Below are 115,343 nucleotides of genomic sequence, written 5' to 3' on the forward strand. Positions count from 1 at the left end.
CATCAATGTCGCCTACAAGCGTCTGCTGAATTCGGAGAAAGTGCAGAACCCGGTCATTGACACACTTGAGCTGGGCCGTTTTCTTTATCCGGAATTCAAAAACCACAGGCTGAATACGCTTTGTAAAAAGTTTGACATCGAGCTCACCCAGCACCACAGGGCGATTTATGATACCGAAGCGACGGGCTATCTCCTTGTGAAAATGCTGAAAGACGCGGCCGAAAAAAATATCATGTACCACGATCAGCTGAATGAAAATATGGGGCAGTCCAATGCCTATCAGCGTTCAAGGCCATATCACGCGACCCTTTTGGCAGTCAATGAGACAGGTTTGAAAAACCTTTTTAAACTTGTGTCGCTTTCACATATCCATTATTTTTACAGGGTGCCGAGGATCCCAAGGTCACAGCTTGAAAAGTACAGAGAAGGCCTTTTAATCGGTTCGGCATGCGACAAAGGCGAAGTATTCGAAGGCATGATGCAGAAATCGCCGGAAGAGGTCGAAGACATCGCTTCATTTTATGACTATCTTGAAGTCATGCCGCCTGAAGTCTACCGGCACCTGCTCCAGCTTGAACTCGTCAGGGATGAAAAAGCGTTAAAAGAAATCATCGCCAACATCACAAAGCTCGGCGAGAAACTGAATATTCCGGTAGTAGCTACGGGGAATGTTCATTACCTGAACCCTGAGGATAAAATTTACCGCAAGATTCTGGTTTCCTCACAAGGCGGCGCAAATCCGCTCAACAGGCACGAACTGCCGAACGTTCATTTCCGTTCGACGGATGAAATGCTTGAGGCCTTTTCATTTTTGGGTGAGGAAAAAGCGAAAGAAATCGTCGTCAAGAACACCCGTTTGATCAGCGAGCGAATCGAAGAAATCAAGCCGATCAAAGACGATCTTTACACACCGAAGATCGAAGGCGCAGATGACGAAATCCGCCGCATGAGCTATGAGAAAGCAAAAAGCATTTACGGCGACGACCTTCCGGAAATCGTCGAAAAGCGGATCGAAAAAGAGCTGAAAAGCATTATCGGCCATGGATTCGCCGTCATCTATCTGATCTCTCATAAGCTTGTAAAACGCTCCCTTGATGACGGCTATCTTGTCGGTTCAAGGGGATCGGTCGGTTCTTCCCTTGTCGCAACATTGACGGAAATTACCGAGGTCAACCCGCTGCCGCCGCATTACGTCTGTCCGGATTGCCGCCATTCCGAGTTTTTCAACGATGGATCGGTCGGTTCGGGATTTGATTTGCCTGACAAAGACTGTCCGAAGTGTGGAGCGGCCTACAGAAAAGACGGCCACGACATACCGTTCGAGACGTTTCTGGGGTTTAAAGGGGACAAGGTTCCTGATATCGACTTGAACTTCTCGGGCGAATATCAGCCGCACGCCCACAACTACACGAAAGTCCTGTTCGGAGAGGATAACGTCTACCGTGCGGGAACGATCGGCACAGTCGCCGAAAAAACGGCTTACGGGTATGTCAAAGGGTATGCTAACGACAACAATTTGCATATGCGCGGGGCGGAAATCGACCGCCTTGTCCAAGGCTGTACAGGCGTCAAGCGGACGACAGGGCAGCACCCGGGCGGAATCATCGTTGTGCCTGATTACATGGATATTTACGACTTTTCACCAATCCAGTTTCCGGCGGATGCCACCGATTCCGAATGGAAGACGACGCACTTTGACTTCCATTCCATCCATGACAACCTGCTGAAGCTGGATATTCTCGGACACGATGATCCGACGGTCATCCGTATGCTCCAGGATCTGAGCGGGATTGATCCGAAGACGATTCCGACCGATGATCCCGAAGTGATGAAAATTTTCCAAGGGACAGAATCTTTAGGGGTAACCGAAGAGCAGATCGGCTGTAAAACCGGAACGCTTGGCATCCCTGAATTCGGAACCCGCTTTGTCAGACAGATGCTCGAAGACACCAAGCCGACGACATTTTCCGAGCTCGTTCAGATTTCCGGCCTGTCACACGGTACGGACGTATGGCTCGGCAACGCGCAGGAGCTGATTCACAATAATATTTGTGAACTGAGCGAAGTGATCGGCTGTCGTGATGATATTATGGTGTACTTAATCTACCAGGGGCTTGAGCCATCCCTCGCCTTTAAGATTATGGAATTTGTCCGTAAAGGTAAGGGACTGACACCTGAATGGGAAGAAGAAATGAAGAATAATAATGTTCCGGACTGGTATATCGACTCGTGTAAAAAAATCAAATACATGTTCCCGAAAGCCCACGCTGCGGCATATGTTTTGATGGCGGTCAGAATCGCTTATTTTAAAGTCCATCATCCACTGCTCTACTACGCAGCATACTTTACGGTGCGGGCCGATGACTTTGATATCGAAACGATGATCAAAGGGTCGACAGCGATTAAAGCCGTTATGGATGACATCAACTCTAAAGGCCTTGACGCTTCTCCGAAAGAGAAAAGTTTGCTCACGGTGCTTGAGCTGGCGCTTGAAATGTGTGAAAGGGGCTTCTCTTTCCAAAAAGTCGACTTATACAGATCGAGCGCTTCCGAATTCATCATTGACGGAAACAGCTTGATTCCGCCGTTTAATTCAATACCGGGGCTTGGAACAAACGCCGCTTTGAATATTGTCAAAGCAAGGGAAGAAGGCGAATTTCTTTCCAAAGAAGATTTGCAAAAAAGAGGCAAGGTGTCAAAAACGATCATGGAATACTTGGAGCGCCACGGCTGTCTCGAGTCGCTCCCAGATCAGAACCAGCTGTCTTTATTTTAAAGACTGCCGACTTATTCGGCAGTCTCTTTTTTGTTTTCTAACCCAGCGCGTGCTTCGAAGATTCAGAGACGCGAATATTGCGGAAAGTTTGTTAGATCGATTGACAATAAAAATACATTAATGTTAATATTTTCAAAATGATATTATTCTATAAAGAAGTTCACTTTTTCAGTGAACAGAAGTTAGTTTCTTGATTAAACAAACAAAGTTCTTCGTTCCTCCGGCAAACATTGAACCTGCGTGAATCTGCAGCACATCTTCAAATTTCAAAAATTCAATCAGTCTCTTCTCCGCTTACCGAAAGACACCATTTGTCCGTCACTAAAGGAGGTGAGTGTCATGTAAACATCGGCTGTTTTGAAGGAAAACAAAATGAGGAGGAAGGAGTCCGTTGAAAGAGAAAGCTTTTTTGAAAATGAAAGCGTTTTTCTTTGTTTTACTGCTTACGTTTGCGATGTTGTTCATGCCGGCTTTCGGCAAGGCGGACATTGCATTTGCGAAAGAGAACCAAAATTATGCGGAGTTGCTGCAAAAATCAATTCTTTTCTATGAGGCGCAGCGCTCCGGAAAGCTTTCGGAAGGCAGCCGTCTGAATTGGAGAGGGGACTCTGCGCTTGAGGATGGAAAAGATGTCGGCCATGATTTGACAGGCGGATGGTATGATGCAGGAGATCACGTGAAGTTCGGCCTTCCAATGGCTTATTCTGCGGCCGTTCTGTCATGGTCCGTCTATGAGTACCGCGATGCCTATGAAGCGGCCGGACAGCTTGATGCGATATTAGACAATATCAGATGGGCGACAGACTATTTTATTAAAGCGCATACAGGCCCTTATGAGTTTTGGGGCCAAGTCGGCCATGGGGCCCAAGATCATGCCTGGTGGGGCCCGGCCGAAGTAATGCCTATGAAGCGGCCGGCTTATAAGATAGATGCAGCCTGTCCCGGGTCAGACCTTGCCGGCGGTACAGCAGCAGCCCTAGCTTCTGCATCAATCATTTTCAAGCCGACAGACGCTTCTTATTCAAATAAACTATTGGCCCATGCCAAGGAATTATACGATTTTGCCGACCGCTACCGCGGCAAATATTCAGACTGCATTACAGACGCGCAGCAATATTATAATTCGTGGAGCGGGTATAAAGATGAGCTGACTTGGGGAGCTGTCTGGCTCTACTTGGCAACCGGCGAACAAAACTATTTGGATAAAGCGCTTGCTTCGGTCTCAGATTGGGGCGATCCCGCAAACTGGCCTTACCGCTGGACGCTTTCCTGGGATGACGTCACTTACGGAGCACAGCTGCTGCTCGCTCGTCTGACGAACGAATCCCGATTTACCGCATCTGTCGAACGCAATCTTGATTATTGGTCGACAGGCTACAATCATAATGGAAGCACAGAGCGTATCACTTATACACCAGGCGGGCTGGCATGGCTTGAGCAGTGGGGATCGCTGCGCTACGCTTCAAACGCCGCTTTTCTCGCTTTTGTTTATTCAGATTGGGTAAAAGATGCCGGCAAAGCAAAAAGGTATCGGGATTTTGCGGTTCAGCAAATGAACTATATGCTTGGGGATAATCCGCAACAGCGCAGCTTTATCGTCGGGTACGGAACAAATCCGCCGAAGCACCCGCATCACCGCACCGCACACGGTTCATGGGCCGATCATATGAATGTGCCTGAAAACCACCGCCATACCCTTTACGGCGCGTTAGTAGGCGGACCGGGAAAAGATGATTCGTACCGGGACGAAACAAATGATTATGTGTCAAACGAAGTTGCGATCGATTACAATGCGGCTTTCACGGGCAATGCAGCCAAAATGTTTCAACTGTATGGTGCCGGGCAATCACCGCTGCCTCATTTTCCCGAAAAGGAAACACCAGAAGATGAATTTTTTGCGGAGGCATCCATAAACAGCTCGGGAAACAACTACTCAGAAATCAGAGTGCAGCTTAATAACCGATCAGGATGGCCGGCAAAGAAAACCGATAAGCTGTCTTTCCGCTATTACGTGGACCTGACTGAAGCGGTGAATGCCGGATTTTCTTCGGAAGATATAAAGATCTCAACCGGATACAACGAAGGGGCGTCGGTGTCCCAGCTGAAGCCATATCACATCGGCGAACACATTTACTATACGGAAGTCAGCTTCAGCGGGGTTATGATATACCCCGGGGGTCAATCCGCCCACAAGAAAGAAGTTCAGTTCCGCCTAGCGGCTCCGGCGGGGACGTCTTTTTGGAATCCGAAAAATGACCACTCTTACCGGGGGCTGTCACACACGCTGGCAAAAACCCGGTATATACCAGTATATGATGAAGGCCGGCTTGTTTTTGGAAATGAGCCCGACTAAAAAACACACGGATTCAATCCCCGGCAGTCCCATCATATGAAACGAAAGCTTGAAGCTTCAAAAGGAGGACGCATCATGGACAATAAAACACGCTTTATGCAATTGTATGAGCAAATTAAAAATCCGCAAAACGGCTATTTTTCGCCTGAAGGCATTCCTTATCATTCAGTTGAAACGCTCATATGCGAAGCGCCTGATTACGGCCATATGACAACATCTGAAGCATACAGTTATTGGCTGTGGCTTGAAGCGATGTACGGCCGATACACACAGGACTGGTCAAAGCTAGAAGCCGCCTGGGACAATATGGAGAAATATATCATCCCGGTCAATGAAGGCGATGGAAACGAAGAACAGCCGACGATGAACTATTATAACCCCTCAAGCCCTGCCACATATGCCGCCGAACACCGCTACCCAGATCTTTATCCTTCGGCTTTGACCGGACAATATCCGGCCGGAAACGATCCGCTTGACAGTGAGCTTAGATCCACATACGGAAGCAATGAAACGTATTTAATGCACTGGCTGCTTGATGTCGATAACTGGTATGGATTCGGGAACCTGTTGAACCCATCACACACCGCCGTTTATGTGAACACTTACCAGCGCGGTGAACAGGAGTCTGTTTGGGAAACGGTTCCGCACCCCTCTCAAGATAATCAGACGTTTGGAAAACCGAATGAAGGGTTTATGAGTCTGTTTACAAAAGAAAATCAGGCTCCTGCCCCGCAGTGGCGCTACACTAATGCGACCGACGCCGATGCGCGCGCTGTTCAGGCGATGTACTGGGCAAGGCAATGGGGCTACAGCAATACTAAGTATTTAGAAAAAGCTAAAAAAATGGGGGACTTTCTCCGTTACGGCATGTATGACAAATACTTTCAAGAGATTGGAAGCGCTGCTGACGGCTCGCCTTCCCGCGGAACTGGAAAAAATGCCTGTCATTATTTAATGGCATGGTACACTGCTTGGGGAGGCGGATTGGGACAGTATGCCAACTGGGCGTGGCGGATCGGTGCGAGTCATGTGCACCAAGGTTATCAAAACCCTGTCGCTTCTTATGCACTGTCAACAGCTGAAGGCGGATTGGTTCCAAATTCATCCACAGCGCGCAGCGATTGGGAACAGGCGCTGAAAAGGCAGCTTGAACTTTACACATGGCTGCTTTCTTCAGAAGGAGCTGTTGCAGGCGGCGCCACGAATAGCTGGAACGGCAGCTACAGCGCATATCCGCAGAATGTCAGCACATTTTACGGAATGGCATACACAGAAGCGCCTGTATATCACGATCCGCCTTCTAACAATTGGTTCGGGATGCAAGTCTGGCCGCTGGAAAGGGTGGCGGAACTGTATTACATTTTCGCAGAGAAAGGTGACAAATCGTCTGAAAACTTCCAAATGGCAAAGCATGTGATTGAAAAATGGATCGCGTATTCGCTTGATTATGTGTTTGTGGGCGAACGGCCTGTTACGGATGAAGAAGGCTATTATTTAAATGAAGCGGGAGAACGCGTCCTTGGCGGCCAAAACCCGCAGATCGCCGTACAATCCGATCCAGGCGAGTTTTGGATTCCGGCAAACCTTGAATGGAGCGGCCAGCCTGATCCGTGGAAGGGATTTGATTCATTTACCGGAAATCCGGGACTGCATGTCACGACGAAGAATCCTTCTCAAGATGTCGGTGTTCTCGGCAGCTATATTAAAACGCTTGTCTTCTTTGCAGCCGGAACAAAAGCCGAAACCGGCGGCTTTACCGCTCTTGGAAACAAGGCCAAAAACGTGGCAAAAGAACTGCTTGATGCAGCATGGAATAAAAATGACGGAATCGGTATCGCAGCAGAGGAAGAACATGAAGATTATATCCGCTACTTTACGAAGGAAGTCTATTTTCCGAATGGCTGGAGCGGCAAAAACGGGCAGGGCAACACCATTCCTGGTTCCAACACTGTGCCGTCTGATCCGGCAAAGGGCGGTAACGGCGTCTATATCAGTCATGCCGACCTCCGTCCGAAAATTAAAAACGATCCGATGTGGCCTTATTTGGAAAATAAATATCAGACCTCGTGGAATCCGAATACAGGCAAATGGGAAAACGGTCTGCCGACTTTTGTGTATCACCGCTTCTGGTCTCAGGTCGATATGGCGACAGCTTACGCTGAGTATGACCGTTTAATCGGAAATGCATAACAATCTGTAAGAGAATGTCAGATTGATATGCGCTTGAACGTTTGGGAAAAGGCGGCGTTCAGCCGCCTTTTTTAAATTGAGGGATTTTAGCCAGTGTTTTGCACGATCATCTAATAAAAAAGGAGTTCAAAAGTTTGAGAGAAAAATGGTTAGCCTTGTGTTTAAAGTCGATCATTCTGTTCGTTTTGATCATGGGAACCGTTCTTTTATCCACAGTTCCGAAAGCTTCGGGAACAAGCGGGCCAGCAAAGCAAGAAAAGCAGAGCATCATCACCCCGGCAGACCTTTTGGAAAACATGAGTCCCGGATGGAACCTTGGCAACACGCTGGATGCTGTTCCGACAGAAGGCTCTTGGAACAATCCGCCGGTTCGCGAGCATACTTTTGATGATATTCGCGACGCGGGGTTTAAAAGCGTCCGGATTCCGGTGACATGGGACTCCCACATCGGCAGCGCTCCCGGGTATCTGATCGACACCGCTTGGATGAACCGGGTGGAAGAAGTGACGGATTGGGCGTTGGAAAGAGAATTTTATGTCGTGTTAAATATTCACCACGATTCTTGGCTATGGATCAGCCGCATGGGAAACAGCCAGCAGGAGACATTAGATAAGCTGGGGAAAGTCTGGAAGCAAATTGCCGAGCGTTTTAAAAACAAAAGTGAACGCCTCCTGTTTGAAATCGTCAATGAACCGACTGGAATGAACGCATATCAAATGAATCTGCTTAACCGCGAGATGCTGAACATCATCCGTTCGACCGGCGGCAACAACAGCCAGCGGCTCGTGATCGTCGGGGGGCTTGAAGATAACAAAGATGAATTGCTTCATTCATTTGAACCGCCTGATGATGACCGGATTGTCCTCACATATCACTACTATTCTCCGTGGGATTACGTATCAAACTGGTGGGGCCGGACGACTTGGGGATCGGCAGCCGAAATCTCCGAGATGGAGGAGGATATCAAACCGGTTTATGAAAAATTTGTAAGGGAAGGATACCCGGTTATCATCGGCGAATACGGTACCCTCGGCGCCAATGAAAATCATTCAAAGCGGCTCTATCATGATACGTTTGTCCGCCTTGCCCACAAATATCAAATGGTCCCGATGTGGTGGGACAACGGGAATGACCAGTTTGACCGGACTGAGAGACAGTGGCGCGATCCTGTTGTTAAAGAGATTGTCATTCAGGCGGGACGCGGCGTTCCCAATGCGATCATCAAACCGGCAGATCTTTTTATAAAAAAAGGTCAAAACCTCAGCGATCAGACGGTGGACATTCAGCTGACCGGCAATGTGCTGACCGGCATTTATCAGAAATCCGAACCATTAAAGGAAGGCAGTGATTATACAGTTGATAATGCCGGAAAAACGGTCTCTATTAAGGAATCCTGCTTGGCAAAGCTGCTGAACGGGTCCGGGCAGCCTGGGGTAAAAGCGCAGCTCACTTTTACGTTTCATAAAGGAGCCAGCCAGGTTATGGATATCATTCTTTATGATGACCCGAAGCTTGAAAAAAGCGAATTCACCGTCAGTCAATCGGCAATCAGCGGTGATCTCAAAATCCCGGCGTCACTGAACGGAACGAAGCTGGCTACGGTTAAAGGAGTCGGCGATTCTACAGGAAGGCCGGTTCTTGAAGAAGTATGGTCATGGACGCCCTACTTGAACTATGACGAGGATTTTTACGAAAAAGACGGGGATTTGTATTTGAGAGAGCGGGTTTTAAAGTATTTGAAAAGCGATTCCACCTTTACATTTGAACTGTGGCCGAAAGGCGTCGAGACGGTCGTGAAGGTGAAAGTCACGCCTTGAACGGCCTGCTAATCTCTGAATGGCGCCGTCCATGGATCTTCTTTATGAAAGCAGGGAAAAATAATGATGACGAAAAAGTTTTTTTTGACACTGCTGATACCGTTTTTGCTTGCGCTTTCCGCCATTCAATTTGGCAATCCCCGGCCGGCACTAGCTGCGTCTCCTTTTGTTGTGACATCCGGAACATCGTTCATTTTAAATGGAAAAGACTTTTATTTTGCCGGGACTAATAACTATTATTTCCATTATAAATCTAAAAAAATGGTCGACGATGTGTTTGAAGATATGAAAGCGATGAAATTGAAAGTGATCCGCATCTGGGGATTTCTTGACGGCCAGCCGCAGGAAAATACCGTCATGCAGCCAAGGCCGGGCATATATGATGAATCAGGCTTTTCAAAGCTTGACTATGCCATTTATAAAGCGGGACAGACAGGGATAAAACTAGTCATCCCTTTTGTGAACAACTGGGATGATTTCGGCGGAATGAATCAATATGTCAGGTGGTTTCAGGCGGATGGACATGACGCCTTTTATACTCATCCGGACATTAAAGAGGCGTATAAAAATTATGTATCCTATATGCTGAACCGAGTCAACACATATAATGGCGTCAAATATAAAGATGATCCCGCGATTATGGCGTGGGAGCTTGCCAATGAACCAAGGGTCCAGTCTGACAGAACCGGAAATACACTTGTCGAATGGGCGGATGAGATGAGCGAATTTATTAAATCCATTGATCAGAACCATCTTGTAGCGGTTGGAGATGAAGGATTTTATCATACAGAAGGGCACCCTGATTGGCATTACAGCGGCGGAGAAGGTGTGGATTGGAAAAGGCTGACTGCTCTTAAGCATATTGATTACGGCACATATCACCTCTATCCGGATCATTGGGGCAAAACGGCCGAATGGGGAAATCAGTGGATCACAGACCATATTTGCGATGGAAAAGAAATCGGCAAGCCGGTCGTTTTAGAAGAGTACGGCTATCAGGATAAGTCCAGAAGGGACGACGTCTACAGAACATGGCTTGAACTCATAGAAAAGCAGGGCGGAGCGGGCAGCCAATTTTGGATTTTGACCGGTATTCAGGATGACGGGACCCTTTATCCGGATTATGACGGTTTTCGGATCGTTTATCCGAGCTCTGCCGCTTCTGTCATTTCAGAACATGCGAAGCGGATGAATGAAAAATCATCCGCTTCCGAAATGCGTCAGACTAAACGCTGTCATGATTTGCAATAAAAATATGGTTATGGTATAGTTTTATTGGAAATGCTAACGATAGCCGAGGCGAAGAGTGGGGAAACCCGCTCTTTTGTATTGAACAGGCAATTTTGTCTCGACATGTTCATCGCTTTTTCTAAATCCCCTGCTTTTGAAGCAGGGTTTTTACGAGGGAGCTGATGAATGGGAGCCTGCACAAGGAGGAAAAGTATGAGTAACAAAGTGATCGATACCGTCAGCGAAATGGTCCAGCCTATACTAGACAATCTTCAGCTTGAACTCGTTGACATCGAATTTGTCAAGGAAGGTCCGAGCTGGTTTCTTCGCGTGTTTATTGATTCAGATGACGGCGTGGACATCGAGGAATGTGCCAAGGTTAGCGAAGCTCTTAGTGAAAAGCTCGACGAGGCTGACCCGATCAAGCAAAACTATTTTCTTGAAGTATCGTCACCTGGAGCTGAGAGGCCTTTAAAGAAAGAAGCCGATTTCATGAAAGCGCTCGGAAAAAACGTATATATTAAAACGTACGAACCTATTGAAGGCAATAAAGAGTTTGAAGGCGAGCTTTCCGCATTTGACGGTGAAAACGTGGAAGTCGCGGTGATGATCAAAACACGCCGGAAAACGATCAATATTCCATATGATAAAGTAGCCAAAGCAAGGCTGGCTGTTTCGTTCAATTAATTTTTGACTGTTTAAGGGGGAAACCATAAACATGAGTAGTGAGTTGTTAGATGCCCTGACTGTTCTTGAAAAAGAAAAGGGAATCAGTAAGGACATTATTATTGAAGCAATTGAAGCTGCGCTCATTTCCGCTTATAAGCGGAACTTCAACCAGGCGCAGAACGTCAGGGTAGATTTAAATCGCGACACCGGTTCAATCCGCGTTTTCGCCCGCAAAGATGTCGTGGATGAAGTGTATGATCCGCGCCTTGAAATCTCGATTGAAGATGCCGTAAACATCAATCCGAACTACATTGTCGGAGATGTCGTGGAAATCGAAGTGACGCCGAAGGATTTCGGCCGCATCGCTGCCCAGACGGCAAAGCAGGTCGTGACTCAGCGCGTCCGCGAAGCGGAGCGCGGCGTCATCTATTCTGAATTCATCGATCGCGAAGAAGATATCATGACAGGCATCGTTCAGCGGATCGACAATAAGTTCATCTATGTCTCTTTAGGAAAAATCGAGGCCCTTCTGCCGGTTTCAGAACAGATGCCGAATGAAGTCTACAAGCCCCATGACCGGATCAAAGTGTTCATTACAAAAGTCGAAAAAACGACGAAGGGTCCGCAGATTTACGTTTCAAGAACTCATCCAGGTTTATTAAAACGTCTCTTTGAAATCGAAGTCCCGGAAATTTACGATGGAACGGTCGAGCTCAAATCCGTGGCGAGAGAAGCGGGAGACCGCTCGAAGATTTCCGTGCGCACGGATAATCCCGACATCGATCCCGTCGGCGCCTGCGTCGGACCGAAGGGTCAGCGCGTTCAGGCGATCGTCAATGAATTGAAAGGCGAGAAAATTGATATTGTTCATTGGTCAAACGACCCGGTTGAATTCGTCGCTAATGCGCTGAGCCCTTCAAAAGTGCTCGACGTCATCGTCAATGAAGAGGATAAGGCGACAACGGTTGTCGTTCCTGACTACCAGCTGTCGCTCGCCATCGGAAAAAGAGGTCAAAACGCCCGCCTGGCAGCCAAGCTGACAAGCTGGAAGATCGATATTAAAAGCGAAACAGATGCAAGAGAGCTTGGAATTTATCCAAGGGAGCTTGAAGAAGAGGAGCCGGAAGAGCTTTTCTTTGAAAGCGAAACTCCAGAATCGGATGAATAAGAGGTGACCTTTGGTGAAAAGCCGAAAGAAGATCCCGCTTAGAAAATGCGTCGTAACAGGGGAAATGAAGCCTAAAAAGGAGCTCATCCGCGTCGTCCGTTCGAAAGAAGGGGAAGTTTCCGTAGACCCGACCGGCAAGAAAAACGGCCGGGGAGCCTACCTTACTCTTGATAAAGACGTCATTTTAACTGCAAAAAAGAAAAACAGCTTAGCAAATCAGCTTCAAGCACAGATTGATGATCAGATTTTTGATGAACTGCTGGAACTGGCGGAAAAGGAGAATTAGATAAATGTCGGAATCAGAATGGTTTTCCTTGCTGGGTCTGGCGAATCGAGCTCGAAAGGTCGTGTCCGGAGAAGACCTGGTTGTGAAAGAAATCAGGCATTCGCGCGCAAAGCTTGTTTTGCTTGCAGACGACGCATCGGCTAACACGGAGAAAAAAGTAACCGACAAATGCAGGCACTACGATGTACCGGTGAAAAAAGTCGGAGATCGTATGCTTTTGGGCCGTTCAATCGGCAAAGAATCCCGTGTGGTTGTTGCTGTCACTGATCAAGGTTTTGCGAATACGTTGCTCCGAAAGCTCGATTAATTTTTTTGGGGGTGAACGAATGGCTAAAATGAGAGTTTATGAATATGCAAAAGCCATAAATGTTTCAAGTAAGGATATTATCGCGGCATTGAAAGATATGAATATCGAAGTCAATAACCATATGGCGATGATCGAAGAAAATGCGATCAAACAGCTCGATCAAAAATTCAAGAAGAGCGCTAAACCTGCGGGAAATAAAAAGGATGCCGGTACAGGCGGACAAAAGCCGCAGCAAGAAGCCGCAAAACAGAATGCCGGAAGTAAGCCAAACAAAAATCGAGACGGAAAGAAGAATAACGTGCAGAATACTCAATTTAACAATAAAAACAAGAAGAAAAACAACAACAACAATAACAAAAAGAACAAGCGCGGTAAAAATCATCAATCTCCGCAGGAGAAGCAGTTCAAGCCGAAAAAAGAACTGCCTGAAAAAATCGAATTTACCAACTCAATGTCGGTCGGGCAGCTTGCCGAAGAGCTCGGAAAAGAACCGTCAGAAATCATTAAAAAATTAATGCTTCTCGGCACTATGGCAACGATCAACCAAGATCTTGACAAAGATACCGTTGAGCTGATCGCTTCAGAATACGGCGTCGACGTCGAAGAAGTGATCGTCCTTGAAGAAACCGAGCTCGAAAAATACGAAGAGCCGGATCAAGAAGAAGACCTTGAAATCCGTCCTCCTGTCGTAACAATCATGGGCCACGTCGACCACGGAAAAACAACGCTTCTTGACAGCATCAGAAAAACGAAGGTCGTCGAAGGCGAAGCCGGAGGCATCACACAGCATATTGGCGCTTATCAGATCGAGGAAAACGGCAAAAAAATCACCTTCCTTGACACTCCGGGCCACGCCGCATTCACAACGATGCGCGCACGCGGTGCGGAAGTTACGGATATTACGATTCTCGTCGTAGCTGCAGATGACGGGGTCATGCCGCAGACGGTCGAAGCGATTAACCATGCGAAAGCGGCTGAAGTGCCGATCATCGTCGCTGTCAACAAAATCGACAAACCGACGGCAAACCCTGACCGGGTGATGCAGGAGCTGACAGAGCACGGTCTTGTTCCTGAAGCATGGGGAGGCGAGACGATTTTCGTTCCTCTTTCAGCACTGTCAGGAGAGGGAATCGATGAGCTGATCGAAATGATCCTGCTCGTCAGCGAGGTCGAGGAGCTCAAAGCGAATGCGAACCGCAGAGCAAAAGGAACGGTCATCGAAGCCGAGCTTGATAAAGGAAAAGGTTCTGTCGCAACACTGCTCGTTCAAAACGGAACGCTTCACGTCGGAGATCCGATTGTCGTCGGGAACACATTTGGCCGCGTTCGCGCGATGGTCAATGATGTCGGCAGACGCGTTAAATCGGCGGGGCCGTCAACACCTGTTGAAATCACCGGATTGAACGAAGTTCCGAACGCAGGGGATCAGTTCCTTGTGTTCAAAGACGAAAAAACAGCCCGTTCAGTCGGCGAAGCCCGCGCTACCAAACAGCTTGAAGAACAGCGCAGCGATAAAGCGAAGCTCAGCCTTGATGACTTGTTTGAACAGATTAAACAAGGCGATGTCAAAGACATTAATCTCGTTGTCAAAGCTGATGTTCAAGGCTCTGCTGAAGCTCTCGTTGCAGCACTGCAAAAAATAGAAGTCGAAGGCGTCAGAGTCAAAATCATCCACACAGGCGTAGGTGCGATTACCGAATCAGACATTATTTTAGCTTCTGCTTCAAATGCAATCGTGATCGGGTTTAATGTCAGACCTGACGGAAATGCTAAGAGTACCGCCGAAGCCGAAAATGTGGATATCCGCCTTCACCGCATCATTTATAAAGTCATCGATGAGATCGAAGCAGCCATGAAAGGCATGCTTGATCCTGAGTATGAAGAAAAAGTGATCGGCATGGTTGAAGTCCGTCAAACATTCAAAGTCTCTAAAATCGGAACGATTGCCGGAGGCTATGTAACGGAAGGTACGATCACACGTGACAGCGGAATCCGCTTGATCCGCGACGGCGTCGTCATCTATGAAGGGGAAGTCGATGTGCTGAAACGCTTTAAAGATGATGTGAAAGAAGTTTCACAAGGATATGAATGTGGTATCACCATTAAGAAATACAACGACATTCGCGAAGGCGATATGATCGAAGCGTATGTCATGCAAGAAATTGAAAGAAAGTGATCGGTTTCGTTGAATGCGAATGCATCATTTACGATGCATCATCACTCAAGGAAAAACGGGCGGTGCTGAAGCGGGTGATCACAAGAATCCGCGCAAAGTTCAACGTTTCTGTTTCAGAAATTGACTACCAGGACACTTGGCAGCGCACAAGCTTTGGTATCGCCGCCGTTTCTTCCTCTCGCGTGCAAACGGAAAAAGAGCTGCAACGGGTTCTAAGCTTTATCGACTCTTTTCCGGAAATTGAACGGACGATCACGAGAACAGAGTGGTTTTAACGTAGAGGTGGTATGGTCATGACGATGAGAGCTACCCGTGTGGGTGAGCAGATGAAAAAAGAACTTGGTGACATTATCGGCAGAAAGCTGAAAGATCCGCGGATCGGATTTTTAACAGTCACTGATGTCAGGGTCTCAGGTGATTTGCAAATTGCCAAAGTGTATATTTCCGTTTTAGGCGATGAAAAGAAACGGGAAGAAACGCTCAAGGGCCTGGCAAAAGCAAAGGGCTTTATTCGTTCCGAACTTGGAAACCGAATCAGGCTTCGCAAAACACCTGAAATCCATTTTGAGTTCGATGAATCGATCGATTACGGAAACCGTATCGAAACATTGATTCACGAGCTGAACGCAAACAAAGAAGAATCATAAGCTGAAAAAGGATAGGCGGGCGACTGCCTGTCCTTTTTAGCTCCAAATGAGAAAGGGGCGAAGAAACACGAATGTATAACGGAGTCCTTCTGTTACATAAACCGGTCGGCATGACTTCGCACGACTGCGTCATGAAGATCCGCAAACTGTTGAAAACAAAAAAGGTCGGCCATACCGGCACATTGGATCCCGAGGTGTCGGGCGTTCTCCCGATCTGCGTCGGGAGAGCAACCAAAGTCGTCGAGTATTTGACGGAAAAGTCCAAAACATATGATGCAGAGGTCACGCTTGGCTGTTCCACGGAGACAGAAGACCAGACGGGGCAAGTCACGGAAAAGAGACCCGTCTTAGCGCCGCCTGATGAACAGGCCGTGCAGAGCGTCCTGAGATCTCTTGAAGGAACGATTGAGCAAGTCCCGCCGATGTATTCCGCTGTCAAGGTAGGCGGCAAAAAGCTGTATGAATACGCGCGGGCCGGTATCGAGGTTGAACGGCCGAAGCGGGCCATCACCATCCATCATATCGAACTGACATCCGAGATTCGCCATGAGCAGGATAAAGCCCGCTTCCGGTTTGTTGTGACATGTTCAAAAGGTACATATGTCAGGACCTTGGCGGTAACAATCGGGGAGAAGCTCGGATATCCCGCGCATATGTCCAACCTGGTCAGGACCGCATCAGGCCCTTTTACCCTTGATGAATGCTTGACCTTTGAAGACGTCGAAGGCTTGATTGCTGGTGGAACATTGTCCGAAAAGCTCGTCCCCATCGAACGTGCGCTTGATCATTTGCCGAAATGGATAATTAGTGATACATTAGCTAAGAAAGTGGAAAATGGAGCGGTGCTTGAAACGCCCGGCAGCTTTTCTCATTTGACGAGCGAAGACCGCATTGCGGTCTTTACGGAAGCAGGCCGGTGCACAGCCGTCTATTATCCGCATCCGACCAAAACCGGCCTGTTGAAGCCGGCAAAAGTACTCGTGCAAAAAAGCGAACAATAGAAAAGGTGACCGTTCTTGAAGACGATACATATTTCCCACCCACACGACTTGAAGCGTGAGGATTTTCCGACATCAGTTATGGCATTAGGCTATTTTGACGGTGTTCACCTGGGACATCAGCAAGTGATTCTTACAGCAAAAAACACCGCGGCAAGAGAAGGGGTCAAAACGGCCGTGATGACCTTTCATCCCCACCCTTCTGCCGTGCTCAAAAAAGGCCGGGAGCCAAAAGATTTAATCACGCCTTTGCAGGACAAAATCAGCATCATTGAAGATTTAGGGGTCGATTTTTTATACGTTGTCACATTTACCCCTGAATTCGCTTCTCTATCGCCTGAAGAATTTATCGATCAATATATACTCGGCTTTCACGTTACTCATGTTGTAGCCGGGTTTGACTTTACCTTCGGGAAATTCGGCAAAGGCACAATGGAAAACTTCCAGGAGTATGCGAAAGGCCGTGTCAAAAGCACGTCTGTCGCAAAATACTCCAATCAGGACCAAAAGGTGAGCTCCACGAGAATCCGCACCGTCCTAGGAGCCGGAGACGTCGAGTACGCCGCTGAACTGCTCGGCAGGCCGTACCATGTGAAAGGCTTTGTGATCCACGGCGATAAAAGGGGCCGAACGATCGGATTTCCGACCGCCAATATCGGCCTTAAAGACACATACATCGTCCCGCCGACAGGTGTGTATGCCGTTAAAGCCGAAATCGGCGGCGCTGTCTACAACGGCGTCTGCAATGTCGGATACAAGCCGACGTTTTACGAAAAACGGCCGGGGCAGCCATCAATCGAAGTCAACTTATTCGATTTTGACCGTGACATATACGGGTCCGAAATTAAGGTCGAATGGTATAAGCGGCTGAGGAGCGAAAAAAAATTCGGCAGCGTTGACGAGCTTGTCGAACAGATTTCTAGAGACAAAGAAGAAGCGATCCGCTTCTTCAGAGAGCGGAAGCCGGCCGAAATCTAGATGTATGGAAACGGCAATACGCGTCAACAATGGTGATAATAGCTAAACTTCATCATAAATGGTTGCATTAGGCCCGCATTTCTAGTATCATATTGTCTGTAGCTTTAAAACCGTTCACTTGGCAAATCGAATCACCGGCGTTTGCTAGGTAATCGGGGCTAATATTATATGGAGGTGAAACAGGATGGCAATTACTCAAGAGCGTAAAACACAACTCATCAATGAGTTCAAAACCCACGAATCTGACACGGGATCACCGGAAGTTCAGATCGCTATCCTAACAGATCAAATCAACAACTTGAACGAGCATTTACGCACTCACAAGAAAGACCATCACTCACGTCGCGGTCTTCTTAAAATGGTAGGTAAACGTCGTAATCTTCTTACGTATCTTCGTAACAAAGACGTAACTCGTTACCGTGAGTTGATCAACAAACTAGGATTACGTCGATAATCGTAAAAAGCGGGAGGATTCCCGCTTTTTTATCGTATAAGAACGAATATCCGGCAACTCTAAAACGCGTTGTTCATATAAATGATTTTAAATGACACGATTCATTCTTTACATAGCACTTTGCCATTGATATGTTCAATTCATTTCGTTCATAATAGGAGTAACGTAAAAACTATCCGAAGAGAGGAGTTCATATAAGAATGGGACAAGAGAAACATGTCTTTTCCATAGATTGGGCCGGCCGCAAGCTGACGGTAGAAACCGGCCAGCTTGCAAAACAAGCAAACGGAGCTGTCATGGTGCGTTATGGAGACACCGCTGTGCTCAGCACCGCAACGGCTTCAAAAGAACCTAAAACCGTAGATTTCTTCCCGTTAACCGTGAATTATGAAGAAAGACTTTACGCCGTCGGAAAGATTCCGGGCGGGTTTATTAAAAGAGAGGGCAGACCGAGCGAAAAAGCGATTCTCGCCAGCCGGTTAATCGACCGGCCGATTCGTCCGCTGTTCGCAGACGGCTTCCGGAATGAAGTTCAAGTCGTCAGCATCGTCATGAGTGTTGACCAGGATTGTTCGTCGGAAATGGCGGCAATGTTCGGATCGTCTCTTGCGCTGTCCGTATCGGACATCCCGTTTGAAGGGCCGATTGCCGGAGTGACGGTAGGCCGGGTTGACAACGAATTTATTATTAATCCGACACTTGAACAGCTTGAAAAAAGCGACATTCACCTCGTCGTAGCGGGAACGAAAGATGCGATCAACATGGTTGAAGCAGGAGCAGACGAAGTTCCGGAAGAAATCATGCTTGAAGCGATCATGTTCGGTCACGAGGAGATCAAGCGGCTTATTGCGTTCCAGGAGGAAATCGTCGCCGCTGTCGGGAAAGAAAAATCAGAAATCACCCTGTATGAGATCGATTCCGATCTGAAAGAAAAAGTGCGGGGAATGGCCGAATCGAACCTCTTAAAAGCGATCCAGGTTCATGAAAAGCACGCGCGCGAGGACGCGATCAGCGAAGTGAAAAACGAGGTTTTGGCCAAGTTTGAAGAAGAGGAACACGATGAAGACACGCTGAAACAAGTGAAAGACATTTTGTCGCAGCTTGTTAAAAATGAAGTGCGCCGTCTGATCACGGAGGAAAAAGTTCGTCCTGACGGCCGGGCTGTCGATGAGATCCGCCCGCTTTCTTCAGAAGTCGGACTCCTTCCGAGAACACACGGTTCAGGCCTTTTCACACGGGGACAGACGCAGGCGCTCAGCATTTGTACGCTCGGTGCGCTTGGCGATGTGCAAATTTTGGACGGTCTCGGTGTCGAGGAATCAAAACGCTTTATGCACCATTACAACTTCCCGCAGTTCAGCGTCGGGGAAACAGGGCCGATGCGCGGACCGGGACGCCGCGAAATCGGGCACGGGGCCCTCGGGGAACGTGCGCTTGAGCCGATTGTTCCGTCTGAAAAAGACTTCCCGTACACCATCCGTCTCGTCTCTGAAGTGCTTGAATCAAACGGTTCAACTTCCCAGGCGAGCATTTGTGCAAGCACGCTTGCAATGATGGATGCAGGGGTGCCGATTAAAGCTCCGGTGGCCGGAATCGCAATGGGTCTTGTCAAATCAGGTGACAACTACACGGTCCTAACCGATATTCAAGGTATGGAAGACCATCTCGGAGATATGGACTTTAAAGTAGCGGGAACGTCCAAAGGCGTCACAGCTCTGCAAATGGATATTAAGATTGAAGGCTTATCAAGAGAGATTTTGGAAGAGGCTCTTCAGCAGGCGAAAAAAGGCAGAATGGAAATTCTTGAAAGCATGCTGAGCACATTGGCTGAATCAAGAAAAGAGCTTTCTCCTTATGCGCCGAAAATCTTGACGATGTCGATCAATCCGGATAAAATCCGCGACGTCATCGGACCAAGCGGAAAACAAATCAATAAGATCATTGAAGATACAGGTGTTAAAATCGATATTGAACAAGACGGCACAATCTTCATCTCTTCCACCGATGAAAGCATGAACCAAAAAGCGAAGAAAATCATCGAAGACCTTGTCAGAGAAGTTGAGGTCGGACAGCTTTACTTAGGTAAAGTAAAGCGGATTGAAAAATTCGGAGCTTTCGTTGAACTGTTCAGCGGAAAAGACGGTTTGGTCCATATTTCAGAGCTTGCGCTCGAACGGGTAGGAAAAGTCGAAGATGTCGTCAAAATCGGCGACGAGCTCCTTGTTAAGGTTACCGAAATCGATAAACAAGGACGCGTCAACTTATCAAGAAAAGCTGTACTGCGTGAACAGAAGGAAAAAGAAGAACAAAAATCGTAAAAAAACGGTGTTTTATCTTGCTTCTGTCTTCGTCTTCAAAGCAAAAGGAAGCCTGGGTAACCCGGCTTCTTTGTTTTAAGCCGTGAAAACGGTCCGGTTCTATCTTGTCCTTTTCTCACATATTTTGTGGGGAAGGGAGGAATACAATTGAAAAGAACGATTGTTCGTGTTTCCGTTTTTTTCTTTCTTTTGCTGATGTCCTATCAGATGATGAACCGTCCGTATTCACAACATTACATAGATGCGATGAAAAAAGATGCGGTCACGGTTGCCGCTCAGAAGGACGAATTGTACCAGGAGCTTTTGCAAAAAGCGCCTGAATATGAAGTAAAGGCCCAAAATGCGAAAATTGATCAAATATGGAAAGCGATTCCCGGCTACAACGGCTTAAAAGTAAACATCGAAAAATCGTACAAAAAAATGAAACGGGCCGGAGCATTTGATGAGAAGCTGCTCGTTTATGATCAAGTGAAACCTGATGTTCATTTAGAATCCTTAAAGCCTGAGCCGATCTACCGCGGACACCCGGATAAACCGATGGTATCGTTTATTATCAATGTCGCTTGGGGTAATGAATATTTGCAGGAGATGCTTCCCGTTTTAGAAAAGCATCGTGTCAAAGCCACCTTTTTTTTGGAGGGCAGATGGGTGAAACATCACCCCGAGCTCGCAAAAGCCATCCAAAACGGCGGACATGAAATCGGAAACCATTCATACAATCATCCGGATATGAGCAAACTGACGAGAGAACGTATTTCAGAACAGCTGCGGATGACAAATGAACAAATAGAGGAAACGCTCGGCGTCAAGCCGAAATGGTTCGCCCCGCCGAGCGGCAGCTTCCGCAAAGAGGTTGTGGATCAGGCTCACAAGATGGGGATGGGAACGATCATGTGGACAGTTGATACGATCGATTGGCAGAAACCGCAGCCGGCCGTCTTACAGCAACGGGTATTAAGCAAAGTACATAACGGCGCCATGATATTAATGCATCCGACAGATCCAACTGCAAAAAGTCTTGCCGTTTTGATACAGAACCTTCATGAAAAAGGCTATCAAATCGGAACTGTCTCACAGCTGATGAATGAAAAAAGGCTTGTTGAAGAATAGGATGTGCGGCCCGTTCTTTGAATAGGAGGAACAAATTTGATTAAACGGTATACTTGTCAAAATGGGGTAAGAATCGTATTCGAAAACAATCCCACTGTCCGGTCTGTGGCCATCGGAGTTTGGATTGGAACCGGATCAAGACATGAAACACCTGAAATTAACGGTATTTCGCACTTTCTTGAGCACATGTTTTTCAAAGGGACTAAAACGCGCACTGCAAGGGACATCGCAGAGTCTTTCGACAGAATCGGCGGACAGGTCAACGCGTTTACCTCAAAGGAATATACGTGCTATTACGCCAAAGTTCTCGATGAGCATGCAAGCTATGCTCTGGAAGTGCTTTCTGACATGTTCTTTCATTCATCATTTGACGAGGAAGAATTGAAAAAAGAAAAAAACGTCGTCTATGAAGAGATTAAAATGTATGAGGACACGCCTGACGACATCGTCCACGATCTCTTGAGCAAAGCGTCATTCGGCAGCCATTCCCTCGGTTATCCGATCCTCGGCACAGAGGAGACGCTTGCTGAATTTGACGGAGATTCGCTCAGAAAATATATGGACGAATATTACACGCCTGACCGCGTCGTCATTTCGATAGCCGGAAATGTGCCGGAAGCTTTTATAAAAGAAGCTGAAAAGCACTTTGGCTCATATGAAGCCAAAGGCAAAAGAACCGGCATGACAAAACCGGATTTTCATCATGAGAAAATGACGCGCAAAAAAGAAACCGAACAGGCTCACCTCTGTCTCGGCTTTAACGGGCTGGAAGCAGGTCACCCGGAAATCTACGATTTGATCGTTCTCAATAATATTTTGGGAGGGAGCATGAGCAGCCGCCTCTTTCAGGATGTCCGGGAAGATAAAGGTCTTGCATATTCCGTGTTCAGCTACCACACTTCCTATGAAGACAGCGGCATGATGACGATCTACGCCGGAACCGGTGCAAATCAGCTTCAGCTTCTGTCAGAAACGATTCATGAAACACTGCGTGTGCTGAAAAGCGACGGAATTACACCGAAAGAGCTTGAAAACAGCAAAGAGCAAATGAAAGGCAGCCTGATGCTCAGTCTCGAAAGCACAAACAGCAAAATGAGCCGCAACGGCAAAAATGAGCTTTTGCTCGGCAAACACCGGACGCTTGATGAAATCATCGAAAAGTTGAATGCCGTCAGCCTTGAGCGTGTGAACAATCTTGCCAACCGGATTTTCACCGATGATTACTCGTCTGCATTGATCAGCCCGTCGGGTGAGCTGCCGAAATAATACCTCGTTAAAACATGCTTGTCTTTTTAGGCAGGCATGTTTTTTGTTATCGGTTCATACATCATAACAAAAGGGGGTTTTTTCATGAGGCTGAGTGAGCTTTCGGGAAAAGAAATCGTCGATGTTAAGCGGGCTGAACGGCTTGGCGTACTGGGGCAGACGGATCTTGAGATCAATGAGCAGGACGGACAGATTACCGCTCTTATTATCCCTTCTGTAAAATGGTTCGGACTTGGCAGAAAACAGGGGAATGACATCAAGGTGCCCTGGTCGCAAATTCAAAAAATCGGATCGGATATGATCATTTTGGATGTGCCGGAAAGCAGCGTGACAAAAGAAGAATAAGCAAGCCTAGAACACCCGCCCGTCCCTTGGGGCGGGCTTTTTGTTTTTCTGGATTTCAATTCACCGCTATTTCCTTTTTGTCATATGATGAAATTAGCTTATGAATTAGATCCTTGTCAAAAAAGAAGGTGAATGTTAGAGCCATGTTAACCGGATTAACGATTGCAATCATCGGCGGCGATGCAAGGCAGCTCGAGATCATCCGCAAGCTGACGGAACAGGATGCAAAGGTCTTTTTAATCGGTTTTGACCAGCTTGATCACGGGTTTACCGGAGCTACAAAACTAAAGCTGAACGAACTCGACTTTGGCACAATAGACAGCATTATTCTGCCTGTATCAGGCACATCGATGGAAGGAACGGTTGCGACTGTTTTTTCCAATGAAAAAGTGGTGTTAAAACAGGAACATTTAGAAAAAACTCCGCCTCACTGTGCGATTTATTCAGGGATTTCAAACCAGTATTTAGACGGCATGGCCAAAGGGGCAAACCGCCGTCTTGTCAAGCTCTTTGAAAGAGACGATATTGCGATTTACAACTCGATACCTACAGTCGAAGGTGCCATTATGATGGCCATACAGCATACAGACTTTACGATTCACGGCTCGAATGTGATGGTTCTCGGGCTCGGGCGGACGGGAATGAGCATCAGCCGGACGTTCTCGGCGCTCGGAGCACGCGTAAAAGTCGGAGCGCGCGACTCCGCCCACCTCGCCAGAATCTTGGAGATGGGCCTCACTCCTTTCCACACAAACGAACTTGCAGAGCATGTTGAAAATATCGACATTTGCATCAATACCATTCCAAGCCTGATTCTCGATAAACACGTCCTCTCACGAATGACACCCAGAACATTAATTCTCGATTTAGCAACCCGTCCCGGAGGCACCGATTTTGATTTTGCTGAAAAGCAAGGCATTAAAGCGCTGCTTGCTCCGGGACTCCCCGGGATCGTCGCGCCTAAAACGGCGGGACAGATTATTGCCAATGTTTTGTGCAACCTTTTGTCTGAATTAACAACCGACCGAAAGGGGCTGTCATAATGTCGATCAAAGGAAAAAGAATCGGATTTGGTCTGACGGGTTCACATTGCACGTATGATGCTGTATTTCCGCAAATCGAAGCGCTGATCAACAATGGAGCTGAAGTGAGACCGGTCGTCACACATACTGTCAAGTCGACGGACACACGCTTTGGAGAAGGAGAAGAATGGGTCAGGAGAATAGAGGAACTGACTGGATTTAAAGTCATTGATTCCATTCCGAAAGCGGAGCCTCTCGGACCGAAAACTCCGCTGGACTGCATGGTTGTTGCGCCACTGACGGGAAATTCGATGAGCAAGCTCGCAAACGCCCAGACGGACAGTCCGGTTCTCATGGCGGCCAAGGCGACGATGAGAAACTCCCGTCCCGTTGTCCTCGGTATTTCAACGAATGATGCGCTCGGCTTGAACGGCGTCAACTTGATGAGGCTGATGGCGGCAAAAAACGTTTACTTTATTCCGTTCGGCCAGGATGATCCTTATAAAAAGCCGAATTCGCTCGTCGCCAAAATGGATCTTTTAGTGCCGGCGGTCGAAGAAGCGCTCTCCCATAAACAAATGCAGCCTATCCTGGTCCACAGTGATCAATAAATCTTTTGAAAATAAAGTTGTAACAAAAAATATCAATCACCACGGCACACATCTATGTTAAAATAAAATGTAAAATGCATAGTCAACCAATCGTTTACGACGATTAAGGTGGAAGGAGTTTTACAATTGGGCAGAGGATTACATGTAGCAGTAGTTGGTGCGACAGGCGCTGTAGGACAGCAAATGTTAAAAACACTAGAAGACAGGAATTTTGAACTGGATAAACTGACTTTATTATCCTCAAAACGTTCAGCAGGTACGAAGCAGACTTTCAAAGGCGAAGAGTACACTGTAGAAGAAGCTCGTCCAGAGAGCTTTGAAGGCGTCAACATCGCGCTTTTCAGCGCTGGGGGAAGCGTTTCGCAGGCGCTTGCTCACGAGGCTGTCAAACGCGGGGCGATCGTTATTGATAATACGAGCGCGTTCCGAATGGACCAAAACACTCCGCTCGTCGTACCTGAGGTCAATGAGGCAGATTTGCACAAGCACAACGGCATTATTGCAAATCCGAACTGTTCAACAATCCAGATGGTTGTTGCGCTCGAACCGATCCGCAAGGCTTTCGGTTTAAACAAAATCATCGTGTCGACTTATCAGGCGGTGTCGGGAGCCGGAAACGAAGCGGTAAAAGAGCTCTACGGGCAAACCGAAGCCATTTTGAACGACAAACCGTTCGAGCCTGAGATCATGCCGGTGAAGAGTGATGAAAAACACTACCAAATCGCATTTAACGCTATTCCTCAAATCGATAAATTCCAGGAAAACGGCTTTACGTTTGAGGAAATGAAAATGATAAATGAAACGAAAAAAATCATGCACATGCCTGAGCTTCAAGTTTCAGCCACATGTGTCAGACTGCCGGTTGCAACAGGGCATTCAGAATCCGTCTACATCGAAACAGACCGTGATGATGTGACAGCAGAAGATATTAAAAATCTGTTAAAAGAAGCTCCAGGCGTCGTTCTGCAGGATGATCCGGCTGAACAGGTCTATCCGATGCCTGCAGATGCAGTAGGAAAAAGAGACGTGTTTGTCGGCCGGGTGAGAAAAGACCTTGACCGCCCGAACGGCTTCCATCTGTGGATCGTTTCCGACAACCTGCTGAAAGGCGCAGCATGGAATTCCGTACAAATCGCAGAAAGCCTAAAAGCTTTAAATTTAGTTTAAGATTTCTAACGGGATGTGAGAAGAGAGTGAGGCAAAAATGAAAGCCTGCTCTCTTCTGTTACGTCCGAAATCAACTTGGAGTGAAATAAAGTGAAAATCATCGTTCAAAAATTCGGCGGAACGTCTGTAAAAGATGACCGCGGCAGAAAGCTTGCCTTAAGCCATATTCAGGAAGCGGTCAATGAAGGATACAAAGCGGTTGTCGTCGTATCGGCCATGGGCCGGAAAGGCGATCCGTATGCGACTGATTCATTGCTTGATCTGCTTTACGGCGGACAGGATACGATTACCGAGCGCGAGCAGGATATGCTTTTATCATGCGGAGAAACGATTTCCTCTGTTGTGTTCGCCAGCATGCTTTTGGAAAACGGGATTAAAGCAGCTGCTTTAACCGGTGCGCAAGCGGGCTTTTTAACGGACAACAACCATACGAATGCAAAGATTCTCGAAATGAAGCCGGAGCGGCTTGTCAGCATGCTGGCCGACCATGATGCGGTTGTCGTCGCAGGCTTCCAAGGCGCGACTGCAAAAGGGGACATTACAACGATCGGCCGCGGCGGAAGCGATACATCGGCCGCTGCGCTCGGCGCGGCGCTGGACGCGGAATTTATCGATATTTATACAGATGTCGAAGGCGTCATGACCGCTGATCCGCGCATCGTTGAAAAAGCGAAGCCGCTGCCTGTGATTACCTATACGGAAATCTGTAATTTAGCCTATCAGGGGGCCAAGGTGATCCACCCGAGAGCCGTTGAAATCGCAATGCAGGCGAAAGTGCCGATCCGCGTGCGTTCAACCTATTCAAACGAGACGGGCACGCTCGTCACAAGCCATCACAACTCAAAAGCCGGAAGCGACGTTTTTGAGCGGCTTATCACTGGCATCGCCCATGTGAAAGACGTGACACAGTTTAAAGTCCCGGCAAAAGAAGGACAATATAACGTACAGACTGAAGTGTTTAAAGCGATGGCGAATGCCGGCATCAGCGTCGATTTCTTCAATATTACACCAAGTGAAATTGTCTACACGGTGGCTGGAAACATGACCGACCGCGCCTCTGGCATCCTGAAAGAATTGGGCTATGAACCGGCCGTGACAAGAAATTGCGCGAAAGTGTCAGCAGTTGGCGCGGGAATTATGGGCGTTCCGGGCGTTACCTCAAAAATCGTTACCGCTTTATCAGAAAAAGGCATTCCGATCTTGCAGTCTGCTGACAGCCATACGACGATATGGGTGCTCGTGCACGAGAAAAATATGGCGACGGCCGTGAATGCGTTGCATGAAGTGTTTGAACTGTCAAAATAAATATGATTGAATCATGATGAGGTGAAAAAAATGAATTTCGGAAATATCGCAACCGCAATGGTTACGCCCTTTGACAAAAATGAAAATATCGATTTTCAAAAACTGTCAAAGCTGATCGATTATTTAATAAACAATGGGACGGATTCCCTGGTGGTTGCCGGAACAACCGGAGAATCGCCGACGCTTTCCGAAGAAGAAAAGGTAGCGCTCATTCAATATTCCGTCAAGGAAGCGGCAGGCCGCGTCCCGATCATCGCCGGCACGGGAAGCAACAACACGAAAGCGTCGATCAAGCTGACGAAAAAAGCTGAAGAAGCCGGCGCTGACGCCGTCATGCTCGTCACTCCGTACTACAACAAGCCTTCTCAGGAAGGCATGTACCGCCATTTCAGAGCGATTGCGGAGGAAACGTCACTGCCTGTCATGCTTTATAATGTACCGGGAAGAACGGCTGCTTCGCTCGCACCGGAAACGACGATCCGCCTTGCGGAGATCCCGAATATCATTGCGATTAAAGAAGCGAGCGGCGACTTAGATGCGATTACAAAAATCGTAGCTGAAACCCCTGAGGACTTTGCCGTTTATTCAGGAGATGACAGCCTGACACTGCCGGCCTTGTCCGTAGGAGCGAGAGGAATCGTTTCCGTTGCATCACATATCATCGGACCGGAAATGCAGGAAATGATCAAACATTATACAGAGGGGAACACGGCTCAGGCTGCTTTGATCCACCAAAAGCTGCTTCCGCTGATGAAAGGGCTTTTTGCCGCACCGAATCCGTCTCCATTAAAGACGGCTCTTCAGCTGAAGGGTCTTGATGTCGGGTCCGTCCGGCTCCCTTTGATTCCGCTAAATGAAGATGAACGACTCCGTTTAAGCAGCCTGATGAACGGCCTGTAAAAAACAATACGGACGAAAACGGTCATTCTCTTTTGGAGGGGATGACCGTTTGTCATATACATAATGGTTCTTGTTTTCTAAATTTAGATTCAGGTATAATAGGGACAAGTGATGATGGACGGGTACTTAGATTAGGAGGATTACAATTTGAAAAAAAATACAGAAAATATTAGAATCATCGCCTTAGGAGGCGTCGGAGAGATCGGAAAAAACCTTTATGTCATTGAAATCGATTCTGACATATTCGTGGTTGACGCCGGTCTCATGCATCCAGAAAATGAAATGCTGGGTATCGATGTGGTCATTCCTGACATTTCATATTTAATTGAACGATCTGACCGCGTAAAGGCGATTTTTCTCACACACGGGCATGAGGAAAACATCGGCGGCGTATTTTACTGCCTGAACAAACTTTCTGTGCCTGTTTACGGAACGAAGCTGACGCTCGCCCTTTTAAAGGAAACGCTGAAGCAGTACGGTGTAAACAAAAAGCCCGATTTAAGAGAAATTCATTCAAAATCCGTTATTACATTTGAATCGACAAAGGTGTCATTCTTTAAAACAAATCACAGCATTCCGGATTCCGTCGGTGTCAGCTTTAAAACATCCCTCGGATCCATCGTGTGCACTGGCGATTTTAAATTTGACCAGACACCTGTTTTAAACCAGACAAGCGACATCGGCGAAATTGCCAAAATCGGCAACAGCGGTGTGCTGTGCCTGCTTTCCGACAGTGCCAATGCTGAGAAACCGGGCTATACGCCTTCAGAAGCAGTCGTCGGCGGAGAGATATCCGATGTAATGTACAATGCCGAAAACCGCGTCATTATTGCCGTGTTCGCGTCTAACTTTAACCGGATTCAGCAGGTCATTGATGCCGCGCTCCAAAACGGCAGGAAGCTTGCGGTTTCAGGAAAAAATATTTCGACGATACTCCAGCTGGCGATGAAGCTCGGGTATGTCACGGCAGATGAAGATCTGTTCATCCCTGTCCAAGAAGTTAAAAAGTATCCGAAAAGAGAAGTCGCGATTTTGACAGGAGACAACCATGGAGAGCCGCTCGCCGCATTGACCAGGATCGCAAAACAAGGGCATAAGCAGCTCGACATTGAGAAAGGGGATACCGTCCTGATCGCATCCTCCCCTATTCCGGGTCAGGAGCTTGTCTACTCCAAAGCGGTCGACCTCTTAACAAGAGCGGGCGCGCAGGTCGTTTTCGCCCAAAAACGCGTCCATGTATCAGGCCATGGCTGTCAGGAAGAACTGAAGCTGATGCTCAACCTGCTGAAGCCGAAGTATTTAATCCCCGTAAACGGTGAATACAGAATGCAAAAAGCGCATTCCAAGCTTGCCGAAGAAATCGGTATGAAACGGAGCGACATTTTCCTGATTGAAAAAGGAGACGTCGTGGAATTCCGCGGACAAAACGTGAAAATCGGCGATAAAGTGCATTCAGGCAATATTTTGATCGATGGACTCGGTGTCGGCGACATCGGCAATATCGTGCTCAGAGACCGCCGTCTTCTGTCCCAGGACGGAATCTTAATCGTTGTGATTACCCTTGATAAAAAGAAAAAACATCTTGTATCAGGACCCGAAATTATCACGAGAGGTTTTGTCTATGTCAGAGAATCTGAACAGCTGATCGTTGAAGCGACGGAACTTGTCAGGGAACTCGTCAACGAAAGCACAGAAAACGCCGTCGTCGAATGGTCCGCCTTAAAACAGGCGATGCGTGACGCACTAAACCAGTTCCTATACGAAAAAACGAAACGAAAACCAATGATCATTCCAATCATCATGGAAGTATAAAACCAAGAGATTTCTCTTGGTTTTTTTTCATGCCTTTTGCGTTGAATGAAAAAAACGCCATTGTCCATAATACAAAAGAAACTCGAGAAAGAGGTGAGCCAGATGGACTCAAACCGGATACAAAACGGGGACAGCCAGGGGGAGCAGCCGGCTAAGCCGGACGCAAAAGACAGTCTCGTCAACAAAATCCAGCAGCTCGGCGAAACGACACTCCCGCAAATGGGTCAGGATACCAACATTCACTGTCTGACCATTATCGGGCAAATTGAAGGTCACGTACAGCTTCCTCCCCAAAATAAAACAACAAAATATGAACACGTGATTCCCCAGATCGTTGCAGTAGAGCAGAATCCTAAAATCGAAGGGCTGCTCATCATCTTAAACACGGTCGGAGGAGACGTTGAAGCGGGTCTTGCGATTGCGGAAATGCTGGCGTCTCTGTCAAAGCCGACGGTCTCTATCGTGCTGGGCGGCGGACATTCAATCGGAGTTCCAATTGCGGTGTCCTGCGACCACAGCTATATCGCTGAAACAGCGACGATGACGATCCATCCGGTCAGACTGACAGGGCTTGTCATCGGTGTGCCGCAGACATTTGAGTATCTCGATAAAATGCAGGAAAGGGTCATCAATTTCGTGACAAGTCATTCGAACATATCGGAAGACAAATTTAAAGAACTGATGTTTTCAAAAGGCAATTTGACCCGCGATATCGGGACGAATGTCGTAGGAAACGATGCCGTGAAATACGGATTAATCGATGAAACCGGCGGAGTCGGACAGGCGATTCAAAAGCTGAATGAATTAATCGAACAAAACAAAGGCGCCCAGGAAGGGATGATCCAATGATTCTGTATACAACAATGCCGCAGGAAATCGTGTTCGCAGGGCAGGCGGAAAACTCGAACTTAAAACAGATCGATGTCAACGGCGTGCCCCTTTTAGTCGAAATGAACGGAGAGGAAGCAAGAGTCGTCCAAGTTCTCAGCACGAACCCGATGGATTTTTTAAAACAAGAAACAGCACCTGGGCAGACGCTTAAACTGACATTTTATAAATAGCTGAAGTGTCGCAAGGATAAATATGTTATAATAGGGGAATCCAGAGGAAAATCGCAGCCGAAAAAAGGCTGCTTTCTCTTTGTTTTTACATTTTTTAACACGCAGTAAGGTGATGGAACATGGCAAAAAGAAAACGAAAATCAACAAAGAAACAAAAACAAGGAAAAAAACGGATTCATCTTAAATTTGAATTGTACGGATTAATCTGTATCGCCATCTCGATTATTGCGGTTTTGCAGCTTGGCGTAGCAGGGCAAACGTTCATTTACATGTTCCGCTTTTTCGCCGGTGAATGGTTCATCCTTTGCTTTCTCGGCCTTTTTTTAACGGGTGTGTCTTTATTTTGGAAGAAGAAAACACCCAGTTTTTTAACAAGGAGAAAAGCGGGCCTTTACTGCATCATCGCAAGCATGCTGCTTCTTTCCCATGTCCAGCTGTTTCAGCATTTGACCGAAAGGGGAATCGTTCAGTCTCCGAGCGTAATCCAAAATACGTGGGAGCTGTTTCTGATGGATGTAAAAGGCGAGACAGGATCACCTGATCTTGGAGGCGGAATGATTGGAGCCGTTTTATTTGCGGCGTCATACTTTCTGTTTGCATCTGCAGGGTCTAAAATCATCGCCGTCTTCCTGATCTTGATCGGCCTTCTTTTGATTACGGACCGTTCGTTGCAGGAGACGCTGATCAAATGGATGACCCCGGTCGCGTCCTTCATTAAAAACCAGTGGCAGGCCTTTTTAGCAGACATTAAACAATTGAAAAGCAGCTCGCCCAAAAAGAAATCAGGAAAAAAACAAAAGGCGCAGAGAAAACCGAAAGTGTCTGAAGAGCCTGTACAAGAAGCGGAGCTTGATCCAGAACCGGTGATTCAGTCAGAACCGATTATTTCAAGCTTTTCCGACCGTGATGAAAAACCCGAAGTTCAAGCGTACGAAGCTCAGGCGCCTGCCCCTGCCGAGCATTCTCCTGAGCCTGAAGCCGGTGAGGACGGTGAGGACATGCAGGCTACAGGCGCGCCCGAGATCACGTTCACAGAGCTTGAAAACAAGGATTATCAGCTTCCGTCGATTCAATTGCTGGATGAGCCGAAGCACACAGGGCAGCAGGCGGATAAAAAGAATATTTACGACAATGCCAGGAAGCTGGAAAAGACGTTTCAAAGCTTCGGAGTTAAGGCGAAAGTCACCCAGGTTCATCTCGGCCCGGCCGTAACGAAATATGAAGTCTATCCTGATGTGGGCGTCAAAGTCAGCAAAATTGTCAATTTAAGTGATGACTTGGCTCTTGCGCTCGCGGCCAAAGATATTCGCATCGAAGCCCCGATTCCCGGAAAATCGGCGATTGGAATCGAAGTCCCGAATGCGGAAGTCGCGATGGTTTCCTTGAAAGAAGTGCTCGAATCGAAACTGAATGATCGGCCGGATGCAAAGCTGATGATCGGACTCGGCCGGAACATTTCCGGAGAAGCTGTATTGGCAGAGCTGAACAAAATGCCCCATCTTCTTGTTGCAGGAGCGACAGGAAGCGGGAAAAGCGTCTGTGTCAACGGGATTATTACAAGCATTTTGATGAGGGCAAAGCCCCACGAAGTGAAGATGATGATGATCGACCCGAAAATGGTCGAGCTCAACGTCTACAACGGGATTCCGCATTTGCTCGCGCCCGTCGTGACAGATCCGAAAAAAGCATCGCAGGCTTTGAAGAAAGTCGTCAACGAAATGGAGCGGCGCTACGAATTGTTTTCTCACACGGGAACGAGAAATATCGAAGGGTATAACGACTATATTAAACGGATGAATGCCACAGAAGAAGCAAAGCAGCCGGAGCTGCCATACATCATTGTGATCGTGGACGAGCTTGCCGACCTGATGATGGTCGCTTCCTCTGATGTGGAAGACTCGATCACAAGGCTTTCGCAAATGGCAAGGGCGGCGGGAATCCATCTGATCATCGCGACGCAGCGGCCTTCGGTCGATGTCATTACAGGGGTTATTAAAGCCAATATTCCGTCAAGGATCGCTTTCAGCGTATCGTCGCAGACCGACTCCAGAACGATTCTTGATATGGGAGGCGCTGAAAAACTTCTCGGCAGAGGGGACATGCTGTTCCTGCCTGTCGGCGCCAACAAACCGCTCCGCGTCCAAGGGGCCTTCCTGTCAGATGAAGAAGTTGAAAAAGTTGTCGATCACGTCATCACCCAGCAAAAAGCCCAATACCAAGAAGAAATGATTCCAGAAGAGACGCAGGAAACGGTCAGCGAAGTGACAGACGATCTTTACGACGAAGCGGTTGCGCTTGTCGTCAGCATGCAGACGGCGTCCGTGTCCATGCTGCAAAGGAGATTCCGCATCGGCTACACAAGAGCGGCGCGGCTTATCGATGCCATGGAAGAGCGGGGAATCGTCGGCCCTTATGAAGGTTCAAAGCCCCGTGAAGTCCTCTTGTCAAAAGAGCAATACGAAGAACTCTCTTCTTAAGAAGAGAGTTCTTGTTTTACATAATTTTATTATGTAAACTGGAAAACGTCTATTTATTTATTTGACAAAACATGATATAGTTATCCTCAATTAAAGGTAATTTGAATCTGATCTGTCAGACGGAGGGAAAACATGTCGATAAAAGCTGACAATCAACGGTTATGTTTAAAAGTGATTGATCGGATAAAAGATGATATTCAAAATGGGGTCTTTTGCGAGAATGAACGGCTCCCGTCTGAGTTTGAGCTGTCAAAGATGCTTGGTGTGAGCAGAACGGCTTTGCGTGAAGCGCTTAGAATGCTGGAAGAAGAAAACGTCATCATCAGAAGGCACGGAGTCGGATGCTTTGTAAATGCCAGGCCGTTATTTCTATCTGGTATTGAGCAGCTGAACAGCGTCACAAAAATGATCGAGCAGGCAAGCATGACGCCGGGAACCATTTTTATGTCTTCACAGGTTACCGCTCCTACCGAAGAAGATATGCTCCGGTTTCAATATGCGGAAGAAACCGAGATCTTTTTGCTTGAGCGGGTGAGAACGGCAAATGGAATGCCTGTTGTCTACTGTCTTGATAAAATACCTGTGGATATCCTCCCGGAAGGCTTTTCACACGAGCAGGAATCGATGTTTGAATGGCTTGAGGACAAATCCGGCGCCGTGATCAGCTATGCTGTTGCCGATATTGTGCCGATCGGGTATCACGACACCATTTCTCAAATTCTCGAATGCGATCCTGAAACATCTTTGCTGCTGCTCAAACAGACTCATTATGACCAAAACGATAAGCCCGTTTTATATTCTTTAAACTATTTTCGGGCCGATAAATTCAGATTTCACGTCGTCAGAAAACGTTTTTGATATACGGGCGCTCGATTAGGAGCGGCTGTTTTTTTTTGCCCATTAGCGCCCATACATAAATAAGCCCGCAACACGGAACAATAACAGATGGAAATACTGATGAATTGGGTGAAAAAAAGTTGAGCAGAAAAAAAGACATGAAAAGCATTGTTGCGCTGTCTTCGGTCCCGCTTGTGATGACGCTAGGCAATTCGATGCTGATTCCGGTTTTGCCGATGATCGAAAAAAAATTAAACATTTCTTCGTTCCAAGTGTCGCTGATCATCACGGTTTACTCTATCGTGGCGATTTTATGCATCCCGATTACCGGCTATATGTCAGACCGGTTCGGAAGAAAAAAGATCATGCTCCCATGTCTTGTAATCGCGGGAGCTGGAGGAGCTTTGGCAGGTTTGGCTTCAACTTTTTTCAAAGATCCGTTTGCGATGATTTTAGCCGGGCGCGTCCTTCAAGGTATCGGATCAGCCGGCGCAGCGCCGATCGTCATGCCGTTTATCGGCGATCTTTTTCAAAATGATGAAGAAATCAGCGCGGGACTCGGAGATATAGAGACGGCCAATACTGCCGGTAAAGTATTAAGCCCGATATTAGGGGCTTTTTTAGCATCTTGGGTTTGGTACATGCCATTTTGGTTTATTCCGGTCGTGTCTCTTGCCAGCTTTTTTCTCGTCTTGTTCTTTGTTCCCAAACCGAAGGACAAAGATGATGAAAAGCAAACATTAAAAAACTTCGCAAAAAACGTACAGGAGATATTTAAACGGGAAGGACGATGGCTTGTTTCCATTTTTGTCATCGGCGGGATCATTATGTTTCTTTTATTCGGAGTTCTCTTCTACCTGTCGGATACTTTGGAGAAGCAGCATCAAATTGACGGGATTGCAAAAGGAGCGCTTCTCAGCATTCCGCTGCTTTTCCTTTCCGTCAGCTCCTACCTTGCCGGAAAGCTGATCGGAAACGACAAAATCAGAATGAAGGCCTGCGTACTGACCGGCATGGTCCTGCTGTCTCTGTCGTTTGCCGGTTTGTGGTGGAACCACAGCTTTTACCCGCTGTTTTTATTTATGTCCATCGGCGGCATCGGGATCGGAATTGCACTCCCTTCTTTGGATGCGCTGATTACCGAGGGAATTGAAAAAGAAGAACGCGGCACGATATCTTCGTTTTACAACAGTATGCGGTTTATCGGGGTTGCGCTCGGACCGCCGGTTTTCGCCTATATGATGACAAATGCGGATTGGCTGATATTCATCGTATCGCTTTTGTGTGGTTTAGCCGCCTTAGCGCTTGTGCTGTTTAATATCGACCCAAAAAAAGACGAAAGTGAAGCGGCAAAGACGGTGTAAATCTGCACCGTCTTTTTCATAAGGTTTTTAGTTTCCTTAAATCTCCTCCAGTTGATATAATTACAACCATACAGTCCAAGCGCATATGCTGAAATGTGGTCATAATACATAATATAAACAAGGACGAAGGAGGTTCTATATGACATACCTTAACGAAATAAAAAGAAAGCACCGCGGATTGACAAGCCACATCGTCAAAACGGAAAAATTCAAAACCGTCTCGATTATTTTTAAAATGCTTGCTCCTTTAACAAAGGAAGATGTGACAGAGAGGGCGCTTTTTCCGCATGTGCTTTTGCGGGGAACGGGCACCCGCCCCAAAACTTCAGAACTCAGAATGTATCTTGATGAACTTTACGGCACTTCCGTATCATGCGATCTCTCCAAAAAAGGGGAAATGCATGTCATTACATTCAGGCTCGATATCGCAAACGAAAAATTTTTAAAGGATCAGACACCGCTTCTGGAAAAAGGGCTCGAGCTTTTGTCAGAGATCATTTTTTCGCCGGCGCTTGAAGACGGAGCTTTTCTGCCGCTGTACGTGTCTCAGGAAAAACGCACACTAAAGCAAAGAATACAGGCGGTATATAACGACAAAATGCGCTATTCAAATTTGAGGCTGATTCAGGTGATGTGCAAAGATGAGCCATACGCGCTTCACGTCAACGGAGAGCTTGATGATGTGGACGGCATCACGCCTCAAAGCCTGTATGCAGCTTATCAAAAAGCGGTCACAGAAGACCAGCTCGACATTTACGTCGTTGGGGATGTGGATGAACAGCAGGTGGATTCGTACATTTCCAAATACTTCGAAGTAAACGAGCGGGAGCTGAGACCCGTTCCCAAGCTTGAGCAAATCCGCGCAAAGGAGCCTCAGGAAGTCGTCGAGGATGCGGATGTCAAGCAAGGCAAGCTGAACATGGGATTTCGGACGGGAACGCATTTTACGGATGATGATTATCCGGCGCTTCAGCTGTTTAACGGTTTGTTTGGCGGATTTTCACATTCAAAGCTGTTTATTAATGTCAGGGAAAAGGCCAGCCTTGCCTATTATGCGGCTTCCAGAATCGAAAGCTTTAAAGGGCTGATGATGGTGATGTCGGGGATTGAAGTCGGCAATTATCAAAAAGCCGTCGACATCATCAAGGAGCAGTTCCAGGAAATGAAAAAAGGCAGCTTTACAGAAGAAGCGATCGACCAGACGAAAGCCGTCATTAAAAACCAGATTCTTGAAACGCTTGATACACCGTACGGCTTAGTCGAATTTATTTATCAGCAGGCTGCCGCCCAAACCGAATTTTCTCTTGAAGACTGGCTTGGACGAATCGACAACGTCAGAAAAGCCGAGATTATCGAAGTCGGGAAGAAAATCGATTTGGATACAACGTACTTTCTCAAAGGGACGGAGGGAGCATCTTGACGAAAACGATCGAATTTAAACAGCTGAAGGAAACATTATATTACGAAAAAATGCCTGGCGGCCTCGATGTCTATGTTCTTCCGAAAGAAGGATTTAACAAGACATATGCGGTCTTTACAACAAAATACGGATCGATTGACAATCAGTTTGTCCCGCTTGGAAAAGAAGAAATGGTCCGTGTGCCTGACGGAATCGCACACTTTTTGGAGCATAAGCTCTTCGAAAAAGAAGACGGCGATGTTTTTCAGCAATTCAGCAGGCAGGGAGCTTCGGCAAATGCGTTTACCTCCTTTACCAGAACGGCCTACCTGTTTTCGAGCACGTCCAACGTGGAAGAAAACTTGGAAACGCTCGTCGATTTTGTGCAGGACCCTTACTTTACGGAAAAAACGGTTGAGAAGGAAAAAGGCATCATAGGACAGGAAATCAACATGTATGACGACAACCCAGACTGGCGTCTGTTTTTCGGCTTGATCGAAAACATGTACCAGGAGCATCCTGTCCGGATTGATATCGCAGGCACGATCGAAAGCATCTCGCATATTACAAAAGACCTTTTGTACGAATGCTATGAGACGTTCTATCACCCGAGCAATATGCTGCTGTTTGTCGTCGGTCCGGTCGATCCCGAAGCGATCATCCGCCAGGTCCGCGAAAATCAGCAGAAAAAGCCGTATACAGACCAGCCTGAAATCGTTCGCAAAGAAGTTAAAGAGCCTGGAGCCGTATTCAAAAAAGAACAGGAAATTAAAATGAATGTTCAAAGCTCAAAGTGCCTCGTCGGTTTAAAAAGCGCTCATCCGATGAATACGGGAGAAGCCCTGCTGAAGCATGAGCTGACCATCAACCTCATCCTCGAGTGCCTGTTCGGCAAAAGCTCCAGCGATTATGAAAGAATTTATGAAAAAGGGTATATCGATGAGACATTCAGCTATGACTATACCGAAGAACACGGATTTGGTTTCGTTTCTGTCGGCGGCGATACGCCTGAGCCCGACAAGCTTGCCGAGGAGCTGAAACAAGTGCTGTTCAAGGCGAAAGAAACGATCACAGCCGAAAAGCTGGAGCTGGCTAGAAAGAAAAAAATCGGCAATTTCTTAAAATCGATGAATTCGCCTGAGTATATCGCCAACCAGTTTACACGGTACGCTTTTCTGGAGACGAGTCTGTTTGATATCGTCACTGTACTCGAATCGATTACGCTTGAGGACGTTCACCGCGTCATCCAGGAAGAAATCGAAGAAGACAGAATCACCGTCTGCAAAGTCGTTCCAAAATCATAAAGCAAGGTCTGAAAGTTCAGCGTGTCAGGAGATTTTCCGATGCACGCTGAACCTTTCTTCTTTTGAACGGAAAGGTGGAAACATAGTATGACAAAACTCGCTCTTATCACCGGTGCAAGCGGCGGAATCGGGCAAAGCATCAGCGAAAAGCTGGCGCAAAACGGGTATGATCTTCTCCTCCATTACCATACAAATGAGCAGGCAGCCGCAGCACTTGCAGAAAGGCTGTCACATACATACGGCATTCACGCCGAAATCATTCACGGCGACCTATCCGACCCCGGCGGCGCAAAAGCCGTTTCCGCTTCCATCGGCGGGCGGGCGCTTGACGGCATCGTCTTAAACAGCGGTCAAAGCTTTCGCGGGCTTGTGACAGACATGACTGATGAGGCTGTGCAGGACATGGTGCAGCTCCATGTCTCAAGCCCGTTTCTGTTGACGAGGAATCTGCTGCCGGCGATGATCAGGAAAAAATCCGGCGCAATTGTAGCTGTCAGCTCCATTTGGGGTGAAACAGGGGCGTCGTGCGAAGTTTTATACAGCATGACAAAAGGCGCGCAAAATGTGTTTGTCAAAGCCCTCGCAAAAGAGCTTGCGCCAAGCGGCATCAGAGTCAACGCCGTTTCTCCGGGCGCTGTGAAAACAAGGATGATGGGCTCGTTTTCAAAAGAGGAAGAAGAGATGATCGCCGATGAGATTCCGATGGGAAGGCTCGCCGAAGCCGAAGAGGTTGCGGACGCCGTGCTGTTTCTGCTCTCGGCTAAGGCATCTTATATCACGGGTCAAATTTTGTCAGTTAATGGCGGCTGGCATTGTTAAAAACATGTATAGTTTGCGGTCCCCCAGAGAATAATAAGGCTGTAACTTCAAGAGAATGGAGGGGCCTGATATGTCCGTACTGGATAATTGGGATCAGTGGAAAAACTTTTTGGGCGACCGTTTGAACTATGCCCAAGAAAGAGGAATGTCAAACGAAACCATCTCAGATCTCGCATATGAGATCGGCGATTATTTGGCCGGTGAGGTTGATTCAAAAAACCATCAAGAACGAGTGCTCGCGGACCTTTGGAGCGTGGCTTCCGAAGAAGAGCAGCGCGCCATTGCGAATGTGATGGTTAAGCTTGTTGAAAACAACGGCTCGCATTAAGGAGAGAGTGTGTTCACTCTCTCTTTTTTATAGGCGCGGCTTTGTCAGCGGCACCGCTTTTGTTGTTTGCTTTCCACCCCGATAGGGTAAACATCATCCAGGCGCCGTTACAGCGGGTTTTTCCCGATTATGGGAAACGGACGTTTTTCTTATTTAATCACAACATTCTGCTTTCTAATTGAGACAAAATGCTTTATGATAAAGGAAGGTAAATTTTTGCCACGATGATGGGTAGGGAGGTTATCATTTGGCAAAGCTCGAATGGTACTTAGAATATGAAATACAAGTCAACCGTCCCGGACTTCTGGGAGATATATCCTCTTTATTGGGGATGCTTTCAATTAATATTGTGACCATTAACGGCGTCGATACTCAAAGAAGAGGCCTCTTGTTAAAATGCCGTCATATAGATCAGATTAAGCGACTGGAATCGATTCTGAACACGATGGATACGATTAAAGTGACGAAGCTCCGCGAGCCGAAGCTTCGTGACCGTCTCGCTGTAAGGCACGGCCGCTATATCCAGCGGGATGCAGACGATAAAAAAACGTTCCGGTTTGAACGCGACGAGCTTGGCTTGCTTGTCGATTTTATGGCTGAGCTGTTTAAAAAAGACGGGCACAAGCTGATCGGGATCAGGGGAATGCCCCGCGTCGGCAAGACGGAATCAATTGTCGCTTCAAGTGTCTGTGCAAGCAAAAGGTGGCTTTTTGTTTCTTCGACACTGCTGAAGCAAACGATCAGAAGCCAGCTGATTGCCGATGAGTACAGTCCGGAGAATGTTTTCATTTTGGACGGCATTGTGTCGACGAGAAGAGGATCTGAACGCCATTTGCAGCTCGTCAGTGAGATCATGCGGCTGCCGGCGACCAAAGTTGTCGAGCATCCGGACATTTTCGTGCAAAATACGGAATATACGATGGACGATTTTGATTACATCATCGAATTGCGTAACAGCCCCGATGAGGTGATTACATATGAACATGCTGAAGAACCGCAGATGTTTGACCATTCAGGTTTTTCCGGCTTTGATTTTTAAAATGGAAGGTGTTTGTTGTGACTGAACTAGGAAATCGGCTGAAAGAAGCCAGAGAGGAAAAAGGGATGTCATTGGACGATCTTCAGGCGGCCACAAAGATCCAGAAAAGGTATTTAATGGCCCTTGAAGAAGGAAACTATGATATCATTCCGGGAAAATTTTATGTGCGGGCTTTTATCAAGCAGTACGCCGAAGCTGTCGGCCTCGACTCGGAGCTCTTGTTTGAAGAGTTTAAAAAAGATATCCCTAATTCTTACAATGATGAGGTTTCTGAGAAGCTTTCTTCAATCAAGCCGCAGAGAGAGCTGCCCAAGTCTGCCTCAAAAGCGCTTGAACTTTTGCCTACCCTGCTTGTGGCAGCCGGCGTTATCGTTGTGATCGCGATCATTTACGTCATCGTTCAGGCTGTAAACGGCGGAGGCAACCAGCAGGCTGAAGAGCCTAAGACAGAGGAATCGCAAAGCAAGTATGACGTCTCAAAAGATTCCCCGCTGACAAAGGGAAATCAACAGAACACGGATGCGCAGAAAGACAGCGCTGAAGGCGACAAAGAAAAAAAGGATCAGCAGTCTGATGAGAACGACAAGCTGACCATGAAAGCGACCGCAAGCGAAGGCTCTTCCACAACTTATGAAGTATCAGGATCCGACAAGCTGGAGCTTGAAGTAAAGGCAAACGCAAACTCATGGGTCAGGGTGCGCGACGAGAAAGGAAGCTCCCTTAAAGAAGGAATGATGAAAAAAGGAGAAACCTTTCAAAAGAATATTACCGATCAATCGCAAATTGATTTGCGGATCGGATATGCGCCGGGCGTTGAAATTAAAATCAACGGAGAAGTTCTTTCTTACAAGCTCGATCCTAAGACTGTGATGACACAAAACATAACGATTCAAAATAAAAAGGAGGAAAAGTCATCTTAATTGCACAGATGACTTTTTCTTGCGTTCATCATCATTAGGAAAACATACATATCTGGAGGAACCTTTATGTTTAATCTACCGAATAAAATCACGCTTTCTAGAATCGCATTAATTCCTGTTTTTATGGTCATCATGCTTGTGCCGTTTCAGTGGGGGGCTGTCTCCTTCGGCAGCGAGTCGATTCCGGTCACCCATTTGATCGGCGCACTGTTGTTTATTTTTGCTTCTGTCACCGATTGGGTTGACGGCTATTACGCGAGAAAGCTGAACCTTGTAACAAACTTTGGAAAATTTCTTGACCCGCTTGCAGACAAGCTGCTCGTGTCTTCCGCTTTAATTATTCTGGTGCATTACCATCTTGCTCCGGCCTGGATGGCCATTGTCATTATCAGCCGGGAATTTGCCGTAACGGGACTGCGGCTCGTCCTTGCGGGAACAGGGGAAGTCGTCGCGGCCAACATGCTTGGAAAAGTGAAAACATGGGCTCAGATCATCGCCATCTCTGCTCTTTTGCTTCACAATCTTCCATTTGAGCTTGTATCCTTCCCGTTCGGATCGCTTGCTTTATGGGTGGCTGTCTTTTTCACAGTCGTATCAGGATGGGATTATTTCGCTAAAAACTGGGATGCTTTAAAAACATCGAACTAAACGTGGGGAAGTGGAAACAATGAAGTTGGAAAGAAAAGCGGAAATTATCGCTGTCGGTTCTGAGCTTCTGCTCGGACAAATCGCTAATACAAATGCTCAGTTTATCAGCAGGCATTTGGCCGAAATCGGCATTAACGTCTTTTATCACACGGCGGTGGGAGATAACCCGGAACGCCTTAAACAAGTCATTCAGACAGCTCAGAAAAGGTCTGACTTCATCATTTTTTCGGGAGGCCTCGGACCGACGAAAGACGATTTGACAAAAGAAACGATCGCTGAAGTTGTCGGGCGCCCTCTTAAGCTCGACGATGAAGCCTTCGAATCGATTCAGGATTACTTCAGAAAAACGAACCGGGAGATGTCGCCGAACAACCGCAAACAGGCGTTGATCCTCGAAGGATCCGATGTTCTGCCGAACCGCTTCGGGATGGCTCCGGGAATGCTGCTTGAGCATGAATCGCGCTTTTATATGCTCTTGCCGGGACCTCCGAAAGAGCTGGAGCCGATGTTTGAAAACGAAGCGAAGCCGCTGATTTTGGAAAAGCTCGGCTCGAAGGAAAAGATCGTGTCAAGGGTGCTACGGTTCTTCGGCATCGGAGAATCCCAGCTTGAAACCGATTTGGAAGATCTCATCGATGCGCAGACTAATCCGACAATCGCCCCGCTTGCGGCCGACGGGGAAGTCACGCTCAGGCTCACGGCAAAGCATGCGGATCCGAAGGAGACAAACCGCTTGTTAAAAGAAACGGAAGACCTCATCCTGGAGCGGGTCGGAGAGTTCTTTTACGGGTATGATGATACATCTCTTGCAGAAGAGCTTGCGAAAGCATGCAGGAGCAAGGGAATGACCTTGGCCGCTGCGGAAAGCTTTACAGGCGGGCTTTTTTCCACCTGGCTGACGGAAATGAGCGGCGCTTCCGAATATTTCAAAGGCGGCGCCGTCTGCTACACAAACGAATTGAAAGTTTCAGCGGCCGGCGTTGCTGAAGACACGCTGCAGCGCTACGGTGCGGTCAGCGCGCAATGCGCAAAAGAGCTCGCCGCAGGCATCAGAGTCAAAACAGGAAGCGATATCGGCATCAGCTTTACTGGAGTAGCCGGGCCGAATACGCAAGAAGGCCATCCGGCAGGAAAGGTGTTTATCGGCATCTCCGTGAAGGACCAGGCTGAAGAAGCGTTCGAATTTCAGTTCGCCGGATCCAGGTCTGCGGTGCGAAAGCGTTCTGCCAAATACGGCTGCCATCTGTTGCTGAAAATGATGGAAAAGTAAGCGGAAACCGGATTTTCGGTATATCTTTCTTATGAAAAAAGTCATTCCATTTTAGGAGATCGATTTTTCCCTCTTAAAAAATCGAATATGCGTTCGCTTTTTTCTTGGCAAATCCGCGCAAACAAGGTATAGTAGATATAGCGGAAGTGATAAAGGAGGAAAATAGAATGAGTGATCGTCAGGCAGCCTTAGATATGGCGCTTAAACAAATAGAAAAGCAGTTTGGTAAAGGTTCGATTATGAAACTCGGCGAACAAACTGAAACGAGAATTTCAACAGTTCCGAGCGGTTCTTTAGCGCTCGACACGGCTCTTGGAGTGGGCGGATACCCGCGCGGCCGGATTATTGAAGTATACGGGCCTGAAAGCTCCGGTAAAACGACGGTGGCGCTTCATGCGATTGCCGAAGTTCAGCAGCAGGGCGGACAGGCGGCGTTTATCGACGCCGAGCACGCGCTCGACCCCGTCTATGCACAAAAGCTGGGCGTCAACATTGATGAGCTTTTGCTGTCACAGCCTGATACGGGCGAGCAGGCGCTTGAAATCGCCGAAGCTCTTGTCAGAAGCGGAGCGGTGGATATCGTTGTCATCGACTCTGTGGCAGCGCTTGTGCCGAAAGCTGAAATCGAAGGAGATATGGGGGATTCCCACGTCGGTTTGCAGGCCAGACTGATGTCTCAAGCGCTTCGTAAGCTTTCCGGAGCGATCAATAAATCGAAGACCATCGCGATCTTTATTAACCAGATTCGTGAAAAAGTCGGCGTCATGTTTGGAAATCCTGAGACGACGCCAGGCGGAAGAGCGCTGAAATTCTACTCTTCTGTCCGCCTTGAAGTGCGCCGCGCAGAGCAGCTGAAACAAGGCAACGATGTCATGGGGAACAAGACGAAAATCAAAGTCGTGAAAAACAAAGTGGCCCCTCCATTCCGGACTGCCGAAGTGGACATTATGTACGGGGAAGGGATTTCAAAAGAAGGGGAAATCATCGATCTCGGAACAGAGCTTGACATCGTTCAGAAGAGCGGTGCATGGTACTCTTATCAGGAGGAACGTCTTGGTCAAGGCCGTGAAAATGCCAAACAGTTCCTGAAAGAAAACAAGGACATCCTTTTGATGATTCAAGAGCAGATCCGGGAGCACTACGGTTTGGACACTGGAGGCGTTGTTCCTGCTCAGGAAGACGAGGCCCAAGCTCAAGAAGAACTCGAATTTTAATCATGAAACATGTGAAAGGCTGCCGGCCCGATCGGCAGCCTTTTCCTTTCATCTGCGCATTCAGACGCAGCTCCTTTGTCCATCTCCTTCATCCGCGCCGTTTGAAAAGGCGTTTAATCCGGAAACGTTAAGACCGTAAGCTTGACAAGTATTTCCCACACAATTACAATGAAATTGTATCACTTGTTTTTCTTAACATGATTGATAAACATTTAAACTTGACAAGGGCTGTGAAGCCGCTTCACTCCCTGTGAAGGTTCTGTATGTTGAGAAGAAGTACAATGTACATGCCGACACTTACTTTTAGCAAGACAAGTTCATAGCAAGAGGAGGTGAAAGTTATGAATCCTTTAGCAATTCTCATCTCCATTTTGCTGAGCCTATTCTGTTTAGTTGTTGGCTACTATGTTCGTAAAATCATTGCCGAAGCAAAAATTTCAGGTGCGCGAAATGCAGCCGAACAAATTCTTGGAGACGCAAAGCGGGATGCTGAAGCGTTGAAAAAAGAAGCCCTTCTTGAAGCAAAGGACGAGATTCATACGCTTCGGATAGAAGCTGAACAAGAAGTTCGTGAAAGACGAAATGAGCTTCAAAAACAAGAAAACCGTTTACTTCAAAAGGAAGAGAACCTTGACCGAAAAGATGAATCATTAGATAAACGGGAAGCGATGTTGGAGAAGAAAGATCATTCTCTGAATGAACGACAACAACATATTGAAGAGATGGAAAGCAAAGTGGATGAAATGATTCGTATGCAGCAGTCAGAGTTGGAGCGTATTTCAAGTCTGACGCGAGATGAAGCGAAGCAAATCATTCTGGAACGGGTTGAAAACGAGCTTTCCCATGACATCGCGATCATGACGAAAGAAAGTGAAAATCGAGCGAAAGAAGAGGCTGATAAAAAAGCGAAAAATATTCTTTCATTGGCTTTACAGCGCTGTGCGGCAGATCATGTGGCCGAGACGACGGTTTCAGTTGTCAACCTTCCAAATGATGAGATGAAAGGCCGCATTATCGGACGTGAAGGACGTAATATCCGTACATTGGAAACATTGACGGGGATCGATCTGATCATCGACGATACGCCGGAAGCCGTTATCCTTTCAGGATTTGATCCGATCAGGCGTGAAACAGCCAGGATCGCTCTTGATAAACTCGTTCAGGATGGCCGCATTCATCCTGCCAGAATCGAAGAAATGGTTGAGAAATCCCGCCGTGAAGTGGATGATTACATCCGCGAAATGGGTGAACAGACGACGTTTGAAGTTGGAGTTCACGGTCTTCATCCCGATTTAATCAAAATCCTCGGCCGCTTGAAGTTCAGAACGAGCTACGGACAGAATGTACTGAAACATTCAATGGAAGTGGCGTTTCTGACAGGCCTGATGGCTTCAGAGCTCGGGGAAGACGTGACGCTCGCAAAAAGGGCAGGACTTCTTCATGATATCGGGAAAGCGATTGACCATGAGGTGGAAGGAAGCCACGTTGAAATCGGTGTGGAACTGGCCACTAAGTATAAAGAGCATCCAGTTGTCATCAACAGTATCGCATCTCACCACGGAGATCAGGAGCCGACTTCCATCATCGCCGTGCTCGTGGCCGCAGCCGATGCGCTGTCCGCCGCAAGACCAGGCGCAAGAAGCGAAACGCTCGAAAACTATATTCGCAGGCTTGAAAAGCTGGAAGAAATCTCTGAATCGTACGAAGGTGTTGAAAAATCATTCGCGATACAAGCGGGACGAGAGGTGCGGATCATGGTCAAACCTGACTCAATCAACGATCTTGAAGCCCATCGTTTGGCGCGTGATATTCGAAAACGAATCGAGGACGAGCTTGACTACCCTGGACACATCAAGGTAACCGTGATCAGGGAAACGAGAGCCGTTGAATACGCAAAATAAAGTGGTGCGAATGCGCCACTTTATTTTTTTGTTTCCTTGTGTAACACTATGATTAAAACCTATTTTAAAAAAGAAAGGGTCAAATGATGAGAATTTTATTTATTGGAGATGTTGTCGGTTCGCCCGGCAGAGACATGATCAAAACCTATTTGCCGAAGCTGAAGCTGAAATATAAACCGAACGCCGTCATCGTCAACGGAGAAAACGCCGCACACGGAAAAGGCATTACCGAAAAAATATACCACCAGCTCATTCAAGCGGGAGCCGACGTTCTCACAATGGGAAACCACACATGGGATAAAAGGGAAATATTTGATTTTATTGATGATGCGCCGCAGATCGTCAGACCCGCCAATTTTCCCGAAGGCACGCCTGGAAAAGGCATCACATACATAAAAACAAACGGTTCGAAGGAACTGGCTGTGATCAATTTGCAAGGCCGCACATTTCTGCCTGCGATCGATTGCCCTTTTCGAAAAGCTGATGAATTAATAGAAGAAGCGTCAAAAAGAACACCGTTCATTTTTATCGATTTTCATGCCGAAGCGACAAGCGAAAAGCAGGCGATCGGCTGGTATACGGACGGCCGCGTGTCAGCAGTTGTCGGAACGCATACGCATGTTCAGACAGCTGACAACCGCATTCTTCCGAAAGGCACGGCATATATAACAGACGTAGGGATGACAGGGCCTTACGACGGGATTCTCGGCGTCGACCGCGAGACGATTATCAAGCGATTTAAAACGAGCCTGCCCGTTCGTTTTGAGATTGCCGAAGGCCGCACAACACTGAGCGGAGTTGTCATTGACATTGACGAACAGAACAAGAAAGCCGTTAAAATTGACCGGATATTAATTAATGATGACCACATGTTTTTTGAATGACTGAACAGAAAATCATTTTAGAAAAATATTAAAAGGAAAGCAGGAATATCCCGGTCCTATAGTGAATATAGTAAAAATGGAAGGTACCCTGCTATTTTTGAAAAGCAATTAAAAGGGGATGGCTTTGAAAATAGCAACATCTAATAATGATTGTTCTAATGAACACTCACTTATCCATTGTAAACTTAAGGGGGAGCAGGAATGGAAATATTAAAGGTTTCAGCAAAATCAAATCCAAACTCGGTCGCAGGTGCGCTCGCAGGAGTCTTGAGGGAACGAGGAGCTGCAGAAATTCAAGCAATCGGAGCCGGAGCATTAAATCAGGCTGTTAAAGCGGTAGCGATTGCACGGGGATTTGTAGCACCGAGCGGTGTCGATCTGATTTGCATTCCGGCGTTTACGGACATTCAAATTGACGGTGAAGAACGAACAGCGATTAAGCTAATCGTAGAGCCTCGCTGATAGAAAAATCACTCTTTTTCAAATGCTTCAACCTGCTTACTTTCACGTAAGCGGGTTGTTTTTGGTTTAGCCGTTTTTGAAAAATGCAGCCGGGAGAGGATGAACGTGAAAATTTTTGATGCCCATTCTGATTTGCTGCTGAAGCTCTGGAAAAATCCGAAACTTAATGAATACAGTGACCCGTCGCTTCAAACGCCGGTTCAGGCTCTGTTAAACGGAAAGGCGAAAGTGCAGTGTCTGGCGATTTTTCTGCCCGAAACCGTACCCGACACAATAAGGCTTGAAATGGCGCTCGTGCAGATCCGGCTGTTTCACGAAAAAATTGCAAAGTACAAGCGGATCAAACTGATCAAACATAAAGCCGATATCGACAAGCTCAAAAGCGATGAAACCGGCATCATTCTAACGATGGAAGGCTGTGAGCCGATCTCAAAAAACTTAAGGCTGTTTGACATCTTTTTTCAGCTCGGAGTCAGAAGTTTCGGCCTGACGTGGAACTGGGCCAATACGTTCGCAGACGGCGCTTTAGAAGAAAGAAACGCAGGTTTGACTTCTTACGGGGAAAGGCTGATTCGCAAGGCGAACAAAAACCGGGCATGGACCGATCTCTCCCATTTATCAGAGAAAAGCTTTTGGGGTGCGGTTGAAACGGCAGCGTATCCGATCGCCTCTCATTCGAATGCGCACAGCCTTTGCCCTCATCCGAGAAATTTAAAAGACGATCAAATCAAAGCGCTTATTGAAAAGAACGGCGTCATCGGTTTGACATTTGTCCCTGAATTCGTGAGAAACGGAAAAACGCCTGTGATCAAAGATATCCTCTCACATATTGACCATGTCTGCTCTTTGGGAGGCGAGCGGCATATCGGATTCGGATCTGATTTTGACGGCATCGACCGGGTCATTTCGGGTCTGGAAGCCCACAAAGATTACGGGAATCTGATCGAAGCTTTGCAGCGCTCATATACACCAAGTCAAGTCGACGGATTTCTCTTTCAAAATTTCTTCAGCCGCATCCCATTTTAAAAAAATATCATACATTTTTCAGAGGGTGTTCATCTGTTTTTCTCAGGAGGACACAGGTGTTTACCAATATGAATTATCGTGCTACAATCCTTTTGTAAAGCGATTTTGCAAAGGGGGTCTGTTCATCTTGGACGGAAATATGAAGGCGCTTATCAAGAAGCCGGGGGAGCCAGGCGCCAGCTTCGAGCTCGTCCCGATACCGAAGATCGACAAACACGAGGTGCTGATCAAAGTCAAAGCCGCATCGATTTGCGGAACGGATGTCCATATTTATAATTGGGATGAATGGGCGAAAAGCAGGGTGAAACCGCCTTATGTGTTTGGCCACGAATTTTCCGGCGAGGTTGTACTAGTGGGGGAAAATGTGACTGCGGTACAAGAAGGGGAGTATGTTTCGGCAGAAACGCACATCGTTTGCGGAAAGTGCCTGCCGTGTTTGACCGGAAAAGAGCATGTCTGCAGAAAAACGCTGATTCTCGGTGTCGATACAGACGGCTGTTTTGCTGAATATGTCAAAGTGCCTGCCGCAAACATTTGGAAAAATCCGGGCGACATGCCTGAGGATCTCGCTTCTATTCAAGAACCGCTCGGAAATGCCGTGCATACGGTTCTGACGGGAATGACAGCTGGAGTGAAAGTCGCTGTCGTCGGCTGCGGACCGATCGGATTGATGGCCGTGGCAGTTGCAAAAGCGTCAGGCGCGTCACAAGTGATCGCCATCGATAAAAACGAATACAGGCTCGACCTTGCATTGCAAATGGGGGCAACCGATATCATCTCCGTTGAAAAAGAAGATCCGCTCAAAAATGTAAGCGCTTTAACTGGTGGTGAAGGGGCGGACTTGGTTTGCGAAATGTCAGGCCATCCGACGGCCATCCGCCAAAGTTTAAAAATGGCTGCGAACGGAGGGCGGGTGCATGTCTTAAGTCTGCCCGAGCATCCCGTATGCATCGATATGACAAATGATATCGTCTTTAAAGGATTGACGGTTCAGGGAATTACCGGCCGCAAAATGTTTGAAACGTGGAGGCAGGTCAGCGGTCTTCTCCAGTCCGGTACGATTCAAATCAAGCCTGTCATCACCCACCGTTTCCCGATGGAAGAGTTTGAAAAAGGCTTTGAACTGATGAGAAAAGGGCAATGCGGAAAAGTCGTATTGATACCGTGAAGGGAGAGATGGATATGAAAGAATTTAATTTTTTAGCTTCCGAGCTTGATACAATGAAAGAAAACGGAACTTTTCAGGAACTGCCGATCATCGAATCGCTGCAAGGATCAACTGTCAAAATGAAGGGAAAAGACATCATTCAGCTTTCATCCAATAACTATCTCGGGTTGACGTCACATCCGCGCCTCCAAAAAGCGGCCGAAGAGGCGGTAAAACGGTACGGAGCTGGAACGGGATCGGTCCGGACAATAGCCGGAACATTCACCATGCATGATGAGCTCGAAAAGAAGCTCGCTTCATTTAAAAATACTGAAGCTGCGCTCGTATTCCAGTCCGGATTCACCGCAAATCAAGGCATTCTTTCAAGCATTCTCACCAAAGATGATATCGTCATCTCAGACGAATTAAACCATGCTTCCATCATTGACGGCATCAGACTTACCAAAGCGGGCAAAAAAGTATATCAGCATGCGGACATGGAAGATTTAGAAAAGATTTTAAAAAAATCAATGAATTACAGAATGCGGCTTATCGTTACAGACGGCGTGTTTTCGATGGACGGAGACATCGCGCCGCTTCCCGAAATCGTCCGGCTCGCTGAACAGTATGACGCATTTGTCATGGTCGACGACGCGCACGCGTCCGGCGTTCTCGGCGAGAACGGGCGCGGAACGGTTCACCATTTCGGACTGGACGGGAAGGTTCACATTCAAGTCGGCACGCTCAGCAAGGCGATCGGTGTTTTAGGAGGCTATGCGGCCGGTTCCAAGGTGCTGATCGACTATTTAAAGCATAAAGGCAGACCGTTTCTTTTCAGTACTTCCCATCCGCCGGCCGTCACTGCGGCATGCATTGAAGCTGTCAATGTGCTGATGGAGGAACCTTCATTAATTAAAAAGCTTTGGGACAATACCTCGTACTTCAAAAAAGAGCTTGAAAAAATCGGCCTTCCGCTGATTAAGAGCGAAACGCCGATCACGCCGATTTTAATCGGTGATGAAGCCGAGGCATGCCGCTTTTCAAGCACGCTTTTCGAGCTCGGTTTATTTGCCCAGGCCATTGTATTTCCGACCGTCCCGAAAGGCAAAGCGCGGATCAGAACGATCATGACCGCCCAGCATTCGAAAGAAGAACTTGATAAAGCCCTTGAAATCATTGAAACCGGCGCCAAAAAAGCGGGTCTGCTTTAAACTCGTCGATTTCTTTTTAAACAAAGCAAATAACCATTGATAATCATTTTCAGTTAGTGTACAATGATATGTTCTGGGTTGTGCTGACAACCGAGAACCTTTATACTGAAGAGTGGAGCTTTGTTTGAAAGGAGATCAAAAACATGAATGAGAAACAGCGCATTGAAAGCGGACAGGTCAATCCATCGGACAAAAAATCCGAGAAGGATTACAGCAAGTACTTCGAAGCTGTTTATGTTCCGCCTTCCTTAAAAGATGCGAAAAAACGCGGCAAAGAAGAGGTTAAATACCATAGCGATTTTAAAATTTCCGAGCAGTACAAAGGGATGGGTGAAGGACGGAAGTTCTACATCCGCACATACGGCTGCCAGATGAATGAACACGATACAGAAGTCATGGCCGGTATTTTCATGACCCTCGGCTATGAGCCGACCGATTCGACTGAAGACGCCAATGTGATTCTGTTAAACACATGCGCCATTCGCGAAAATGCGGAAAACAAAGTATTCGGTGAAATCGGCCATTTAAAAGCTTTGAAAAAAGACAATCCGGATTTGATCCTTGGCGTATGCGGATGTATGTCCCAGGAAGAATCAGTCGTCAACCGGATTTTAAAGAAACATCCGTTCGTCGATCTGATTTTCGGTACACACAATATCCACCGCTTGCCGGAACTTTTGTCAGAAGCTTATCTGTCAAAAGAAATGGTCATCGAAGTGTGGTCTAAAGAAGGCGATGTCATTGAAAACCTTCCGAAAGTCCGCACCGGCAAAATTAAAGGCTGGGTCAACATCATGTACGGCTGCGACAAGTTCTGTACGTACTGCATCGTGCCGTACACAAGAGGAAAAGAACGAAGCAGACGTCCCGAAGAAATCATTCAGGAAGTGAGACGACTTGCGGCTGAAGGCTATAAAGAAATCACGCTTCTCGGACAGAACGTCAACGCTTACGGCAAAGATTTCGAGGATATGGAATACGGACTCGGACACTTGATGGATGAGCTCCGCAAAATCAATATTCCGCGAATCCGCTTCACGACAAGCCATCCGCGTGATTTTGACGATCATCTGATCGAGGTGCTCGCAAAAGGCGGGAACCTTCTGGACCACATCCACCTGCCTGTTCAGTCCGGAAGCTCGGATGTCTTGAAACTGATGGCGCGCAAATACGACCGCGAACGCTATCTCGAGCTTGTCGCCAAAATTAAAAAAGCGATGCCGAACGCGTCTTTAACAACAGACATTATCGTCGGCTTCCCGAACGAAACTGATGAGCAATTTGAAGAAACGCTTTCCTTATACAGAGAAGTTGAATTTGACAGCGCCTATACGTTCATCTACTCGCCTCGCGAAGGAACGCCAGCTGCAAAAATGAAAGACAATGTTCCGATGCGCGTGAAAAAAGAACGGCTTCAGCGATTAAATGAAGTGGTCAACGAAATTTCCGCGAAGAAAATGAAGGAATATGAGGGGCAGGTTGTCGAAGTGTTAGTAGAGGGTGAAAGTAAAAACAACCCTGATATCCTTGCCGGCTATACACGGAAAAACAAGCTTGTCAACTTCAAAGGACCGAAAGAAGCGATCGGCCAGCTTGTCAACGTGAAAATCCACCAGGCGAAAACTTGGTCGCTTGACGGAGAAATGGTAGGAGAAGTAATCGAGGTGAAATAAAGTGACGCTTTATACGAAAAAAGAGATTGTTGCAAAAGCGCGGGAGCTCGCAAAAATGATTGCCGAAACGGAAGAAGTCGACTTTTTCAAAAAAGCGGAGGCACAGATTAATGAGAATGCCAAAATAACGGGCATTATCAACCAAATCAAAGCCCTCCAAAAGCAAGCCGTCAACTTTAAACATTACGAAAAGCACGAAGCGCTTAAACAAACGGAAGCAAAGATTGACGCGCTTCAGGAAGAGCTTGACGCGATCCCGATTATTCAAGAGTTCAGAGATTCTCAAATGGAAGTCAACGACCTTCTGCAGCTCGTCGCGCATACAATATCAAACCAAGTGACAAACGAGATCATCACATCGACCGGGGGAGACCTGCTGAAAGGCGAGACCGGTTCAAAAGTAAAAAATTCATCACCGAGCTGTTCTCTATAATTTGGCGGCGCCTTTTAAAGGCGCCTAGCTTGTCGACAAAGCCGTAAAAAACGTCTTTGATTGACAAGCTTTTTTTATGGAAGCACAGGCGAGGCTCGAATTCGAGCCTGCTGTTCAGCTCGGCCTTGTCGGGGGACAGAGTGACGCGCACCGGCGTGCTGGTGCTGAGTGAGGCCGATCATGCCCTAAAGCTATTCTTTTAAAATACGAAAATCGACGATATTTCCATATCGATCTGATTCAATATGACAGCATCCCATCATCAGCTGTTTTAATTTTGCCCTTCCCCGTTGCACTCTTGATTTTGCCCCGGAATAAGTAATCCCCATTTTTTTACACAACTCTTTTTGTGATAATCCTTGGATTTCGGTCAGTTCAAGCGCCTCCCGATACTTTTGGGGCAGTCTATTTATGCTTGAGCGAATACACGCAGCCGCTTCCTTCGTATAATTTTCCCCGTCGAAATCGCCGGGGTATTCAAAATGCTCGGTGAGTTGTTCAATTGATTTTTCTGTGCGATAAAAATCAATAATGGTATTTCGGGTAATCCGATAGATCCAGCCGGGGATTTTTTGTTCATCATGTACATTCGGGAGGTGAATTTGGATTTTCATAAAAACGATTTGCAATAGATCATCAACCATCGAATGGTCATGTACTCTATATGTGATAAATTTTTTTAACGGTTCGTGATATTGATTCCACAGTTCCTCTACATTCAATTGAAAAATCCTCCTGCTTAACATTTTCTTTGCTTTTGCGTCCTTTTAAAAGCTGCTTCGTCCTTTATATCGTAACAGGAAGCTGGAAGGTTGTTGAATCATTTGCTTTCCAGTAAGCCCTGCTGCAAAAAATGAATGGGGAGAGGTTTGTTTTGAAATATACCTTTTTAGGAAGAACAGGTATGCGCGTCAGCCGCTTATGCCTGGGAACGATGAATTTTGGGGTCGATACAGACGAGAAAACCGCGTTCCGAATCATGGATGAAGCGCTTGATGCGGGTATTAATTTTTTTGATACTGCGAATATCTACGGCTGGGGAGAGAATGCAGGATTGACAGAGAGCATCATCGGAAAATGGTTTGCAAAAGGGGGACAGCGCCGTGAGAAAGTCGTTCTGGCGACGAAAGTATATGAACCAATTTCTGATCCGAATGACGGTCCAAACGATGCGAGGGGCCTGTCTCTTTATAAAATCCGGCGCCATCTGGAAAGGTCGCTGAAGCGGCTGCAGACAGACCATGTAGAATTATATCAAATGCACCATATCGATCGGCGGACGCCGTGGGATGAAATATGGGAAGCTTTTGAAAGCCAGGTTCGATCAGGAAAGGTTGACTATATCGGCTCAAGCAACTTCGCGGGGTGGCATTTGGTCAAGGCACAGGCTGCAGCTGAGAAACGTAATTTCATGGGGCTTGTGACAGAACAGCATAAGTATAGTTTATTAGAGCGAACGGCGGAAATGGAAGTGCTTCCGGCAGCACGAGATCTCGGGTTGGGTGTAGTAGCGTGGAGTCCTCTTGGAGGAGGGCTGCTCGGAGGCCATGCGCTGAAAGGTGCTGTCGGAACCCGGACAGCCAAAAGGGCAGACCTCATTGAAAAACACCGCTCACAGCTCGAAAGATTTTCGTCTTTATGCAAGGAGCTTGGGGAGAAAGAAGCCAACGTTGCTTTGGCATGGGTGCTGGCAAATCCGGCGTTGACCGCTCCCATTATAGGGCCGAGAAACGCAGAACAGCTTCGGAATGCAATCAGAGCTGTTGAGATCAGTCTGGATGAGGGCATACTCAGCGAGCTGAGCGACATCTTCCCCGGACCCGGAGGGGAAACGCCTGAAGTGTACGCTTGGTAGCAGAGTGCTATTAGATTAAGAATAATGAAGACACAACATCATAAAGAAACTTTTTCAAATGGATGTTGACAACAATGTGGGTGCCATTTTTTTATTCAATTTCCCGCCGTGACGGCTTATTGAAAAGATTCGGTTTTCGGTCTGTCTTTTTCTTTTCTGATTTAAGTCAAGTTTATCCTTTTATGTGCATACACTTAAACAGATTCATTATATGGGAATGTTATTTTGATTTCTCAAGGAACGCACATTAGACGAATGCCCAGCATAGGATAATACGAGGAAAAACAAGGAGGCATGACCGAATGTCTGAATACAGGGAAATTATTACTAAAGCGGTGGTCGCGAAAGGCCGGAAATTCACCCAGTCCACTCATACAATCTCCCCTTCGCAAAAGCCAACCAGTATTTTAGGCGGTTGGATTATCAATCATAAGTATGACGCCGAAAAAATCGGAAAAACCGTGGAAATTGAAGGGACATATGATATCAACGTCTGGTATTCATATGCGGACAACACCAAAACCGAAGTTGTGACAGAACGCGTTTCCTATGTTGATGTCATTAAGCTCCGGTATCGCGACAAAAATTACTTAGATGATGAACACGAAGTCATTGCGAAGGTGCTTCAGCAGCCGAACTGCCTTGAAGTGACCATTTCCCCGAACGGAAACAAAGTGGTTGTACAGGCGGAAAGGGAATTTTTATCAGAGGTCGTCGGCGAGACGAAGGTCGTCGTTGAGGTCAATTCTGATTGGACGGAAAGCGATGAAGAAGAAGCGTGGGAAGAAGAACTTGACGAAGAACTTGAGGATATCAATCCGGAGTTTTTGGTCGGAGATCCAGAAGAATAAAAGGAAGCTAGGGAAACACCGCCCTAGTTTCTTTTTTTTCAGCATGAATCTTTATGGTATAATGAGAGTTGGAATCAATAGAAATGTTTATACATAGTGAGGGATTAAATATGGCAGGCTACACGCCTATGATACAGCAATATTTAAAGATTAAGGCAGAGTATCAGGATGCCTTTTTATTTTTTCGTCTTGGAGACTTTTATGAAATGTTTTTTGAGGATGCAAAAAAGGCGTCTCAGGAACTCGAAATCACGCTGACGAGCAGAGACGGTGGATCGAGCGAACGAATCCCCATGTGCGGGGTTCCTTATCATTCCTGCTCTTCGTATATCGAACAGCTCATTAAAAAAGGCTATAAAGTCGCGATCTGTGAGCAGGTGGAGGACCCTAAATCGGCCAAAGGAGTCGTCAAAAGGGAAGTCGTGCAGCTGATCACACCCGGCACCGTGATGGACGGCAAAGGGATTCATGAAAATGAAAACAACTTTATCGCCTCTGTCAGTGAATTTCAGCATACATACGGGCTCGCTTTTTCCGATTTGACGACGGGCGAGAATTTAGTAACGGTTATCGAAAGGCTTGATGATGTCATTTCCGAGATTTACTCTGTCGGAGCAAAGGAAATCGTCGTCAGCCGCAACCTTGACGAGAAAGACGTCGCGCTGTTAAAAGAGCGCTGCGGCGCCACGATCTCTTTTGAGGATGAACAAGCAGATGAAGTGCCTGACATTGTGAACGGACTGGCGTCCAAAGAGCTTGTCGATACGTTTATGAGGCTTTACGTCTACTTGCAGCGGACGCAGAAAAGAAGCCTTGACCACCTTCAAAACGTTCAGGCTTACGAGCTCGAAGAAGCGATGAAAATCGATTTGTACTCGAAACGCAATCTTGAACTGACGGAAACGATCCGTTCAAAAAACAAAAAAGGCTCGCTTCTTTGGCTTTTGGATGAAACGAAAACGGCCATGGGAGGACGGCTGTTAAAGCAATGGATCGACAGGCCGCTGATCAGAAAGGGACAGATCGAAGAGCGCCAGGAAATCGTCGAAACGCTGATCGCCCATTTGTTTGAGCGGGAAGATTTGCGCGAACGGCTGAAGGAAGTATACGACCTCGAGCGGCTTGCCGGAAGGGTCGCATACGGCAACGTCAATGCCAGAGATTTGATCCAGCTGAAGGAATCGCTGAAACAAGTGCCGGCCATCAAACAGCTTGTCGGCTCCCTCGACCATCCGAAAGCAAAAGCGCGCGCCGAGAAAATCGATCCGTGCGGTGATCTTTTGAATCTTTTGGAAGATGCGCTATACGAGAATCCGCCGCTTTCATTAAAAGAGGGGAACTTGATCAAAGACGGCTATCACGCCAAGCTGGATGAATACAGGGACGCAAGCAAGAACGGAAAAGACTGGATCGCAAGGCTTGAGCAGCAGGAACGCGAGTACACGGGAATCCGCTCTTTAAAAGTCGGCTTTAACAAGGTGTTCGGCTATTATATTGAAGTGACGAAAGCGAACATCCATCTGCTTGAAGAAGGCCGCTATGAACGGAAGCAGACGCTGACCAATGCAGAACGCTACATCACGCCGGAGCTGAAAGAAAAAGAAGCGCTGATTCTCGAAGCGGAAAACAATATTTGCGAGCTGGAGTATGAGCTGTTTTCCGAGCTTCGCAGCAAGGTGAAGGAATATATTCCGCGCCTGCAGCAGCTGGCAAAAATGATGAGCGAGCTTGATGTGCTCCAATGTTTTGCGACGATCAGCGAAAACCGCCACTATGTTAAACCGGAGTTTTCCGAGGACGTCGTTCAGGTGATCGACGGACGGCATCCGGTCGTAGAAAAGGTGATGGACAGCCAGTCTTACGTTCCGAACAGCTGTGAAATGGGGAAAGGAAGACGGATGCTTTTAATCACAGGGCCGAATATGTCCGGGAAAAGCACGTATATGAGACAGATGGCGCTGATCTCCATTTTGGCGCAGATCGGCTGTTTTGTTCCTGCCAAAAAAGCGGTGCTGCCGATCTTTGATCAGATCTTTACAAGAATCGGTGCAGCGGATGATCTGATATCCGGACAGAGCACGTTTATGGTGGAAATGCTTGAAGCCAAAAATGCGATCGTTCATGCGACGAAAAACAGCTTGGTTCTATTTGACGAAATCGGCCGGGGTACGTCCACTTACGACGGAATGGCGCTTGCGCAGGCGATCATCGAGTACGTTCACGAGCACATCGGCGCGAAGACTTTATTTTCCACTCACTATCACGAGCTGACGTCCCTTGAAGAAAAGCTTGCCGATTTGAAGAACGTTCACGTTCGTGCGGAAGAATACGAAGGAAAGGTTGTTTTCCTTCACCAGATAAAAGAAGGTGCAGCAGATAAAAGCTACGGTATCCATGTCGCGCAGCTTGCCGAATTGCCCGACGGTTTGATCAGCAGGGCGAAAACGATCCTGAAAGAGCTTGAATCCGGCGCCAAAGAAGCGGTTCCATCAACGGCTCCGAATACGGTAAAAGAGGCGGCGGAAGAAGTCGCGGCAACTGTTGCAGATCAACCGGCCCAGCTGTCATTTTTTGAAACGGACAAGCCGAAAGAAAAAGAGACGAAGCTCTCCAAAAAAGAGCAGGCTGTTTTAGCCGAATTTAAAACGATGGATCTGCTCGATATGACGCCTATACAAGTCATGAATGAACTGTACAGGCTGCAAAAAAAATTAAAGTAACAAAGAGGTGACCCAACTTGGCAAAAATTGTTCAGCTGCCAGACGATTTATCGAATAAAATCGCGGCGGGTGAAGTAGTGGAAAGGCCTGCGTCGGTCGTCAAAGAGCTTGTCGAAAATGCAATCGATGCGAACAGCTCAGTGATTGAAATCGATGTTGAAGAAGCGGGTCTCGCCTCGATTAAAGTGCTTGACGACGGCGAAGGGATGGATGCAGAAGACTGCAGAACGGCTTTTTTGCGTCATGCCACAAGCAAAATCAAAGACGAAAACGATCTGTTTCGCGTCAGAACGCTCGGATTTCGCGGAGAAGCTTTGCCAAGTATCGCGTCTGTCTCACATCTAAGCATTAAAACGAGCACCGGAGAAGGAGCAGGCACCCATTTGACGCTTCAGGGGGGAAGAATCATTTCCGAGCAAAAAGCGTCAAGCCGCAGAGGAACCGAAATTACGGTTACCAATCTGTTTTTCAATACGCCGGCAAGGCTGAAATATATGAAAACGATCCATACGGAGCTTGGCAACATTACAGATGTGGTCAACAGAATCGCCCTTGCCCACCCGGAAGTTTCGATCAGGCTGCGTCATCAAGGGAAAACGCTTCTGCAGACAAACGGAAACGGCGATGTCCGCCACGTGCTTGCGGCGATTTACGGCACGGCGGTTGCCAAAAAAATGCTCCCGCTTGAAGCGAGATCTCTTGATTTTGAAGTGAAAGGCTATATCGCCCTTCCTGAAATTACGCGTGCATCGCGAAATTACATGTCATCTGTCGTCAACGGCAGATACATTAAAAATTTTCCGCTCGTGAAAGCGATCCACGAGGGCTACCATACACTTCTTCCGATCGGCCGCCATCCGATCACGTTTATTGAAATCAACATGGACCCGCTGCTTGTGGATGTCAACGTGCATCCGTCAAAGCTGGAGGTCAGGCTGAGCAAAGAGACGGAGCTTCACGAACTGATTCGCGACGCCATCAAAGACGTCTTTAAACAGCAGCAGCTCATTCCAAGCGTGCAAGTTCCGAAAAAAACCGCACCTCTGATCAATAAACCGGAACAGCAAAAGCTTGATTTCGACCAGGTACGAGAGCCGGCATCTCTTTCTGATCCTGATATTGAAAGAGAATATAAGCCGGAGCCATCGTTTTCGGCGATGAAATTAAGCTCGGTAGTCAAAGACCCGCCTCCTCCCGCTCCCGCAGAGCGCGAAGAAAGCATTATGCAAGACACCGAACCTGAATGGCCTGGAGTGGAAGAGTATGCGCCGGAAGCCGAACCGGCCGTACAAGCTGAACCGGAACAGGCAGGCGAAAACGCCCATGACGAAGAGACGCCAAAAGAAAGGGTGCCGATCATGTATCCGATCGGCCAAATGCACGGCACCTACATTCTCGCCCAAAATGAAAACGGGCTTTACATCATCGATCAGCACGCCGCACAGGAGCGGATCAAATACGAATATTTCCGTGAAAAAGTCGGAGAAGTCGAACCGGAAGTCCAGGACCTGCTTGTGCCGCTGACATTCCATTATTCAAAAAATGAAGCGCTGACGATCGACCAGCACTTGGATGACTTAGCCAAAGTCGGCGTCTTTCTCGAATCGTTCGGCGCCGGCAGCTATATCGTCCGATGCCACCCGACTTGGTTTCCAAAAGGGGAAGAAACGACGATCATTGAAGACATCATTCAACAGGTCCTTGATGACCGCACGATCGACATCAAAAAACTGCGTGAAGAAGCCGCAATCATGATGAGTTGCAAAGGCTCCATCAAAGCCAACCATCATCTGCGGGACGACGAAATCACCGCCCTGCTCGATGAGCTGCGCAGAACATCCGACCCATTCACATGCCCGCACGGCCGGCCAATCATCATTCACTACTCGACATATGAGATGGAGAAGATGTTTAAGCGGGTGATGTAATTTCTAATCGCTCACAGCCCATGCTACATCAACGGCTGAGAGCGATTTTCATTTTATTGGTCACATTTTGACCACTTTTAGACGGATTGTTTCAACACCCATTAAAAAGTTTAGTGTCCAGAACATCAGGAAGCGGCACGTATATCGTCCAGTTATTCTCAAGATAGGGAAAAAGGGCTTCATCTCAAAGAGAAGCCCTTTTTTAAGTGGAAACCCATAAGGCAGCCATTAGACAAATTTCGCAGTTGTTTTCATTTTTCGAGAAAATTATAATGAAAGGCTATGCCACTTTCTACACCATAGGTTTTTAGCATATGTTCTTTAATCTTTAAACCTCTGCAGTTTTTACATGCATCTTTTTTGATAGATGACTTTGATTGATGTTTAATGTGATCTCTGTATGATCTTTCGAATATGCACTGGCAATAGTCGCAACGTATTTTAATTTTTAAGTGACTATTTATAGGCAGGTCTTCGACTTTAACCGATAATTCTTGCATACCTTTATTGATCTCATAGCCTATGCTTTTATAATGTTCTATATTTCTGTACATTGCCTTCACTTTAATTTCTTGATCAATTATCAATTCTCCACCTCTTTATCAAGAGGGAGGTGGGAGCAACCCCCACCATGACCTTCCCAAAAATAATATATAATTAGTTCAATATGTAATCGTACTGAGAATAATCCGGCCTTTACCAGACTCATAAATAGAAAGGTTAGCTCCAGCTTTAGCACCTGTCATTAGAGCGTCACTATGCTCATCTAACTGGAAAAGGAATTTCACAATAAAATCTTATTGGATAAGCACCCCTACCTCTTTATCTATTTGTATAAAGGCACAAAGAACAAGTACAAAAAACATGTCAAAACCTACGATATCACTTGCAAGCAGAAGTTTGGAATTAGCCTTGAGGCTAAGGAAAGTAAAACGAAAAACAAAGGAGCAACATGAATTCCTTAAGCTATTTGAAAGGTTTAACCCTGTGATTGAGAGCGACTGTGTAATGAATAGGCTATGCAAGTACATTGAATCTGTTGATTTTGGTATAAGAAGCATTGTAAACAAATATTCCCCTAGCACTTCCATTTCCACACCATGATTATTCAATATATTTAGTGGTGATTTAATAATAAGGATAATGATTTTTGTGAAGTTGTTGAAAAGATAGGTGACTGGGTAATGACACAAAAAAGATTATTAAAATAGAAATAAATATAAATTAAAAGGATATTCATAATGAAAAGGATACAGCAGACATCGTATAACAGTCGTGGTGGCGACGTTAAATAGGCATTAAGCCGCCAGCGTTCCCCTTATTGGGGGAGGTTGCAACAGGTTTAACATAGTGTGGGTTAAATGGCATCTTGATAACTGTGAAGTGAAAATAAGGGTAGAGAAGATTAAAAATGATAGTTGCACACAATCAATCGCTGATTTGATTGTGTGCTTAGAGGGTAACTGGAAGCATTGAGCACAAAGAAAATGGTCTAAAATAATAAAAGAGGGGGGGAAACCCCCTCAAAAGATCAAAAATTTGCTTGGTACTCCCCTCTATACCATCCATCTATATATTCAATACCTTTCAAATACCAGTTTCTACCGTTTTCGTCCCGTTCAATATTTTTAAAATCATTGATATTGTGATGATAAATGTATTTTGTGTGTAAGGCTTTTACACCTATTTCGTCTTTGACAACGTTATTTGTTTTAACCATAGGTGATGGGGTAGCAGCAAAAGCTGGAGAAGCAGAAACGAGTAATCCAAGAGATAAAACAGAACCAGTCAATACTTTTCTTAATTTCATTTAAACCATCTCCATTTCCTTTGAATTTATTACAATTACATTATATGGTTTTTTGGGAGGGAGAAATAGCGAATGAATTACCATATATATGGATTTTGTGTGTCGCTTAAACGTTAAAGTACAGATATTAAGGAGGTTCAATGATGAATTACAATCTTAATGATGAGACTCTTAAAGAAATTTTTGATTTTTACTTTGAGTCTCATGCTCAGAAAGTGGAAGAAGTTCAGTTTCTTGAAAACCGTGTTCTTGTAAGAACTAAATCAAAAGTCAATAAGCGTATTGATATTCCTGAATTCATACATAAAAGACCGCACAGATCAAAATATACGATTATCTAAAAGGCAATTAAAAATATAAATAACGAGGACAAGGAGAATAAAATGAATCCAAGGCAAGCATTTAGAATCTTTATGAGACTTCAATTAGAAAACGGTGTTGGTGAAGAAATGGCTCTATTTGATGCGGAAATAGATAAAATTATTCTCGGTATTGAAGATGATCAATTAGACGATATCCTGAAGGAGCACATTGAGGATTTCGGCGAGAATTATGGGATTGAACTGTAATAAGAAAAGGGATGGAGATGGAAGATGAGTGGTGTTAGAACAAAACTTTCATACAAACAGTTATACACATTGAAGCACGCTTTATTGGAGTATATGCAACGTGAAGGTATAACAGATGATGACATTAAAAGCGAATAAGATCTGTTGCTGAAAATTAACTGTAAAATTGAAGAAATGAAGGAGCGTTACAATATTTAGATCTTGGTAATACACTGAAAACGTGGGCGTCAACAATGAAGTGAAGGCACTGTTAGCTGTTAAATGATGAAGCGAAATAAGGAAAGGGTGATTAGAATGGATTTAGTTGTTTTTAAAAGAGATGTTTTTTTGAGAATGAACACAGTAATCCCATTTTTAAACAGGGTAAAGAATATAAAATATTAAGCGAGGATAAAGAGTTCATATATGTCAATTCTAAGCCGAAAACAAACGAATGTTCACAAGTTCCAAAAGAAGAAGAGGGATTTATTTTTGAATACAAGTAATGCAGCCTCGCCAAAACAGCGAAAAAGACAAGGAGAAAAGAGCATTAAAATTAAGTGTCATATGCGTAAACGTTTAGGGGATAAAGACAAAATCAAAATAGAAGTATCAGGGTTTATTAATTCGCATTTACACAAATCAGCGGCCGGAGCCGGGAAGGAGAATGAGGGATATAGAAAAGGGTTATCGAGTTTTTTGATTCCCGAAACAACGCTACACTTTTTGAAGGAACTGAATGGGAGTGTATGGATTTTATTCTAAAGAATTACCCAGGAGAAGATTTTGTGCATGTTTTAATTGGGAAAGACGAGTTTTAAAAACACGTAATGCAGCGATAGATTAAGTTAAAATCGTCATTTTAAACAAATTAAAAGATGGCTTTATTGAGTGGAAGGAGGGTTATATGGGTTTAGATGTACCACATGGCGCCTTCAGCGGGGCATACTCGGCGTTTAATAATCTTAGAAGGTTTTTATTAAGATCAATTGGAGGTAGTTGGCCGCCTCATGTTGGTATTTTGGTGATGGTTATTCCACAAAAACGCATAAGGGGCTAACTGAGTTTTTCGGTCATTCAGATTGTGATGGCGAAATTAGTCCTGAAATGTGTAAAATTGTTGCGGATGAATTAGAAGCCATCTTGCCATATGTAGAAGAGTTAGCGAAAAAAGAAATGCCTCATGGTCATATATTGCGTGATGGTGGATACATTATCCGCAAAGGAGATCGTCTCGCCCAAGCCGTAATTATTGACTTTAAAGTTAAGAGGAAAAATCCAGGATGATTTTGACGGGAAGATTGAAGTTTATAAAGATGATGAATTAATAGACAATAATGCAGGAACGACTTTTGTAGATGATGAAGTCGAATTCGGCAAAACCTATGTCTATAAATTTGTTGTATTGAAGAAGTTAAGCTCGGCTGAAATCGAAAAGGTAAACGAAGAATACGAAAAAAGAAATCAAAAGTTAAGTTTTGATCAGTTCAAAGATTATTATTATCGTCCTTACGAATATATAAAGGCTATTAAAATGCCGGAGCAGAAAGAGAATATGAACAGTTTAGCTTGAGAGCCTCCAGTGGGGCCACACCCAAACCAAATGGGCATAAAATATCGCACATTCATTCCGACTAAGTATGCACCTGCTGCATCTATTTTTAGTGGATGGATTGGCGGAGATAAATTTGGTGGAGACAACAGATCCTTTAGTTTTTCTGGGGGGATCACATCGAACTCAAACTGAGGCAGTTGCGAGATTTACCAGCAGTGGATCAAGTACTTATTTCAGAAAAGACGTAAACTATACTAGGTTATACGACAAGGATGGTAATTTCAAAAAGCAACAAAAGCCAGCGGACAAAAATATTATTTTCACCCAAGGGAAAAAAGATAAAAGCATGAATTACTTTGTAATTAAACATGCTGCTACAGTTGGCTTTAACGACTTTGGCTGGACAACTCCTGCAATAGATTATACGGCCGGAGTAGTTATATATAAGAGCGGTCGCATTACGGTAAGTGGAACAAGAGACCAAGCACCTAGTCATGAAATGTATGCATATCCCATATTCTGATGCGATGATTATACTTTTTAAGGCAAGTAACAAGGGGTTTGAATATCTATTCCCACCAATGCCTTCAGCTAAAATGAACATTGATATTAAACCATAAAAAATTAAAGCGCACTGAATATATATCAGTGCGCTTCTTTTTTTTCCATAAAAGACAGAAAAGAACTCATTATTAATGTGCTTATAGCAGTAATGATAGTCATATAGATTTCATTAGATTGAAAATAAACAAAAATGCTGTTGACTAATGCAGTTAAAAAAGAAACCAATGCGGCGAAAAAAATAAAATTGAAATTTAAACGCCGAATTATATAGCTGAGTGTAAAATATTCGATTAATGCCATTGCTGGAATGTAGGAAAAGATAATTGCTGCATAGATAAAAGTATTATTCCAATCATCAAATGCTCCAATAATATAAAGGTTGAAGTACAACAAGGTTAACAAAATTACATGGGAAAGCAAAAAGCCAATAATGATTTTTTTAAAACACCCATGAAATACCCTTTCTTACTTTTTTTGTAATTATAAATTAAGCTTCAAGATTTATAAAGATTCAAAAGTCTTATTAGAAATGCCCCGAAAATAAAGATATTTAGGATTTGATTAAAACTAACCTTTTAACGGATTTATAACTAATTAAAAATGAAAGGGGAAGCAATGTGTCAGTAAAACAACTATGTGGAGGACAATGTACAGAAGAAACAATTGAATTGGTTAGAAGGCAATTACTGCGGAAACAAAGTGGCTTACTAAGTCAAAAGGCAAACATTGAGGCTAAGATTAGACGTTTTACAGATTTACTGGCAATTAGAAAATGGCAACCTCGAAAAGGTTAGATGTGAATTAGGAAAGGTTCAATGCGAGTTGGACGAACTGGATTGCTTGGAGAAGGCAGCCTTTATCTGTCATGATATGTCCGCCCTAAAGATACGATTAGATTTTTTAGAGAAAATACATTCTAATAAAAGAAAAAATAAAGTTAATCCTAATGATAATTTAAAGTTGTCGTTATCGATACTCCCAATAGAACACAAGATGCTACTATATAAATAAATACAAACCTAAACACAGATTGCAAATAAGATTATCCCCATTATGACTACAGTAGGAATTAGTGATAAAACCAAAGCTCCTATCACTATAGATAATAAAAATTTTTCATTTGTGTTTTTTTCTTCAGCTTCTTTCTTTTCTCCCCTGTACATAATAAAAGACGATAAAAAACAAAAGATAAATTGATAGCGTCATTACAAGTAGTTTCATGGTGTAGCACTCCTTACTTAATTAAAATAAAAGAGTGAAGGTTATAAGCCTCACTCTTTTGTTTTAATGTATAGTTATAAACAACCTTTGCAATTAACTGTGCATCAGCTAATGGAATTCCAGCTTTCACTAATGCCACAGTAACGGCTGTTTCTCCGAAATTTGTAAGTAGTGGTCTGCTCCTTTTATTTTTGATTTAGGAATGTTAAAAATTCCGGATCACTAATCTTAAAAACCATACTTGATTTTAAGTGTGTCATAAATTCGAATATTTATCCAAAATTGTTTACATTTACAAGTATTTTGTTGTAATGTGGGTATTGGTTGCAGCCTAAATATAGAAAAAAAGGAGAATTTAATTGAAAAAATCTTTTGGAATTCTATTTTCATCAGTGCTTTTGTTTAGTATGATGCCTTTCAGTGCTTTAGCTAGTACAGAGTCGTTTGAAGGTAAAACGATATCTAGTGATGAAATGATAAGTGTATCTGGGAAGGAAGTAGAAAATACTAGAGTCTTAGTTAGGGCTATCAATGAATTAGATGCAAAGCTGGATATGGAAAATCTGCCGGCTAATTCTCAAAAAGAAATAAACCAACTGACCCCAGAAGCTAAGAAGTTGTACGACTCTATTGCGAGTTATAAAAATCAAACATCTGCTTCTTTGACAAGTGACGATGCGCTTGTAATATTCAGTGAATATGTTGGTGAGTTAAATAAAAATAAGTTAAGTAACCCGAAGAAACAAACTTTCACTACAATGGGTTTGGGTATAAATTATAAAGAATATAAAATTAGTAACTCGAAAATAAAGCAATTGAGTAATGCAGTTGGTTATAATAGCGGATTTTGGGCCACAGCTACGGCTATAGCTAAAATTTTCGCTAAAAGTCCGACTGCCCTTACACTAATGTTAGCAGCTGTCCCAATGTTAGGCATGAGTGTTATAAATTCTTGTAATTCTAAGGGAAAAGGTATCATTATTACAAAAATGGGCTCAGGAGCAACAAATACATATAGTTGTAGATCTCAATAAAAAGAATGAAGTGTGAGCTTTATGCTCACACTTTTTTTATTTTTTGCTTTTCTTTGTTTTTCTGATACATTTCGCTACAAATTCACTGACAAAAAAAACTATTAATCCTGTTATTAACAACAAAAATGAATTTATTTTTATACTCTTATTAAATAAATCAAGAATGCTATTGATTAATAAAAATCCTGACCAATAAATGAATGAGCAGTAAAAAGCTATATTAACACTTGTTTTATCTATATTTTCATTTGATTTAAAAAACAATAAACTATCCTCCCTTTTTATCTTTTCAAGAGCATCAGGGAAACGTACATCTCTTTATTAGGTCATTTTACTATAAGTTTGTTTGGAAAGGATATTTACTTCCAAAATTGCCACCATTTTTTCTCGCGAGCGTCAGCTAGCATTTTTTGAGTTTCCTGGGATTCGCGAAGGGATTTCATCAGCATTTCGTCTCTTTTCTTCTGCCGTTTCTCAAAAAGCTCAATGCGTTCCAGCATCATTTTATTGAACTCTTCCTGTCGTTTGACAAATTGTAATAAGGCGTCCCTTTTGATATTATACGAGACATATCTTATTTCAAAAAGAACCTAAAGTCTCATTATGACGAAGACGATAAAGCAGCTTTTGACGAAGCAGCAGTTAAAGCAGCATTGACTGAGAGAGAGCTTAAACTAGAGGAAATGAAGAATGACACTAAGAAAAGCAATAAAAATGAGAAGAAAACTGGATTCGGAGGGAAAGTAGTCACAGGCTCTTCTCAATCGATCTCTAAAGATGATGTGCCATTTTAATAATTAATGGCTATCAAGAAAGCAATATAAAAATAATTAAAAGGAGAATATTGATGTCGATAGCCATTTTTAACCCTCAGATTTCTGTAGTAACAAAAGGACTTGAAGGAAAAGTTATTACGATATACGGATCTACAACTTAGGGAAAACAAAGCAAAGTACCAGAATGAAAAAGCCACTTTATCTTCCGTTTGAAAAAGGATTGAACGCAATTGCTGGAGTCCCTTTCATGCCGATTAATAGCTGGGGAGATTTCAAAAAAGTGAACAAACAGCTTACAAAAAATCCCGAAAAGGCTAAAGAAGCTTATCAAACCATAATTGTTGATGAAGTTGATGCTTTCTCAAAATATGCTACGAAATATGTATGTGACCAATATGATGTTGATCGAATTAAGGATGGAAACGATGGAAAGCTAAGCGAAGAAGGTAGACTTGAGGAAGTAAATGAGGTAACCGAAAAGCATCTCGGTCAAGGGGCGAGGGTAACAGAATGTACGAATAAACAGACAGATGTAATGTCAGTTATTTTAGACGATCTTAAAGACCTTCTTGAAAATTAAGGCGCGAGGGAGTTTATCTCCCTCATTATTTTAAAGAGGTGGGTATATAAATGATTTGAAGGGGGAATTTGGATGCATTACATAACGGCATGCTTAAAAATTATCAGTGATAAAGACCTCAATGAAATAATGAAGGAATTCAAAATACTTGAGGAAGAAACGAACAAAGAAGAAGGATGCATTAAATTCCATGCGTATCCCCTTGAACCATCAGAACGCAAAATCATGCTCTGGGAGATTTGGGAAAACGAAGAAGCTCTTAAGGTCCATTTCACAAAAAAACACACAAAAGACGTTCAAAAACAAGAATTAACGGAAGTAGAATGGTTAATGAAAAGCAATGTGAAAGATTAAAAGGCTCCTTGAGATTTATATGGAGATGGCCTTAAAAGGAGAAATACGATCAAATAAAACGGCGGGTTAATTTACAATCTCACGACAGCTCTCGGATAATCCCGAGGGCTGTTAAGAACAAAAAAGCAGACCCTTTAGGAGTCCGCTTCAGTCATTGAAACACTGATTTAATTTTTTAGCCGGTGATTGCTTTTTCGGCAACATGAAACCCGTGCTCTTCCCCAAAGTTACTCGCTTTTTCGAAATTGCCAAAAGCAAAAGTGAGTGTAAGGATGCTTAATACGCCGATGATACTTAATTTTTTCATGCTAACGCCTCCGTTACTTTCAAAATTTGATTTTTTGCTTTTAATGCTCTTTTTAAATATTCAACAGCCTTGGATAAATTTCCTTGTTTTAAATAATATTCTGCAATTTGTTCTTCAAGTTCTGAAATATCTGGCCATAAATTTTTTTGTTCGAGGTATTGTAATGATTCGTTCACTGCAGCATCATTATGATGGTCATATAAAGAGTGAATTAATCTTAATTTTGCTTGGTATTCATCTTCGCCTGTTGAATCTACATGTTCAAGGCCTTTCTCATACCAGCTTCTGGCTTCTTTTGTTCTGTCATTTCTATACAACAGGCTTGCCATCATATAAAGGGTCCGGGCTCCATTTATTGACTCAATATGTTCTGTGATCTCGATCGCTTTTTTAAAATATTCTTCAGCTAACCCGCAAATGTTTTTCTTGTCATAAATTAATCCAAGGTTATGATATAATATGCCAACCAATCTATAGTATTTTGCGCTTTTTGCTTCATTCAACGCTTTTTGGTAATGCTCTTCTGCTGCACTAAACCTGTACATGTCATATAAATTAGCGCCAAGGGTCATCTCACATTGAACAGATCTAAGTTTATAATCCGGGTATTCTTTGAAAATGCTTCTTGCTTTTTGGGCGTGGCTTATTGAAATAAGGTGTTGATCTATCTGGTAGTAAGCTTCAGCAATCTTATAATGAAATTCTGCATGCTCAATCTGGTCGGGTATATTGCGGAGTTTGGCTTCGGCAAGCTGATAGAAGTTGATGGCTTCAACGTAATCTTTTTTATAGAATTCATAAACTCCTGAAAAAAACAAAGAATAATAGACAATCATATTATCTGTATTTTCCGCTCCGATCGTTTTTATACTTTGATAAAGCTTATTGGACTCCTCAATTTCTTCAGTCATCAACTTATATCTAAAGTCTAACAAATTAAAGTAAAGCAGCAGGTTTTGATCTTCACTCAGGTGCTTGATGAGACTTTGCTATGGCTTCTGTGATTTGATGGCGTTTAATCATCCCGTACCATTGATTAAGCATCTTTGCAACTTTTTCAGATGCGAGTTTAACTTCCAATGACCTTTACATCCTTTCTTTTGTCTATTTAAAATTTTCTAAAAAATGAGTATGTAGCCTTTTCTTTTTCTTCATATGGTTTATTTTACAGAATAGGTCACTTTTTGACAATCTTTTTCCTTTTTTATAAGTTTTTCGGAAGGGGAATTTTGATTTAGGCTTATCAGCGTGAATAAAATGATTCATTTTCACAGAGAGACAGAATTTATTCATCAATTCTTTTCCGCATAGGGGAAAACTTTCTATTGACTAAGACTATAAAGCGGCCAAGGAACATCAAAGCGCCTGAAATCAGTTTGTCAACCTGAAAAAGCGAGGACAACATCAAAACATATTGGCATCGTGAAGGGATGTCTTGATTTTAATTGGAAAAGGACATGTTTAGTGCTTTGATTGATGAAGATCATGACTTCCAGGAAGAACATTACGACGCAAAATGTTTAGATGAGGAAAATTGGTTTATAAGCGATAAGGACAGAACTAAAAAAAGATATTATTGCTTATCTACAGCTATAGCCCGGCTCGATTTCGCATCGATCGGATGGGGTGCTTTCGGATCTTTTGCAGATGCCTCACGTAAGGGGGAGGAGAATGATGTCTAATAAAGTTAAAATATCTTATGGAAAACATCACTCGCAATACGGTGTATTACGGGTGCCTGAAAGGAAAGAGCCTTGCCCAGTAGTTGTTTTGATTCATGGGGGTTTTTGGCAGTCGAAATATGACTTAGAAGAAAATAATCTTATTGCTGAGGATTTAACTAGTAGGGGATATGCCACTTGGAACATTGAGTACCGCAGAGTAGGGGAAGAAGGAGGAGGTTGGAAAGGGACATTTAACGATATAATTGATGCTATAAATCATCTGTCACAGGTAAAGGAATCTTATCATTTAGACCTGTCAAATGTAATTGTTATGGGTCATTCGGCAGGAGCTCATTTAGCACTTTGGCTAGCCTCTCGAACTGAAACAAAATCAGATCAAATGTTTAATAAGCTGTTAGTGTCTATCAAGAAAGTAATAAGTTTGGCTGGAGTAACAGACTTAAAAAAAATGTGGGAATTTCACGAAGAAAAAGGAATGAAAAGTCATGTATCCGCACTAATGGGGGGGTCACCACAAGAGGTAGCTGAACGCTATAAAGTTGTTTCTCCAATTGAGTTGTTGCCGATAAAAACCGATCATGTTTTAATTCATGGAGTGAAGGATCGTCATGTTCCAATAAAGTTAAGCAAGGACTACTATTTCAAGGCAACCGAACAAGGCAGTAATGTTAGATTAATTGTGCTTCCATATGTGGAACATTTTAAAATTATTGATCCTACCTCAACAGCATGGAATTCAGTAATTGATATAATATGTTCATCGCGGGCGCTGGGATAATTGCGGCTACTGATGCTTCAAGCTAGGTTAATGAGAATTCTACTGATGTGAAATGAAAAGAGTAGCTGCAGACTGAAAACTCAGGTTTATTTCAAATTAGGCTACTCTCCTCCATTCGGTCTTTAAGACTAGTCTAAAAGATTCGTTTTCATGGATTTGCAGGATTTATCCACCAATTATTTTCTACAAAGTGGTAAAATAGTTCGTGGTATGTCACTTTAGTATTAGAGGAGAATGCTATGAAAACTCTTGATGTTCAGGCGTTGCACAAAGCCATTGATCAAACGCTGGAACAATTAAAACATCAGTCAGACGAATTCGCAAAAGTCAAAAAAGCCGTAGAAGGGATCACATCACTTGATGATGCCTTAAAAGGAAAAGGCGGCGACGCGATCCGCGCCTTTTACGAGGAGTGCCACACTCCTTTTTTGCGGTTCTATGATACTTTCATAGAGGAATACAGTTCCACGCTAAAGAAATTGAAAAGCGCGCTAAATTCTCTTGAGCCAAACCACAACGGATTTATTTCGCAAACCTTTCTCGAACACGAGCTGGAACAAGGGGTGAATGCGGCCGACCGCACAACGAAGCATTTAGTATCTAAAACAAATGCCACGATCGCAAAAGTCAGCCACATTGTCGATTTGCCTGATTTGAATGACAGCGGTTTTCATGAACAGAACAGGAAAGCATTAAAGGAAATCAATCAGACAATTGAAAAGCTGCACACTTTTGACCGCGAACAGACAAGTGCTCTTAAAACCGCTGAAAACGACCTGGAAACGATGCAGAGATACATAACCAGGCTTGAAAAAATGTACACAGGGCCTAAAATTGAAATTACCGGCTATCAAAAAGGCTCGATTTTAAAACCAGATGAGATAGATGCTTTGCGTGGTGGACAAGACACAGCGATGGGCGTCATGTTGGATAAGCTGGATAAGAGATCGAAGCTTGAAAAAGAAGTTAGCAAAGTTAGTGAACATGATGTTAAACTTTATAAGCTGAGAAAAAAGCTCGAAAATACATCCGATTCAGCGGAATATCTTAAGATTGCTAAAGAAATTGGTTATAATAATCTCACATCAGAGCAAATGGAGCATGTTAAATCTATTGAGTTCTGGGATGACCCCCTTCAAGCGACAATTGATAATATTAAAGAGACCGGCAAAGGCTTTATAGATGGTGTAGTGGATGCAGGGGAAAAATTAGATGAGGCAGGGGAGAAATATTTAGGCCCTGTATATAAATCAGTTAAAGGCAGCGCTGTCGCTGGATATGATCTTGCGAAAGATTTTGTTGATGGCGGAATTCAGCTGGGGTGGAATATTGGATGGACAATCGACCATTTACATAAAGACCCACAAGTCGTTTTAGACACGGTTCTTGGATACGATTATAAGGGCGCTTTTATGAGTATGGTTGACACGTTGGCGGAAAAATGGGATGAGAAAGTAGTACATGGGGATGCGTATTCAAGAGCGCATTATTTTACTTATATGATCGGCAGCCTGTGGGGTTTGAAAAGCGGAAAATCTTCTGTTTCGACAGGCTCGAAAGATCTTGCAAAAGCGGGGAAAGCCGCGGTCAACAAGGCGAAGAAAGCCGGTAAGACTATAAAACAGTCAATTAAGCCACCTAATAATCGTTACACTCCTGCATTACAAGGGATTCTTCAGGATGCACCGAATTCTATTAACGTGAAGAATACACCTCTGATCCGTGAGCTGGTTGAGGATAAGAAGAAGAGTGTGCTTTTCAACAGTAATAAAGGAACTTCGGGTCAGACTGTAAAAAAAGTACGGAAAACCATTGTACCTACTCTTAAAAGTGGGGAATTCAATAAATGGTTTAATACATTATCTACTAAACAATTAGATGAACTCTGGAGTGACAAAAAAATTAGAAGAGCCATAGAAAGGCAGCTCCGAGCTCCGGGAGGAATGCATGAGTGGCATCTGGTTTCACGAGCCCCAACTTTTAAACACTGGGGAGTAACGGCTGAACAAATTAGAGAGCTACGAACGGCAATAAATGAAGTGGAATTTGTTAACCCGACTGGAAAGCACGGTGGACTAGGCTCTACTGCTGCTCACAACGAGCTATTAAAGATTATAGATTCATCCAAAGATTATAATATGTTTGTACGAAGGTTAAACAATTGGGCTAATTACAGACTAAAAGGTGGAGTTGAAGCTTTACCTGAGGGGCTAAGAATAAAAAAATAGGAGGGTTTAAAATGGAACGAGAAAATTATGTCTCATTATGGATTGGTAGTATTCAAACTGATGATAAATTAAATGAATACGTTGAATTACCGTATGATGAAGAAGAAGGTGACTTCCTCCCTTCTGCGTTTTTAAAAGACTTTTACATAGATATTGATGATTTAGATGAAGACTTTATCGAAAAGGTAGTTCATGATCAGAATAAAGAACAGTTGCACGAATTAATAGGTGGCTGTTCATATGATGAAATCATTTTACCTCGTTTTGAAGCTATTCAGGGTAAAAAACTTCCGAACAATATAAACTCTGCTATTTTACTATATAACTTTGATTATGAAGGGAAAAGAAATGAAATTGTTAACGATGGGTATACTTTTAAATTTATAGGATCCGTTTCATATGTTTAAAGATAAAACGGAACTACAGAACTGACAATTACTTGTTTTAGCACTTAATCTCTGATTGAGTGCTTTTTTTATGTTCAAATCCGAGAAAAATCCGACAAAAAGGGGGATAAAATGGGGGACTTTTTCTATTCCACTTTGTCATACGATAGAGACAAGAAAAACGAACGTATACCTGAGTCCAAGAAGGAGAGCCTGCGGACACTGATCTTTTGCACACGGATGTTGTGCAGCTGATTGGTGGCCGCTTTTTTATTGGCCAGAATGGGAGACGCACCCTTCCCTTATCAAGTGTGAACTCGGATGTATCGAATGATGATGAAGGTCGTCAGCTTCACAGGAGGAGCGGCTGGAGTCTATGCAGGATTGCGCGCGATAGTCACGGGGAACGCAAGCGGTGAGATCCCGTTTGCAAAGGAAATCATTTCAATATGGCTCCCTTTAATCTTTGCGTCCTCCTGGAGATTAGCTGGAGCCATTTTTAATTCAAAAAAGCGAATAGCGCAAGGTGGTGTTTATTCGGTAAGGAGAATGAGTATGAAATTAAGAGATCTTTTGTCTGTAGATGATAAAAAGAAATTTTATGCTTCAGCCGCGAAAAATGAGAAGGTTTCCAGAAAAGAATGGGAAGAAATTATGGGAACCAAACGTGATACTTATAAAAGAGTGGGAGGGCGAGTTCGAAGAAAATAAAAGTTTTGTTTACCTATTGTTATGTTAGCTGTATATTTAAGGGAGCATAAATAAGATATGGTGATAAAAATGGATAATGTGAAAATAGTTTTTTCTTGCATAACAATAGGACTTAGCCTTGTAGCCTTATTTTTTTCCCTTTACAATTGGAGAGTTGCAAAAATTCAACATAAAAATGCTTTTATCCATATTTATTATTTTTTTGAAAGTTTAGAAGAGGATGTTAAAACGATAAAGTTTGCTTTTAGGGCCGTACATTTAGGGGAAACGCACCTCTATTTAGAGTCTTATAATAAAAGTTTTGAGGAAAGAAAAAAAATAATCGTTAGTAAGTTAAATAGAATAAAGGAAGATTTGGTTAAAGACATTAAGATTGCGTTTGAAGATCGAGAATCCATTTTTCAGTGTATTATTAAGATGGAGAATAGTCTTTATGATTTAGAACACTACATGCCCGAGGATGAGGATGATATACACGTTTGGGAAGCAAGTATAAATAGTATTGAAAGGAATGTAAATTTAATTAGTGATATCTTGAAAAAATATAAAGAGAAACTTTGATAATATCTAAGTTAATGATAAACAAACTAAGAGATGTCTATAAAAGACGTCTCTTTTTTAATAAAGGGTGAGCTTATTGATAATAAAATCTATTCCAATAGAAAAAATCAATCCTGCGGCATATAATCCCCGCATCGATCTGCAGCCGGGGGATCCAGAATATGAAACACTAAAACAATCAATGAAACGTTTTGGAGCCGTTGAACCATTAGTCTGGAATGAACGGACTGGCAACCTTGTAGGCGGCCACCAACGCTTTAAAATCCTCATGGAAGAAAAACCAAAGACTCTCCTTGTTTCAGTTGTCAAACTGGATGAAGCTGAGGAAAAAGCGCTCAACCTGGCTTTAAATAAGATCAGCGGCGATTGGGATGATTACAAACTTGAACAGGTTTTAGAAGAACTGCAGCACAATAATTTTGATCTATCCCTTACAGGCTTTTCAGAAAGTGAAATAGATGAAATCTTGGGAGAGCTGGCTGAGCATGAAGGCAACGGAGGAAAAATCAATGACAGACAGGAATTAGACCTGGATGATTATGAAGATGATCATTTCCAACATACCTGCCCCCAATGCGGATTTTGAATAGGTGATTACATGGAAAAGAAAGAATACCGTTGGAAGTTGGCCGATTTAAAAAACATCAAGAAAAATGGCCTTAAAGTATTCAGTACATTCTCTTGCGGCGGGGGTTCCTCTATGGGCTATAAGCTCGCCGGCTACGATCTTTTGGGGAACTGTGAGATCGATCCGCAAATGATGAAGATTTACAGGAAGAATCATAATCCGAAATATCCTTTTCTTATGGACATCAGAGACTATGGACATCAGAGACTTTAACAAAATGGAAAATCTGCCTGATGAATTGTTCGATTTAGATATTTTTGATGGTTCCCCGCCCTGTAGCGTATTTTCTATTGCGGGTGATCGGGAAAAGGCTTGGGGAAAAGAAAAAGCCTTTCGTGAAGGACAGGCCAAACAGTCACTTGATGATCTATTTTTTCATTACCTTGATGCTGTTGAAAGGTTGCGGCCAAAAATCTTTGTGGCCGAGAATGTCAAAGGAATGGTCAGTGGAAATGCAAAAGGTTATAGGAAAGAGTGCAGGATTTGGTAAAGTAACAGGAAGAATTTCTGCTGATCATAAAGTACTTTGGAGGCTAGATTACGATCCTGAAAAGGGATCTCATATAAATGTTGAAGATTATCGAAATGGAAAGGGAGACAAAGCAAAAAAAGTTTATATTCCTTTTGAGGGTAATGAAAAAACATACAAAACCCTTTTAAGACATTTAAATAAATAAGGAAGTGTTTAATATATGACTTTGTATGAAGAATGTTTAGAAGCATTAGGGGATCATAAAAAAGTTTTATCAAACGAAACAACAGAGAAATTTCATCAAGAACTTGCATCAAAATATCCATTTACATCTTGGGGAAGAATTCAATGGGAGTTAGTGAAGAATCACAAGTCTATTGAGTATGCCGAGGATATAGATGACTGGTTGACTGAGAATAATATAGAGGATAAAGAAATCATTCTACTATGGAGTTTCGGTGATTATCCAGCGATTAAAACAGAGTTAGATAATGCATTAAAGGTTATTGATGATGTAACTGCAGTGGGCTCAGACACTTTCATGTACAGTCCATATGGATTTGTAATTGAGTTTTTTCATGATGGAGATGTAACCATTGGTATGGCTAATAATTATAGAACCGACTGATGGTATCGTTCTGCGTTTTAAAAAGCATTTAATCCCTGATTAAGTGCTTTTTTAAATCCGAGAGAAAGGGGAACTTTTTCCGGACCTTTTTGTCATGCGAAATTGATGATGAAGGTCGTCTGCTTCACAGGAGGAGCGGCTGAAGTCTCTACAGTATCGAACGCAAGCGTTGATATTTCATTACGATGTTTATTTGCTAAGAAGAGACTCTGCATGCTCAATCCAAAATTGGAAAACCAGATAGGCTGCCAGATGATAATGACGGAGGACATTTAATTGATTCTAACTTGGGCATCTTTCCTGATCATGAAGATAAGCTCGCCCTATATGAAGGAGTTGCTGTTTAAGGGTTAGTAGAATATTATCTAAGTAGGTGAAGAAATGAAATTAGCAACAACAGAATTATTAAAAGAGTTGTCAGAATACCAATTTTTCAACTGGGAAGATGATGAACAAAACGAATTTAATTTAATTATTGGTATGCCAGATGAAAAATTGAAGAAAAAAGACTTTTACAGTTCTTTTGGATTTGAATCAGTCGAGAACCCCTATTCTGAAATTTGCATTGAATCAAAAGAATGGATTGAGTTAGAAGATCAATTCTTTAAATGGGTCACCCCTTATTTAACCAATTTTGAAAATACAATAATTACTCCTTTTTTAAGTGCGTATTGGGAAGGAGAAATAGATTTAGAAGATATAGATGATCAAGATCAAGAGCTTAGCATCGCGTATAAAGAGTATAAAAATTTTCTGATTTCTAAAGGGTTATACAGTATGGAACCAACTTTGCTTGAAACATGTAGAGGATATAAGATCGAAAATATTAATGAATATTCCATTATTGGGAAGATGGCGGCAAGATCAAATCAATACCTATTCTTTTCAGATCATAATAAAGTTTTTATGTTTACTGACGCTCTTACATTGAAAATTTATTTTAAAGATCAGGATGTTATGGAAAAAGAAAAGGATTTGATTAATAAAACCTTGAATCCTAAGTTTTTATAAAGGCTAAGACAAACAACTTGCGGACACTGAACTTACGCTTGATGCGTTCGTTTGGTGTCTCTTTTTATATTAAGGAGGGGGTTATAATGTCTGCTGAACATTTGTCTTTTCTGCCATCCATAGACGAGAAAGAAACAAATACGGAGCTGAAAAAATTTGTCAGGTAGACAGGGCGCTCAAATACAGCCTTGATGATGAGTAAAGATCATAAAGGCCAAGTATCCCCTCTGAAAAATCAAGGACTTTGAAATTGATATGGGGATCGGGCTAAAAAAAGATAAATCAGATCAAGTGCCAAACCATTTATCATTTGGCAACAGCCCCTCGGAATTACTTGAGGGCTGTTGTTTTAAGAACAAAAAAGCAGGAGATAACCTGCTTAAAACCTCATTTTGCCCTTGAAAAAGACTCGCAAAATCAAATCTCGGGTCTTTCTATTAAGCAAAGAGAGGGCCAACAAAGCGAGAAATGTTACTTTGCGATGCAATTTTTAAATTGCCGCTCCAGTTCCTCTTTGTCCAAGTCCTTTCCAATGAAAACAAGTTCGCTTTGTTTTGTCTCGTTTTCGTTCCACTTGCGATCCGGACGTCCTGAAAACAGCATATGCAACCCTTGGAATACGATTCGATATTCTTCCCCTTTAATAGAAAGGATCCCTTTATAACGTAATAAATCTTCGCCTTTTTCCCGTACGAGATAACTCATCCAATGATCCACTTTTGCCAAATCAAGAGGCTTCTCTTCCCGAAAAGCAATAGAAGACACTTTATCATCATGATGATGGTGATGATGATCCTCTAGAAAATGAGGGTCGATTTCAAGTTTTCGATTGACGTCAAACGTATTGATCCCCAGGATATCTTTTAAATTGATCTTGCAATCTCTGGCATGCAGCCTCTTAGCCGCAGGATTAATGTTGACAAGTCTTTGCTCCAAGGATTCCAAATCGTCATTTGATACTAAATCTGTTTTATTGAGGATGATGACGTCAGCAAAAGCAATTTGTTCTTGAGCTTCATCCTGATCATCCAGATGTCTGGCGATATGCTTGCTGTCTACTACCGTGACGATGCTGTCAACTTCAAATATGTCGGACAGCAGCTCATCCATAAAAAAAGTCTGGGCAACAGGTGCTGGGTCAGCCAGTCCTGTTGTTTCGATTAAAACCCGGTCGAATGCAACTTTCCCTTGATCCATTGAGAATACAAGAGTTCTCAGAATGCGAATCAAATCTCCGCGGACCGTACAACAGATACAGCCGTTGTTCATTTCCAAAATTTCTTCTTCAGAATCAACGACGAGCTGATTGTCTATCCCGACTTCTCCATACTCATTGACAATAACCGCAATCTTTTGATTGTGTTTTTCTGTAAGTATTCGATTTAAAAGTGTGGTTTTCCCGGCGCCTAAATATCCAGTGAGAATAGTGACAGGAATTTTCTTTTTAGTTAAAGGCATGATCATTCGACCTCATTTACAATTTTTTCGATACTTTGATTACTTTTTCTTTGTCTTTTGGAATCCCGGCGATGACGCCAGATGAACGTTCGAAACGTTGGCCATCATACAAATAACTTGCTTTTTCTTGATAATCTTCATTGGTACAAAGCGAGTCAATCAGGAGGGGGACATCCTCAGGTTTTAAATCTTTATACCATGTTCCTTTCGGATAGTGGATGACCACGCACTTATCTTGGCATCTTCCATTACACCGCGTGCGCGTTGTATGAATGACATCGTCAAGCTCCCGGTCTGAAATTTCTTGCCGAATCACTTGAGTCAGTTCCTCAGCTCCGACCCGATTGCAGCTGCTGCCGTTGCATATAAAGATATGATGTTTCATATTACTTAAATCCCATGTCGCCATATGTATCTTTCCTCCGAATAATACAGAATTATTACGATTTGAAAGCGGTAAAATGATAAAGAACTAAGTAAGCCCCGGTCGATAACTGTCCCGAAAGGTGATACCGATAACCGGGGAGACGGTGGGGTAAGCTCCGCATTTCATCGTCACCTTGAGCTTTTCACTCCTTTCGCAAGCTCTCTATATTTCAGCCTTCTCTTGCCGCCTTTGGTTGTTTATTTATATGGTCTCTCTTTCAATACGGCAAACAAAACGTAATTATTACGATTTAAAAATCATTTTATCTCTTTTTCAAGTCAAACGCAAATAGAAGAGGTTAAACGGTGCCAATGAGATCTGAGCAGCTTCTTTTTCAGCCAGAGCCTATCTGGCTCAGGGGAGGGTTTGCATTATACTATTGTACTGAATATAAAAGAACTTTACCCCTTTTCCTAAGCCGGAAAAATTGATAAAATTTTTAGCGGAGAATGAAAAAACACGATTCGGTTGGTAGTCCGGATGCATGATTGATCATGCCAGTAACCTTCCCCTCCTCGGGATGTCCGTCATTCTCTGAAGTACATGTTGATGGAGGAGGGAATCGTTATGAAATTAACGGTTTACTATGATGGTCAGTTTTGGATAGGAGTCATTGAAGTTGTGATTGAAGGTAAGCTGAGAGCCGTCCGGCATTTGTTTGGCAAAGAGCCGAAGGATTCGGAAGTTTTGCATTTTGTTCATCATCAACTTTTACAGGCACTGTCACAAGCAGATCAGGAAGGAGTTAGGCTGGACGCCCGCCGCCCGCGCAAAATAAATCCGAAAAGGCTGCAGCGGCAAGTGTCTAAAGAATTGAAAAATGCTGGTGTGTCTCATAAGGCGCAAGAAGCGATAAAACAAGAGCTGGAAGCAAGAAAACGAAAGAAACAGCGGCTGACAAAAGAGCAGCGGGAAAAGGAAAAAGAACAAAAGTATTTACTCAGAAAGCAAAAAGCGAAACAAAAGCATAGTGGAAAATAGAATTTCTTTGGAGCAAAGTGAAGCTCAATAGAGGGGCGTTTTCCTGTATTGTATTAAAAAAAGGCTCTTTTTAAAAAGAGCCTTTCATAATGGAGTCAATAACGATAAGCAAGAGGGGAGAACATGTAAAATAAGGAGAAGGTCATAGGTTATTGCTTTTTAAAACAGAACCATTTTAGAACTTAATAGCCTCCATAACCACCGCCGAACCAGCTGGCACCAATGATGATTAAGAGAATGAACAGGACAACAATTAAAGCAAAACCGCTTCCGTATCCGTAACCTCCGCTCATATGTTTCACCTCCCTAAAGATACATAGTTTATCCTATGTATCTTTATCAATTCGGTATAGGATATTGATTTACATTTTTAAAAATAGTTGACCCATTTGCAACTGCGCCCTCATGCGGAGTCTTCGTGCAGAGAGGATGAAAATGGTGATTGGCGTCCTTTAAACGGAATATAATGCAATAAATCCACCGAAAAGGGCGCTGAGTAAATTGAATTTTCAATTAACTGAGGGAGACATGCTTTATATCATTAGAAACGGCCTTCAAACAACACAGTATCCCAAGCAAGTAATGATCGTTGGTGCCGGGTTGTCCGGGCTTGTCGCAGCGTCTTTATTAAAGAGTGCCGGGCACAGAGTGACGATCGTGGAAGCGAATGACAGAGCGGGAGGACGTGTTTTTACTTCCCGTGCGCCCTTTAGCGAAGGGTTGTATTTCAATGCCGGTCCGATGCGCATCCCCGATATTCATACTTTAACGATAGAATACATTAAGAAATTTAATCTGCCTGTCAATGAGTTTATCAACAGAACCCCCATGGATATTCTTTACGTCAACGGCGTGAAAACCCGTCTTCATGAGTTTGAAAGACATCCGGGTGTTTTAAGATTCCCGGCTGCTCCCCATGAGCAGGGGAAAACGGCTGAACAGCTGATGCTTTCTGCATTGCAGCCTATCCTCAATTTTATCAGCCAAGATCCGGCGAAAAATTGGCGTATTGTTGAAAAACAATACAGAAACGAATCGTTGGGCTCTTTTCTCAACACTCATTTTTCACACGGCTCCATTGATATGATTGGTGTGCTTTTGGACATGGAAGCGTACATGGGATTGTCACTTGTCGAAGTATTAAGGGAATCGATCTTTTTTACATCGCCGTCTCGTTTCTATGAGATTACAGGTGGCATGGACTTGCTGACGCAAGCTTTTCTTCCGCAATTAAAGGGCGATATTTTATTTGGTCATAAATTGATGAAAATATCTCAAACTGAAAACAATGTGACAGCCCATTGTATCCACCAACAGTCGGCAGAACATTCAGCGCTGACAAGTGATTTCACAATCGTAACAATTCCTTTTTCAACTTTGCGATTTGTGACATTTGAGCCGTTTGATTCGTTTTCCTACCATAAGCGGAGAGCGATTCGGGAGCTTAACTATATTGCCGCGACAAAAATAGGAATCGAATTTAAGAGCAGGTTTTGGGAAAGAGTCGGGCAGCGCGGCGGGAGATCCATTACCGATTTGCCGATTCGCTTTTCATATTATCCAAGCAGCGGTATAGGGACACACGGTCATGCTGTTATTTTAGCGAGCTATACGTGGGCTGATGAAGCGCTGATATGGGACAGTCAGCCGGAAGAAGAGCGGATCCGCTATACGCTGAAAAATTTAGCGAGAATATATGGAGATATCGTGTATTCCGAGTTTGTATCAGGCGCTTCTTTCAGCTGGACGCAAAATCCTTTTTCAGCGGGAGCATTTACAGCTTTCGAACCTGGTCAGGAATTGGAGCTGTATCCTTATATTCCTATGCCTGAGGGAAGGGTGTATTTTGCCGGGGAGCACGCTTCCCTCACTCACGGGTGGATGCAGGGAGCGATTGAATCGGGAATACGGGCGGCATATGAAGTGAATCAGTCCTCCCGCGTGTAACCATGAACTTTGCAAGTATTGAAGGAATGGGAAAGAGTCGCTTTTAAAAGGCGGCTCGTTCGTTTTTATTTAAGGCAAACAGACGGATCATGCAATAAACGCCGATCGGCTGCTTCCTAAACAGTAAGAAATGTGTTCCCATTTCTTAAAAACAAGTTTTTAAGAACTTCATTTATAAAAAATTTTAATGCTTATGATACAATTGAATTGTAGATGTAACACGATGAGCGATAAGTGTTTTGCTGAGGTGCATGATCGGATCGCCCGCATTTTTTCGTTAAGAACCCCTCTTTTTCTAACAATAAAAAAGCCCCCAAATCGAGTTTTCCCTTAGGAAAGGCTCATGACATACCGGATGGAATGGTTTAACATTCCGCCGGGCAGAATAGCTTCGAAAGGATTGAATCACATTGAATGCTGCTCTTGAACGAAACATCATGCTTTTGCTTCTCTGTTTGACAGCAGGTATTGTAGATGTGATTGGGTACTTAAGTATCGGTCACGTATTTACTGCTAATATGACCGGGAATATCGTCCTGTTAGGATTATCAATCGGCAATTCTCTTCATGCGACCGCCGTGTACTCGCTGATCGCATTGTTCGGATTTATCATCGGCGTGATTATTTCAGCAGCCATTGTCGGAAAACAAGAAAAATCGTTCTGGCCGTCAGGCGTCACGATTGCACTTGCTGTTGAAGCAGCCGTATTGCTTCTATTTGCTTGTCTGACTTTCTATGAAAGTTCGCCACACTTTTTGATCTTGCTGTTAAGCATGGCGATGGGGCTTCAGACTACAGCAGCCAGAAAGCTCGGCATTGCAGGGATTTCCACTACTGTCCTAACGGGGACGCTCGCAAACTTTTTCGAAGATGTGACAAAACGGTTCCTCAGCAAAAACGACCAAAAGGTCATCCATAAGGACGCATGGCTTCGCGCTTTGACGATTGTGCTCTATTGCCTGGGGGCCGTCATCGCCGCACTTGCTGAGCCTGCGCATCCGTTTGCCGTGATTTGGATTCCAATCACAATCATTATTGGGATTATTGCGATTGCAGGCACAAAGTTTCACGGACGGAGTGAAGACTGAAGGACGGTCCCATACACGAGCATACGCGAACATCGTTTGTTACATACGTTTTATGAGGGTGCCTGTTCGGGTAAAAGAACGGGGGACAGCACCAGTATCGGTTAAGATTGGGAGGAGGATAAATGGTTGGAACACATTAATATGGAGCAGTTTATTTTATTAGCGGCCTTATTGCTGATTATCGGTGTACTGACAACGAAATTTTCGACTAGGCTCGGAGTGCCCGCTCTCGTCTTGTTCTTGATTGTCGGGATGATCATGGGGAGCGACGGTCTCGGAATTATTTATTTTAATAATCCCGAGTTAGCCCAGCTGATCGGAGTTATCGCACTCGTCGTCATCCTTTTTGAAGGCGGTCTGCAAACAAAATGGTCTTCAATCAAAGCGGTCGCCGTTCCTTCATTGTCGCTCGCAACGATTGGCGTTTTGCTGACCACCTGTGTGGTTGCGGTTGCGGCCAAACTGATTTTTAATGTTTCCTGGATGGAAGGCTTTTTATTCGGAGCGATTGTCGGTTCTACAGATGCGGCAGCGATTTTCGCCGTTTTGAAAGGCCAGAATATTAGAGACAGATTGAGCTCTACACTGGAAGCAGAGTCGGGTACAAATGATCCGATGGCGATGTTTTTGACTTTATCGCTCATCCAGCTGCTGACGGCTGATCATTCATCTTATTTCATGCTTGTGATTTCATTTTTCTGGCAGATGGGAATGGGGCTTTTGCTCGGATATGTACTCGGGCGGTTCGCCAGCTTTGCCATCAATAAAATCAACTTGGATTCAAGCGGACTTTATCCGATCTTTGCTCTTGCTTTTGCGCTTCTTACCTACAGTCTTACAGATGTCATCGGGGCGAGCGGCTTGCTTGCCGTCTACATTGCTGCGCTTGTCATCGGAAATCAAGATTTGACTTACCGACATTCTATTTTCAGGTTTAATGAAGGCTTTGCCTGGATGATGCAGATTTTGATGTTTATTATTCTAGGATTATTGGTTTTTCCTGCCCAATTTTTATCTTTCGATATCATTTTCAAAGGCTTCCTGCTTTCGCTGATTTTAATTTTTATCGCCAGACCGGTTGCCGTTTTTCTGTCGACCATCAAAATGGGCTTTCATTTTAACGAAAAAATCTTCTTGTCGTGGGCCGGATTAAAAGGGGCCGTTCCGATCGTTCTCGCAACATTCCCCATGACGATGGGGCTTGAAAACAGCCAATTGGTCTTCAATGTCGTATTCTTCGTTGTTTTAACATCGGCTTTGATCCAAGGATCAACCATATCGGTCTTCGCAGAAAAATTGAAATTGAACGGACCGCAGAAAGTCGAAGCGCCGCATTCGCTCGAGCTTGTTTCCATCGGCAAGGCGAACGCCGAAATTATCGAATTTGAAGTCGATGACCAAACAGCCATCACCGGGCAGGCACTGAAAGACATCAGCTTTCCGAAAGATGCCTTGATCAATGCGATCATCCGAAACGGAGATTTGGTCACGCCGCACGGAGAAACGAAAATTAAATCAGGCGATATTTTGTATATCCTCGTATCGAAAAAACAAAAAAAGGAACTGAAAAAATTATTAAACAGGGAATTTGATTAAGCTTTCGGAAAAGCACAGGACAAGGCTGGCTTGCTCAGTATGTCACGAATAAAGGTCAATGAAGGGTACTGCACCGGTATTCTTCATTGGCCTTTTTTTGCAATGTGAAAGTTCAGCTTATGTTCCTTACATTGATCCCTTTGTTGATCAATTGTATAATTTAAAAATCAAATATGAGGAGGCGCATGAATGATGAAGTGCAAAAAAATAAATGGGTTAACATTCGAGGGGAAAGCGCATCATTAACCCTATAAACTGCGTGATTCCCCTATAATTTTGGGGGTATCATTCAATTGAAAAACAGTAAAATACAGTCCTTCAAGCATCAAAAGAAGGCGTTTTGGTGGCTTAGCTTTGTCGCTTTCTTCAGTGTGATGAACGAAACCGTATTTAATGTTGCATTGCCGGACATAAAAAATCAATTTGACGTGTCGCCTGCCGCGGCAAATTGGGTGAATACGAGTTTTATCATTTCCTTTGCTGCCGGTTCGGTCGTTTACAGCAGGCTTTCTGATATGTACGGTGTCAGAAAGCTGTTTGTGGCCGGACTAATCATCTATGGCGGAGGTTCATTAATAGGTCTTTCGGCTCAGTCTTATTTCACGGCCGTGATCTTTGCGCGCTTTGTTCAAGGAGCCGGGGCTTCCGCTGTACCCGCGCTTATCCTGGTCATCATTACACGCTATGTCCGTCCGGAGGGCCGGGGCAAAGCGTTCGGCCTTGTCGGATCACTGGTGGCAATGGGCGAGGGAATAGGTCCGGCTATCGGCGGAATGATTGTACATCATATTCATTGGTCGTTTCTGTTCCTTCTTCCGATGGCGGCGCTGATGTCGATTCCATTCTTCCTCAGAAATATGCCTGCTGAAGCCGCTGTAAAAGCAAATTTGGATATCATAGGGATCGGACTGCTGACAATCAGCATTGTGATGTTCGCTGTATATATATCGCTGTATCATGTCTTTTATTTAGCGGCGGGCATTTTTTGCTTGATTGGAGCTGCGGTTCATACCCGATATGCGGAACATCCTTTTATTGACCGGTCTTTAATCAAGAATCGCAGATATATAGGCGTCGTTTTGGCAGGATGTATCGTATTGGGAAGCGTTGCGGGAATCGTCTCTGTCGTTCCATATATGATGAGAGTCTTGTTCAGTTTAAATGCCGATATTATCGGAAGCGGTATCATGCTTCCGGGTAGTGTGGGCGTTATCTTTTTCGGCGTCGCGGGGGGAGCCCTTACCGATCGCTTCGGCAGCCGGTTTGTTTTTACTCTTGGATGGTTATTGGTCTTGGCAACCATAGCGGCCGCGTCACAGTTCGGTGACCGGACACCATGGTTGATGACGATGCTGCTCGTGCTTATATTTGGCGGTCTTTCATTTGTGAAGACGTCGATTTCCAATAGTGCCGCAGAAAGCTTGGAAGAAGAGGCTGCAGGCGCTGGAATGGGGATGCTGAATTTTGCCTGTTTTTTATCTGAAGGAATAGGCGTCGCATTTGCAGGAGGCTTGATGGCAGTGCGCGGGTTCGGCTATTCTGCGCTTCCGGCAATGGACAATGCCTGGGGCGCTGTATTCAGCCGCTCGTTTGCCATATTCACAGTCTTTGTATTGGCTGGCGGATTGCTATATTTATTGACTTGCAAACGCAAAAAATCTTAACATATTCGAATGGTTGGGCGGGACCGCCCAGCCGTTTTTTATGTTGACTGGTTTTTCTGGAACATAATGAAAAGAAAATCGTATTTAATATAAAGCTTCCTGAGAGGATGAAAATGATGAAAAGAAGCATCGGCACCTTTGAAATTGACGGACTGACAATTGAATATTCGCGAGTAGGTGAAGGGAAGCCGATTCTTGTGATGCGCGGAGGGTATTCGAATGGCCGCAAGGAATTTTGGGATGGAGAGTTCCTCTGAAGGGTCGACGGCAGGGAACCGCTCACATTACCTCTTGACACGGAAATTCAACTGTTCTTTATTAAATAGTTTAAAACAAGTCGGACGAATCCTGTACACTATAGTTGATATCAAGGAGGGATTACAGTGTACGAGTCCAAGAAACATTTGAAAGAAGAAATTCATAAGCGTTATTTGTTACTAGATGGGGAGTTTGACGATATCCCCGATCAGTATAGAGATGTTCGGGATCAAGACGTAGATCGAACGCCAGGGGAAATCCTTGCTTATCAGCTCGGATGGTTAAACCTGTTGATGAGCTGGGACAGGGATGAGCGCTTGGGAAAAACCGTTGTCACTCCCTCTCCTCATTATAAATGGAACCAACTGGGTGCTCTTTATCAATCTTTTTACGATATGTATTCTCACTTTTCGTTAACTGAGCTTCGCCAAGAATTCAAGAAAGCAGAGGCACAACTTCAGTCTTGGATTGATACGCTCACGGATGAAGAATTATTCACCCAAGGTACTTTGAATTGGACAGGTGAAAACACGAAGTGGCCTGCTATAAGGTTCATTCACGTCAACTCTGTGGCTCCATTTAAAAACTTCAGGACTAAAATAAGGAAGTGGAAGAAGAATCAACTGGGATGAAATCGTGTTAACATGAAGAAGTGCATTCAAAAGATACTCAATTTTTCTTGTGAAGCTGAAATTAACAACGCTATAAAGTTATCTATATTCACTTCTTTCGAGGCATTTTCCATTTTGTGAAAAGCCCGCGATTGAAACGATGCGGCTATGCAATGTGGTAAAACTTTGCATAAAAAACTTAACATTTTAAAAATCCAGCCGATATGATGGATAAATAACTGCACGCTTCCGGCGTATATGGTATGGTAGCTAGTAAGTATAGGAAAAGGGAGGATATGAATGATCATCGTCACAACAGATACAATCGCGAATCAACATATCGTCGAAGTCAAAGGGCTTGTCACCAGCAGCATCGTTCAGTCGCGGAATATCGGAAAAGATATTCTGTCAGGATTGAAGTCGGTCATTGGCGGAGAATTAAAAAATTACACCCAAATGCTTGAGGATTCGAAAAAAGCTGTGAGGGAACGGCTCGTGAATCAAGCTGAAGAACTCGGAGCAAACGCGATCGTCGGTCTAAGGTTCGAACTATCTGCAGGCCAGGGTACCTCCGAACTAATCGGATATGGTACGGCTGTTGTAATCGGCTGACGTTCAACCGAAAAACGAAGGCGGCGGCTATCATTGCCGCCTCAGCGGGTCAAGAAGGCTTCCCTGTCTGTTTGGTCTCTTTATGTTTTTGAGTCAGATAGGGATACTTTCTGTAGATGACAAGCGCGATGATCGCCATGTATAAGCCGTAGACACCGATAGAGATCAGCTTGTTTTCACTGAAATTAGCACCTGCGATCGAGACGACGAGAACGTTAGGGATTTTTCCAAGTGTCGAAGCCGCGAAAAAGACAGCCCATTTCACCTTGCTTAAACCGCAGACAATATTCATGACAACGGCGGGGATAACGGGGATCAGTCTGCCCAATAGTACGGCTGTAAAAGCATTTTGGTTAAAATAGGCTTCATATTCGCTCATTTTCGGGTATTTCGTTAAGCGTTTGCGAGCCAAATCTCTGAATCCGTAACGTGAGAGGAAGAACAAGAGCATGGTGCCGAGCATCGACCCTGTCAGCGTGATCAGCACGCCGTTTGCGATTCCGAACAAAGCGCCGTTTAATCCGGCAATGAGCGCAAACGGGACGATCGGGAAAAATACACAGGCCGCCACAAGCAGCATGCTGAATAGCACCGAATAAACGCCTCCGTCCCTGATGACGCCGAGCCAGGAATCTTTGCAGACGAATCCGACCGCGATGATACTTGCCATGATGATGATAGTGAATAGTTTTTTGATCATACCGCTCCCGCTGCCTTTCTTTGTTTTTAGCTTCTATATTTGCAATAAAGCTTCTTCCACGTTTGCCAAAATCTCGTCTGTTTTTGACAGGTTGCAATTGCTGAGCATAATCAGCACTTTTTTCTCGTTTATGTATCGGTTAATCGAGCTGATAAAACCGTGGATTTCTCCATCATGCCATATTTTATACTTGTTTTGATGATTAATAAACCATCCGTATCCGATCGAATTGTTTTGAATGAGTGCCGGAGAAGGGCCTTCGGCTGCAAAAGCCGGTTTTTTGACACAGCTGTAAAGCGCTTCTTTCAAAGCGCCTTTTGTGACAAGCTTTTCAGTGTAAAGCGCCCTGTCCCATAAGTACAAGTCTTCAACGGTTGAATACAGCCCGCTTTCCCCGTAGCCGTATACGATAGGCGCTTTGATCATTTCGCGATTCAGGCATAAGTATCCGACTGTGGGCGAAATATCTTCCGGGGAAGCGAAGAAACCGGAGTTTTTCATGCCTAAAGGGTCAAAGATCAATTCTTGAATGACATCTCCATAAGCTTCATTTGTGATTGTTTCAATGATTTTTGTGAGTAATATGTATCCTGAATTGCTGTAATTAAACCTTTGTCCCGGGCGAAATTCGAGCGGTTTGTCAATAAACCGGCCGATAAATTGGTCTAACGGTGCGCGCTCCAGCTCAATATCGAGCAATTCTTCCTCTAGAAAATCAGGAATTCCGGACGTATGGCTTAATAAATGTTTGATGGTAATGCTGTCGCCGTTCGGATAGCCTTCTAAATAGTTTTGTACCGGATCATCAGTACGAAGCAGCCCCTTTTCTTGCAGCTGCATGACCGCTATGGCTGTGAATTGCTTTGTCAGCGAAGCAATTTGGTAGCGTGTAGACGGTTTATTCTTCACTTTGTCCTTGCAATTAGCATAACCGTATCCTTTCGATAACAGAATACCGTTTGAGTCTGCTAGCAAAATGCTGCCGTGAAAATGATTGTTGGATGCTTGTTCCATTAAATAATCATCAAGATGTTCCGCTGTATATACCAATAACAACAGTCCTTTCATATCTAATTATGAGGAGAAGGAAACGATAAACGATAGTTTTGAAAGGAAATGAAGCAGGAAGCGCGACAAAATAACATTATAAAAATTTTTTTGTATTTACCATCATTTACAGAATAATTTAAACTAAATTTAAAATATGGCAATTTCATGACATCCGTTAAAACGAGTGCTGTTTTGACGGTTGTTTTTTGTTTTAAAACGATTGAAATATAAGTCGGCAGTATCGAAAAGGGGAATAAAGTCGAGTGCGGCCTTAAACTAAGGTCTAAAGTTTGGTGTTTTTTTGTGAGAAAAAGGACTATATTAGTATTTTTTAATTTTAATTTAATTTTGAAGGGTTTTTCCTTTATTATCTATAATATGTTGTTTAACATAGTGAAAGAGATTTAAAATCATCGTTACTGTTATGAAGCGAAAAATAACGGGAGGTTAAAAAATGGGCCAAAAACATATCGCGATTTTTAATATTCCCGCTCACGGGCATATTAATCCGACGCTTGCTTTAACGGCAAGCCTTGTCAAACGCGGTTATCGGGTAACATATCCGGTAACGGATGAGTTTGTGAAAGCTGTTGAGGAAACTGGGGCAGAGCCGCTCAACTACCGCTCAACTTTAAATATCGATCCGCAGCAAATTCGGGAGCTGATGAAAAATAAAAAAGATATGACACAGGCTCCGATGATGTTTATGAAAGAAATGGAGGAGGTTCTTCCTCAGCTTGAAGCGCTTTATGAGAATGACAAGCCTGACCTCATCCTTTTTGACTTTATGGCCATGGCGGGAAAAATGCTGGCTGAGAAGTTTGGAATAGAGGCGGTTCGCCTTTGTTCTACATATGCACAGAACGAACATTTTTCATTCAAATCAATGTCTGAAGAGTTTAAGATCGAGCTCACGCCTGAGCAAGAAGCCGCTTTGAAAAATGCGAATCTTCCGTCATTTAATTTTGAAGAGATGTTCGAACCGGCAAAATTGAACATTGTCTTTATGCCTCGTGCTTTTCAGCCTTACGGCGAAACGTTTGATGAACGGTTCTCTTTTGTCGGTCCTTCTCTAGCCAAACGCAAGTTTCAGGAAAAAGACACGCCGGTTATTTCTGACAGCGGCCGTCCTGTCATGCTGATTTCTTTAGGGACGGCGTTCAATGCCTGGCCGGAATTTTATCATATGTGCATCGAAGCATTCAGGGACACGAAGTGGCAGGTGATCATGGCTGTCGGCACGACAATCGATCCTGAAAGCTTTGACGACATACCTGATAACTTTTCGATTCATCAGCGCGTTCCCCAGCTGGAAATCCTGAAGAAAGCAGAGCTTTTCATCACCCATGGGGGTATGAACAGTACGATGGAAGGATTGAATGCCGGTGTACCGCTTGTTGCCGTCCCGCAAATGCCTGAACAGGAAATCACTGCCCGCCGCGTCGAAGAACTCGGGCTTGGCAAGCATTTGCAGCCGGAGGACACAACAGTTGCTTCATTGCGGGAAGCCGTCTCCCAGACGGACGGTAACCTGGATGTCCTGAAACGCGTAAAGGACATGCAAGAGCACATTAAACAAGCAGGAGGAGCCGAGAAAGCCGCAGATGAAATTGAGTCATTTTTAGCACCGGCAGGAGTGAAATAACCATATGAAGGAACCCGGGAAATCCCCGGGTTTTTTGTTGCAGCCGAAAGGAAGCGGGAAAAGTATACAGAGGCGCTTTTTGAACATACTACCTTCTATTAAATGTATTAAAAAGGAGGAAGTGATTTGTCAAATCAGGGCAATTTCAAAAAAACGATCTCTCTGCTTGACCTGATTTTGATCGGCATGGGAGCGATATTCGGCTCGGCTTGGCTGTTTGCCGTCAGCAATGTCGCTTCAAAAGCCGGGCCCGCGGGAAGCTTTTCGTGGATTATCGGCGGCGTCATTATCCTTTTAATCGGCCTCGTTTATGCCGAGCTGGGAGCTGCTTTGCCGCGGACGGGCGGGATTATCCGCTATCCGGTGTATACCCACGGCCACCTTGTCGGATACTTGATTTCATTTATCACGATCGTTGCCTATACAAGCCTGATTTCAATCGAAGTGACCGCTGTCAGGCAATACGTAGCTTATTGGTTTCCCGGTTTGACGATAAAAGGTTCTGAATCGCCGACGATTATCGGCTGGCTTTTGCAGTTTGTGCTGCTTTGTTTGTTCTTTTTACTCAATTATTGGAGTGTCAAAGCGTTTGCGAAATCAAATTTAATCATTTCGGTTTTTAAGTATTTTGTTCCTTTGACGATCATTGTCGTATTGATATTCCATTTTAAGTCGGCCAACTTTGCGGGAGAATTTGCCCCGTTTGGCTTTGACGGGGTGCAGGCGTCCATTTCGACCGGCGGGGTGATGTTTGCATACCTCGGTCTTCATCCGATCGTTTCGGTCGCCGGTGAAGTGAAAAATCCGCAGCGGAACATCCCGGTCGCTCTGCTGATTTGCATCATTGTTTCGGCTTGCATTTATACGATACTGCAAGTGGTGTTTATCGGAGCCATCCCGACTGATATGCTGAATGACGGCTGGAAAGCGATCGGCAAGGAATTTTCTCTTCCATTCAAAGACATCGCGGTGCTTCTTGGGATGGGCTGGCTTGCCACTCTTGTCGTTCTGGATGCGATCTTATCACCCGGCGGAAACGGCAATATTTTTATGAATACGACGTCGCGCTTGGTTTATGCATGGGCGCGGAACGGCACGTTGTTCAAAGTGTTTGCCAAGGTGAATAAATCGACGGGAATTCCGCGTCCGTCGTTGTGGCTGTCGTTCGCGCTCGCCGTTTTTTGGACGCTTCCTTTTCCGTCTTGGGACGCGCTCGTCAATGTTTGCTCTGTAGCCCTGATTCTTTCCTATGCGATTGCTCCGGTTTCAGCGGCAGCGCTGAATGTGAATGCCAAGCAGCTCAACAAGCCTCTGCAAATCAAGGGGATGGCTGTCATTGCTCCTGTCTCCTTCGTATTTGCGTCGTATATCGTCTATTGGTCAGGCTGGAACACCGTGTCATGGCTGCTCGGATCGCAGCTCGTGATGTTTGCCGTTTATTGCGCGTGTAAAAAATATGTTCCCCAAGACGATGTTTCGTTTGCACAGCAGCTTAAATCAAGCTGGTGGATTGTCGGTTATTATGTCATGCTCTTGATTTTGTCGTATCTCGGCTCATTCGGTAACGGCGTGGGCCTATTGAGGACGCCGGTCGATTTAATCTTGATCGCAGCAGGATCGATTGCGGTATTTTACTGGGCGAAATATACGGCCCTTCCAAAGGCAGTCATTGATTATGATGAGAAAAAAGAAGAAACCGTTTAAATAAGAATCCCCCGCGTATGGACTGCGGGGGATTCACGCGTTTTCATTACAGTTGCGGAAGATCTTTAGCTGTTTCGGCAGCTTTGGTATCAACTTGAATTTGTTGAGATAAATTGGCAGGATGGTAATAACCTTTTGACATCATATAGTTTGTGATCTGTTCATGAGTATCAATCGCGTCGTTTAAATACTGCTTAAGCGTTTCACGCACTTCTGGAGAAGATGTTTCTGTGATAGCAGTGGCAATGTTTTTGACACCGGTTTTCGCTGAGATTAAAAAGTCGGTCGCTATCACTTGTTCAGTCATCGCGCCCATTCCTGTCATGTTTTGGATGAATTCGTTCATACGGTTTCACCTCTCATTGACAGCAGTCCTTGCAAATGCTCGATCTGATGCTTTGTTTGGGAAGCATCCAGTTCCAAGATGTCGCGAAGCTCTTGATCCTGCACCATTCCCGTCATTGTTGATGACTTAGTCAGGCAAAGGTTTTTAAACATTAACAGCTCATGCAGTTCCAATGTTTCATGAATCCCATTATTCAATTGCAAACATTCCTTTCAGATTTGTTATTGTGTGAAGGACACATCATTAGTATCAAGGTTCGTTAGCGGGATTATTCTATTTGCTATTTTACAATAAATTACATGTTGCTGTCAGGCTTTTCTGACGCGAAAGAATTTGGTCAAGAGCCAGGTTCCTTGCGGAAAACTGAGCGTGAGCTGCCAGACGCCGCCGCCGCCAAGTCCGTATTCGATGATGAGTTGCAGTTTTTTTCCAATACTGCGTGCGTCTTCAAACCATATGATGTGCCTTCTGCCTTGTTCATCTGTGTATTGGAGAAAAGGGGACTCAGACTTTGTATCATATTGAATCGGTACCTGGTGCTTCATGGTGAGCTGAACGGCGCCTTGGTTGGCAATTCCCGGGTATACGGTACCAGGCTGATAGGGCAGCGTCCAGTTATAGCCGTAAAGCGGAAAGCCGAGAATGATTTTTTCTTTTGGAATATGGCGAAGGGCAAATTGAATCGTCTGCCGGACTTCATTGATCGGAGCGACGGGGCCGGGTTCGCTTGTTCCGTGGTGCCAGTCGTATGCCATGATAAAGACAAGGTCGCTCACTGCGCCGATTCCGCCATAGTCATACCCTTTCAGCCAGGCGATATTTTCATTTGCTTTCGGCGGAACGGCAACCGTCAACACATAACCGGAAGGCTTCAGCCGCTCTTTCAACAGGCGGAGAAAACCTGAAAATAAATCTCTGTCTTCCTCCACAATCTGTTCGAAATCAATATTGACGCCAGCATATCCTTTTCTGGAAATCGTTTGAACAATATTGTCGATGAGTCGGTTTCTTATGGCAGGCTGATTTAATACGCGGTGCGCAAGAGACGGACTAAAGCCTGTTTCTGTCAGATTGGTGACTGTCATGAGGGGAGGAACGCGCCGCCTCCAGGCCGTTTGTACCGCCGGTGAATCATTCAGCTCGCTTAACGATCCGTCGCTTGAAATATGGTATTCAAAAAATGCCAGATATGTGGCGTAGGGGGCAAAATTATGAATCAATTCCTGGTCTAAGCCGGGGTTTCTCAATGTGTAATATCCTAAAGCGGTGATCGGTTTTTTCGGCAATTCCGGAATCGTCACTTTCATCCCCGGCCTCATATTGGCAGGCGTTACAGACGGATTTGCTTTTTGCAATGCTTCGGCGGATACAAACGTCCGGCGGGCGATCGAATCATAATTGTCTCCCTGCTGAACCGTATATGTATAAAGCGGTATTAAAAGAGCCTGTCCGGGGACAATGTTTGTTTCGACCAACCCGTTTGCCAATCGGATCTGGTCAATCGAAATTCCGAACCTGGCACCGATGACAAATAATGAATCTCCCGGCTGAACCGTATAAATAAACAACGGGCACACTTCCTTTTGTTCCTCTGTATGTGACAGGGGTTTTATGCTATGTCTATGACCGGAGCTGAAGGATCATGCGCCGATTTTCTCAATCGGAATGGTGAATAGATCCGTGAAGCGGATAATTCTTGACTGATCGATCTAAAAAGTGTATTCTTCAAATAAAGGAGGTGATAAAGGCTTGGGAAGAAGCAAAGAATTCGATACCGCCCTCGTCCTTCATAAAGCAATGGAGGTTTTCGGCCAATTCGGCTATGAAGGCGCATCGATGCAAGAGCTGCTCAGCCGCCTGGGAATTGCCAGGCAAAGTCTGTACAATACATTCGGCACGAAACGGGATCTGTTTATTGCCGCTCTTACAAGATATCTTGATGATAAAAATGCTCAAGTAATCGCCAGGCTTGAAAGCCCCGGCTCAGTGAAGCAATCGGTTCGGCAGATCTTTCAGGAAAGCTTAAACGCTCTGAAAGACCCCGAGCGCTCAAAGGCATGCTATATCATCAACAGTGCAATTGAACAAATTCCCCGTGATCAAGAGGTTGCCGAATACTTTGATAAGCAGACAAAGCAACTGGAAACCGCCTTTTACAAAGCGCTTGTCCGGGCCGAGTCACAGGGGGAACTAAAGAAGGGAGATCAAGATCTTTCAGCAGTTGCCCGTTTTTTAAATCAAACCCGGCTGTCGCTCACGTTTCAGGCGAAGTTAACGGGGGACTTTGACGCCCTTCAGGATTTGATCGATGTCAGCCTGTCTGTTCTTGATTAAAGAATTTTTTTCGTCAAGGGAAGATGGGCTGCCGCTCGTTTTTATCACTATTTTAGACCAAGTGGTCAAAAAAAGAATGGGGGAAAGAAAATGGCGCATACGATAACCGATGTGATGGAACAATTTTTGCAGTCGATGCTCGAAAAGGATATGGAAAAGTGGATACAGCTTTGGGATCAAGACGCGGTGTTTGAGCATCCATATGCACCGCCAGGTTTTCCTAAAAAACTAGAAGGAAAGTCGGCGATTTACGAATATATAAAGGATTTTCCCGAAAAGATCGATATTGTCCGCTTCACAGCGCCCACTATTCATCAAATGGCAAATACGGGCTATGCAGCTGTCGAATTTGAATGTGAAGGCACGGTGTGCGAGACGGGGCTTCCTTATAACCAACAGTACATCAGCCTTGTAAACATGAAAGAGGGCAAAATTGTCCACTACAAAGATTATTGGAATCCTCTGACTGTCATCGAATCGTTCGGGGGACGGCTGCAGACTTTTTAATGACGTAACAAGGAGTGATAAAAGTGGAGAAAAAAATATTGATTACCGGCGGAACCGGCACGACTGGAAGCCGAATCGCCAAACGGCTTGTACGTTCGGGGGCCGGTGTCCGGATCGCAAGCCGGAGAATGCCTGCAATGGCCGGAACGGAACATGTGTATTTTGACTGGAATGATCAAAAAACTTACAGAGACGCATTAAAAAACACGAACTCATTGTATTTGGTTGCGCCTGTCGGTGTATTCGAACCGTCGCCGCTCGTTGTGCCGTTTTTGGAAATGGCAGCGGCATCCGGCGTCCGCCGCATTGTTCTGCTCAGCGCTGCCATTATTGATGAAGACGGACCCGTATTCGGGAAGCTTCATCACGCGGTAAGGCGATATGTTCCTGAATGGACGGTGCTAAAGCCTTCATATTTCATGCAGAATTTTGACCATCAGCATGGCGCTTCGATTCGGAAGAAAAATGAAATCGTCACGGCGTCAGGCAGCGGCAAAGTCGGGTTTATAGATGCAGACGATATTGCTGAAGTGGCTGTGCGCGCATTGCTTGATCAAAAGCCGCATAATACGAGCCATATCTTGACCGGGCCGGAAGCCTTGAGTTATGCTGAAGCCGCGGCAATCATCGGCAGAGCGGCAGGCCGCGACGTCAGGCATGTCAATGTCGAAGTGTCCGCTTTGAGGGAAAGGTATATAAAAGCAGGATTATCTCCCGATTATGCCGGATTCATGTCGGAACTAGACGAGAAAATCAAGAATGGCAAAGAAAACCGCATCACAGATACAGTAGAACGCATCACGGGAAAAAAACCGCGTTCACTGGCTGATTTCGCCAATGAACACGCCGGACGCTGGCGTCTGCTTTAACTCGTTCCTGAGACTGAACGGTCTTTTCTCATTATTTTTGACCGTTCAGTCTAATTAGTAGAATGTTTCGTTGATTTCCCATGACTCAACTGTACAGTAGGCCAAGTGAGGGTCCATACCCATGCCCATTAAATAAGCCATTGCCGCTACTTCTTCCATGGCGTGGTGATAGGAAGTGGTTTGCGCTTCATTTAAACCGTAATGAACAAAAGGCGCAACTGTGCACAACGTCTTATGTTTCAAGTGCGGAAACAACGGACATTTGATGTGGTGCACGGCTGCTTCGGCGTGCTGATACGGGGGGATATGCATATGCTGTTCGGGAGCCGGTGTCTGCTGTAAATGTTCTACATTCTCCATTTCTTTTCGTCCTTTCTTGCGCGGATTTTCGTTGTATTCTATGTTCCGCTCATGCCCCGTGTGTTAGACGGCTGTCACGGTTTACCGGTTTTTTAGGCAAATCAACAGACAGAAAGGTCAAATACCGGTAGACTTTAAGCAGGATAAAAAAAGGAGGTATTTTTTATGGCTAAACATCATTTTTACCTTCAGGCAGACTGGCCTGGAAAACGTAACGACATCGGAAGGATTGAAAGCGGGAATTTAAAAACAGAAATTTCAATTCCAAAGGAAATGGACGGTCCGGGGGCAGGGACAAACCCTGACGAAATGCTGCTCGGCGCCGCTGCGACTTGCTATATCATCACGCTTGCAGCCATGATGGAAAGAAGCGGATTGGAAAAAGAGAGCCTGACGATGGAATCCGAGGCTGTTGTCGATGTGACAGGCGGGGTGTTTACGTACGAAAAAATCATTCACAGACCTCTGATCCGCCTTCCGAAAGAAGCGGCGGAAAAAGAGGTCCAACTTGCCGAAAGACTGGCTGAAAAGGCGGAGATATCCTGTATGATATCAAGGGCGGTTCAGGGCAATGTCGCCATTGAATTAGACCCGAAGATTGTCGTCTCCAAAGCGGATTAGATTTCGATCGTGAGCTGAGCTTTTTGGTCTGCGGCGTCAGCATGCTTTGAATTGAGCAAAAAGACGCCGCAGATGATCAATACAAGCCCAATAAGAGTTTTGAGATTGAATGGCTCCTGAAATATAAAATACCCGATCGCAGCTGTCAAAGCCGTTCCGGTGCCGGCCCAAGTCGCATAAGCCGCAGATAAAGGCAGTGTTTTTAATGAAAAGCTCAGAAACGTAAAAGAAGCCGCAAAACCGATCATGACACCGGCCGCGGGCAGGGGGGCGCTAAAGCCTTCTGACAGCTTCAGCATCGTGCTTCCGAATACTTCGGACAAAATGGCAGCCGCCAAAAAGATCATGCCTTTCATGACATTCTCCTCCTTATGACAGATTGATCAGGACAACGCCTGACACGAGACAAATAATGCCGGCGATATTTCGCCGGTTCAGCTTTTCTTGAAACCACAAGACGCCGATGATTGCAGTCAGTACGGTGCCCGCTCCGCTCCAAGTCGCATAGGAGAGGCTTAGCGGGATGACCTGCAATGTGAGCGACATCATGTAAAATGCGAGACCGTAGCCGATCACTACGAGAACCGACGGCCGCCAGCGCGCGAACCCGTCAGATATTTTCAGCATGGCGGCTGCCGCCGCTTCTGACAAGATGGCGATCATTAGAAAAATGTAGCCTGCAATCATATGAAATCCTCCTCTATCAATGTTATTCCATGATTCAAAAGGAGAGCTTTCTCTTCGTCAGCCAGCAGTTCCAATTGAAACAAAAGACTTTGACCATTTGCCAGCGCTCTTTTCACACAACTCACGCTGCGGTTTAAGACATGCTGCCGCAGCAAGGGCGCTTGTACAAAGTTAGTTTTCATTCGAATATCAAAAAACGCAGCCCATAAACGATCTTAAAGTGTTAAAGGTGTATTCCGCAATCGTCATGAGGCCGCTTCAAAGATTTCTTCTTTTTTAGACATAAAAAAAACCCGTATTACTAACCGGTTGGTAAAATCCATCTTAATTGATGCAAAAGTTCTAAGTCAAGAAAAAAGTTATGTAAAAAGGCCCCTGGAAGAGCCTTTATCTGTCAGAAAAAAGGATAGTAAGGATACGGCGGATACGGATATCCCCAAGGGCCGAGAAGCGCTCCGGCAGTAAGTCCGCCCAAAAAACCTCCGAAGAAGGGGCCCGGACCGAAAAACGGACGCGGGCCGAAAAACGGGCGCCCAAAAGGTCCGCCAAAGAAAGGTCTGCCGATGATGCGCTGGTTGTCGTCGCCGTATACAGGAGCATGCTCGAAATGATTCATAAAAAAATCCCTCCAATAATAAAATGAAACCTGACTAACATCACTGTATTCTGCCCAGCCGTTTTTGCTTGGGCGCCCGTCGTATTTTTTAGTGAAGCCGCCCTTAAAAAGGAGTGAATGAAATATGACGCTGTATCAGTCGGATTGGTCAAAAGCGCCTCCCCATGCCCACGCCTACAGGGCGAGAACATCGACTGCCAATGGCCATTACCACCTAATTGAAGGCTTTTCCCAGCCGGCAAACGGGAGCAATACAGATGGGCACGTTCATTTTTATTCCGGCATCACTTCTTTCGATAAGGGACATTATCACAGGTATTACGCGATTACGGGGCCCGCGATTCCGCGGGCGGACGGCACGCATTATCATGAAATCGGGGGCGCGACCTATCTGGCATATTCTGCGGCTCCCCCGATCAGATTTGGCGGAGTCGTGTATGTAAGCGATGGAATAAAGGAGAGGCACCGGCATACTTTTAAAGGTTCCACAAGAGAAATCGTGGGGAATGAGCCGATAGGGTGGTGAGGGAATGTTTGGAAAGCAATGAAAACGGGTAAAATGAAATGGGTGTTTTTGAACGTGAAATGGTATAATGGGAGGAGCTTGTTTAAAGAGAGTGATCAGCAGTGAATAAAACGAAACCGCCGGTCATCGTTTTGATCGGACCGACCGCTGTCGGTAAAACAAAATTAAGCGTGATGCTGGCCGAGCATTTGAATGCGGAAATTATCAGCGGAGATTCGATGCAGATTTACAAAAGAATGGATATCGGCACAGCAAAAATTAAAGAAGAAGAAATGAACGGGGTTCCGCATCACTTGATCGATATTAAAGAACCGACGGAATCTTTCTCGGTTGCTGAATATCAGGAGATCGTCAGACAAAAAATCGCAGAGATTGGCAGGCGAGGGAAGCTTCCGATGATTGTGGGGGGGACAGGGCTCTATATCCAGTCTGTCCTTTACGACTATTCATTCACAGAGGAAGCGGGCGACCCTGAGTTCCGAGCGGAGATGGAGGCGCTCTCTGACAAGAGAGGAGCCGAATATGTTCACTGTCTATTGAAAGAGCGCGATCCCGAAGCGGCAAAAGCCATTCATCCAAACAATAAACGAAGGGTCATCAGGGCGCTTGAAATTTTCCATACGACAGGAAAAACGATGTCTGAACATATGGAAGGACAGCGGAAAGAGCTTTTATACACCACGGCTCTCATCGGTTTGACGATGGAGCGGGAAGTGCTGTATGACAGGATCAACAGCCGCGTAGACCAGATGATGGATGAGGGGCTGCTGAATGAAGTGAAACAGCTTTATGATGAAAACATAAGAAATTGCCAGTCTGTTCAGGCCATCGGGTACAAAGAGCTTTATGCGTACCTTGAAGGCAGAGCGTCCTTGGAAGAGGCGGTTGAGACGTTGAAGCGGAATTCGAGACGCTACGCCAAAAGACAGCTGACATGGTTCAGAAATCAAATGGATGTCGCCTGGTATGACATGACGCCCCCTGTCAATATCGAGCAGAAAAAACAGGAAATTTTCACTTACATAGCAGGAAAGCTCGAACTTTAATCGAAACAGTATGGTATAGAGAAACAAGGAGGACCAGAAACATGAAATCGATAAATATTCAAGATCAGTTTTTGAATCAGATTCGGAAAGAAAGTACATTTGTCACGGTCTTTTTACTGAATGGATTTCAGCTGCGCGGACAAGTAAAAGGATTTGACAACTTTACAGTGTTGATTGAATCGGAAGGAAAGCAGCAGCTTATATACAAACATGCCATTTCCACATTTGCACCGCAAAAAAACGTTCAACTCGAACTCGAATAGCGATTTACGGCTAAAAGACCATGCCTGGCATGGTCTTTTCAGATTGCCTGACAAAATCCTGAAACAGTTTACTGTTTTGGGATTTTGTCGTTTTCGAGGCGACTTTACAATCAACTGCGGCCGTTGCCGGTCCGAGCAGGAGTCTGGGAATAAAAGGAACGGCGGCCAATTGCCGGACATCCTGTCTAAAACGCCGCCGTCATCACGTCCTGTGAAAGACCGAGGCATTCAAATTTACAAAGCGGCATCTAATCGCTAAACTAAGTAGTGTTTACATCAATTCAGTTTGAAAATGAAAAGGAATGAGCGAACAATGAAACCTAAGATCGTCATCAACCATTGGGAAGAGACGTGTGAAGATGATTCCTGCTATGAATACGGCACAAGTATTCTCGTCAACGGAAAAGAACTTGTCAGGGAAGCGTCGATCATGACGGCTGTTCAGTCGGTTCTTAAGGAACTCGGCATCGAAGCCGATATTAAAGAGGTATGCGAGAACAAGTGCTGTGACACTTACAAAAAATAAGCGAAAAAGTCTAGTCTACTAACTCAATTTTTTTCGTGTTATGATAGATTTCGGTTTGTGAGTAGGATGAGCGAACGGCTCTCATTCTACTCATATTTCTTTGGCCTTAGGCCTCCTAAGCTGAAGCAAATTGTGAACTTTCATCAACCTGAGCACAATATATTGTGTTTTCTTGAATGATAGTATACTATATATTGTGTAAGGTTCGAGTTGAAAGACTCGGAAACAATTTTACTAGGTCGTGATAATGATGATTCAGATCGTATTTGATTCAAAAACGGGAAACGTTCAGCGCTTTGTGGATAAGACGCCTTTTCGCAATAAACGGAAAGTCAGCACAGAGGAGTATCTAGACGAACCGTTTGTTTTGATCACGTACACGACAGGGTTTGGGGAAGTTCCGAAAACGACTGAGATGTTTCTTGAGAAAAACGCCCATCTTCTTTTGGGAGTTGCGGCAAGCGGAAACAGAGTGTGGGGAGACAATTTTGCGAAAAGCGCAGAAAAAATCTCGAAGCAGTATCAGGTTCCGATTCTCGGCAAATTTGAGCTCAGCGGGACGGCCAAAGACGTTGAACTGTTTACTCAGGAGGTAGAAAGAATTGTCACAAAATCAAGTGCCAAAATGGATCCAGTTAAACAATGAGATCATGATCCAAAAAGACGGGAAATTCCAGTTTGATAAAGATAAAGAAGCTGTACATAGTTATTTTGTAGACTATATCAACCAAAATACGGTATTTTTCCATGATCTGAAAGAGAAAATCGATTACTTAATCAAGAATGACTACTATGAAGAAGAGTTTTTAAGCCGCTACACGTTCGAAGAAATCAAGGAAGTGTTCAAAGAGGCTTACGCTAAAAAATTCAGATTCCCGTCCTTTATGAGCGCTTTTAAGTTTTACAATGACTATGCGCTGAAGACAAACGACAAGAAAAAAATTCTTGAACGCTATGAAGACAGAATCTCTATCGTAGCTTTATTTTTTGCAAACGGGGATAAGGAGAAGGCGAAGGAATTCGTCAGAATGATGATCAACCAGGAGTATCAGCCAAGCACGCCGACGTTCTTAAATGCCGGCCGCAAGCGCCGCGGAGAGCTGGTCAGCTGCTTCCTCTTGGAAGTCAATGATTCCTTGAACGACATCTCGAGAGCGATTGATATTTCAATGCAGCTGTCAAAGCTAGGCGGAGGCGTATCGTTGAACCTTTCAAAACTGCGTGCGAAAGGCGAAGCGATCAAAGACGTCGAAAACGCGACAAAAGGCGTCGTCGGCGTGATGAAGCTTCTTGACAACGCATTCCGTTACGCTGATCAGATGGGACAAAGACAAGGCTCAGGGGCTGCATACTTAAACATTTTCCACCGCGACATCAACGATTTCCTCGATACGAAGAAGATTTCGGCTGATGAGGATGTCCGGGTGAAAACATTGTCCATCGGAGTCGTCATTCCAGATAAATTCATCGAGCTTGCAAGAGAGGATAAAGCGGCATACGTATTCTATCCGCACACCGTTTATAAAGCGTACGGCGAGCACCTCGATGAAATGGACATGAACGAGATGTACGACCGGCTTGTGGAAGATCCGCGCGTCAAAAAAGAAAAAATCCACCCGCGCAAGATGCTCGAAAAGCTTGCGATGTTAAGATCGGAATCAGGATATCCGTACATTATGTTCCAGGACAATGTCAACAACGCGCATGCGAACAATCATATTTCCAAGGTTAAATTTTCCAACCTTTGCTCAGAGGTTCTTCAGGCTTCACAGGTTTCTTCATACACAGACTACGGTCAAGAAGATGAGATCGGCCTTGACATCTCCTGCAACCTTGGTTCATTGAACATATTGAACGTCATGAAAAACAAATCGCTTGAGCAGACGGTTAAGCTTGCAACCGATTCGCTGACGCACGTTTCTGAAACGACGAACATTACGAACGCACCGGCGGTCAAAAAAGCGAACAAAGCGATGAAATCCATCGGCCTTGGAGCGATGAACCTGCACGGATTCCTGGCACAGAACAATATCGCCTACGAAAGTGAGGAAGCGAGGGACTTCGCGAACACTTTCTTTATGATGATGAACTTTTACTCGATTGAACGGTCTGCCGAAATCGCCAAAGAAAAAGGTGAGACGTACCATAACTACGAAGGTTCGGCTTACGCAACGGGTGAATACTTCGAAAAGTATGTTACACAAGATTTCTCGCCTAAATTCGAAAAAGTGGCCAAGCTTTTTGAAGGCATGCACATCCCGACAAAAGAAGACTGGGAACAGCTGAAACAGTTTGTCAAAGAACACGGATTGTATCACAGCTACAGACTGTGCATCGCACCGACCGGGTCCATTTCATATGTACAGTCAAGCACGGCATCAGTCATGCCGATCATGGAGCGGATTGAAGAAAGAACCTACGGCAACTCCAAGACGTACTATCCGATGCCTGGACTTGCGCCGAGCAACTGGTTCTACTATAAAGAAGCGTATGATATGGACATGTTCAGAGTTGTCGACATGATCTCGACGATTCAGCAGCACGTTGACCAAGGCATAAGCTTTACATTGTTCCTGAAAGATACAATGACGACACGCGATCTGAACCGGATCGATCTTTATGCCCACCATAAAGGAATCAAAACACTTTACTATGCAAGAACGAAGGATACAGGGCAAGAAGGCTGCCTTTCTTGTGTCGTTTGATTAAAGGAGAGTATGCGAAAGTGACGAAAATTTATGATGCAGCAAACTGGTCAAAGCATGAAGATGATTTTACCCAAATGTTTTACAACCAAAATGTGAAGCAATTTTGGCTTCCGGAAGAGATTGCGCTTAATGGAGACCTTCTGACATGGAAGTACTTGGGTAAAAATGAACAGGACACATACATGAAGGTGCTCGCGGGGCTGACGCTTCTCGATACAGAGCAGGGGAACACGGGAATGCCCCTTGTCGCTGAGCATGTGGAAGGGCATCAGCGCAAAGCGGTGCTGAACTTCATGGCGATGATGGAAAACGCGGTTCACGCCAAGTCCTATTCAAACATTTTCATGACGCTTGCCCCGACAGAGACGATCAACGAAGTCTTTGAATGGGTTAAACAAAACAAATATTTGCAGAAAAAAGCTCAGGTCATTGTCGGACTCTATGAGAAAATCCGCCAGGGCGATAAAATTTCGCTGTTTAAAGCGATGGTCGCATCTGTTTATTTAGAAAGCTTCCTGTTCTACAGCGGCTTCTACTACCCGCTTTATTTTTACGGACAGGGCAAGCTGATGCAAAGCGGCGAAATCATCAACCTGATCTTGCGGGACGAAGCGATTCACGGCGTCTATGTCGGCCTGCTCGCTCAGGAGATTTACAATCAGCAGACACCTGAGAAAAAAGAAGAGCTGTACGCGTTTGCCATTGATCTATTGAAAGAGCTTTATGAAAATGAGCTTGAATATACAGAAGATCTGTACGACCAGGTCGGCCTTTCACACGACGTGAAGAAGTTCATCCGCTATAATGCCAACAAAGCGCTGATGAACCTTGGCTTTGAAGCTTATTTTGAAGAAGAAGAGATCAATCCGATCGTGTTGAACGGGTTGAATACGAAAACGAAGTCACACGACTTCTTCTCAATGAAAGGAAACGGCTACAAAAAAGCAACAGTTGAACCGATAAGAGACGACGATTTTTACTTTGACGATAAGTAAGCCGGCCGGGCTAAAAGGGCGCATCCGCGCCCAAGCCCCGCCTTTCAGTTATAGATACACGGCAAAATGAGAGCAGAACGAATCTGCTCTTTTCACTTTGAGGAGGAAACGGATACAATGGGAAAAATGGATGAAATCATTCTCGTGGTCCCGCGGGAAAACGTATTTGCAAATGAAACGCTGACCTTCCAAGGCGTCAACAGCGACGGTGAGAAGGTTGGGAAGATCATGGCGCATATTGAACAGCACTTCAGTGAAATGAGAAGGGGAGACGCCGAAGAAGATCCTGCGTTTAAACAGCCGATCCCTTATGTTGTCATCAAAAGAGACGACGAAATATTTGTATACGAGCGGCTCGAAGGCGGAGGGGAAGCGCGGCTTCACAACAAGCTGTCACTCGGCTTCGGCGGCCACATGAACTTTGCCGAAGGGCTTGATTTTTCCGGTATTCTGAAGTTAAACACAGACCGTGAACTTGATGAAGAGCTTCTGATTGAGGAATCAGATAAAGAAAAAATGGTGACGCTCGGACTGATTAATGATGATGAAAACAGCGTCGGAAAAGTACATATCGGAATCCTTTCAGCGCTTGAGTTAAAACCGGGCGCACACGTTGAAGTTAAAGAAAAGGAGCAGATTGCCGGCCGGTGGATGAAAGCCAGTGATCTGAAAGATAAAAGCATCTATAACAGACTTGAATCTTGGTCACAGTTTGTCGTTGATATCTTAGTTTAAATTGGAAAACTCGCTGATTCAGCGAGTTTTCTTTTCGTATTGGACCGGTTTCCATTGAAAAAGTGAGCCCTGCTTTTCGATTAACCCGAAACCAGGGTAGGGGAAATGACACCCGTGGAGCAGGACCTGTCCGTTATAAGCCTGCCGGGCCAGCAGTCTTCTTGTCTTTTCTCCCTCTTTAGGGTCATGCTTAAGCGAAACCCGCAGCTTTGGATTGGAAATGCTTTCGGGAATGTGAAATACGTCATTGATGATCTGACAGACCCCGTCTTTTGTCTGTAATTCAATAGTCAAGTGTCCAGGTGTATGTCCAGGCGTATGGATCAGCTTCAGTCCGGGAAGCAGTTCGGTATCTTCTGTCAGCAGCTTCAGAAGCTGCCGGACAGTGGAGAGAATGCGAAACTGTTCAGAGGCAGGCGTTTGTTTTGCGTACAGCCATTCTGCTTCACTGATCAGATGAACAGCGTTTGGAAAAGCGGGTTTCCCGTTATTCAGAAGACCTCCCGTATGATCTAAATGACTGTGTGACAAAATGACATAGTCTATGGAGTCAGGCTTAATTCCCGCCTGTGTCAGGTGATGAATCAAGTGCCCGCTTTCTTGTCCGCCTGTTTCGCCAAATCCCGTATCAATCAGTATCCGTTTTTCGTTCGTTTCCAGGCAAATAAAGTTCAGCGCTACTTCAAATTCTTCAGGATAATGTTCTGCTTCATGGGGGTCTCCTCCCGCCAAAAAGAAATCCCTTGAAACTCGAAATGCTCCATCAGATAAAATTGTCATGTGAAAAGAATCGAGTTGAATGCGGTCTGGCTCCTTCATAATAAACCCTTCCCCCTTTGCGTTTGGATCTGTCTCTTTATTAGAAGAGGCAGTTTCATTGTGTCTTTTCATTTGCGGTGAGCTTCTTGATCGGTTATTATTAAATCGTAATAATTACGATTTAATGACGGAAGTATAACTAAATCCGTTTGTTCTTTCAACCAAAATAAACTGTTTAAAAGGGAAGGAGCATCATTTCATGCCGAAACTGGAAGAGCTGTATCGGTCCGTCATTATGGATCATGCAAGATACAGGCGAAATTTTCGAAAAATCGATAAACACGGCGTGTATTACGTCCATTACAAAAATCCAACATGCGGTGATGTGATGACTTTGTTTATCGACATTAAAAATGAAAAGATCGAAGACGCAGCTTTTATCGGAGATGGGTGCAGCATCAGCATGGCTTCCTCATCAATCATGACTGAACTGATAAAAGGAAAGACGTTAAAAGAAGCCGGGTTAATGCGTGAAGCGATGGAAAATATGATCAGAAAAGGAGAAGAGACGGAAGAGGATCTGCTGGGAGATGCCGTTTCCCTGATTGGCGTCCATCCGTTGCGGGCCCGTCATAACTGTGCCCTGATGCCTTGGCAGGCGCTCGATCGGATCAAGGAGAACGTTTATTAAATGAACATCACATCTAAAGCACTCCGTTTCTAAGGCAGCCAGGCAAAGAATATCGGAAGATTCAAGGGAAAAAAGGGGCAGTGACGAAAGAGGTATGGAAAACGAAACGAATGTAAAGCAGGAAGCGATGGCGCAGCTTAAACGGAAAGGCATTCGAATGACGCCGCAGCGGCTGGCCATCTACCATTATTTTTTAGCCAACAGGAACCACCCTACAATAGCTGAAATTCAACAATCATTGAGGGAGATATATCCTGCCGTCAGTACAGCGACGATATACAACACCATCCGCTATTTTAAACAAGAGGGCCTTATAAAAGAAATGGGGTTTACCGATCCGCTTCGTTTTGATCTGGCTCTAGAGGAACATGATCATGTCATATGCGAAGTATGCGGGAAAATCGTCGATTTTCATTGTCCGCAACTGGAGAAAGTAAAAGACATTGCGGCACGGCTGACCGGATTTAAAGTGACACATCACCGATTGGAACTGTACGGCATCTGCAAAGATTGCCAGGCGAAAAGAAAATACGCCGCTAAAGAGAAAGGGGTTAGATAAAAAATTTGGTTGTGCATAAAACCAAAATCCGATATATTGGTTTTATGATGAAAAATAACATTAAACGAATCAAACGAATTTCGCTTCGGGAAGAAGTGTATCAAACGCTGAAGCGCACCATCGTACATTTGGAACTAAAGCCGGGGGAGCGCTTGCATGATCAGGAGCTTGCAGAGCAGTTTGGCATCAGCCGCACACCTGTCAGGGAGGCGCTCAAACGCCTGGAAGATGAAGGACTTGTTGAAACTGTTCCGGGTTCAGCAACACGTGTAGCACCGTTAAATCGCGAGGAAGCTGAACATGCTTTTACAGTCACTGCAGCACTGCATGCGCTGGCTGTCAAGCTGTCGTTTCCTTTTTTAACGGATTCAGACCTTGATCAACTGGAGGCGCATAATCAAACGTTGCAGCAAGCGATTCAAAAAGAAGACATTATCGAAGCAATCGAATCGGATGCTGCTTTTCATGAGGTGTTTTTACAAGCATCAAAAAACCCGGAAATTACCCGGGCATTGGAGAGAATTTCTTCAAAAATTTACCGCCTTGAGATGTCGCAGTTTTCCTCGATCGGCAGCTTGAAATCTGTCGAACAGCATCAGAACATCATCGATGCCTGCAGACAGGGGGATCGGAATGCGGCCATCAAGCTTGCCGAGGAAAACTGGCTCAGTCTCGGAGACCGATTGGCCGGACATCAGGAAAAGGAGTGAGGGGATTGTGAGGCCGATTATACTGGGCGTTTTTGCAGCCTTCTTTTTTGCTTTTACATTCGTTTTAAACAGGGCGATGGAGCTTGAAGGGGGAAGCTGGATCTGGAGCGCATCGCTAAGATTTATCTTTATGGCGCCTCTTTTATTTGTCATTGTTTGGCTGAGGGGGAACGTAAAAGAACTTTTTCAGGAAATCAAAAAAGCACCGGGCATTTGGCTGAGATGGAGCATCGTCGGCTTCGGCCTCTTTTATGCGCCGCTCTGTTTTGCGGCGGCTTACGGGCCGGGCTGGCTGATTGCAGGAACATGGCAAATCACGATTATTTCCGGCTCCCTTTTGGCGCCGCTTTTTTACGAAACCATCCAAACAAAAACAGGTCCCGTACAGATGAGGGGCAAAATTCCCTATAAAGGGCTGGCGATGTCGTTGATCATTTTAATCGGGGTGGCGCTGATGCAGGCTGAGCATGCGGCACAGCTTTCTTTGCATGAGATGCTGCTGTGCGTCGTGCCGGTTATGTTGGCTTCATTTGCATATCCGCTTGGGAACAGAAAAATGATGGAAGCATGCGCCGGGCGCCTTGATGCTTATCAGCGGGTATTGGGGATGACGTTGGCAAGCCTTCCGTTTTGGCTGATCCTCTCACTGTACGGGCTGGCATCGGCGGGTGCGCCCAGCCGGGGACAAGTCATTCAGTCAGGTTTGGTGGCTGTCTTTTCCGGAATATGCGCAACTGTGCTGTTCTTTGCCGCAACCGATCTTGTAAAAGGGGATATGCGAAAATTAGGGGCTGTCGAGGCCACACAATCGTTTGAAGTGCTGTTTGCTGCCGCTGGTGAAATTTTGCTTCTTTCAAGTCCGCTTCCTGGTGCCATCTCATGGAGCGGCATGGCACTTGTGATTATCGGAATGGTGTTGAACAGCCATGCATCGAATCAAACGCAAAAGCCGGCGATTCAAAGTAAAGCTGCAAAAGCATAAAAAAAGCCTGCGATCTATACGAGACAGATCGCGGGCTTTTCTTGATGATTGTCCCTATTCCTGGTAAATGAAAGCGTCAAATCCGGCGTTTTTGGCTTGCTGAACGAGCGCTTCGGCATTTTCTTTGGAAGAAAAAGCGCCAATTTGCACTTTGTAAAGGCTGTCCCTGTAAATCACAAGGGCATCAAACCCTTTCGCTTCCGCTTGAGCGGCAAGCGAATCGGCATTGGCTTTGGTCCTGAAAGCGCCGATCTGCACTTTATAGAGAGCTGCTGCGTTTTTGGAAAGGTTAAATGCCCTTGCGAGTCCGTTGGCGTGGCCTCTGGCAATGGATTGAATAAACGCGGAAGACTTCAGTTTCTCGGCGTCGTTTGTATTGTCTACAAAGCCATTTTCCGTAAGGAGTGCGGGCATGGCTGTTTCTCTAAGAACATGAAAATTGGCCGTTTTCTTGCCGCGATCCCTGAAATCGACAACTTTTAAAATCTCTTCATGCATGATATCCCGATAGGTGGTGGTAGGTGCGCCGACGCCGGGATAAATGTAATCCTCGAAACCTGTCCCGCCCCCGGCATTCATGTGAATCGATAGAAAGTAGTCCGCTCCCCAGCTGTTCGCGGCGTTCGTGCGTTGCGTCAGACTGACGGTTTGGTCGCTTGTCCTGCTCAACAGGACTGAAACATTTTGATATTCATTCAGCAGCATGTTTCTTAAAGCCAAGGCGGTTTGCAATGTTAACTGTTTTTCTTGCAAACCATTAGCTGAAGCACCTGTATCAGTCCCGCCATGGCCGGGATCGATAAAAATTTTTACCACAAGACATCACCTCAATAGACAGTCTATGAACAGATGGACATGAAGGGTTGTACGAACGTCATAAGATTACGGAATTTTGTAAATATTCAACTTATTATAGAGCGTCACATTCTCTTCAGGCAAGAGGTTGCATTTTTAATGTTTTTATCATATAATTCAATTACGCTGCATTGTACGTAATGATAATTAAGTTTTAACCTTTAAGCTGTAATAGGGAGTTTTATATCGGAACCGGAATGTCATGCCTTCCTCGAAAGGACGACAGGAACGTTTCTGCAGACACCCACTTTGAGGAGTGTGGTTTAAAACTTTCTTACTTGCATACGGCAATTGCAGCACTTCACTTAAGTCATTTGAATAAAATGGCTTTTTTTATTTGCTTAAAATTGGTTTACTGTAAATGTTTTATGTAAACTAAATTGCTGTAAATAAAGGGCGGTGTTCGCCCTTTTATTCATTTTAAAGGTAGAAGGTGCAAAAATGACTGGCATCAAAAATGCTGAATGATGATAATTCCCGTGATCATCAGGACAATTCCCAGCATGCGCTGCACATTTAAGCGGTGTTTGGGGGTTCCGAACCAGCCAAAATGATCGATGATGAGGGCGATGATCATTTGGCCGCTTAAAGCCAAAACAACAGTAAGTGACGCTCCGACAATCGGCAAAAGCAAAATATTGGATGTGATAAAGATGACGCCAAGTATTCCGCCAGTCCAGAGCCACCAAGGGCTGCCCGTGATAAAGGTTTTTGCTGTATGTAAATTGTTTAAATGAAATAACCGCCGATGTTCAATGATCGACGTAAGAAAGAGAAGAATGACCATTCCAACCAAAAACGAAATAAGTGAAGCGATAAAAGGTGATTGGAGAGCATTTCTCAGCTCTGAATTAATAGATGTTTGAATCGGTGATGCCATTCCGGCAAAAAGCCCGAGCATCATGTAAAGAAAAACGTTCATAGTGTTGTTTTTCATCGGTGATGAACTCCCTTGCTATTAATATTTTTTGATAATGAAAACCCCGGAGATGATGAACAAAATGCCGATGATTCTAGGAAAGTTTAATTCATGAACGGGAATATGAAACCATCCGAAGTGATCGATGGCCAGAGCCATCACCATCTGCCCAAGCAAAGTGACGACAACTGTCAGTGCTGATCCAAGACGCGGAAGCAACAAAATATTTGAAGTTAAATAAAAAACGCCTAAACATCCGCCTCCAATGAGGATCCACAAGGGGATGGAAGGGAGAAGTCCGATGATAGACAAAAAATGGCGCTCTGTCACTAAGGCGACAATGACCAGGATAAGCGTACCGGCAAAAAAAGATATGGCCGCCGCCCCGTAAGGAGACCCGATCTTCATGCCTAGCCGTGAATTAATTGAGGTTTGAACAGGAATGGCCATTCCGGCCAAAATCCCGGCTATAAGTATTAAAATGATCATATTTTTAAAAACTCCTTTTTGCGGTAATTGGAACGATTATTTAAAAGCTGAAAGTCTTGCTGTTTTTGAGGGACACTTTGTATTTTGGCGAAAAGGAGTTCATGATGCAAGTGCTGATTGATGAAAAGAATTCAAAATTTGCAGCTTTGTATCTATATCATGTTTTTCTTTTTTGAAAATCATGTTTCAAGAAGATTTTGAGATTCAATAAGGTGATGTAGCGATAAAAAAACCAAAGAGGACTCCGGCTGAGTTCTCTTTGGTTTTTGTAAGTCCGGTTCCTCGTGTTCAAAGCCGTAAAATCTCTCCATAAAAAGTAAGTTGGAATCCCGGCAAAATTCAGCTCATCCAAATCGTACAAGCAAATTTTCATGAAAGAAGAATTGTTAAACTGAAAAAAGTCCTATAAACTACAAGTAATATTTTGTTAGGGGGTGGGAACGTGTTCAACGAAAGAGAGGCGCTCCGATTAAGACTGGAACAACTGAACAATGCCGAGATACAAGCCATACGCGAACTCCAAAATGAGCGGAAAGACATTTATTCCAGGCTGCGGGAATTAGATTGTCAAAAAGTTTCATCATCACATCATAAAAAAACGTTATTAGAATTAGTCGATGAAACTGTAAATCTCTTGAAAAAATAAACCGAAAGCCGTTTGATCCAGTGGCCGTGAGGGGGATGAAAGAATGAAATAGAGGTTTTGCTTTGCTCATATTTTGTAATTGCGCGAAAAATGGAAAGGTTAGCAACTTGACTAGGAAAAGAACATTGTATAAGATTATTCTTACAAATCCAATAGGAATAACGGCCCTAAAACTGACTGACTTGTCAATCGAGATTCCGGGTAAGGAGGAAAACACTTGGGAAATACGGATACAAGAGAGGAATTGCTACATATCGCGCTTGAGATTTTTGCTACGAAAGGATATCACGCGACTAAAATTTCAGACATCGTAAAACAGGCTGGCGTTGCACAGGGAACTTTTTACTGGCACTTCAAAAGCAAAGAAGAAATTGTCAAGGAAATCATAGACAAGGGGAAAGAAAACCTTCTTGCAGCCATTCATCAAGGCTACAGGCAGACGTTTGCTCTTACAGATGATATGATCCAATCCACGACAGCCCTTATGAAAAGAATTTTTACGTTTGCACAGGAGAACCGAAACTTAATGACGTTTTTATTAGTCAAGGGACAAGGCGCCGATCCGGAAATCAGGGAGGCAATCGAAGAGGCGCTGATCAGTGTTGAACAAGCATTTAAAAAGAACATCCAAAGGGCTACAGAGCTTGGCATGCTAAATTCCTCCCATAATACTGATCTGCAGGCCACCATGTTAACAAGTCTTGTGTTGGGCACACTATCAAAATGGCTGTTTGGACCAAAGCATGATCTGAATTATGTCCCTAAGTTTTCAGTTGATGAAATGACTGAAGAATTGGTTCATTTTGAATTTTTCGGGCTGATAGGCCAAAGGAGGAATTAAATTTGTCTATTATTCAAAAAACAAATGGAGAGTTTGGGATTTTTCATGAAGCCGGTATGCAGGCCAAGGGGTCTTTCACTCCGAATTCAGACGGCCTTTCGCCGATTGAGCTGTTGGAAGCTTCATTAGGAATGTGTATCACCATTTCTTTGCTAAGGATGTTTGAAAGGGACGGCATAGAAGTGCAGGAGGATGAATTTTCAGTTTCTGTTTCCGCTGCTAAAGCGCCCGATGGCCCGTCCCGTGTTGAAAAATGTACGGTTAGCGTCAAATTGCCCGAGCATCTTCCGACTGACTATAAAAAGAAATTAATCACCTCTGCTGAAAGGGCATGTACAATCGGCAATACGTTAAAACGAGGGGTAACGATTGATACGAATATGGTGTAACAACCTACATGATGAAACGAAGGAGCATGAAAATGGAAAACAACAGTAAAAAACCTTCCTATACAAATGCTGATGATTTTGCTGTTACATCAGTGCCTGAAAATAAGAGA

General features: G+C 44.7%; 119 protein-coding genes, 1 other RNA gene and 7 pseudogenes (2 of these 127 cut by a window edge). 102 read left to right on the plus strand and 25 right to left on the minus strand.

The window, feature by feature from the left end; translation table 11 throughout:
- From MHB72_RS09830 to MHB72_RS10060, 47 genes are all read left to right on the plus strand, one after another.
- Positions 1–2,776: the 3' portion of a PolC-type DNA polymerase III gene (locus MHB72_RS09830; RefSeq protein WP_020451423.1), read on the plus strand. It extends 1,541 nt beyond the left edge of the window; 2,776 of the gene's 4,317 nt are visible here — the last part of the coding sequence; its start codon lies beyond the left edge, outside the window; the stop codon is at positions 2,774–2,776.
- 391 nt (positions 2,777–3,167) lie between these two features.
- Positions 3,168–5,129 (plus strand): glycoside hydrolase family 9 protein, encoded by a 1,962-nt coding sequence (locus MHB72_RS09835; RefSeq protein WP_216920568.1) that lies wholly within the window; start codon positions 3,168–3,170, stop codon positions 5,127–5,129.
- Between the two features lie 75 nt (positions 5,130–5,204).
- Positions 5,205–7,319 carry a glycoside hydrolase family 48 protein gene (locus tag MHB72_RS09840; RefSeq protein WP_020451425.1) on the plus strand — a complete coding sequence of 705 codons (2,115 nt, stop codon included), beginning with the start codon at positions 5,205–5,207 and terminating at the stop codon, positions 7,317–7,319.
- 134 nt (positions 7,320–7,453) lie between these two features.
- A complete protein-coding gene (locus MHB72_RS09845; protein ID WP_216920570.1) occupies positions 7,454–9,136 on the plus strand; it encodes a cellulase family glycosylhydrolase in 1,683 nt (560 codons plus the stop codon).
- Between the two features lie 63 nt (positions 9,137–9,199).
- Positions 9,200–10,387, plus strand: a complete 1,188-nt coding sequence (locus tag MHB72_RS09850; protein ID WP_105978892.1) for a glycoside hydrolase 5 family protein — start codon at positions 9,200–9,202, stop codon at positions 10,385–10,387.
- A gap of 192 nt (positions 10,388–10,579) precedes the next feature.
- Entirely contained in the window at positions 10,580–11,053 is a 474-nt protein-coding gene (gene rimP, locus MHB72_RS09855) for a ribosome maturation factor RimP (RefSeq protein WP_023857195.1), read from the plus strand.
- A 31-nt stretch (positions 11,054–11,084) separates the two neighbouring features.
- The gene (gene nusA, locus MHB72_RS09860; RefSeq protein WP_020451429.1) at positions 11,085–12,203 is read left to right on the plus strand and encodes a transcription termination factor NusA; all 1,119 of its coding nucleotides are present in this window, start codon (positions 11,085–11,087) and stop codon (positions 12,201–12,203) included.
- A 13-nt stretch (positions 12,204–12,216) separates the two neighbouring features.
- Positions 12,217–12,489 (plus strand): RNase P modulator RnpM, encoded by a 273-nt coding sequence (gene rnpM, locus MHB72_RS09865; RefSeq protein ID WP_020451430.1) that lies wholly within the window; start codon positions 12,217–12,219, stop codon positions 12,487–12,489.
- A gap of 4 nt (positions 12,490–12,493) precedes the next feature.
- Positions 12,494–12,796, plus strand: a complete 303-nt coding sequence (locus MHB72_RS09870) for a YlxQ family RNA-binding protein (RefSeq protein WP_020451431.1) — start codon at positions 12,494–12,496, stop codon at positions 12,794–12,796.
- A gap of 19 nt (positions 12,797–12,815) precedes the next feature.
- The gene (infB, locus tag MHB72_RS09875; RefSeq protein ID WP_216920572.1) at positions 12,816–14,972 is read left to right on the plus strand and encodes a translation initiation factor IF-2; all 2,157 of its coding nucleotides are present in this window, start codon (positions 12,816–12,818) and stop codon (positions 14,970–14,972) included.
- Positions 14,969–15,247 carry a DUF503 domain-containing protein gene (locus MHB72_RS09880; RefSeq protein WP_020451433.1) on the plus strand — a complete coding sequence of 93 codons (279 nt, stop codon included), beginning with the start codon at positions 14,969–14,971 and terminating at the stop codon, positions 15,245–15,247. Before infB ends, MHB72_RS09880 begins: the two co-directional genes overlap by 4 nt.
- Positions 15,248–15,265: 18 nt before the next feature.
- Positions 15,266–15,619: a 30S ribosome-binding factor RbfA gene (rbfA, locus tag MHB72_RS09885; protein ID WP_003181873.1), complete on the plus strand. Its 354-nt coding sequence runs from the start codon at positions 15,266–15,268 to the stop codon at positions 15,617–15,619.
- Between the two features lie 71 nt (positions 15,620–15,690).
- Complete coding sequence (gene truB, locus MHB72_RS09890) at positions 15,691–16,620, plus strand: tRNA pseudouridine(55) synthase TruB (RefSeq protein WP_216920575.1); 930 nt, start codon at positions 15,691–15,693, stop codon at positions 16,618–16,620.
- A 15-nt stretch (positions 16,621–16,635) separates the two neighbouring features.
- Positions 16,636–17,595, plus strand: coding sequence for a bifunctional riboflavin kinase/FAD synthetase (gene ribF, locus MHB72_RS09895; RefSeq protein ID WP_020451435.1), 960 nt, complete (start codon positions 16,636–16,638; stop codon positions 17,593–17,595).
- A gap of 184 nt (positions 17,596–17,779) precedes the next feature.
- A complete protein-coding gene (gene rpsO, locus MHB72_RS09900) occupies positions 17,780–18,049 on the plus strand; it encodes a 30S ribosomal protein S15 (RefSeq protein WP_003181879.1) in 270 nt (89 codons plus the stop codon).
- 200 nt (positions 18,050–18,249) lie between these two features.
- Positions 18,250–20,367, plus strand: coding sequence for a polyribonucleotide nucleotidyltransferase (gene pnp, locus MHB72_RS09905; RefSeq protein ID WP_020451436.1), 2,118 nt, complete (start codon positions 18,250–18,252; stop codon positions 20,365–20,367).
- Between the two features lie 147 nt (positions 20,368–20,514).
- A complete protein-coding gene (locus MHB72_RS09910) occupies positions 20,515–21,477 on the plus strand; it encodes a polysaccharide deacetylase family protein (protein WP_075213248.1) in 963 nt (320 codons plus the stop codon).
- Positions 21,478–21,513: 36 nt separating this feature from the next.
- The gene (locus tag MHB72_RS09915) at positions 21,514–22,743 is read left to right on the plus strand and encodes a M16 family metallopeptidase (RefSeq protein ID WP_025811414.1); all 1,230 of its coding nucleotides are present in this window, start codon (positions 21,514–21,516) and stop codon (positions 22,741–22,743) included.
- Positions 22,744–22,827: 84 nt separating this feature from the next.
- Entirely contained in the window at positions 22,828–23,088 is a 261-nt protein-coding gene (locus MHB72_RS09920; RefSeq protein WP_003181887.1) for a YlmC/YmxH family sporulation protein, read from the plus strand.
- A 143-nt stretch (positions 23,089–23,231) separates the two neighbouring features.
- Positions 23,232–24,131: a dipicolinic acid synthetase subunit A gene (gene dpaA, locus MHB72_RS09925; RefSeq protein ID WP_025811416.1), complete on the plus strand. Its 900-nt coding sequence runs from the start codon at positions 23,232–23,234 to the stop codon at positions 24,129–24,131.
- Complete coding sequence (gene dpaB / locus MHB72_RS09930) at positions 24,128–24,721, plus strand: dipicolinate synthase subunit B (RefSeq protein WP_025811418.1); 594 nt, start codon at positions 24,128–24,130, stop codon at positions 24,719–24,721. Before dpaA ends, dpaB begins: the two co-directional genes overlap by 4 nt.
- Positions 24,722–24,847: 126 nt before the next feature.
- Positions 24,848–25,888 carry an aspartate-semialdehyde dehydrogenase gene (gene asd / locus MHB72_RS09935; protein ID WP_025811420.1) on the plus strand — a complete coding sequence of 347 codons (1,041 nt, stop codon included), beginning with the start codon at positions 24,848–24,850 and terminating at the stop codon, positions 25,886–25,888.
- 90 nt (positions 25,889–25,978) lie between these two features.
- On the plus strand, positions 25,979–27,193 hold the full coding sequence (gene dapG / locus MHB72_RS09940) for an aspartate kinase (protein WP_020451442.1): 1,215 nt from the start codon (positions 25,979–25,981) through the stop codon (positions 27,191–27,193).
- A 30-nt stretch (positions 27,194–27,223) separates the two neighbouring features.
- Positions 27,224–28,093: a 4-hydroxy-tetrahydrodipicolinate synthase gene (gene dapA / locus MHB72_RS09945; RefSeq protein WP_020451443.1), complete on the plus strand. Its 870-nt coding sequence runs from the start codon at positions 27,224–27,226 to the stop codon at positions 28,091–28,093.
- A gap of 147 nt (positions 28,094–28,240) precedes the next feature.
- Positions 28,241–29,905: a ribonuclease J2 gene (rnjB, locus tag MHB72_RS09950; RefSeq protein WP_020451444.1), complete on the plus strand. Its 1,665-nt coding sequence runs from the start codon at positions 28,241–28,243 to the stop codon at positions 29,903–29,905.
- Positions 29,906–30,007: 102 nt separating this feature from the next.
- Positions 30,008–30,754 (plus strand): ClpP family protease, encoded by a 747-nt coding sequence (locus tag MHB72_RS09955; protein ID WP_020451445.1) that lies wholly within the window; start codon positions 30,008–30,010, stop codon positions 30,752–30,754.
- Positions 30,751–30,966 carry a YlzJ-like family protein gene (locus MHB72_RS09960; RefSeq protein ID WP_003181904.1) on the plus strand — a complete coding sequence of 72 codons (216 nt, stop codon included), beginning with the start codon at positions 30,751–30,753 and terminating at the stop codon, positions 30,964–30,966. Before MHB72_RS09955 ends, MHB72_RS09960 begins: the two co-directional genes overlap by 4 nt.
- 119 nt (positions 30,967–31,085) lie before the next feature.
- Positions 31,086–33,443 (plus strand): DNA translocase FtsK, encoded by a 2,358-nt coding sequence (locus tag MHB72_RS09965; protein WP_216920577.1) that lies wholly within the window; start codon positions 31,086–31,088, stop codon positions 33,441–33,443.
- Between the two features lie 132 nt (positions 33,444–33,575).
- Positions 33,576–34,301, plus strand: coding sequence for a GntR family transcriptional regulator (locus MHB72_RS09970; RefSeq protein WP_020451447.1), 726 nt, complete (start codon positions 33,576–33,578; stop codon positions 34,299–34,301).
- A gap of 137 nt (positions 34,302–34,438) precedes the next feature.
- Positions 34,439–35,644, plus strand: a complete 1,206-nt coding sequence (locus MHB72_RS09975; RefSeq protein WP_216920579.1) for an MFS transporter — start codon at positions 34,439–34,441, stop codon at positions 35,642–35,644.
- 139 nt (positions 35,645–35,783) lie between these two features.
- The gene (gene yfmF / locus MHB72_RS09980) at positions 35,784–37,064 is read left to right on the plus strand and encodes an EF-P 5-aminopentanol modification-associated protein YfmF (RefSeq protein WP_035338740.1); all 1,281 of its coding nucleotides are present in this window, start codon (positions 35,784–35,786) and stop codon (positions 37,062–37,064) included.
- Positions 37,061–38,347 carry an EF-P 5-aminopentanol modification-associated protein YfmH gene (yfmH, locus tag MHB72_RS09985; protein WP_025811427.1) on the plus strand — a complete coding sequence of 429 codons (1,287 nt, stop codon included), beginning with the start codon at positions 37,061–37,063 and terminating at the stop codon, positions 38,345–38,347. The genes yfmF and yfmH overlap by 4 nt, the downstream gene beginning before the upstream one ends.
- Positions 38,348–38,434: 87 nt before the next feature.
- A complete protein-coding gene (gene ymfI / locus MHB72_RS09990) occupies positions 38,435–39,166 on the plus strand; it encodes an elongation factor P 5-aminopentanone reductase (RefSeq protein ID WP_020451451.1) in 732 nt (243 codons plus the stop codon).
- 70 nt (positions 39,167–39,236) lie between these two features.
- Complete coding sequence (locus tag MHB72_RS09995) at positions 39,237–39,494, plus strand: DUF3243 domain-containing protein (RefSeq protein WP_020451452.1); 258 nt, start codon at positions 39,237–39,239, stop codon at positions 39,492–39,494.
- A gap of 247 nt (positions 39,495–39,741) precedes the next feature.
- Positions 39,742–40,533, plus strand: coding sequence for a YmfK family protein (locus MHB72_RS10000; protein ID WP_003181917.1), 792 nt, complete (start codon positions 39,742–39,744; stop codon positions 40,531–40,533).
- Positions 40,534–40,550: 17 nt separating this feature from the next.
- Positions 40,551–41,453 (plus strand): helix-turn-helix domain-containing protein, encoded by a 903-nt coding sequence (locus MHB72_RS10005; protein ID WP_216920581.1) that lies wholly within the window; start codon positions 40,551–40,553, stop codon positions 41,451–41,453.
- Positions 41,454–41,519: 66 nt separating this feature from the next.
- Positions 41,520–42,101, plus strand: coding sequence for a CDP-diacylglycerol--glycerol-3-phosphate 3-phosphatidyltransferase (gene pgsA, locus MHB72_RS10010; protein ID WP_003181921.1), 582 nt, complete (start codon positions 41,520–41,522; stop codon positions 42,099–42,101).
- Positions 42,102–42,120: 19 nt separating this feature from the next.
- Positions 42,121–43,371 carry a competence/damage-inducible protein A gene (locus tag MHB72_RS10015; protein ID WP_020451455.1) on the plus strand — a complete coding sequence of 417 codons (1,251 nt, stop codon included), beginning with the start codon at positions 42,121–42,123 and terminating at the stop codon, positions 43,369–43,371.
- 167 nt (positions 43,372–43,538) lie between these two features.
- The gene (gene recA, locus MHB72_RS10020) at positions 43,539–44,585 is read left to right on the plus strand and encodes a recombinase RecA (protein WP_035338734.1); all 1,047 of its coding nucleotides are present in this window, start codon (positions 43,539–43,541) and stop codon (positions 44,583–44,585) included.
- 341 nt (positions 44,586–44,926) lie between these two features.
- The gene (gene rny, locus MHB72_RS10025) at positions 44,927–46,486 is read left to right on the plus strand and encodes a ribonuclease Y (RefSeq protein WP_020451457.1); all 1,560 of its coding nucleotides are present in this window, start codon (positions 44,927–44,929) and stop codon (positions 46,484–46,486) included.
- Positions 46,487–46,572: 86 nt separating this feature from the next.
- A complete protein-coding gene (locus tag MHB72_RS10030) occupies positions 46,573–47,370 on the plus strand; it encodes a TIGR00282 family metallophosphoesterase (protein ID WP_020451458.1) in 798 nt (265 codons plus the stop codon).
- Positions 47,371–47,571: 201 nt separating this feature from the next.
- Positions 47,572–47,832 (plus strand): stage V sporulation protein SpoVS, encoded by a 261-nt coding sequence (spoVS, locus tag MHB72_RS10035; protein WP_003181955.1) that lies wholly within the window; start codon positions 47,572–47,574, stop codon positions 47,830–47,832.
- Positions 47,833–47,937: 105 nt separating this feature from the next.
- On the plus strand, positions 47,938–48,858 hold the full coding sequence (locus MHB72_RS10040; protein WP_216920583.1) for a dipeptidase: 921 nt from the start codon (positions 47,938–47,940) through the stop codon (positions 48,856–48,858).
- A gap of 124 nt (positions 48,859–48,982) precedes the next feature.
- Positions 48,983–50,026, plus strand: coding sequence for an L-threonine 3-dehydrogenase (gene tdh / locus MHB72_RS10045; protein ID WP_216920825.1), 1,044 nt, complete (start codon positions 48,983–48,985; stop codon positions 50,024–50,026).
- 14 nt (positions 50,027–50,040) lie between these two features.
- Positions 50,041–51,216: a glycine C-acetyltransferase gene (locus MHB72_RS10050; protein ID WP_020451461.1), complete on the plus strand. Its 1,176-nt coding sequence runs from the start codon at positions 50,041–50,043 to the stop codon at positions 51,214–51,216.
- 143 nt (positions 51,217–51,359) lie between these two features.
- Positions 51,360–52,889: a tRNA (N6-isopentenyl adenosine(37)-C2)-methylthiotransferase MiaB gene (gene miaB / locus MHB72_RS10055; protein ID WP_216920585.1), complete on the plus strand. Its 1,530-nt coding sequence runs from the start codon at positions 51,360–51,362 to the stop codon at positions 52,887–52,889.
- Position 52,890: 1 nt separating this feature from the next.
- Entirely contained in the window at positions 52,891–53,322 is a 432-nt protein-coding gene (locus MHB72_RS10060; RefSeq protein ID WP_216920588.1) for a RicAFT regulatory complex protein RicA family protein, read from the plus strand.
- A 191-nt stretch (positions 53,323–53,513) separates the two neighbouring features.
- On the opposite strand, the gene sigZ is transcribed toward MHB72_RS10060, so the two are convergent.
- Positions 53,514–54,044 (minus strand): RNA polymerase sigma factor SigZ, encoded by a 531-nt coding sequence (gene sigZ, locus MHB72_RS10065; protein WP_216920590.1) that lies wholly within the window; start codon positions 54,042–54,044, stop codon positions 53,514–53,516.
- A 152-nt stretch (positions 54,045–54,196) separates the two neighbouring features.
- Here sigZ and MHB72_RS10070 point away from each other — a divergent pair, with 152 nt between their 5' ends.
- The 4 genes from MHB72_RS10070 to mutL all read left to right on the plus strand — a co-directional run bounded on the left by MHB72_RS10070 (position 54,197) and on the right by mutL (position 60,676).
- Positions 54,197–55,177 (plus strand): aldo/keto reductase, encoded by a 981-nt coding sequence (locus tag MHB72_RS10070; protein WP_216920592.1) that lies wholly within the window; start codon positions 54,197–54,199, stop codon positions 55,175–55,177.
- 302 nt (positions 55,178–55,479) lie between these two features.
- On the plus strand, positions 55,480–56,028 hold the full coding sequence (cotE, locus tag MHB72_RS10075) for an outer spore coat protein CotE (protein WP_020451464.1): 549 nt from the start codon (positions 55,480–55,482) through the stop codon (positions 56,026–56,028).
- A 110-nt stretch (positions 56,029–56,138) separates the two neighbouring features.
- Positions 56,139–58,748, plus strand: coding sequence for a DNA mismatch repair protein MutS (gene mutS / locus MHB72_RS10080; protein ID WP_216920594.1), 2,610 nt, complete (start codon positions 56,139–56,141; stop codon positions 58,746–58,748).
- 17 nt (positions 58,749–58,765) lie between these two features.
- Positions 58,766–60,676 carry a DNA mismatch repair endonuclease MutL gene (gene mutL, locus MHB72_RS10085; protein ID WP_216920596.1) on the plus strand — a complete coding sequence of 637 codons (1,911 nt, stop codon included), beginning with the start codon at positions 58,766–58,768 and terminating at the stop codon, positions 60,674–60,676.
- A 251-nt stretch (positions 60,677–60,927) separates the two neighbouring features.
- On the opposite strand, the gene MHB72_RS10090 is transcribed toward mutL, so the two are convergent.
- The 3 genes and pseudogenes from MHB72_RS10090 to MHB72_RS10100 all read right to left on the minus strand — a co-directional run bounded on the left by MHB72_RS10090 (position 60,928) and on the right by MHB72_RS10100 (position 62,486).
- Entirely contained in the window at positions 60,928–61,263 is a 336-nt protein-coding gene (locus MHB72_RS10090) for a hypothetical protein (protein ID WP_144497647.1), read from the minus strand.
- A 70-nt stretch (positions 61,264–61,333) separates the two neighbouring features.
- Positions 61,334–61,443: pseudogene (locus MHB72_RS10095) on the minus strand (hypothetical protein); the annotation flags it as partial.
- Positions 61,444–62,207: 764 nt separating this feature from the next.
- Positions 62,208–62,486: a hypothetical protein gene (locus MHB72_RS10100; RefSeq protein ID WP_105980947.1), complete on the minus strand. Its 279-nt coding sequence runs from the start codon at positions 62,484–62,486 to the stop codon at positions 62,208–62,210.
- Between the two features lie 143 nt (positions 62,487–62,629).
- Here MHB72_RS10100 and MHB72_RS10105 point away from each other — a divergent pair, with 143 nt between their 5' ends.
- The 7 genes from MHB72_RS10105 (at position 62,630) to MHB72_RS10135 (ending at position 67,408) form a co-directional block, all read left to right on the plus strand.
- The gene (locus tag MHB72_RS10105; protein WP_105980948.1) at positions 62,630–62,827 is read left to right on the plus strand and encodes a hypothetical protein; all 198 of its coding nucleotides are present in this window, start codon (positions 62,630–62,632) and stop codon (positions 62,825–62,827) included.
- Between the two features lie 42 nt (positions 62,828–62,869).
- The gene (locus MHB72_RS10110) at positions 62,870–63,055 is read left to right on the plus strand and encodes a hypothetical protein (RefSeq protein WP_105980949.1); all 186 of its coding nucleotides are present in this window, start codon (positions 62,870–62,872) and stop codon (positions 63,053–63,055) included.
- A gap of 471 nt (positions 63,056–63,526) precedes the next feature.
- Entirely contained in the window at positions 63,527–63,799 is a 273-nt protein-coding gene (locus tag MHB72_RS10115; protein ID WP_216920598.1) for a hypothetical protein, read from the plus strand.
- A gap of 234 nt (positions 63,800–64,033) precedes the next feature.
- Complete coding sequence (locus MHB72_RS10120; RefSeq protein ID WP_249175946.1) at positions 64,034–64,321, plus strand: hypothetical protein; 288 nt, start codon at positions 64,034–64,036, stop codon at positions 64,319–64,321.
- Positions 64,287–64,607, plus strand: a complete 321-nt coding sequence (locus MHB72_RS10125) for a hypothetical protein (RefSeq protein WP_216920600.1) — start codon at positions 64,287–64,289, stop codon at positions 64,605–64,607. The genes MHB72_RS10120 and MHB72_RS10125 overlap by 35 nt, the downstream gene beginning before the upstream one ends.
- A 118-nt stretch (positions 64,608–64,725) precedes the next feature.
- Positions 64,726–65,112: a DUF3238 domain-containing protein gene (locus MHB72_RS10130; protein WP_216920602.1), complete on the plus strand. Its 387-nt coding sequence runs from the start codon at positions 64,726–64,728 to the stop codon at positions 65,110–65,112.
- Between the two features lie 1,621 nt (positions 65,113–66,733).
- On the plus strand, positions 66,734–67,408 hold the full coding sequence (locus tag MHB72_RS10135; protein WP_105980950.1) for a hypothetical protein: 675 nt from the start codon (positions 66,734–66,736) through the stop codon (positions 67,406–67,408).
- Positions 67,409–67,767: 359 nt separating this feature from the next.
- On the opposite strand, the gene MHB72_RS10140 is transcribed toward MHB72_RS10135, so the two are convergent.
- Positions 67,768–67,911, minus strand: a complete 144-nt coding sequence (locus tag MHB72_RS10140; protein WP_229078756.1) for a DUF3967 domain-containing protein — start codon at positions 67,909–67,911, stop codon at positions 67,768–67,770.
- A 344-nt stretch (positions 67,912–68,255) separates the two neighbouring features.
- On the opposite strand from MHB72_RS10140, the pseudogene MHB72_RS10145 reads away from it, so the two are divergent.
- Both MHB72_RS10145 and MHB72_RS10150 read left to right on the plus strand, forming a co-directional pair.
- A pseudogene (locus tag MHB72_RS10145) lies at positions 68,256–68,764 on the plus strand (AAA family ATPase).
- Between the two features lie 72 nt (positions 68,765–68,836).
- On the plus strand, positions 68,837–69,118 hold the full coding sequence (locus MHB72_RS10150; RefSeq protein WP_020451467.1) for a putative quinol monooxygenase: 282 nt from the start codon (positions 68,837–68,839) through the stop codon (positions 69,116–69,118).
- A 175-nt stretch (positions 69,119–69,293) separates the two neighbouring features.
- Here MHB72_RS10150 and MHB72_RS10155 read toward each other — a convergent pair whose 3' ends face one another.
- From MHB72_RS10155 to MHB72_RS22895, 4 genes and pseudogenes are all read right to left on the minus strand, one after another.
- Positions 69,294–69,425: a hypothetical protein gene (locus MHB72_RS10155; protein ID WP_302052725.1), complete on the minus strand. Its 132-nt coding sequence runs from the start codon at positions 69,423–69,425 to the stop codon at positions 69,294–69,296.
- Positions 69,422–70,336, minus strand: coding sequence for a tetratricopeptide repeat protein (locus MHB72_RS10160; RefSeq protein ID WP_216920603.1), 915 nt, complete (start codon positions 70,334–70,336; stop codon positions 69,422–69,424). Before MHB72_RS10160 ends, MHB72_RS10155 begins: the two co-directional genes overlap by 4 nt.
- Positions 70,337–70,339: 3 nt before the next feature.
- Positions 70,340–70,405: pseudogene (locus MHB72_RS22890) on the minus strand (response regulator aspartate phosphatase); the annotation flags it as partial.
- The gene (locus tag MHB72_RS22895) at positions 70,389–70,505 is read right to left on the minus strand and encodes a response regulator aspartate phosphatase (protein WP_179289492.1); all 117 of its coding nucleotides are present in this window, start codon (positions 70,503–70,505) and stop codon (positions 70,389–70,391) included. The gene MHB72_RS22895 and the pseudogene MHB72_RS22890, both read right to left, overlap by 17 nt.
- 365 nt (positions 70,506–70,870) lie before the next feature.
- Between MHB72_RS22895 and MHB72_RS10165 the strand changes: the two genes are divergently transcribed.
- From MHB72_RS10165 to MHB72_RS10215, 11 genes and pseudogenes are all read left to right on the plus strand, one after another.
- Positions 70,871–71,107 carry a hypothetical protein gene (locus MHB72_RS10165; RefSeq protein WP_043927495.1) on the plus strand — a complete coding sequence of 79 codons (237 nt, stop codon included), beginning with the start codon at positions 70,871–70,873 and terminating at the stop codon, positions 71,105–71,107.
- The gene (locus MHB72_RS10170) at positions 71,100–71,888 is read left to right on the plus strand and encodes an alpha/beta hydrolase family protein (protein ID WP_105980493.1); all 789 of its coding nucleotides are present in this window, start codon (positions 71,100–71,102) and stop codon (positions 71,886–71,888) included. Before MHB72_RS10165 ends, MHB72_RS10170 begins: the two co-directional genes overlap by 8 nt.
- Positions 71,889–72,127: 239 nt before the next feature.
- Positions 72,128–74,116 carry a ribonuclease YeeF family protein gene (locus MHB72_RS10175; RefSeq protein WP_254122131.1) on the plus strand — a complete coding sequence of 663 codons (1,989 nt, stop codon included), beginning with the start codon at positions 72,128–72,130 and terminating at the stop codon, positions 74,114–74,116.
- Positions 74,117–74,127: 11 nt separating this feature from the next.
- Complete coding sequence (locus MHB72_RS10180) at positions 74,128–74,523, plus strand: immunity 22 family protein (protein ID WP_145624310.1); 396 nt, start codon at positions 74,128–74,130, stop codon at positions 74,521–74,523.
- A 309-nt stretch (positions 74,524–74,832) separates the two neighbouring features.
- Positions 74,833–75,213, plus strand: coding sequence for a hypothetical protein (locus tag MHB72_RS10185; RefSeq protein ID WP_186438593.1), 381 nt, complete (start codon positions 74,833–74,835; stop codon positions 75,211–75,213).
- Between the two features lie 57 nt (positions 75,214–75,270).
- The gene (locus MHB72_RS10190; RefSeq protein ID WP_145624312.1) at positions 75,271–75,774 is read left to right on the plus strand and encodes a hypothetical protein; all 504 of its coding nucleotides are present in this window, start codon (positions 75,271–75,273) and stop codon (positions 75,772–75,774) included.
- Positions 75,775–75,850: 76 nt separating this feature from the next.
- Entirely contained in the window at positions 75,851–76,360 is a 510-nt protein-coding gene (locus MHB72_RS10195; protein WP_195258080.1) for a ParB N-terminal domain-containing protein, read from the plus strand.
- A 114-nt stretch (positions 76,361–76,474) separates the two neighbouring features.
- Positions 76,475–76,874 (plus strand): annotated as a pseudogene (locus tag MHB72_RS10200) (DNA cytosine methyltransferase); the annotation flags it as partial.
- Positions 76,867–77,079 (plus strand): annotated as a pseudogene (locus tag MHB72_RS10205) (hypothetical protein); the annotation flags it as partial. The pseudogenes MHB72_RS10200 and MHB72_RS10205, both read left to right, overlap by 8 nt.
- Before the next feature lie 15 nt (positions 77,080–77,094).
- On the plus strand, positions 77,095–77,502 hold the full coding sequence (locus MHB72_RS10210; RefSeq protein ID WP_145624317.1) for a CDI toxin immunity protein: 408 nt from the start codon (positions 77,095–77,097) through the stop codon (positions 77,500–77,502).
- Positions 77,503–77,883: 381 nt separating this feature from the next.
- A complete protein-coding gene (locus MHB72_RS10215) occupies positions 77,884–78,513 on the plus strand; it encodes a hypothetical protein (protein ID WP_145624319.1) in 630 nt (209 codons plus the stop codon).
- 471 nt (positions 78,514–78,984) lie between these two features.
- Here MHB72_RS10215 and MHB72_RS10220 read toward each other — a convergent pair whose 3' ends face one another.
- Together MHB72_RS10220 and MHB72_RS10225 are read right to left on the minus strand one after the other, a co-directional pair.
- Entirely contained in the window at positions 78,985–79,977 is a 993-nt protein-coding gene (locus MHB72_RS10220; protein WP_146873765.1) for a CobW family GTP-binding protein, read from the minus strand.
- A 10-nt stretch (positions 79,978–79,987) separates the two neighbouring features.
- Positions 79,988–80,380 carry a (2Fe-2S) ferredoxin domain-containing protein gene (locus tag MHB72_RS10225; RefSeq protein WP_105978877.1) on the minus strand — a complete coding sequence of 131 codons (393 nt, stop codon included), beginning with the start codon at positions 80,378–80,380 and terminating at the stop codon, positions 79,988–79,990.
- Between the two features lie 512 nt (positions 80,381–80,892).
- Between MHB72_RS10225 and MHB72_RS10230 the strand changes: the two are divergent.
- Positions 80,893–81,379, plus strand: a pseudogene (locus MHB72_RS10230) (YjdF family protein).
- Between the two features lie 182 nt (positions 81,380–81,561).
- Here the strand turns inward: MHB72_RS10230 and MHB72_RS10235 are convergent.
- Positions 81,562–81,672 carry a YjcZ family sporulation protein gene (locus tag MHB72_RS10235; protein ID WP_020451477.1) on the minus strand — a complete coding sequence of 37 codons (111 nt, stop codon included), beginning with the start codon at positions 81,670–81,672 and terminating at the stop codon, positions 81,562–81,564.
- Positions 81,673–81,907: 235 nt separating this feature from the next.
- Between MHB72_RS10235 and MHB72_RS10240 the strand changes: the two genes are divergently transcribed.
- The 7 genes from MHB72_RS10240 to MHB72_RS10270 all read left to right on the plus strand — a co-directional run bounded on the left by MHB72_RS10240 (position 81,908) and on the right by MHB72_RS10270 (position 89,155).
- A complete protein-coding gene (locus MHB72_RS10240; RefSeq protein WP_195536439.1) occupies positions 81,908–83,326 on the plus strand; it encodes a flavin monoamine oxidase family protein in 1,419 nt (472 codons plus the stop codon).
- A 410-nt stretch (positions 83,327–83,736) separates the two neighbouring features.
- Positions 83,737–84,414, plus strand: coding sequence for a YoaK family protein (locus tag MHB72_RS10245; RefSeq protein ID WP_020451479.1), 678 nt, complete (start codon positions 83,737–83,739; stop codon positions 84,412–84,414).
- 126 nt (positions 84,415–84,540) lie between these two features.
- Positions 84,541–86,010, plus strand: a complete 1,470-nt coding sequence (locus MHB72_RS10250; RefSeq protein WP_020451480.1) for a potassium/proton antiporter — start codon at positions 84,541–84,543, stop codon at positions 86,008–86,010.
- A gap of 293 nt (positions 86,011–86,303) precedes the next feature.
- Entirely contained in the window at positions 86,304–87,674 is a 1,371-nt protein-coding gene (locus tag MHB72_RS10255; RefSeq protein WP_254122133.1) for an MFS transporter, read from the plus strand.
- Between the two features lie 116 nt (positions 87,675–87,790).
- A complete protein-coding gene (locus tag MHB72_RS10260) occupies positions 87,791–87,931 on the plus strand; it encodes a hypothetical protein (protein ID WP_254122135.1) in 141 nt (46 codons plus the stop codon).
- A gap of 120 nt (positions 87,932–88,051) precedes the next feature.
- Positions 88,052–88,564: a ClbS/DfsB family four-helix bundle protein gene (locus tag MHB72_RS10265; protein WP_216920830.1), complete on the plus strand. Its 513-nt coding sequence runs from the start codon at positions 88,052–88,054 to the stop codon at positions 88,562–88,564.
- Positions 88,565–88,843: 279 nt separating this feature from the next.
- Complete coding sequence (locus MHB72_RS10270) at positions 88,844–89,155, plus strand: YbjQ family protein (protein ID WP_216920605.1); 312 nt, start codon at positions 88,844–88,846, stop codon at positions 89,153–89,155.
- A 49-nt stretch (positions 89,156–89,204) separates the two neighbouring features.
- Here MHB72_RS10270 and MHB72_RS10275 read toward each other — a convergent pair whose 3' ends face one another.
- Both MHB72_RS10275 and MHB72_RS10280 read right to left on the minus strand, forming a co-directional pair.
- Entirely contained in the window at positions 89,205–89,855 is a 651-nt protein-coding gene (locus MHB72_RS10275) for a TVP38/TMEM64 family protein (RefSeq protein WP_216920613.1), read from the minus strand.
- A 33-nt stretch (positions 89,856–89,888) separates the two neighbouring features.
- Positions 89,889–90,905 (minus strand): serine hydrolase domain-containing protein, encoded by a 1,017-nt coding sequence (locus tag MHB72_RS10280; RefSeq protein WP_020451484.1) that lies wholly within the window; start codon positions 90,903–90,905, stop codon positions 89,889–89,891.
- A gap of 454 nt (positions 90,906–91,359) precedes the next feature.
- Here MHB72_RS10280 and yjiC point away from each other — a divergent pair, with 454 nt between their 5' ends.
- Positions 91,360–92,550: a UDP-glycosyltransferase YjiC gene (gene yjiC / locus MHB72_RS10285; RefSeq protein ID WP_020451485.1), complete on the plus strand. Its 1,191-nt coding sequence runs from the start codon at positions 91,360–91,362 to the stop codon at positions 92,548–92,550.
- Between the two features lie 126 nt (positions 92,551–92,676).
- The gene (locus tag MHB72_RS10290) at positions 92,677–94,254 is read left to right on the plus strand and encodes an APC family permease (protein WP_020451486.1); all 1,578 of its coding nucleotides are present in this window, start codon (positions 92,677–92,679) and stop codon (positions 94,252–94,254) included.
- A 46-nt stretch (positions 94,255–94,300) separates the two neighbouring features.
- Here the strand turns inward: MHB72_RS10290 and MHB72_RS10295 are convergent, their stop codons facing one another.
- From MHB72_RS10295 to MHB72_RS10305, 3 genes are all read right to left on the minus strand, one after another.
- A complete protein-coding gene (locus tag MHB72_RS10295) occupies positions 94,301–94,600 on the minus strand; it encodes a spore coat protein (RefSeq protein WP_020451487.1) in 300 nt (99 codons plus the stop codon).
- Positions 94,597–94,797, minus strand: coding sequence for a hypothetical protein (locus MHB72_RS10300; protein ID WP_216920615.1), 201 nt, complete (start codon positions 94,795–94,797; stop codon positions 94,597–94,599). Before MHB72_RS10300 ends, MHB72_RS10295 begins: the two co-directional genes overlap by 4 nt.
- A 111-nt stretch (positions 94,798–94,908) precedes the next feature.
- Complete coding sequence (locus MHB72_RS10305) at positions 94,909–96,168, minus strand: glycosyl hydrolase family 18 protein (RefSeq protein ID WP_216920617.1); 1,260 nt, start codon at positions 96,166–96,168, stop codon at positions 94,909–94,911.
- A gap of 181 nt (positions 96,169–96,349) precedes the next feature.
- On the opposite strand from MHB72_RS10305, the gene MHB72_RS10310 reads away from it, so the two are divergent.
- The 3 genes from MHB72_RS10310 to MHB72_RS10320 all read left to right on the plus strand — a co-directional run bounded on the left by MHB72_RS10310 (position 96,350) and on the right by MHB72_RS10320 (position 98,310).
- Complete coding sequence (locus tag MHB72_RS10310) at positions 96,350–96,934, plus strand: TetR/AcrR family transcriptional regulator (protein WP_080131388.1); 585 nt, start codon at positions 96,350–96,352, stop codon at positions 96,932–96,934.
- A gap of 90 nt (positions 96,935–97,024) precedes the next feature.
- Positions 97,025–97,441, plus strand: coding sequence for a nuclear transport factor 2 family protein (locus MHB72_RS10315; RefSeq protein ID WP_020451491.1), 417 nt, complete (start codon positions 97,025–97,027; stop codon positions 97,439–97,441).
- Positions 97,442–97,458: 17 nt separating this feature from the next.
- Entirely contained in the window at positions 97,459–98,310 is an 852-nt protein-coding gene (locus tag MHB72_RS10320; protein ID WP_188016680.1) for an NmrA family NAD(P)-binding protein, read from the plus strand.
- Positions 98,311–98,364: 54 nt separating this feature from the next.
- On the opposite strand, the gene MHB72_RS10325 is transcribed toward MHB72_RS10320, so the two are convergent.
- Complete coding sequence (locus MHB72_RS10325) at positions 98,365–98,670, minus strand: hypothetical protein (RefSeq protein WP_079289120.1); 306 nt, start codon at positions 98,668–98,670, stop codon at positions 98,365–98,367.
- A gap of 165 nt (positions 98,671–98,835) precedes the next feature.
- Here MHB72_RS10325 and MHB72_RS10330 point away from each other — a divergent pair, with 165 nt between their 5' ends.
- Positions 98,836–99,291, plus strand: a complete 456-nt coding sequence (locus MHB72_RS10330; protein WP_216920619.1) for an OsmC family protein — start codon at positions 98,836–98,838, stop codon at positions 99,289–99,291.
- Here MHB72_RS10330 and erbB read toward each other — a convergent pair.
- The 3 genes from erbB to MHB72_RS10345 all read right to left on the minus strand — a co-directional run bounded on the left by erbB (position 99,288) and on the right by MHB72_RS10345 (position 100,594).
- On the minus strand, positions 99,288–99,647 hold the full coding sequence (gene erbB / locus MHB72_RS10335; protein ID WP_023857656.1) for an SMR family multidrug efflux transporter EbrB: 360 nt from the start codon (positions 99,645–99,647) through the stop codon (positions 99,288–99,290). The genes MHB72_RS10330 and erbB overlap by 4 nt on opposite strands.
- A 13-nt stretch (positions 99,648–99,660) precedes the next feature.
- On the minus strand, positions 99,661–99,978 hold the full coding sequence (gene erbA / locus MHB72_RS10340) for an SMR family multidrug efflux transporter EbrA (RefSeq protein ID WP_023857655.1): 318 nt from the start codon (positions 99,976–99,978) through the stop codon (positions 99,661–99,663).
- Positions 99,979–100,372: 394 nt separating this feature from the next.
- Positions 100,373–100,594: a hypothetical protein gene (locus MHB72_RS10345; RefSeq protein ID WP_020451497.1), complete on the minus strand. Its 222-nt coding sequence runs from the start codon at positions 100,592–100,594 to the stop codon at positions 100,373–100,375.
- A 124-nt stretch (positions 100,595–100,718) separates the two neighbouring features.
- Between MHB72_RS10345 and MHB72_RS10350 the strand changes: the two genes are divergently transcribed.
- The 8 genes from MHB72_RS10350 to MHB72_RS10385 all read left to right on the plus strand — a co-directional run bounded on the left by MHB72_RS10350 (position 100,719) and on the right by MHB72_RS10385 (position 107,393).
- Positions 100,719–101,120, plus strand: coding sequence for a YmaF family protein (locus MHB72_RS10350; protein WP_216920621.1), 402 nt, complete (start codon positions 100,719–100,721; stop codon positions 101,118–101,120).
- 101 nt (positions 101,121–101,221) lie between these two features.
- Positions 101,222–102,166, plus strand: a complete 945-nt coding sequence (gene miaA / locus MHB72_RS10355) for a tRNA (adenosine(37)-N6)-dimethylallyltransferase MiaA (protein WP_216920623.1) — start codon at positions 101,222–101,224, stop codon at positions 102,164–102,166.
- 41 nt (positions 102,167–102,207) lie between these two features.
- Positions 102,208–102,429, plus strand: a complete 222-nt coding sequence (gene hfq / locus MHB72_RS10360) for an RNA chaperone Hfq (RefSeq protein ID WP_020451500.1) — start codon at positions 102,208–102,210, stop codon at positions 102,427–102,429.
- 313 nt (positions 102,430–102,742) lie between these two features.
- On the plus strand, positions 102,743–102,955 hold the full coding sequence (locus MHB72_RS10365) for a hypothetical protein (protein ID WP_020451502.1): 213 nt from the start codon (positions 102,743–102,745) through the stop codon (positions 102,953–102,955).
- 250 nt (positions 102,956–103,205) lie between these two features.
- Complete coding sequence (gene nrdI, locus MHB72_RS10370; protein ID WP_020451503.1) at positions 103,206–103,601, plus strand: class Ib ribonucleoside-diphosphate reductase assembly flavoprotein NrdI; 396 nt, start codon at positions 103,206–103,208, stop codon at positions 103,599–103,601.
- The gene (nrdE, locus tag MHB72_RS10375; protein WP_020451504.1) at positions 103,558–105,660 is read left to right on the plus strand and encodes a class 1b ribonucleoside-diphosphate reductase subunit alpha; all 2,103 of its coding nucleotides are present in this window, start codon (positions 103,558–103,560) and stop codon (positions 105,658–105,660) included. The genes nrdI and nrdE overlap by 44 nt, the downstream gene beginning before the upstream one ends.
- Before the next feature lie 20 nt (positions 105,661–105,680).
- On the plus strand, positions 105,681–106,658 hold the full coding sequence (gene nrdF, locus MHB72_RS10380) for a class 1b ribonucleoside-diphosphate reductase subunit beta (RefSeq protein ID WP_020451505.1): 978 nt from the start codon (positions 105,681–105,683) through the stop codon (positions 106,656–106,658).
- 117 nt (positions 106,659–106,775) lie between these two features.
- Positions 106,776–107,393 carry a hypothetical protein gene (locus MHB72_RS10385; RefSeq protein ID WP_216920625.1) on the plus strand — a complete coding sequence of 206 codons (618 nt, stop codon included), beginning with the start codon at positions 106,776–106,778 and terminating at the stop codon, positions 107,391–107,393.
- 18 nt (positions 107,394–107,411) lie between these two features.
- On the opposite strand, the gene MHB72_RS10390 is transcribed toward MHB72_RS10385, so the two are convergent.
- Positions 107,412–108,284: an MBL fold metallo-hydrolase gene (locus MHB72_RS10390; protein ID WP_254122137.1), complete on the minus strand. Its 873-nt coding sequence runs from the start codon at positions 108,282–108,284 to the stop codon at positions 107,412–107,414.
- 127 nt (positions 108,285–108,411) lie between these two features.
- Here MHB72_RS10390 and sufU point away from each other — a divergent pair, with 127 nt between their 5' ends.
- From sufU to MHB72_RS10410, 4 genes are all read left to right on the plus strand, one after another.
- On the plus strand, positions 108,412–108,843 hold the full coding sequence (sufU, locus tag MHB72_RS10395; protein ID WP_216920627.1) for a Fe-S cluster assembly sulfur transfer protein SufU: 432 nt from the start codon (positions 108,412–108,414) through the stop codon (positions 108,841–108,843).
- A gap of 94 nt (positions 108,844–108,937) precedes the next feature.
- Complete coding sequence (locus tag MHB72_RS10400; RefSeq protein ID WP_026579698.1) at positions 108,938–109,402, plus strand: Fur family transcriptional regulator; 465 nt, start codon at positions 108,938–108,940, stop codon at positions 109,400–109,402.
- 44 nt (positions 109,403–109,446) lie between these two features.
- The gene (locus MHB72_RS10405) at positions 109,447–110,112 is read left to right on the plus strand and encodes a GntR family transcriptional regulator (protein WP_026579697.1); all 666 of its coding nucleotides are present in this window, start codon (positions 109,447–109,449) and stop codon (positions 110,110–110,112) included.
- A 7-nt stretch (positions 110,113–110,119) separates the two neighbouring features.
- Positions 110,120–111,094: a DMT family transporter gene (locus tag MHB72_RS10410; protein WP_020451510.1), complete on the plus strand. Its 975-nt coding sequence runs from the start codon at positions 110,120–110,122 to the stop codon at positions 111,092–111,094.
- A 54-nt stretch (positions 111,095–111,148) separates the two neighbouring features.
- Here the strand turns inward: MHB72_RS10410 and MHB72_RS10415 are convergent, their stop codons facing one another.
- Positions 111,149–111,910: an N-acetylmuramoyl-L-alanine amidase gene (locus tag MHB72_RS10415; RefSeq protein ID WP_079289117.1), complete on the minus strand. Its 762-nt coding sequence runs from the start codon at positions 111,908–111,910 to the stop codon at positions 111,149–111,151.
- A 159-nt stretch (positions 111,911–112,069) separates the two neighbouring features.
- Between MHB72_RS10415 and ssrS the strand changes: the two genes are divergently transcribed.
- Positions 112,070–112,253, plus strand: a non-coding RNA gene (ssrS, locus tag MHB72_RS10420) — 6S RNA.
- A gap of 147 nt (positions 112,254–112,400) precedes the next feature.
- On the opposite strand, the gene MHB72_RS10425 is transcribed toward ssrS, so the two are convergent.
- Both MHB72_RS10425 and MHB72_RS10430 read right to left on the minus strand, forming a co-directional pair.
- A complete protein-coding gene (locus MHB72_RS10425; RefSeq protein ID WP_020451514.1) occupies positions 112,401–112,886 on the minus strand; it encodes a DMT family transporter in 486 nt (161 codons plus the stop codon).
- Positions 112,887–112,907: 21 nt separating this feature from the next.
- A complete protein-coding gene (locus tag MHB72_RS10430) occupies positions 112,908–113,357 on the minus strand; it encodes a DMT family transporter (protein ID WP_023857645.1) in 450 nt (149 codons plus the stop codon).
- Positions 113,358–113,799: 442 nt separating this feature from the next.
- On the opposite strand from MHB72_RS10430, the pseudogene MHB72_RS22900 reads away from it, so the two are divergent.
- The 4 genes and pseudogenes from MHB72_RS22900 to MHB72_RS10450 all read left to right on the plus strand — a co-directional run.
- Positions 113,800–113,922 (plus strand): annotated as a pseudogene (locus MHB72_RS22900) (hypothetical protein); the annotation flags it as partial.
- Positions 113,923–114,220: 298 nt separating this feature from the next.
- The gene (locus tag MHB72_RS10440) at positions 114,221–114,844 is read left to right on the plus strand and encodes a TetR/AcrR family transcriptional regulator (RefSeq protein WP_048350646.1); all 624 of its coding nucleotides are present in this window, start codon (positions 114,221–114,223) and stop codon (positions 114,842–114,844) included.
- Between the two features lie 2 nt (positions 114,845–114,846).
- The gene (locus tag MHB72_RS10445; protein ID WP_216920630.1) at positions 114,847–115,233 is read left to right on the plus strand and encodes an OsmC family protein; all 387 of its coding nucleotides are present in this window, start codon (positions 114,847–114,849) and stop codon (positions 115,231–115,233) included.
- A gap of 32 nt (positions 115,234–115,265) precedes the next feature.
- Positions 115,266–115,343 carry the start of a cytosine permease gene (locus tag MHB72_RS10450; protein WP_216920632.1) on the plus strand. Its footprint extends 1,272 nt past the window's final position, so the window shows 78 of its 1,350 coding nt (coding positions 1–78); the start codon lies at positions 115,266–115,268; the stop codon falls past the right edge of the window.

It is taken from the genome of Bacillus sp. FSL K6-1284 (assembly GCF_038002625.1).
GTDB lineage: Bacteria > Bacillota > Bacilli > Bacillales > Bacillaceae > Bacillus > Bacillus paralicheniformis.

What these genes read in the sequence shown, in the direction of transcription:
- MHB72_RS09840 (WP_020451425.1), top strand. Translation starts at nt 5,205, where the DNA reads ATGGACAATAAAACACGCTTTATGCAATTGTATGAGCAAATTAAAAAT.
- MHB72_RS09850 (WP_105978892.1), top strand. Translation starts at nt 9,200, where the DNA reads ATGATGACGAAAAAGTTTTTTTTGACACTGCTGATACCGTTTTTGCTT.
- rimP (WP_023857195.1), top strand. Translation starts at nt 10,580, where the DNA reads ATGAGTAACAAAGTGATCGATACCGTCAGCGAAATGGTCCAGCCTATA.
- nusA (WP_020451429.1), top strand. Translation starts at nt 11,085, where the DNA reads ATGAGTAGTGAGTTGTTAGATGCCCTGACTGTTCTTGAAAAAGAAAAG.
- MHB72_RS09870 (WP_020451431.1), top strand. Translation starts at nt 12,494, where the DNA reads ATGTCGGAATCAGAATGGTTTTCCTTGCTGGGTCTGGCGAATCGAGCT.
- infB (WP_216920572.1), top strand. Translation starts at nt 12,816, where the DNA reads ATGGCTAAAATGAGAGTTTATGAATATGCAAAAGCCATAAATGTTTCA.
- rbfA (WP_003181873.1), top strand. Translation starts at nt 15,266, where the DNA reads ATGACGATGAGAGCTACCCGTGTGGGTGAGCAGATGAAAAAAGAACTT.
- truB (WP_216920575.1), top strand. Translation starts at nt 15,691, where the DNA reads ATGTATAACGGAGTCCTTCTGTTACATAAACCGGTCGGCATGACTTCG.
- rpsO (WP_003181879.1), top strand. Translation starts at nt 17,780, where the DNA reads ATGGCAATTACTCAAGAGCGTAAAACACAACTCATCAATGAGTTCAAA.
- pnp (WP_020451436.1), top strand. Translation starts at nt 18,250, where the DNA reads ATGGGACAAGAGAAACATGTCTTTTCCATAGATTGGGCCGGCCGCAAG.
- MHB72_RS09920 (WP_003181887.1), top strand. Translation starts at nt 22,828, where the DNA reads ATGAGGCTGAGTGAGCTTTCGGGAAAAGAAATCGTCGATGTTAAGCGG.
- dpaA (WP_025811416.1), top strand. Translation starts at nt 23,232, where the DNA reads ATGTTAACCGGATTAACGATTGCAATCATCGGCGGCGATGCAAGGCAG.
- dapA (WP_020451443.1), top strand. Translation starts at nt 27,224, where the DNA reads ATGAATTTCGGAAATATCGCAACCGCAATGGTTACGCCCTTTGACAAA.
- MHB72_RS09955 (WP_020451445.1), top strand. Translation starts at nt 30,008, where the DNA reads ATGGACTCAAACCGGATACAAAACGGGGACAGCCAGGGGGAGCAGCCG.
- MHB72_RS09960 (WP_003181904.1), top strand. Translation starts at nt 30,751, where the DNA reads ATGATTCTGTATACAACAATGCCGCAGGAAATCGTGTTCGCAGGGCAG.
- MHB72_RS09965 (WP_216920577.1), top strand. Translation starts at nt 31,086, where the DNA reads ATGGCAAAAAGAAAACGAAAATCAACAAAGAAACAAAAACAAGGAAAA.
- MHB72_RS09970 (WP_020451447.1), top strand. Translation starts at nt 33,576, where the DNA reads ATGTCGATAAAAGCTGACAATCAACGGTTATGTTTAAAAGTGATTGAT.
- MHB72_RS09975 (WP_216920579.1), top strand. Translation starts at nt 34,439, where the DNA reads ATGAAAAGCATTGTTGCGCTGTCTTCGGTCCCGCTTGTGATGACGCTA.
- yfmF (WP_035338740.1), top strand. Translation starts at nt 35,784, where the DNA reads ATGACATACCTTAACGAAATAAAAAGAAAGCACCGCGGATTGACAAGC.
- ymfI (WP_020451451.1), top strand. Translation starts at nt 38,435, where the DNA reads ATGACAAAACTCGCTCTTATCACCGGTGCAAGCGGCGGAATCGGGCAA.
- MHB72_RS09995 (WP_020451452.1), top strand. Translation starts at nt 39,237, where the DNA reads ATGTCCGTACTGGATAATTGGGATCAGTGGAAAAACTTTTTGGGCGAC.
- pgsA (WP_003181921.1), top strand. Translation starts at nt 41,520, where the DNA reads ATGTTTAATCTACCGAATAAAATCACGCTTTCTAGAATCGCATTAATT.
- MHB72_RS10015 (WP_020451455.1), top strand. Translation starts at nt 42,121, where the DNA reads ATGAAGTTGGAAAGAAAAGCGGAAATTATCGCTGTCGGTTCTGAGCTT.
- recA (WP_035338734.1), top strand. Translation starts at nt 43,539, where the DNA reads ATGAGTGATCGTCAGGCAGCCTTAGATATGGCGCTTAAACAAATAGAA.
- rny (WP_020451457.1), top strand. Translation starts at nt 44,927, where the DNA reads ATGAATCCTTTAGCAATTCTCATCTCCATTTTGCTGAGCCTATTCTGT.
- MHB72_RS10030 (WP_020451458.1), top strand. Translation starts at nt 46,573, where the DNA reads ATGAGAATTTTATTTATTGGAGATGTTGTCGGTTCGCCCGGCAGAGAC.
- spoVS (WP_003181955.1), top strand. Translation starts at nt 47,572, where the DNA reads ATGGAAATATTAAAGGTTTCAGCAAAATCAAATCCAAACTCGGTCGCA.
- MHB72_RS10050 (WP_020451461.1), top strand. Translation starts at nt 50,041, where the DNA reads ATGAAAGAATTTAATTTTTTAGCTTCCGAGCTTGATACAATGAAAGAA.
- miaB (WP_216920585.1), top strand. Translation starts at nt 51,360, where the DNA reads ATGAATGAGAAACAGCGCATTGAAAGCGGACAGGTCAATCCATCGGAC.
- cotE (WP_020451464.1), top strand. Translation starts at nt 55,480, where the DNA reads ATGTCTGAATACAGGGAAATTATTACTAAAGCGGTGGTCGCGAAAGGC.
- mutS (WP_216920594.1), top strand. Translation starts at nt 56,139, where the DNA reads ATGGCAGGCTACACGCCTATGATACAGCAATATTTAAAGATTAAGGCA.
- MHB72_RS10100 (WP_105980947.1), bottom strand. Translation starts at nt 62,486, where the DNA reads ATGAAATTAAGAAAAGTATTGACTGGTTCTGTTTTATCTCTTGGATTA.
- MHB72_RS10105 (WP_105980948.1), top strand. Translation starts at nt 62,630, where the DNA reads ATGAATTACAATCTTAATGATGAGACTCTTAAAGAAATTTTTGATTTT.
- MHB72_RS10110 (WP_105980949.1), top strand. Translation starts at nt 62,870, where the DNA reads ATGAATCCAAGGCAAGCATTTAGAATCTTTATGAGACTTCAATTAGAA.
- MHB72_RS10140 (WP_229078756.1), bottom strand. Translation starts at nt 67,911, where the DNA reads ATGATGCTGGAACGCATTGAGCTTTTTGAGAAACGGCAGAAGAAAAGA.
- MHB72_RS10150 (WP_020451467.1), top strand. Translation starts at nt 68,837, where the DNA reads ATGCATTACATAACGGCATGCTTAAAAATTATCAGTGATAAAGACCTC.
- MHB72_RS10155 (WP_302052725.1), bottom strand. Translation starts at nt 69,425, where the DNA reads ATGAAAAAATTAAGTATCATCGGCGTATTAAGCATCCTTACACTCACT.
- MHB72_RS10160 (WP_216920603.1), bottom strand. Translation starts at nt 70,336, where the DNA reads ATGACTGAAGAAATTGAGGAGTCCAATAAGCTTTATCAAAGTATAAAA.
- MHB72_RS10170 (WP_105980493.1), top strand. Translation starts at nt 71,100, where the DNA reads ATGTCTAATAAAGTTAAAATATCTTATGGAAAACATCACTCGCAATAC.
- MHB72_RS10175 (WP_254122131.1), top strand. Translation starts at nt 72,128, where the DNA reads ATGAAAACTCTTGATGTTCAGGCGTTGCACAAAGCCATTGATCAAACG.
- MHB72_RS10180 (WP_145624310.1), top strand. Translation starts at nt 74,128, where the DNA reads ATGGAACGAGAAAATTATGTCTCATTATGGATTGGTAGTATTCAAACT.
- MHB72_RS10185 (WP_186438593.1), top strand. Translation starts at nt 74,833, where the DNA reads ATGATGATGAAGGTCGTCAGCTTCACAGGAGGAGCGGCTGGAGTCTAT.
- MHB72_RS10190 (WP_145624312.1), top strand. Translation starts at nt 75,271, where the DNA reads ATGGTGATAAAAATGGATAATGTGAAAATAGTTTTTTCTTGCATAACA.
- MHB72_RS10210 (WP_145624317.1), top strand. Translation starts at nt 77,095, where the DNA reads ATGACTTTGTATGAAGAATGTTTAGAAGCATTAGGGGATCATAAAAAA.
- MHB72_RS10215 (WP_145624319.1), top strand. Translation starts at nt 77,884, where the DNA reads ATGAAATTAGCAACAACAGAATTATTAAAAGAGTTGTCAGAATACCAA.
- MHB72_RS10220 (WP_146873765.1), bottom strand. Translation starts at nt 79,977, where the DNA reads ATGATCATGCCTTTAACTAAAAAGAAAATTCCTGTCACTATTCTCACT.
- MHB72_RS10225 (WP_105978877.1), bottom strand. Translation starts at nt 80,380, where the DNA reads ATGGCGACATGGGATTTAAGTAATATGAAACATCATATCTTTATATGC.
- MHB72_RS10235 (WP_020451477.1), bottom strand. Translation starts at nt 81,672, where the DNA reads ATGAGCGGAGGTTACGGATACGGAAGCGGTTTTGCTTTAATTGTTGTC.
- MHB72_RS10240 (WP_195536439.1), top strand. Translation starts at nt 81,908, where the DNA reads ATGCTTTATATCATTAGAAACGGCCTTCAAACAACACAGTATCCCAAG.
- MHB72_RS10260 (WP_254122135.1), top strand. Translation starts at nt 87,791, where the DNA reads ATGAAAAGAAGCATCGGCACCTTTGAAATTGACGGACTGACAATTGAA.
- MHB72_RS10270 (WP_216920605.1), top strand. Translation starts at nt 88,844, where the DNA reads ATGATCATCGTCACAACAGATACAATCGCGAATCAACATATCGTCGAA.
- MHB72_RS10275 (WP_216920613.1), bottom strand. Translation starts at nt 89,855, where the DNA reads ATGATCAAAAAACTATTCACTATCATCATCATGGCAAGTATCATCGCG.
- yjiC (WP_020451485.1), top strand. Translation starts at nt 91,360, where the DNA reads ATGGGCCAAAAACATATCGCGATTTTTAATATTCCCGCTCACGGGCAT.
- MHB72_RS10295 (WP_020451487.1), bottom strand. Translation starts at nt 94,600, where the DNA reads ATGAACGAATTCATCCAAAACATGACAGGAATGGGCGCGATGACTGAA.
- MHB72_RS10315 (WP_020451491.1), top strand. Translation starts at nt 97,025, where the DNA reads ATGGCGCATACGATAACCGATGTGATGGAACAATTTTTGCAGTCGATG.
- MHB72_RS10325 (WP_079289120.1), bottom strand. Translation starts at nt 98,670, where the DNA reads ATGGAGAATGTAGAACATTTACAGCAGACACCGGCTCCCGAACAGCAT.
- MHB72_RS10330 (WP_216920619.1), top strand. Translation starts at nt 98,836, where the DNA reads ATGGCTAAACATCATTTTTACCTTCAGGCAGACTGGCCTGGAAAACGT.
- erbB (WP_023857656.1), bottom strand. Translation starts at nt 99,647, where the DNA reads ATGAAAGGCATGATCTTTTTGGCGGCTGCCATTTTGTCCGAAGTATTC.
- erbA (WP_023857655.1), bottom strand. Translation starts at nt 99,978, where the DNA reads ATGATTGCAGGCTACATTTTTCTAATGATCGCCATCTTGTCAGAAGCG.
- MHB72_RS10345 (WP_020451497.1), bottom strand. Translation starts at nt 100,594, where the DNA reads ATGAATCATTTCGAGCATGCTCCTGTATACGGCGACGACAACCAGCGC.
- MHB72_RS10350 (WP_216920621.1), top strand. Translation starts at nt 100,719, where the DNA reads ATGACGCTGTATCAGTCGGATTGGTCAAAAGCGCCTCCCCATGCCCAC.
- hfq (WP_020451500.1), top strand. Translation starts at nt 102,208, where the DNA reads ATGAAATCGATAAATATTCAAGATCAGTTTTTGAATCAGATTCGGAAA.
- MHB72_RS10365 (WP_020451502.1), top strand. Translation starts at nt 102,743, where the DNA reads ATGAAACCTAAGATCGTCATCAACCATTGGGAAGAGACGTGTGAAGAT.
- nrdI (WP_020451503.1), top strand. Translation starts at nt 103,206, where the DNA reads ATGATTCAGATCGTATTTGATTCAAAAACGGGAAACGTTCAGCGCTTT.
- MHB72_RS10385 (WP_216920625.1), top strand. Translation starts at nt 106,776, where the DNA reads ATGGGAAAAATGGATGAAATCATTCTCGTGGTCCCGCGGGAAAACGTA.
- MHB72_RS10390 (WP_254122137.1), bottom strand. Translation starts at nt 108,284, where the DNA reads ATGAAAAGACACAATGAAACTGCCTCTTCTAATAAAGAGACAGATCCA.
- sufU (WP_216920627.1), top strand. Translation starts at nt 108,412, where the DNA reads ATGCCGAAACTGGAAGAGCTGTATCGGTCCGTCATTATGGATCATGCA.
- MHB72_RS10400 (WP_026579698.1), top strand. Translation starts at nt 108,938, where the DNA reads ATGGAAAACGAAACGAATGTAAAGCAGGAAGCGATGGCGCAGCTTAAA.
- MHB72_RS10405 (WP_026579697.1), top strand. Translation starts at nt 109,447, where the DNA reads ATGATGAAAAATAACATTAAACGAATCAAACGAATTTCGCTTCGGGAA.
- MHB72_RS10425 (WP_020451514.1), bottom strand. Translation starts at nt 112,886, where the DNA reads ATGAAAAACAACACTATGAACGTTTTTCTTTACATGATGCTCGGGCTT.
- MHB72_RS10430 (WP_023857645.1), bottom strand. Translation starts at nt 113,357, where the DNA reads ATGATCATTTTAATACTTATAGCCGGGATTTTGGCCGGAATGGCCATT.